The organism is Massilia aurea (assembly GCF_014200505.1).
GTDB classification, from domain to species: Bacteria; Pseudomonadota; Gammaproteobacteria; order Burkholderiales; family Burkholderiaceae_D; genus Telluria; species Telluria aurea_B.
Map to the genome: position 1 here is coordinate 170,541 of NZ_JACHBX010000003.1, position 115,343 is coordinate 285,883.

102 protein-coding genes and 1 tRNA gene (2 of these 103 cut by a window edge) are annotated in these 115,343 nt (G+C 63.4%); 33 read left to right on the forward strand and 70 right to left on the reverse strand.

Translation table 11 applies throughout. The features are described from left to right. Positions 1–826: the 3' portion of a SulP family inorganic anion transporter gene (locus HD842_RS14640; protein WP_183555463.1), read on the forward strand. 665 nt of this gene lie to the left of the window's left edge; the window shows 826 of its 1,491 coding nt (coding positions 666–1,491); its start codon lies off the left edge, out of view; the stop codon is at positions 824–826. An 80-nt stretch (positions 827–906) separates the two neighbouring features. After that, positions 907–1,371, forward strand: coding sequence for a DUF421 domain-containing protein (locus HD842_RS14645; protein ID WP_183555464.1), 465 nt, complete (start codon positions 907–909; stop codon positions 1,369–1,371). Between the two features lies 1 nt (position 1,372). Here the strand turns inward: HD842_RS14645 and gluQRS are convergent, their stop codons facing one another. From gluQRS to HD842_RS14695, 10 genes are all read right to left on the reverse strand, one after another. Then, entirely contained in the window at positions 1,373–2,275 is a 903-nt protein-coding gene (gene gluQRS, locus HD842_RS14650) for a tRNA glutamyl-Q(34) synthetase GluQRS (RefSeq protein ID WP_370660839.1), read from the reverse strand. A gap of 10 nt (positions 2,276–2,285) precedes the next feature. Next, entirely contained in the window at positions 2,286–2,789 is a 504-nt protein-coding gene (locus HD842_RS14655) for a nuclear transport factor 2 family protein (RefSeq protein WP_183555466.1), read from the reverse strand. Positions 2,790–2,853: 64 nt separating this feature from the next. After that, the gene (gene rnk, locus HD842_RS14660) at positions 2,854–3,249 is read right to left on the reverse strand and encodes a nucleoside diphosphate kinase regulator (RefSeq protein WP_183555467.1); all 396 of its coding nucleotides are present in this window, start codon (positions 3,247–3,249) and stop codon (positions 2,854–2,856) included. Positions 3,250–3,569: 320 nt separating this feature from the next. Beyond that, complete coding sequence (gltA, locus tag HD842_RS14665) at positions 3,570–4,871, reverse strand: citrate synthase (protein ID WP_183555468.1); 1,302 nt, start codon at positions 4,869–4,871, stop codon at positions 3,570–3,572. Between the two features lie 96 nt (positions 4,872–4,967). After that, entirely contained in the window at positions 4,968–5,234 is a 267-nt protein-coding gene (locus HD842_RS14670) for an FAD assembly factor SdhE (RefSeq protein WP_183555469.1), read from the reverse strand. A gap of 258 nt (positions 5,235–5,492) precedes the next feature. Then, a complete protein-coding gene (locus tag HD842_RS14675; RefSeq protein WP_183555470.1) occupies positions 5,493–6,203 on the reverse strand; it encodes a succinate dehydrogenase iron-sulfur subunit in 711 nt (236 codons plus the stop codon). A 57-nt stretch (positions 6,204–6,260) separates the two neighbouring features. Beyond that, a complete protein-coding gene (gene sdhA / locus HD842_RS14680) occupies positions 6,261–8,039 on the reverse strand; it encodes a succinate dehydrogenase flavoprotein subunit (RefSeq protein ID WP_183555471.1) in 1,779 nt (592 codons plus the stop codon). A 2-nt stretch (positions 8,040–8,041) separates the two neighbouring features. Further along, positions 8,042–8,410 carry a succinate dehydrogenase, hydrophobic membrane anchor protein gene (gene sdhD, locus HD842_RS14685; RefSeq protein ID WP_183555472.1) on the reverse strand — a complete coding sequence of 123 codons (369 nt, stop codon included), beginning with the start codon at positions 8,408–8,410 and terminating at the stop codon, positions 8,042–8,044. A 3-nt stretch (positions 8,411–8,413) separates the two neighbouring features. Then, complete coding sequence (gene sdhC / locus HD842_RS14690) at positions 8,414–8,839, reverse strand: succinate dehydrogenase, cytochrome b556 subunit (protein ID WP_183555473.1); 426 nt, start codon at positions 8,837–8,839, stop codon at positions 8,414–8,416. 228 nt (positions 8,840–9,067) lie between these two features. Then, positions 9,068–9,832, reverse strand: coding sequence for a GntR family transcriptional regulator (locus HD842_RS14695; protein WP_183555474.1), 765 nt, complete (start codon positions 9,830–9,832; stop codon positions 9,068–9,070). Positions 9,833–10,146: 314 nt separating this feature from the next. Here HD842_RS14695 and HD842_RS14700 point away from each other — a divergent pair, with 314 nt between their 5' ends. The 4 genes from HD842_RS14700 (at position 10,147) to acnA (ending at position 15,610) form a co-directional block, all read left to right on the forward strand. Further along, complete coding sequence (locus tag HD842_RS14700; RefSeq protein ID WP_183555475.1) at positions 10,147–11,136, forward strand: malate dehydrogenase; 990 nt, start codon at positions 10,147–10,149, stop codon at positions 11,134–11,136. A 93-nt stretch (positions 11,137–11,229) separates the two neighbouring features. After that, positions 11,230–12,219, forward strand: coding sequence for an HpcH/HpaI aldolase/citrate lyase family protein (locus HD842_RS14705; RefSeq protein ID WP_183555476.1), 990 nt, complete (start codon positions 11,230–11,232; stop codon positions 12,217–12,219). Positions 12,220–12,227: 8 nt separating this feature from the next. Continuing rightward, positions 12,228–12,797, forward strand: a complete 570-nt coding sequence (locus HD842_RS14710; protein WP_183555477.1) for a hypothetical protein — start codon at positions 12,228–12,230, stop codon at positions 12,795–12,797. Between the two features lie 107 nt (positions 12,798–12,904). After that, complete coding sequence (gene acnA, locus HD842_RS14715; protein ID WP_183555478.1) at positions 12,905–15,610, forward strand: aconitate hydratase AcnA; 2,706 nt, start codon at positions 12,905–12,907, stop codon at positions 15,608–15,610. Between the two features lie 278 nt (positions 15,611–15,888). Here the strand turns inward: acnA and HD842_RS14720 are convergent, their stop codons facing one another. Beyond that, a complete protein-coding gene (locus tag HD842_RS14720) occupies positions 15,889–16,572 on the reverse strand; it encodes a Fe2+-dependent dioxygenase (RefSeq protein ID WP_183555479.1) in 684 nt (227 codons plus the stop codon). A 377-nt stretch (positions 16,573–16,949) separates the two neighbouring features. Here HD842_RS14720 and HD842_RS14725 point away from each other — a divergent pair, with 377 nt between their 5' ends. After that, positions 16,950–18,203 (forward strand): DUF2863 family protein, encoded by a 1,254-nt coding sequence (locus HD842_RS14725; RefSeq protein WP_183555480.1) that lies wholly within the window; start codon positions 16,950–16,952, stop codon positions 18,201–18,203. Between the two features lie 103 nt (positions 18,204–18,306). On the opposite strand, the gene glf is transcribed toward HD842_RS14725, so the two are convergent. The 6 genes from glf to HD842_RS14755 all read right to left on the reverse strand — a co-directional run bounded on the left by glf (position 18,307) and on the right by HD842_RS14755 (position 23,432). Then, positions 18,307–19,461 carry a UDP-galactopyranose mutase gene (gene glf / locus HD842_RS14730; RefSeq protein ID WP_183555481.1) on the reverse strand — a complete coding sequence of 385 codons (1,155 nt, stop codon included), beginning with the start codon at positions 19,459–19,461 and terminating at the stop codon, positions 18,307–18,309. A 249-nt stretch (positions 19,462–19,710) separates the two neighbouring features. Further along, positions 19,711–20,868, reverse strand: a complete 1,158-nt coding sequence (locus HD842_RS14735; protein ID WP_183555482.1) for a serine hydrolase domain-containing protein — start codon at positions 20,866–20,868, stop codon at positions 19,711–19,713. Beyond that, positions 20,865–21,344: a CYTH domain-containing protein gene (locus HD842_RS14740; protein ID WP_183555483.1), complete on the reverse strand. Its 480-nt coding sequence runs from the start codon at positions 21,342–21,344 to the stop codon at positions 20,865–20,867. Before HD842_RS14740 ends, HD842_RS14735 begins: the two co-directional genes overlap by 4 nt. Positions 21,345–21,348: 4 nt before the next feature. After that, positions 21,349–22,470: a M14 family metallopeptidase gene (locus tag HD842_RS14745; protein ID WP_183555484.1), complete on the reverse strand. Its 1,122-nt coding sequence runs from the start codon at positions 22,468–22,470 to the stop codon at positions 21,349–21,351. Positions 22,471–22,560: 90 nt separating this feature from the next. Further along, positions 22,561–22,926, reverse strand: a complete 366-nt coding sequence (locus HD842_RS14750) for a hypothetical protein (RefSeq protein ID WP_183555485.1) — start codon at positions 22,924–22,926, stop codon at positions 22,561–22,563. 191 nt (positions 22,927–23,117) lie between these two features. Continuing rightward, positions 23,118–23,432 carry a KGG domain-containing protein gene (locus HD842_RS14755; protein WP_183555486.1) on the reverse strand — a complete coding sequence of 105 codons (315 nt, stop codon included), beginning with the start codon at positions 23,430–23,432 and terminating at the stop codon, positions 23,118–23,120. A 336-nt stretch (positions 23,433–23,768) separates the two neighbouring features. On the opposite strand from HD842_RS14755, the gene HD842_RS14760 reads away from it, so the two are divergent. The 3 genes from HD842_RS14760 (at position 23,769) to HD842_RS14770 (ending at position 26,026) form a co-directional block, all read left to right on the forward strand. Continuing rightward, positions 23,769–24,593, forward strand: a complete 825-nt coding sequence (locus HD842_RS14760) for a hypothetical protein (protein ID WP_183555487.1) — start codon at positions 23,769–23,771, stop codon at positions 24,591–24,593. Between the two features lie 244 nt (positions 24,594–24,837). Continuing rightward, entirely contained in the window at positions 24,838–25,434 is a 597-nt protein-coding gene (locus HD842_RS14765) for a hypothetical protein (RefSeq protein ID WP_183555488.1), read from the forward strand. Positions 25,435–25,462: 28 nt separating this feature from the next. Next, on the forward strand, positions 25,463–26,026 hold the full coding sequence (locus HD842_RS14770) for a D-glycero-alpha-D-manno-heptose-1,7-bisphosphate 7-phosphatase (protein WP_183555489.1): 564 nt from the start codon (positions 25,463–25,465) through the stop codon (positions 26,024–26,026). On the opposite strand, the gene HD842_RS14775 is transcribed toward HD842_RS14770, so the two are convergent. Further along, entirely contained in the window at positions 26,023–26,670 is a 648-nt protein-coding gene (locus tag HD842_RS14775) for a cation transporter (RefSeq protein WP_183555490.1), read from the reverse strand. The genes HD842_RS14770 and HD842_RS14775 overlap by 4 nt on opposite strands. Positions 26,671–26,748: 78 nt before the next feature. Here HD842_RS14775 and cadR point away from each other — a divergent pair, with 78 nt between their 5' ends. Beyond that, on the forward strand, positions 26,749–27,144 hold the full coding sequence (gene cadR, locus HD842_RS14780; RefSeq protein ID WP_183555491.1) for a Cd(II)/Pb(II)-responsive transcriptional regulator: 396 nt from the start codon (positions 26,749–26,751) through the stop codon (positions 27,142–27,144). A 34-nt stretch (positions 27,145–27,178) separates the two neighbouring features. On the opposite strand, the gene HD842_RS14785 is transcribed toward cadR, so the two are convergent. Further along, positions 27,179–27,418, reverse strand: a complete 240-nt coding sequence (locus HD842_RS14785) for a hypothetical protein (RefSeq protein ID WP_183555492.1) — start codon at positions 27,416–27,418, stop codon at positions 27,179–27,181. Positions 27,419–27,649: 231 nt separating this feature from the next. On the opposite strand from HD842_RS14785, the gene HD842_RS14790 reads away from it, so the two are divergent. The 7 genes from HD842_RS14790 (at position 27,650) to HD842_RS14820 (ending at position 37,558) form a co-directional block, all read left to right on the forward strand. Next, a complete protein-coding gene (locus HD842_RS14790; RefSeq protein ID WP_183555493.1) occupies positions 27,650–28,696 on the forward strand; it encodes a transporter in 1,047 nt (348 codons plus the stop codon). Positions 28,697–28,786: 90 nt separating this feature from the next. Continuing rightward, positions 28,787–29,761, forward strand: coding sequence for an IS1595 family transposase (locus HD842_RS14795; RefSeq protein WP_183555494.1), 975 nt, complete (start codon positions 28,787–28,789; stop codon positions 29,759–29,761). Positions 29,762–29,850: 89 nt separating this feature from the next. Next, positions 29,851–32,682, forward strand: coding sequence for a PAS domain S-box protein (locus HD842_RS14800; RefSeq protein WP_183555495.1), 2,832 nt, complete (start codon positions 29,851–29,853; stop codon positions 32,680–32,682). A gap of 85 nt (positions 32,683–32,767) precedes the next feature. Beyond that, a complete protein-coding gene (locus tag HD842_RS14805; protein ID WP_370660840.1) occupies positions 32,768–33,946 on the forward strand; it encodes a sensor histidine kinase in 1,179 nt (392 codons plus the stop codon). A gap of 51 nt (positions 33,947–33,997) precedes the next feature. Beyond that, positions 33,998–34,543 carry a GNAT family N-acetyltransferase gene (locus tag HD842_RS14810; protein WP_183555496.1) on the forward strand — a complete coding sequence of 182 codons (546 nt, stop codon included), beginning with the start codon at positions 33,998–34,000 and terminating at the stop codon, positions 34,541–34,543. 91 nt (positions 34,544–34,634) lie between these two features. Beyond that, a complete protein-coding gene (locus HD842_RS14815) occupies positions 34,635–35,249 on the forward strand; it encodes a response regulator (RefSeq protein ID WP_370660841.1) in 615 nt (204 codons plus the stop codon). Between the two features lie 209 nt (positions 35,250–35,458). Then, positions 35,459–37,558 (forward strand): hybrid sensor histidine kinase/response regulator, encoded by a 2,100-nt coding sequence (locus HD842_RS14820; protein WP_183555497.1) that lies wholly within the window; start codon positions 35,459–35,461, stop codon positions 37,556–37,558. A 69-nt stretch (positions 37,559–37,627) separates the two neighbouring features. On the opposite strand, the gene HD842_RS14825 is transcribed toward HD842_RS14820, so the two are convergent. Beyond that, entirely contained in the window at positions 37,628–40,828 is a 3,201-nt protein-coding gene (locus tag HD842_RS14825; RefSeq protein ID WP_183555498.1) for an ATP-binding protein, read from the reverse strand. Positions 40,829–41,125: 297 nt separating this feature from the next. Between HD842_RS14825 and HD842_RS14830 the strand changes: the two genes are divergently transcribed. The 5 genes from HD842_RS14830 to HD842_RS14850 all read left to right on the forward strand — a co-directional run bounded on the left by HD842_RS14830 (position 41,126) and on the right by HD842_RS14850 (position 46,358). Continuing rightward, positions 41,126–42,790, forward strand: coding sequence for a methyl-accepting chemotaxis protein (locus HD842_RS14830; RefSeq protein ID WP_183555499.1), 1,665 nt, complete (start codon positions 41,126–41,128; stop codon positions 42,788–42,790). Continuing rightward, the gene (locus HD842_RS14835; RefSeq protein WP_183555500.1) at positions 42,787–44,067 is read left to right on the forward strand and encodes an HD-GYP domain-containing protein; all 1,281 of its coding nucleotides are present in this window, start codon (positions 42,787–42,789) and stop codon (positions 44,065–44,067) included. The genes HD842_RS14830 and HD842_RS14835 overlap by 4 nt, the downstream gene beginning before the upstream one ends. Positions 44,068–44,194: 127 nt before the next feature. Further along, positions 44,195–44,734 (forward strand): serine acetyltransferase, encoded by a 540-nt coding sequence (locus HD842_RS14840; RefSeq protein WP_183555501.1) that lies wholly within the window; start codon positions 44,195–44,197, stop codon positions 44,732–44,734. A 775-nt stretch (positions 44,735–45,509) separates the two neighbouring features. Next, complete coding sequence (locus tag HD842_RS14845) at positions 45,510–46,109, forward strand: DUF4114 domain-containing protein (RefSeq protein ID WP_183555927.1); 600 nt, start codon at positions 45,510–45,512, stop codon at positions 46,107–46,109. 45 nt (positions 46,110–46,154) lie between these two features. Then, positions 46,155–46,358, forward strand: a complete 204-nt coding sequence (locus HD842_RS14850; RefSeq protein WP_183555502.1) for a hypothetical protein — start codon at positions 46,155–46,157, stop codon at positions 46,356–46,358. 6 nt (positions 46,359–46,364) lie between these two features. Here the strand turns inward: HD842_RS14850 and HD842_RS14855 are convergent. From HD842_RS14855 to HD842_RS14870, 4 genes are all read right to left on the reverse strand, one after another. Beyond that, a tRNA-Pro gene (locus HD842_RS14855) sits at positions 46,365–46,441 on the reverse strand. A gap of 96 nt (positions 46,442–46,537) precedes the next feature. Then, a complete protein-coding gene (locus tag HD842_RS14860) occupies positions 46,538–48,424 on the reverse strand; it encodes an MFS transporter (RefSeq protein ID WP_183555503.1) in 1,887 nt (628 codons plus the stop codon). Positions 48,425–48,652: 228 nt separating this feature from the next. Beyond that, complete coding sequence (locus tag HD842_RS14865; protein ID WP_183555504.1) at positions 48,653–49,972, reverse strand: homoserine dehydrogenase; 1,320 nt, start codon at positions 49,970–49,972, stop codon at positions 48,653–48,655. A 40-nt stretch (positions 49,973–50,012) separates the two neighbouring features. Further along, the gene (locus HD842_RS14870; protein ID WP_183555505.1) at positions 50,013–51,236 is read right to left on the reverse strand and encodes a pyridoxal phosphate-dependent aminotransferase; all 1,224 of its coding nucleotides are present in this window, start codon (positions 51,234–51,236) and stop codon (positions 50,013–50,015) included. Between the two features lie 146 nt (positions 51,237–51,382). Between HD842_RS14870 and HD842_RS14875 the strand changes: the two genes are divergently transcribed. From HD842_RS14875 to HD842_RS14895, 5 genes are all read left to right on the forward strand, one after another. Next, on the forward strand, positions 51,383–51,763 hold the full coding sequence (locus HD842_RS14875) for an Mth938-like domain-containing protein (RefSeq protein ID WP_183555506.1): 381 nt from the start codon (positions 51,383–51,385) through the stop codon (positions 51,761–51,763). Positions 51,764–51,942: 179 nt separating this feature from the next. Then, a complete protein-coding gene (locus HD842_RS14880) occupies positions 51,943–52,410 on the forward strand; it encodes a redoxin domain-containing protein (RefSeq protein ID WP_258835144.1) in 468 nt (155 codons plus the stop codon). Positions 52,411–52,666: 256 nt separating this feature from the next. After that, on the forward strand, positions 52,667–54,505 hold the full coding sequence (locus HD842_RS14885; RefSeq protein WP_183555507.1) for a PhoH family protein: 1,839 nt from the start codon (positions 52,667–52,669) through the stop codon (positions 54,503–54,505). 169 nt (positions 54,506–54,674) lie between these two features. After that, positions 54,675–55,565 carry an MBL fold metallo-hydrolase gene (locus HD842_RS14890; protein WP_183555508.1) on the forward strand — a complete coding sequence of 297 codons (891 nt, stop codon included), beginning with the start codon at positions 54,675–54,677 and terminating at the stop codon, positions 55,563–55,565. A 115-nt stretch (positions 55,566–55,680) separates the two neighbouring features. Continuing rightward, positions 55,681–55,941: a hypothetical protein gene (locus HD842_RS14895; RefSeq protein WP_183555509.1), complete on the forward strand. Its 261-nt coding sequence runs from the start codon at positions 55,681–55,683 to the stop codon at positions 55,939–55,941. Between the two features lie 76 nt (positions 55,942–56,017). Here the strand turns inward: HD842_RS14895 and HD842_RS14900 are convergent, their stop codons facing one another. The 7 genes from HD842_RS14900 to rpsF all read right to left on the reverse strand — a co-directional run bounded on the left by HD842_RS14900 (position 56,018) and on the right by rpsF (position 60,850). Then, on the reverse strand, positions 56,018–57,028 hold the full coding sequence (locus HD842_RS14900) for an inorganic phosphate transporter (RefSeq protein ID WP_183555510.1): 1,011 nt from the start codon (positions 57,026–57,028) through the stop codon (positions 56,018–56,020). Between the two features lie 21 nt (positions 57,029–57,049). Further along, positions 57,050–57,676 (reverse strand): DUF47 domain-containing protein, encoded by a 627-nt coding sequence (locus tag HD842_RS14905; protein ID WP_183555511.1) that lies wholly within the window; start codon positions 57,674–57,676, stop codon positions 57,050–57,052. A 113-nt stretch (positions 57,677–57,789) separates the two neighbouring features. Beyond that, entirely contained in the window at positions 57,790–59,178 is a 1,389-nt protein-coding gene (locus HD842_RS14910) for a replicative DNA helicase (RefSeq protein ID WP_183555512.1), read from the reverse strand. Positions 59,179–59,297: 119 nt separating this feature from the next. Next, positions 59,298–59,750 (reverse strand): 50S ribosomal protein L9, encoded by a 453-nt coding sequence (gene rplI, locus HD842_RS14915; protein ID WP_183555513.1) that lies wholly within the window; start codon positions 59,748–59,750, stop codon positions 59,298–59,300. A 36-nt stretch (positions 59,751–59,786) separates the two neighbouring features. Then, positions 59,787–60,077 (reverse strand): 30S ribosomal protein S18, encoded by a 291-nt coding sequence (rpsR, locus tag HD842_RS14920; protein ID WP_183555514.1) that lies wholly within the window; start codon positions 60,075–60,077, stop codon positions 59,787–59,789. Between the two features lie 28 nt (positions 60,078–60,105). Continuing rightward, the gene (priB, locus tag HD842_RS14925) at positions 60,106–60,405 is read right to left on the reverse strand and encodes a primosomal replication protein N (RefSeq protein ID WP_258835148.1); all 300 of its coding nucleotides are present in this window, start codon (positions 60,403–60,405) and stop codon (positions 60,106–60,108) included. Between the two features lie 37 nt (positions 60,406–60,442). Next, entirely contained in the window at positions 60,443–60,850 is a 408-nt protein-coding gene (rpsF, locus tag HD842_RS14930) for a 30S ribosomal protein S6 (RefSeq protein ID WP_183555516.1), read from the reverse strand. A gap of 294 nt (positions 60,851–61,144) precedes the next feature. On the opposite strand from rpsF, the gene lexA reads away from it, so the two are divergent. After that, a complete protein-coding gene (gene lexA / locus HD842_RS14935) occupies positions 61,145–61,774 on the forward strand; it encodes a transcriptional repressor LexA (RefSeq protein WP_183555517.1) in 630 nt (209 codons plus the stop codon). Positions 61,775–61,838: 64 nt separating this feature from the next. On the opposite strand, the gene HD842_RS14940 is transcribed toward lexA, so the two are convergent. The 20 genes from HD842_RS14940 to HD842_RS15030 form a co-directional block, all read right to left on the reverse strand. Continuing rightward, positions 61,839–62,633: a tetratricopeptide repeat protein gene (locus HD842_RS14940; RefSeq protein WP_229424774.1), complete on the reverse strand. Its 795-nt coding sequence runs from the start codon at positions 62,631–62,633 to the stop codon at positions 61,839–61,841. 85 nt (positions 62,634–62,718) lie between these two features. Then, the gene (locus tag HD842_RS14945; RefSeq protein WP_183555518.1) at positions 62,719–63,960 is read right to left on the reverse strand and encodes a cystathionine gamma-synthase family protein; all 1,242 of its coding nucleotides are present in this window, start codon (positions 63,958–63,960) and stop codon (positions 62,719–62,721) included. A 2-nt stretch (positions 63,961–63,962) separates the two neighbouring features. Further along, positions 63,963–65,483 (reverse strand): amidophosphoribosyltransferase, encoded by a 1,521-nt coding sequence (gene purF / locus HD842_RS14950; RefSeq protein ID WP_183555519.1) that lies wholly within the window; start codon positions 65,481–65,483, stop codon positions 63,963–63,965. Positions 65,484–65,559: 76 nt separating this feature from the next. Continuing rightward, complete coding sequence (locus HD842_RS14955; RefSeq protein ID WP_183555520.1) at positions 65,560–66,048, reverse strand: CvpA family protein; 489 nt, start codon at positions 66,046–66,048, stop codon at positions 65,560–65,562. Positions 66,049–66,061: 13 nt separating this feature from the next. Beyond that, the gene (locus HD842_RS14960; RefSeq protein WP_183555521.1) at positions 66,062–67,075 is read right to left on the reverse strand and encodes an SPOR domain-containing protein; all 1,014 of its coding nucleotides are present in this window, start codon (positions 67,073–67,075) and stop codon (positions 66,062–66,064) included. A gap of 12 nt (positions 67,076–67,087) precedes the next feature. Beyond that, positions 67,088–68,386 carry a bifunctional tetrahydrofolate synthase/dihydrofolate synthase gene (gene folC, locus HD842_RS14965; RefSeq protein ID WP_183555522.1) on the reverse strand — a complete coding sequence of 433 codons (1,299 nt, stop codon included), beginning with the start codon at positions 68,384–68,386 and terminating at the stop codon, positions 67,088–67,090. A gap of 139 nt (positions 68,387–68,525) precedes the next feature. Continuing rightward, positions 68,526–69,398: an acetyl-CoA carboxylase, carboxyltransferase subunit beta gene (gene accD, locus HD842_RS14970; protein WP_183555523.1), complete on the reverse strand. Its 873-nt coding sequence runs from the start codon at positions 69,396–69,398 to the stop codon at positions 68,526–68,528. 387 nt (positions 69,399–69,785) lie between these two features. Then, complete coding sequence (locus HD842_RS14975) at positions 69,786–70,070, reverse strand: hypothetical protein (protein ID WP_183555524.1); 285 nt, start codon at positions 70,068–70,070, stop codon at positions 69,786–69,788. A gap of 321 nt (positions 70,071–70,391) precedes the next feature. Further along, positions 70,392–71,192, reverse strand: coding sequence for a tryptophan synthase subunit alpha (trpA, locus tag HD842_RS14980; protein WP_183555525.1), 801 nt, complete (start codon positions 71,190–71,192; stop codon positions 70,392–70,394). Positions 71,193–71,267: 75 nt separating this feature from the next. Then, entirely contained in the window at positions 71,268–72,521 is a 1,254-nt protein-coding gene (gene trpB / locus HD842_RS14985; protein ID WP_183555526.1) for a tryptophan synthase subunit beta, read from the reverse strand. Then, complete coding sequence (locus HD842_RS14990; RefSeq protein WP_183555527.1) at positions 72,490–73,197, reverse strand: phosphoribosylanthranilate isomerase; 708 nt, start codon at positions 73,195–73,197, stop codon at positions 72,490–72,492. Before HD842_RS14990 ends, trpB begins: the two co-directional genes overlap by 32 nt. 8 nt (positions 73,198–73,205) lie before the next feature. Beyond that, positions 73,206–74,006 (reverse strand): tRNA pseudouridine(38-40) synthase TruA, encoded by an 801-nt coding sequence (gene truA / locus HD842_RS14995; RefSeq protein WP_183555528.1) that lies wholly within the window; start codon positions 74,004–74,006, stop codon positions 73,206–73,208. Continuing rightward, the gene (locus HD842_RS15000) at positions 74,003–77,068 is read right to left on the reverse strand and encodes a FimV/HubP family polar landmark protein (RefSeq protein ID WP_229424775.1); all 3,066 of its coding nucleotides are present in this window, start codon (positions 77,066–77,068) and stop codon (positions 74,003–74,005) included. Before HD842_RS15000 ends, truA begins: the two co-directional genes overlap by 4 nt. 298 nt (positions 77,069–77,366) lie before the next feature. After that, complete coding sequence (asd, locus tag HD842_RS15005; RefSeq protein ID WP_183555530.1) at positions 77,367–78,494, reverse strand: aspartate-semialdehyde dehydrogenase; 1,128 nt, start codon at positions 78,492–78,494, stop codon at positions 77,367–77,369. A gap of 26 nt (positions 78,495–78,520) precedes the next feature. After that, a complete protein-coding gene (gene leuB, locus HD842_RS15010; protein ID WP_183555531.1) occupies positions 78,521–79,591 on the reverse strand; it encodes a 3-isopropylmalate dehydrogenase in 1,071 nt (356 codons plus the stop codon). Between the two features lie 54 nt (positions 79,592–79,645). Beyond that, positions 79,646–80,293, reverse strand: coding sequence for a 3-isopropylmalate dehydratase small subunit (leuD, locus tag HD842_RS15015; protein ID WP_183555532.1), 648 nt, complete (start codon positions 80,291–80,293; stop codon positions 79,646–79,648). Between the two features lie 10 nt (positions 80,294–80,303). Beyond that, the gene (locus HD842_RS24295) at positions 80,304–80,426 is read right to left on the reverse strand and encodes a hypothetical protein (protein WP_258835162.1); all 123 of its coding nucleotides are present in this window, start codon (positions 80,424–80,426) and stop codon (positions 80,304–80,306) included. Positions 80,427–80,480: 54 nt separating this feature from the next. Beyond that, positions 80,481–81,881, reverse strand: coding sequence for a 3-isopropylmalate dehydratase large subunit (leuC, locus tag HD842_RS15020; protein WP_183555533.1), 1,401 nt, complete (start codon positions 81,879–81,881; stop codon positions 80,481–80,483). Between the two features lie 270 nt (positions 81,882–82,151). After that, positions 82,152–84,074 (reverse strand): chemotaxis protein CheA, encoded by a 1,923-nt coding sequence (locus HD842_RS15025; protein WP_183555534.1) that lies wholly within the window; start codon positions 84,072–84,074, stop codon positions 82,152–82,154. Continuing rightward, the gene (locus HD842_RS15030) at positions 84,074–84,958 is read right to left on the reverse strand and encodes a protein phosphatase CheZ (protein WP_183555535.1); all 885 of its coding nucleotides are present in this window, start codon (positions 84,956–84,958) and stop codon (positions 84,074–84,076) included. Before HD842_RS15030 ends, HD842_RS15025 begins: the two co-directional genes overlap by 1 nt. 155 nt (positions 84,959–85,113) lie before the next feature. Between HD842_RS15030 and HD842_RS15035 the strand changes: the two genes are divergently transcribed. The 4 genes from HD842_RS15035 (at position 85,114) to HD842_RS15050 (ending at position 87,813) form a co-directional block, all read left to right on the forward strand. Beyond that, positions 85,114–85,332 (forward strand): hypothetical protein, encoded by a 219-nt coding sequence (locus HD842_RS15035; RefSeq protein ID WP_183555536.1) that lies wholly within the window; start codon positions 85,114–85,116, stop codon positions 85,330–85,332. Positions 85,333–85,343: 11 nt separating this feature from the next. Next, complete coding sequence (locus tag HD842_RS15040; RefSeq protein ID WP_183555537.1) at positions 85,344–85,808, forward strand: universal stress protein; 465 nt, start codon at positions 85,344–85,346, stop codon at positions 85,806–85,808. A gap of 142 nt (positions 85,809–85,950) precedes the next feature. Then, positions 85,951–86,595 (forward strand): response regulator, encoded by a 645-nt coding sequence (locus HD842_RS15045; RefSeq protein ID WP_183555538.1) that lies wholly within the window; start codon positions 85,951–85,953, stop codon positions 86,593–86,595. Between the two features lie 423 nt (positions 86,596–87,018). Next, on the forward strand, positions 87,019–87,813 hold the full coding sequence (locus tag HD842_RS15050) for a Crp/Fnr family transcriptional regulator (protein ID WP_183555930.1): 795 nt from the start codon (positions 87,019–87,021) through the stop codon (positions 87,811–87,813). A 69-nt stretch (positions 87,814–87,882) separates the two neighbouring features. Here HD842_RS15050 and HD842_RS15055 read toward each other — a convergent pair whose 3' ends face one another. The 19 genes from HD842_RS15055 to HD842_RS15145 all read right to left on the reverse strand — a co-directional run. Continuing rightward, positions 87,883–88,635, reverse strand: coding sequence for a hypothetical protein (locus HD842_RS15055; protein ID WP_183555539.1), 753 nt, complete (start codon positions 88,633–88,635; stop codon positions 87,883–87,885). Positions 88,636–88,726: 91 nt separating this feature from the next. After that, a complete protein-coding gene (gene pdeM, locus HD842_RS15060; RefSeq protein WP_183555540.1) occupies positions 88,727–89,377 on the reverse strand; it encodes a ligase-associated DNA damage response endonuclease PdeM in 651 nt (216 codons plus the stop codon). Continuing rightward, positions 89,374–91,833: a ligase-associated DNA damage response DEXH box helicase gene (locus HD842_RS15065; RefSeq protein ID WP_183555541.1), complete on the reverse strand. Its 2,460-nt coding sequence runs from the start codon at positions 91,831–91,833 to the stop codon at positions 89,374–89,376. The genes pdeM and HD842_RS15065 overlap by 4 nt, the downstream gene beginning before the upstream one ends. Then, positions 91,830–93,464, reverse strand: coding sequence for an ATP-dependent DNA ligase (locus HD842_RS15070; RefSeq protein WP_183555542.1), 1,635 nt, complete (start codon positions 93,462–93,464; stop codon positions 91,830–91,832). The genes HD842_RS15065 and HD842_RS15070 overlap by 4 nt, the downstream gene beginning before the upstream one ends. Beyond that, positions 93,457–94,533, reverse strand: coding sequence for a ligase-associated DNA damage response exonuclease (locus HD842_RS15075; RefSeq protein ID WP_183555543.1), 1,077 nt, complete (start codon positions 94,531–94,533; stop codon positions 93,457–93,459). Before HD842_RS15075 ends, HD842_RS15070 begins: the two co-directional genes overlap by 8 nt. Before the next feature lie 8 nt (positions 94,534–94,541). Then, the gene (locus tag HD842_RS15080) at positions 94,542–96,224 is read right to left on the reverse strand and encodes a RecQ family ATP-dependent DNA helicase (protein WP_229424776.1); all 1,683 of its coding nucleotides are present in this window, start codon (positions 96,222–96,224) and stop codon (positions 94,542–94,544) included. 487 nt (positions 96,225–96,711) lie between these two features. Beyond that, complete coding sequence (gene ahpF, locus HD842_RS15085) at positions 96,712–98,286, reverse strand: alkyl hydroperoxide reductase subunit F (protein ID WP_183555545.1); 1,575 nt, start codon at positions 98,284–98,286, stop codon at positions 96,712–96,714. A 100-nt stretch (positions 98,287–98,386) separates the two neighbouring features. Further along, the gene (gene ahpC / locus HD842_RS15090; RefSeq protein ID WP_183555546.1) at positions 98,387–98,950 is read right to left on the reverse strand and encodes an alkyl hydroperoxide reductase subunit C; all 564 of its coding nucleotides are present in this window, start codon (positions 98,948–98,950) and stop codon (positions 98,387–98,389) included. Positions 98,951–99,097: 147 nt separating this feature from the next. Then, on the reverse strand, positions 99,098–100,300 hold the full coding sequence (locus HD842_RS15095; RefSeq protein WP_183555547.1) for a hybrid sensor histidine kinase/response regulator: 1,203 nt from the start codon (positions 100,298–100,300) through the stop codon (positions 99,098–99,100). Next, positions 100,297–100,902: a chemotaxis protein CheB gene (locus HD842_RS15100; RefSeq protein WP_183555548.1), complete on the reverse strand. Its 606-nt coding sequence runs from the start codon at positions 100,900–100,902 to the stop codon at positions 100,297–100,299. The genes HD842_RS15095 and HD842_RS15100 overlap by 4 nt, the downstream gene beginning before the upstream one ends. Continuing rightward, positions 100,899–101,690 carry a CheR family methyltransferase gene (locus HD842_RS15105; RefSeq protein ID WP_183555931.1) on the reverse strand — a complete coding sequence of 264 codons (792 nt, stop codon included), beginning with the start codon at positions 101,688–101,690 and terminating at the stop codon, positions 100,899–100,901. The genes HD842_RS15100 and HD842_RS15105 overlap by 4 nt, the downstream gene beginning before the upstream one ends. Positions 101,691–101,725: 35 nt before the next feature. Further along, on the reverse strand, positions 101,726–105,244 hold the full coding sequence (locus HD842_RS15110; RefSeq protein WP_183555549.1) for a response regulator: 3,519 nt from the start codon (positions 105,242–105,244) through the stop codon (positions 101,726–101,728). 154 nt (positions 105,245–105,398) lie between these two features. After that, on the reverse strand, positions 105,399–107,942 hold the full coding sequence (gene uvrA / locus HD842_RS15115; RefSeq protein WP_183555550.1) for an excinuclease ABC subunit UvrA: 2,544 nt from the start codon (positions 107,940–107,942) through the stop codon (positions 105,399–105,401). Positions 107,943–108,180: 238 nt separating this feature from the next. Continuing rightward, positions 108,181–109,350 (reverse strand): TIGR03088 family PEP-CTERM/XrtA system glycosyltransferase, encoded by a 1,170-nt coding sequence (locus HD842_RS15120; RefSeq protein ID WP_183555961.1) that lies wholly within the window; start codon positions 109,348–109,350, stop codon positions 108,181–108,183. Then, positions 109,337–110,563 (reverse strand): glycosyltransferase family 4 protein, encoded by a 1,227-nt coding sequence (locus HD842_RS15125; RefSeq protein ID WP_183555551.1) that lies wholly within the window; start codon positions 110,561–110,563, stop codon positions 109,337–109,339. Before HD842_RS15125 ends, HD842_RS15120 begins: the two co-directional genes overlap by 14 nt. A 119-nt stretch (positions 110,564–110,682) precedes the next feature. Beyond that, on the reverse strand, positions 110,683–111,942 hold the full coding sequence (locus tag HD842_RS15130) for a glycosyltransferase (protein WP_183555552.1): 1,260 nt from the start codon (positions 111,940–111,942) through the stop codon (positions 110,683–110,685). A 19-nt stretch (positions 111,943–111,961) separates the two neighbouring features. Continuing rightward, complete coding sequence (locus tag HD842_RS15135; RefSeq protein ID WP_183555553.1) at positions 111,962–112,498, reverse strand: pyridoxamine 5'-phosphate oxidase family protein; 537 nt, start codon at positions 112,496–112,498, stop codon at positions 111,962–111,964. 135 nt (positions 112,499–112,633) lie between these two features. Next, positions 112,634–113,116 carry a cyanophycin metabolism-associated DUF1854 family protein gene (locus tag HD842_RS15140; RefSeq protein ID WP_370660842.1) on the reverse strand — a complete coding sequence of 161 codons (483 nt, stop codon included), beginning with the start codon at positions 113,114–113,116 and terminating at the stop codon, positions 112,634–112,636. Beyond that, on the reverse strand, positions 113,113–115,343 hold the 3' portion of the coding sequence (locus HD842_RS15145; RefSeq protein ID WP_221290636.1) for a cyanophycin metabolism-associated ABC transporter. It continues 49 nt past the right edge of the window; the window shows 2,231 of its 2,280 coding nt (coding positions 50–2,280); its start codon lies beyond the right edge, outside the window; its stop codon occupies positions 113,113–113,115. The genes HD842_RS15140 and HD842_RS15145 overlap by 4 nt, the downstream gene beginning before the upstream one ends.

Consider the following 115,343-nt stretch of genomic DNA (forward strand, 5'->3'; position numbering starts at 1 on the left):
GTACTCGGCCACGCTGATGCTCGTGGGCCTGCTGGAATCCCTGATGACCGCCACGATCGTCGACGACCTGACCGATACCCGCAGCGACAAGAACCGTGAATGCGTCGGCCAGGGCATCGCCAACATCGCTACCGGCTTCATCGGCGGCATGGCCGGGTGCGCGATGATCGGCCAATCGGTGATCAACATCAAGTCTGGCGGACGCACCCGCCTGTCGACACTGATGGCTGGCGTCGTGCTGCTGCTCATGGTCGTGTTCCTGGGTGACTGGGTGCGCCAGATTCCGATGGCGGCGCTGGTGGCCGTGATGATCATGGTGGCCATCGGCACGTTCAGCTGGAGTTCGATCAGCAACCTGCGCGCGCATCCGACCAGTTCCAGCATCGTCATGCTCGCCACCGTCGTCGTCACTGTGGCCACGCACGATCTGGCCAAGGGCGTGCTGGCGGGCGTGCTGCTGTCGGGCGTGTTCTTTGCGCAGAAAGTCAGCCGGATGCTCGGCGTGACGTCGCGCGTGGAGACTGGCACGGATGGCGGCGAACTCCGTCACTACCTGGTCAGCGGTCACGTGTTTTTCGTGTCGTCCGATCAGCTGGTCCATGCGTTCGACTACAGCCCGACGCGCGCGACCGTGCACATGGACCTGAGCGACGCGCATTTCTGGGACATCACCGCCATCGGCGCGCTCGACAAGGTGGTGCTGAAACTGCGCCGCGCCGGTGCGCAGGTGGTCGTGCATGGCCTGAACGAGGCCAGCGCCACCTTGATGACCCGGTTTGCAATCCACGACAAGGATGGCGCCGAAGACATGCTGGCCGGGCACTAATCTAGGTGTGGCGCAGACGGGCGTCATGATGTTGGCAGATTGATTACAATCAGCGCCTATTTCATGCCCCTGGAGGCGCCATGTTCGACTTCGATCTACCCTGGTGGGAGCTGATCGCGCGCGGCGCGATCGTCTACTGCGCCCTGCTTGCCATGATGCGCATTGCAGGCCGCCGTACGGTCGGGCAATTCACGCCGTTCGACCTGCTGGTGGTGATGCTGCTGTCCGAATCCGTGTCCAACTCGATGACGGGTGGCGACGAATCATTGCTCGGCGGGCTGGTCATCGCTGCGACGCTGGTGGCGCTGACCGTGCTGATCGCCTTCCTGACATCGCGCAGCCGCAAGTTCGAGGCGTTCGTCGAGGGCAGCCCCGTGTTGATCGGGCGCGATGGCGTGTTCTTCAAGGATGTGATGAAAAGTTGCCGTCTGTCGCAGGACGATGTCGAAGAAGCGCTGCGCGGCGCCGACTGTCCGCGCCCGAAGATGAAGTGCGCGTTCCTCGAAGTGAACGGCTCCATCAGCATCATGCAGAATCCGCAGTAAGTCAGGTCTCTGCGGCGCGCTCCGCCAGCAGGCGGCCCCAGGCAGGAATCGCGGCGCACCAGAATGCCTCGATGGCATCTGGCGCTGGCCCGTCGAGCGCCAGCCCCAGGAACGCCGCAGTCTCCATCAGCACGCCGATTGCGGCAGGCGCATCGCCTGCCGTGACGGCAAGCGCCCCCGTCTGCTTCGACAACTTCTCCCCATTGCTGTTGCGTACCACCGGCACGTGCAGGTAGCGCGGTGTTGGTGCACCGAGCAGCCGCTGCAGATGGATCTGGCGCGGCGTCGAATCGAGCAGATCTGCGCCGCGCACGACGTCGGTCACGCCCTGCTCGATATCGTCCACCACGACCGCCAGTTGATAGGCCCAGAAACCATCCGCGCGCTTTAGCACGAAGTCGCCGGCATCGCTCGCCAGGTGCTGCGTGACAGGTCCGGCAAAGCGATCAACAAAGGTGATGGTATCCTCACCCGCCGTCGGCACGCGCACGCGCAGGCTGCGCATGGTGCGGCCCGGACCGAGGCCATGGCGACAGGTGCCGGGATAGATGGCGCTGCCGTCGGGCGCCACGCCGATGCGCGAATCGACGATCTCGCGCCGGTTGCAGCCGCACGGATACGTGTCACCCTCGATGCGCGCGGCGGCCGCTTCATACAAATGCTTGCGCTGGCTTTGCCAGACGATCTCGCCATCGTGCCTCATCCCCAATGCGGCCAGCAATTGCAGAATCCCTTCGGCCGCGCCGGGCACGCTGCGGCCTTCGTCGATGTCTTCGATGCGGATCAGCCAGGTGCCGCCATGCCAGCGGGCGTCGAGATAGCTGGCCATCGCCGCGACCAGCGAACCGGCATGCAGCGGCCCGGAAGGCGACGGCGCAAAGCGGCCGATGTAAGGATTGCTCACTGCCGGCTGCTTATTTCTTCGGTTGCTTTTCGTGGGCGGCGATGATGCCGGCGACCTGGCCATTGACGGCATTGGGCACTGCCATCGAGAGCTGGTAGTGGACGATCTCGAAGCCTGATTTGGTCTTGCGCAGCACGCCACTGGCCATCGCCGGCCCCATGTTCTTGGTATCGAGCAGCTCGTCGAACCAGATCAGCGATTTGTCAGCCGACGCGTAGACATTGCGGCGCGTGGCCTTGAAGGTCCAGGCCGACTTGGCATCAAAATATTTCTTGGCCCACGCCTTGAAGGCGTCGCGCGTCCACAGCTCGGTGCGGTCGGTGCCGATATACACGCCATCCTTGGCGATCTTGTCGAAGTATGCCGTGCGTGCGTTAGCGGCATCATCGTGCCAGCCATCGACGAAGGCGTTGACTTCGCGCGTGAGGGTCGCATCGGTGGCGGCGTGCGCGGCGCCGCCCAAGCCCAGCGACAAAGACAGGCACAGGCAGCAGGCGGCGAAAAAGCGTGGCATGGTGGTTCCCTCGATGGCGGTCATGAGGGAAACATTCTACACATGCACGCGACAGGCCGTGGCACTACCGCTTCGCCGGTTCGGGTTGATGCTCGATGCCGAGCACCGTGGCCTCATGCGGGCCATCCGGCTGCTGCCACGACATCCGCCCGCCGACGCGCACGCCCAGGAGCGCCATACCGGCTGGCGTGAGCACCGAGAGCCGTTCGGCGGTGTCCTGCATATCGTTCGGGTAACTCAACGTCATCGTTTCTTCTTCGCTGGCGCCGGCCACGCGAAAGCGCACGCGCGAATTCATGGTCACGACATCTGGCGGCATCTCCCACGGCTCGACCAGTTGCGCATGTTCGAGTTCACCCAGCAGCGCGTCACGCGCCCTGGCCTGCGCTGGCGAAAGCCGGTCGAGTACACGCTCAAGGCGCTCGAGGTCCAGCCATGAAACAACCATTGAATCACTCATTTCAGTCTCCACGATCAACTTGGAAAGAGCCGGCTTGCCGCTACGATGGCGGCGCCTGGCTGCGGCGCTACGAACTGATGCCGTAGGCCGCTCGGCCATGGGCTGCGCGGAGTAATCCCAGCCGCGCCAGCGTGCGTGCACCAAGGGGTTCGCCTGATCGGGAAGACATGGAATGTTTCATATCGGCAATTGATACTGATGAGCTCAGTATAGACCTCTTCAGCAGCAACGCCAGGGGTCGGCCAACGAAATATTTTCGCTGCATGCGCCCATGAAAAAAGCGGGCCGCAGCCCGCTTTTTTAGCGATCGAACGGACGAATTAACGCTTGTCGATTTCCGGCACGTCACGCGCCGGCGAGCCGACGAACAGCTGACGTGGACGGCCAATCTTCTGCTCTGGATCGGCGATCATTTCGTTCCACTGCGCGATCCAGCCGATGGTACGGGCCATCGCGAAGATGCCGGTGAACATGGTGACCGGGATACCCAGCGCCGATTGCACGATACCCGAGTAGAAGTCGACGTTCGGGTACAGCTTGCGCGATACGAAGTATTCGTCTTCGAGGGCGATGCGTTCCAGTTCCATGGCCAGCTTGAACAGCGGGTCGTCCTGCAGGCCCAGTTCTTCCAGCACTTCGTGGCAGGTTTCGCGCATCAGCTTGGCACGCGGGTCAAAGTTCTTGTACACGCGGTGACCGAAGCCCATCAGCTTGACGCCGGAGTTCTTGTCCTTGACCTTCTCGATGAAGGCAGGGATGTTCTCGACGCTGCCGATTTCTTTCAGCATATTCAGCGCTGCTTCGTTCGCGCCGCCGTGGGCAGGGCCCCACAGGCAGGCGATGCCGGCTGCGATACACGCGAACGGGTTGGCGCCCGACGAACCGGCCAGACGGACGGTCGAGGTCGATGCGTTCTGCTCGTGGTCCGCGTGCAGGATCAGGATGCGGTCCAGGGCGCGCACCAGCACGTCGTTGACCTTGTACTCTTCGCACGGGTTGGCGAACATCATGTACATGAAATTGGCGCTGTACGACAGGTCGTTGCGTGGGTACACGAACGGCTGGCCGACGTTGTACTTGTAGGCCATTGCGACCAGGGTCGGCAGCTTGGCGATCAGGCGGATTGCCGAGATTTCGCGCTGCTTGGCATCGTTGATGTCCAGCGAGTCGTGGTAGAACGACGCCAGCGCGCCGACCGTACCGACCAGCACCGACATCGGGTGCGCGTCGCGGCGGAAGCCACGGAAGAAGAAGTTCATCTGCTCATGGATCATCGTGTGCTTGGTCACGGTGTCGGTGAACAGGTCTTTTTGCTCTGCGTTTGGCAGTTCGCCGTTCAGCAGCAGGTAGCAGGTTTCCAGGAAGTCGCAGTTGACGGCCAGTTGCTCGATCGGGTAACCGCGGTACAGCAGCTCGCCCTTGTCACCGTCGATGTAGGTGATGCTCGAGTTACAGGCCGCGGTCGACATGAAGCCAGGATCGTACGTGAACTTGCCGGTTGCGCCGTACAGCTTGCGGATGTCGACGACGTCCGGGCCGATGGTGCCTTTGTAGATCGGCATGTCGATCGACGGGCTGCCGTCCGAGAACGACAGGGTGGCTTTGGTATCAGAGATGTTCATGGCACTTCCTTCTTGTGGGAGTGGGTCTACAAAATAAAACGAAACCGGGGGGCGCCGCAACGTGCCGCGTTGGCGAATCGGATGCCCATAGTTCGCTTACGCTAGCCGCAGCTTCGCCAGCAAGGCGTGCACGTGCGGCAGGTCGAGCTCGCCGGAGGGCTCATTGCGCCCCAGCAGCAGGTCCAGCAACGGGTTGTCAGCCAGATCCAGCAGGCGCGTCAGCGCATCGACCTCGTCGTCGGTCAGTTCCTGTTCGTGCGCATCGAGAAAGCGCGTCAGGATCAGATCGTTCTCGAGCAGGCCACGACGTGCACGCCAGCGCAGGCGCGAACGGTTGGCAGGATCGGCTTGATGTGTAATCACATTAAAATCCGTTGTTGGTTCGACATCATACTCCGGCTGCCGTGATTCGGCAGTACGGTACTTTTACGGTAGTGCGCCAATGCCGTTTGGCAAGGCGGATATGCACACGTATGTTGAACGCGTGGACGGTAAAGCCGGCTCGGCGCCCCCGTCCACCCTACGTAGGGTGGGCGGGTTCCCCGCCCACGCGTTCAGCATACGCTTGCACACCAACAAGGTGCATGCGACCCCACACGGCACCGCATGCACCTGCATCACTTAAATCGCGCGACGCACCAGCAGTTCCTTGATCTTGCCAATCGCCTTGTTCGGATTGAGGCCCTTAGGGCACACGTCCGTACAGTTCATGATCGAGTGGCAGCGGAACAGGCGGTACGGATCTTCCAGGTTGTCCAGGCGATCGTTAGTCGCTTCGTCGCGCGAGTCGGCGATGAAGCGGTACGCTTGCAGCAGGCCAGCTGGACCGACGAACTTGTCCGGGTTCCACCAGAACGACGGGCACGAGGTCGAGCAGCAGGCGCACAGGATGCACTCGTACAGACCGTCGAGCTCTTCGCGCTCTTCAGGCGATTGCAGACGCTCTTTTTCAGGGCGGATCGACTCGTTGATCAGGTACGGCTTGACCGAGTGATACTGCTTGAAGAAGTTGGTCATGTCGACGATCAGGTCGCGCACCACCGGCAGGCCTGGCAGAGGACGCAGCACGATCGGCTGGGTCAGCTCGTTCAGGTTGGTCGTGCAGGCCAGGCCGTTCTTGCCGTTGATGTTCATTGCGTCCGAACCGCACACGCCTTCGCGGCACGAGCGGCGCAGCGCCAGCGAGTCATCGACATCCGCCTTGATGCGCTGCAGGACGTCCAGCAGCATCTTGTCGGTGTCTTGCAGCTCGACCGAAACGTCTTGCATGTAAGGCTTCGAATCCTTGTCCGGATCGTAGCGGTAAATCTTCAGTTGGACAGTGCGTGCCATGTTTTTACCTATCTCATCACGGCCGCCGGGCGACAATCGCCCGGTAGCCACAAAATATTAGAAAGTGCGTGCTTTCGGCTTGAAGGTCTCGACCGTCAGCGGCTTTTGCACAACGCCCTTGTACTCGAGGCGGTTGCCTTCGGAGAAGAACAGCGTGTGCTTCATCCAGTTCGCGTCGTCACGGGTTTCGTAATCGCTGTGGGCATGGGCGCCGCGCGATTCCTTGCGGGCCTGGGCCGACACGATGGTCGCTTTCGCGGTCTCGATCAGGTTGTCCAGCTCGAGCGCTTCGACGCGGGCCGTGTTGAACACCTTCGACTTGTCCTTGAACGACACGTTCTTGCGACGCTCGTCGAGCACCATGATTTCCTTGACGCCCTGCGTGAGCAGCTGGTCGGTGCGGAACACGCCGCAGTACTTCTGCATCGTGGCGCGGATATCGTTGGCGACGTGCTGCACTTTTTCGGTGCCGGTCGACGTTTCCAGGCGGTTCAGACGGTCCAGCGCGAAGTCGGCAGCGTCAGCCGGCATCGGCTTGGCAACTTTCTTCTTCAGGTCGGATGCGACGACGTGATTGCCGGCCGCGCGGCCGAACACGATCAGGTCGAGCAGCGAGTTCGTGCCCAGGCGGTTCGCGCCGTGGACCGAGACGCAGGCGCATTCGCCGATCGCGTACAGACCATTGACGATCTTCTGGCCGCCCGTACCATCCGGTGCCACGACCTGACCATGGATATTGGTCGGGATGCCGCCCATCTGGTAGTGAATCGTCGGCACGACAGGAATCGGTTCCTTGGTCGCATCGACGTTGGCGAACTTGTGGCCGATTTCGAGGATCGAAGGCAGACGCTTCTTGATGGTGTCGGCGCCAATGTGGCGCAGGTCCAGCAGCACGTGGTCCTTGTTCGGACCGCAACCGCGGCCTTCCTTGATCTCTTGGTCCATCGAGCGCGACACGAAGTCGCGTGGCGCCAGATCCTTCAGCGTCGGCGCGTAGCGCTCCATGAAGCGTTCGCCGTTGCTGTTGATCAGGATACCGCCCTCGCCGCGCACGCCTTCGGTGATCAGAACGCCCGCACCGGCCACACCGGTCGGGTGGAATTGCCAGAATTCCATGTCCTGCAGCGGCAGGCCGGCACGCGCCGCCATGCCCATGCCGTCACCGGTGTTGATGAAGGCATTGGTCGATGCGGCGAAGATACGGCCTGCGCCGCCGGTAGCGAAGATGGTGGTCTTCGCTTCCAGGATCATCACGTCGCCGGTTTCCATTTCCAGGGCCATCACGCCGACCACGTCGCCTTCGGCGTCGCGGATCACGTCCAGCGCCATCCACTCGACGAAGAAGTGGGTGCGGGCACGGACGTTACGCTGATACAGCGTGTGCAGCAGCGCGTGACCGGTACGGTCGGCCGCTGCGCAGGCGCGCTGGACCGGCTTTTCGCCGAAGTTGGCCGTGTGACCGCCGAACGGACGCTGATAAATCGTGCCGTCAGGGTTACGGTCGAACGGCATGCCGAAGTGTTCCAGCTCGTAGACGACCTTCGGTGCTTCGCGGCACATGAATTCGATCGCATCCTGGTCGCCCAGATAGTCGCCACCCTTGACGGTGTCGAACATGTGCCAGTACCAGTCGTCCTCGCTCATATTGCCGAGCGAAGCGCCGATGCCGCCCTGCGCCGCCACGGTGTGCGAGCGGGTCGGGAAGACTTTCGACAGAACAGCAACGTTCAGGCCGGCTTCGGCCAGTTGCAGGGATGCGCGCATGCCGGAACCGCCGGCGCCCACGATGACCGCGTCAAAACGACGGGTAGGAATTGCAGTTTTGATAGCTGCCACGATTACACACTCCAGAGAATTTGCACGGTCCAGGCGGCGCAAGCGAGCAGCCAGAAGATCGTTGCCAGCATCAGGAACAGACGCAGGCCTGCCGATTTAACATAGTCCATCCAGATATCGCGGATGCCGACCCAGGCGTGGTAGTACAACGCAAGGAAGGTCACCAGCGAGAACAGCTTGAACCATTGGCGGGAGAACAGGCCTGCCCAGCCTTGGTACGAGAAGTCCTGAGCGGTCAGGAAAGCGACCAGCAGGATGATCGTGTAGGCGGCCATGACGATGGCGGTGACGCGCTGCGCCAGCCAGTCCTTGACGCCGTAGTGTGCGCCAACGACAAGGCGGCGCGGGCCGATATTATTCTTGGTTGCCATGATTTAGAACACTCCGAACAGTTTCAGGCCGACCAAGGCGGTCAGCGCCAGGCTGATGACCAGGACCCAGCGGGCGGTCGACTGGGCTGCATCCTTGTCCAGGGCCAGGTGATTGTCCATGAACAGGTGACGGATGCCGGCGGTAAAGTGGTGCAGGTAAGCCCACGACAGGCCCAGCAGGATCAGCTTGGCGAGCGGGTGCGAAACAATGCCGGCAAAATAGACGAACGACGATTCCGACAACAGGCTTTGCTGGAACAGGTACAACAGGAAAGGCAAGGCCAGGAACATGCCGGCGCCGCTGACGCGGTGCAGGATCGACACGATCGCCGATGGCGGCATGCGATATTTGCTGGTGATATCGGTGATGCCGATATTGCGGAACTCCGGCCGCCCCTTCTGCTTTGCTTCTCTCACGGCTTCGGACATGATGGTACACCTCCCTTATGACAACAATTTTTATGTGAGCCCTATGGATTTTCGCTGATTTCCCTGTCCTGGTCCGTTCACGCGACGCCAGGTGGGCGGGACAGCGGGCGTAGGACCGGGTCATGTCCGCCGCACACCCAAAACCAAACTATTTTAGTCGCTCTTGCCGACTTTCGCTGCGGCCGATATTTACCGCCGCAAAGTATTTCTATACTGCTGAGTTAGTTATCAGGACAGCTCGTTCTGATAGTGATGTTGTTCCGTCAAGTACATCCCGCGGCGCAGCTCGACTGCCTTGTCGCCGTAGGTGAACGAGACCCGCTCGCCGCACAGCAGCGGCGTGCCTTCGGGCACCTTCAGATAATCCGCCGTGGCCGCATCGGCCGCGACCGCGCGGATCTTTTCCGTCGCGCGGATCATGCGGGTGCCAAATTCCGTTTCGAACAGGCCGTACATCGGGCCCTTGTATTCCACGAGGCGCTCGGCGCTCAGGCCCTTGAACAACTGGCCCGGCAGCCACAGCTCTTCAAGAATGGTCGGCTTGCCCTCGAACGACTGCACCCGCTTGATGTAGACGACTGCGTCGCCCGCCTTCAGGTCGAGCAGGCGCGCCACCTCGGCCGGGGCCCGGATGCGCTTGACCTCGAGGAAGCGGTTTTCGGGATGGTGCGGCAGGCCTTCGTCGGGCCGCAGGCGCAGGAAGCGAAAATGCGCGCGCTCTTCGGCGTGGCTGGCAACAAACGTGCCCTTGCCCTGGCGGCGCACGACCAGGTTCTCGGCCGCCAGCTCATCGATGGCTTTGCGCACGGTGCCCTGACTAACCTTGAAACGCCCGGCCAGCTCGACTTCGCTCGGCATCATCTCGCCCGGTTTCCACTCGCCAGCCTGCAGGCTTTTGGTGATCAGGGCCTTGATCTGCTGGTACAGCGGCCGGAAGGACGGCGAGCCGCTGGCGGCAGGGTCGGCAGCCGGATTGGACGAGGTGGAATTCATAGACCGGGATTTCACCACAAAAGTGACATACCGTCCAGCTTTTGAGGCATTCAGATATCTGTCTTATATAAGACATAAGATATGAATTGACAGCGTTCATGGGGCAGGCATACACTCATGCCCGACCGGGAGTCGGTGGCACTCTTGCCAGAGTACGCGCGCGACACCCGCGATTGACTTTTGAATAGCCCGGCCGACGCTTTTTGTTATCATTGCAGTCTGATTAAAGTCTGATTGCAGCTGAGCCCTACAAGCGTATGCTCGGCGTCGACCTCGGTGCAAACCGTTTTCATTCCCACTTTTGGAGATTCATCATGGCTAAAACCCCAATGCGCGTCGCTGTGACCGGCGCTGCCGGCCAGATCGGCTATTCCCTGCTGTTCCGCATCGCCAACGGCGACATGCTCGGCAAGGACCAGCCGGTCATCCTTCAGCTGCTCGAAATCGACAACGAAAAAGCACAGAAGGCGCTCAAGGGCGTCATGATGGAAATCGACGACTGCGCATTCCCGCTGCTCGAAGGCATGACCGCGCACTCGGATCCAATGACCGCGTTCAAGGATGTCGACGTCGCCCTGCTGGTCGGCGCCCGTCCACGTGGCCCGGGCATGGAACGCAAGGACCTGCTCGAAGCCAATGCCCAGATCTTCACCGTGCAAGGCAAGGCACTCGACGCCGTCGCGTCGCGCAACGTCAAGGTCCTGGTGGTTGGCAATCCAGCCAACACCAATGCCTACATCGCTATGAAATCGGCACCAAACCTGCCAGCGAAAAACTTCACCGCGATGCTGCGTCTGGACCACAACCGCGCGCTGTCGCAAGTGGCCGCCAAGACCGGTAAAGCAGTCAAGGACATCGAAAAAATGGTCGTCTGGGGCAACCACTCGCCAACGATGTACGCCGACTACCGCTTCGCCACCGCTGGCAGCGAGCAGGTCAAGGACCTGATCAACGACCAGGAATGGAATGCCAACACCTTCCTGCCAACCGTCGGCAAGCGCGGCGCTGCGATCATCGAAGCGCGCGGCCTGTCGTCGGCAGCCTCAGCCGCCAACGCAGCCATCGACCACGTCCGTGACTGGGTCCTGGGCACGAACGGCAAGTGGACCACGATGGGTATCCCGTCGGACGGTTCGTACGGCATCCCTGAAGGCACCATGTTCGGCTTCCCGGTCACGACCGAGAATGGCGAATACACGATCGTGCAAGGTCTGGACATCGATTCGTTCTCGCAAGAGCGCATCAACCTGACCCTGAAAGAGCTGGAAGAAGAAAAAGCCGGCGTCGCACACCTGCTGGGCTGATCAGTACAAGGCGCATGGCGATTGCCATGCGCCAACCACGCCGTGCCGCTCAACCGGCACGGCGGTGTTTTATGCAACCAAGCGTTGAAAGCTATGCATCCTTCCGAGGTTTTATTCCAGGGCAAACGCCAGCCGCTGCTTCTCCCTGCCTGCGATCACTACGCCGGCTCAGAGAAACTGATGCGCAAATCGCTGACCCTGCAACAAGAGCTTGGCCCCTTGTTTGACATCACCTTCGACTGCGAAGACGGCGCCCAGGCCGGCGTCGAGCACGAGCACGCCGTTCTGGTGGCGAGCCTGGTGGGCAGCGAAGAGAACCGTTTCAACCGCGTCGGCGCGCGCCTGCACGAGCCTGCCAGCATCCACTTTGCCAACGACGTCGCCCTCATCGTCGGCGGCGCTGCGGCGCGCCTGGCGTATGTCGTGCTGCCGAAAGTCGACGGTGTTGACGAGGTGCGCGGCGCAATCGAGCTGATCAACAAGTATGCGCTCGCTGCTGGCCGCGCCGCCCTGCCCGTCCACGTGCTGATCGAAACGCACGGCGCGCTGCGCGACGCCTACGCGATCGCGGCGCTCCCGCAGGTCGAGTGCCTGTCGTTCGGCATCATGGATTTTGTCTCGGCCCACTACGGCGCGATTCCGGCCAGCGCGATGCGCACGCCGGGCCAGTTCACGCATCCGCTGGTGGTGCGCGCGAAGCTCGAGATGGTGGCGGCCTGCCATGCCCATGGCAAGGTGGCGTCGCACAATGTAACCACCGACATCAAGGACAGCGCGACGGTGGCGAACGATGCCCAGCGCGCCGGTGCCGAGTTCGGCTTTACCCGCATGTGGAGCATCCACCCGGACCAGATCAAGCCGATCCTGAAGGCGTTCACGCCGCGTTTGTCCGAAGTCAATGAAGCAACGAATATCCTGACCGAAGCCATGGCGGCGGGCTGGGGACCGATTGCGCAACACGGCCGCTTGCATGACCGTGCGAGCTACCGATACTATTGGTCGGTGTTGCAGCGGGCCAAGCTGGCCGGCCTCGCACTGCCCGAGGCAGCTGCAGCCATCGTCAACCTCTCCGACTCCCGATAATCCCGACCATGGCCACCCTCCTCTCTCCAATCGTTGCTGCCTGCGCACTTGCCCTTGCCACCGCCGTCGCCTGTGCGCCGGCCAACGCCGCCACACCGGTAGCGCACCCGAAAGCCTCCGCCGTGCTCGCTGCCGAAGCCGCGAAAAAGCCGGCGAAGGCTGCATCAAAAAAATCGAGCAAGAAAGCGAAAGCCGCTACTGCTGGCACGGCTGCTGCCGTCACGGCCGCCGCGGTCGCCGCCGACCCGCTCGAGGTCAACGAGCCGGACATCACCGACACCAAGACCACCGAGTACGATTGCGAACTGGGCAACAAGATCACGATCTACACGAACGACAACGATGCGGCCCACATCGCGCTGCGCTGGAAGACCCGGCTGCACCGCCTGGCCCGCATCGGCACCACCACCGGCGCTTTGCGCTTCGAAAATCCGCACTATGGCCTGATCTGGATCGGCATTCCGTCCAAGGGCATCCTGCTCGACTCGAAGCTCAACCGCCAGCTGGCCAATGAATGCAAGAACGCCACCCAGTCCGCGATCGTGGCGACCGCGGCACCGGAGGCGAGCAAGACTTGAGCCGCGGCCTGGGTTTCCCGGATCCAGACCGTCCTGTCGCCTGATGTTATTTAATGCCGTTGAAATAACACCGTTGTTGATAACAATATTCCACTGAAGGAGAGATTATGTCTCGCAACACCCTGAATACACTGAAGGAATTCCCGATCGGCGCAGGCCAGAGCGGCCAGTTTCACTCGCTGCCAGCGCTGGCGGAATCCCTCGGCGTGAACCTGTCGCGCCTGCCGGTGTCGATTCGTATCGTCCTGGAATCCGTGCTGCGTAACTGCGACGGCAAGAAGGTCACCGAAGAGCACGTCAAGCAGGTCGCTGGCTGGAAAGCCACCGCCGAGCGCACCGACGAGATCCCGTTCGTCGTGGCCCGCGTCGTGCTGCAAGACTTCACCGGCGTGCCACTGCTGGCCGACCTGGCCGCGATGCGTAACGTCGCCGCCAAGATGGGCGCCGATCCGAAGAAGATCGAGCCACTGGTGCCGGTCGACCTGGTCGTCGACCACTCGGTCACGATCGACCACTTCCGCGAGCCAAACGCACTCGACCTGAACATGAAGCTGGAATTCTCGCGCAACAACGAGCGCTACCAGTTCATGAAATGGGGCATGCAAGCCTTCGACACCTTCGGCGTCGTGCCACCGGGCTTCGGCATTGTCCACCAGGTCAACCTGGAATACCTGGCGCGCGGCGTCATGAAGCAAGGCGACGTGTACTACCCTGACACGCTGGTCGGCACCGACTCGCACACCACCATGATCAACGGCGTTGGCGTCGTCGGCTGGGGCGTGGGCGGCATCGAAGCCGAAGCCGGCATGCTGGGCCAGCCAGTGTACTTCCTGACCCCGGACGTCATCGGCGTCAACCTGAAAGGCAAGCTGCGTGAAGGCTGCACCGCGACCGACCTGGTGCTGACCGTCACCGAACTGCTGCGCAAAGAGAAAGTCGTCGGCAAGTTCGTCGAGTTCTTCGGCGCCGGTACCCGCTCGCTGTCGACCACCGACCGCGCAACCATCGGCAATATGGCGCCTGAATACGGCGCAACGATGGGCTTCTTCCCGGTGGACGAAGCCACCGTCGACTACTTCCGCGGCACCGGCCGTACCGAAGAAGAACTGGCTGCGTTCGAAGGCTACTACCGCGCCCAGGGCATGTTCGGCATCCCGCAAGAAGGCGAAATCGACTTCACGCGCGTCGTCGAGCTGGACCTGTCGACCGTCACGCCATCGCTGGCAGGCCCGAAGCGTCCGCAAGACCGTATCGAACTGGGCAACGTGAAGAACAACTTCACCGAACTGTTCAGCAAGCCAACGACCCAGAACGGCTTCAACAAGAACCCGGACGACCTGAACAAGCAGTACACGACGACCAACGGCGTGAACGTGAAGAACGGCGACATCCTGATCGCCGCCATCACGTCGTGCACCAACACGTCGAACCCGAGCGTGCTGCTGGCCGCGGGTCTGCTGGCCAAGAAAGCCGTCGAGCGCGGCCTGACCGTGGCGCCGCACATCAAGTCGTCGCTGGCCCCTGGCTCGCGCGTGGTCACCAATTACCTGACCGCTGCCGGCCTGCTGCCGTACCTGGAAAAGCTGGGCTTCGGCGTGACCGCCTACGGCTGCACGACCTGCATCGGCAATGCCGGTGACCTGACCCCGGAACTGAACGCCGCGATCACCCAGAACGACATCGTCGCCTCGGCCATCCTGTCGGGCAACCGTAACTTCGAAGCGCGGATCCACCCGAACATCCGTTCGAACTTCCTGGCCTCGCCACCGCTGGTCGTTGCTTACGCGATCGCCGGCAACATGACGCGCGACCTGATGACCGAGCCAGTTGGCCAGGACAGCAACGGCGTGGACGTGTACCTGGGCGACATCTGGCCGACCTCGCAAGAGATCGGCGAGCTGATGCGCTTTGCGATGAATTCGGAAGTGTTCAAGTCGAACTACGCTGACGTCAAGGGCAACCCGGGCGAGCTGTGGGAACGCGTCACGACGACCGAAGGTCAAGTCTACAACTGGCCTGAGTCGACCTACATCGCCGAGCCACCGTTCTTCGCTGACTTCGAGATGACCCCGAAAGCGGTCGCTACCGGCATCACCGGTGCACGTGCACTGGGCGTGTTCGGCGACTCGATCACCACCGACCACATCTCCCCGGCCGGTTCGATCAAGGAAGACGGCCCAGCGGGCAAGTGGCTCAAGGAACACAATGTCCTGAAAGCCGACTTCAACTCGTACGGCTCGCGTCGCGGTAACCACGAAATCATGATGCGCGGCACCTTCGCGAACGTGCGGATCAAGAACCGCATGATCCCGGTCGGCCCGGACGGTTCGGCAATCGAAGGCGGCATCACGCAGTTCCAGCCAACCGGCGAACAGATGTCGATCTATGACGCCGCCATGAAGTACGTGGCCGACGGCACCCCGACCATGATCTTCGGCGGCGAAGAGTACGGCACCGGCTCGTCGCGTGACTGGGCCGCCAAGGGCACCCAGCTGCTGGGCGTGAAGGCCGTGATCGTGCGCTCGTTCGAGCGCATCCACCGCTCGAACCTGGTCGGCATGGGCGTGCTGCCACTGCAATTCATCGGCAACGACAGCGTCGACAGCCTGGGCATCACCGGCAAAGAGACGTACGACCTGAAGGGCCTGGAAGGCGAGATCAAGCCGCAACAGCTGGCCACGCTCGTGATCCACCGTGAAAACGGCGAGTCGCAGGAAGTGCGCGTTCTGCTGCGTATCGATACGCCGATCGAAGTCGACTACTACAAGCATGGCGGTATTCTGCCGTTCGTGCTGCGTCAGCTGCTGGCGTAAGCGGTTTGGCCGGGCCCGCGCAAGCGGGCTGCGTCCAACGACAAAGGGCTGGAATCCTCGCGGGTTCCAGCCCTTTTTGCATCGTCATCCGAGGTTGCGTCCACGCATTCACGGATATGAAACGCAGTCACCCGGTGCGAAAATGGTTCCGCCAACGATCACCGCGTGGACGGCGGGAGCCGTCCACCCTACCGGGCCGTCGACGTAGGGTGGACGGCTCCGCCGTCCACGCGTTCAAGGAAACGCATCGAGATCGCGCGGTGCATGAACGGCCTTCGTCACACCTCGGCCCACATCCTGAGCAAATTGTGATAATGCGCCGTCAGCCCAACGGTGGTGGCTGAATCGCCATGTTCACCCCGCAGCGCCTGGATATGCGTGTCCAGGTCAAACAGCATCGCCCGCTTGCCGTCATCCCTGACCATGCTCTGCGTCCACAGGAACGATGCCACCCGCTCCCCACGCGTTACGGGCCGTACCTGATGCACGCTGCCGGACGGATACACGATCGCGTCCCCGGCCGCCAGCTTGACCTCGTGCGTGCCATACAGGTCCACCACTTCCAGCTCGCCGCCGTCGTATTCGTCGGGCTCGCTCAGGAACACGGTCGTCGACACATCGGCCCGCACCGCCGGCAAGCCACCACGCTGGGCCCGGATCGCGCCGTCCACATGTAGCCCGTAATGCTCGCCGCCCGCATACGCATTGAAGTACGGCGCCAGCACCCGCAGCGGCAACACAGCCGCGAAGAACAACGGGTTGGCCATCAGCGCGCCGCTGACCATCTGCCCGAGCTCGAGCGCCAGCGGCGTGCCCTCGCCCAACTGGCGGTTGCGTTTGACCTGGGCGCCCTGCGCGCCGACGCTCTCGCGCCCGTCGATCCACTCCGGCGCCTGGTCGAGCCGGGCGCGGATTGCCGAGACCTGTTCTGGCGTCAGCACGCCGGGGATATGCAGCATCATGATGAGATCGTGGTTGGTGCAACGAACAAAAAAATCCCCCCTGGCAGAGCCAGGAGGGGCGAATCCGGTCTCCCGGCGGGGGTGGTACTCCGTGAAGAGCATCTGCCAGCGCTTTCCCGGTCGCCGGCAGGGTCCAACATTCCTTCCGTCTTCTCACTGATGTTTGAATGAGAATTGTTCTCATTATGGTCGGTGTGGGCGGACTTGGCAAGCGTCTTGGTGCAATCGGTGCATACCGGGCGCGCCAGGCCCCCATTGTTCATGGCATATGGCCGAATCAACTACAATACCGGAGATAAGGGATTATCATCATTATCCGGCTCCGGCCCGCTCCACTGACATTCGATTCACTAACTGACAAGAGACTCACTCGCCCCATGCGTCGTCCTTCCAAAGATTCAACACCCAAACTTTCCGCAGAAAGCCAGCGCCTCGTCAGCCTCTCGCAAGCCCTCATGCAAGCTGCCAGCCGTGCCGAAGAACGGGCGTGGGAACGCCAGCTCGACACGCAACTGCAAAAACTGCTCAAGACCAATCACCAGGACAGCATCGACAGCGCCCTGAACGCCCTGTTCAGGGACGATCTGGCCTCGTACGACGTACTGATGGACACCGTCGAAGCGGTCAGCGAATCGGCCATGATGGTCGAGCAGAAAGATGGCGTCGACGTCACCTGGCAGGCACTGCTGATCGCTGCGCCGATCCTGGCCTGGACCCGGTTCTCGATCGCCACCGGCACGATTCCGGCCGACCTGCTGGCCACGCTCGGCGCGCATTTCTCGGCCCACCTGCTTGCAGGCGGCACGAAGATGGCCATCGCCCCGACCCTGTATTCAATCGACCAGCTGCCGCGCACCCACGCCGAAACCTACGCGCTGACGCACAAGCTGGCCGCTGCAGCGCACAAGGGCGGCACGATCAAGCCGGCGCCGCAGTTAGAGGAAACCGCGCCATTCCTGGCCGACACACGCTACATGCTGATCACGATCGTCGCGCCGGCAGGCGACCCGCTGTTCCGCTGGCAAGAGCCGCAGCACCAGCTGCACGTCGTGCAAGAGCGCGAACGCAGCCTGGAGCAGTGGCGCACGCAAGCCACTGCCAACGTCGCGCGCCTGATGCCTGGCTGCGGCATCGAGCTGCTGCTGCCGGAAGCCTATTACGTGGCATGCCGCGAAGCCGATAAGCTGATCCGCCCAATCTCGATCCGCGCCGCCGTGCACTACCTGACGAACACGCTGGGCGTGGAACCGTCCGATCTGCGCGCCGTCGTCGCCGGCTTTGGTGAAGAAGCACCGGACATTCAGATCGACGAATACCGCGTGGCATTCACGATGCGCCAGAGCGCCGATGTCGTGTATGGCATCGTCTGGCCGCTGTACGGGCAGGAAGACGAGTCCGGCACGCCGGTGGAAGGCCCGCTGGCCATCACGCACGATGCGCTCAGCCCGCTGAACGAAATCGTCGCGCACCTGAACGAAGCCGGCATCGCCCACATCAAGCGCATTAACGAACGCTACGCCGCCGAGTACTGCGACGACTGCGGCTCCCCGCTGTTCGCCGACCCAACCGGCGAACTGGTGCATGCCGAGATGCCGGACGACACGCCGACTGGCAGCGAGCACTTCCACTGATATTCCAAAGCCGGTGGGATGTTTTACCGGCGCTGTGCATCAATGCAAAAAAGGCCGGCCACGTTGATCGTGGCCGGCCTTTTCTTACGACTGCACTAGCGCATTACGCCATCGGATCGATGGTAAATGCTGGCATGCGCGCGTTGGTGCGGGCGCTTTCCAGGAACTTGTCGGACGTGGCCAGTGCTTCGGCGATCGTGACGTCCATGTCCAGGTAGCGGTAGGTGCCGAGGCGGCCGACGAACGTGACGTTCGGCTCGTTCTGCGCCTTGTTCACGTACAGCTCGAGCATGGCCTTTTCGCGGTTCTGGCGGATTGGATAGTACGGGATATCCTTTTCTTCGCACTGGCGGCTGTACTCGGCGTAGCAGATCGTCTTTTCGTGCTTTTCCCACGGCGAGAAGTGCTTGTGCTCGGTGATGCGGGTGTATTTCTTTTCGTTGTCGCAGTAATTGATGACGGCGTTGCCCTGGAAGTCGCCGTCGGCGCGGAAGACTTCGAAGTCCAGCGTGCGGTAAGGCAGGCGGCCTTCGGTGTGCTTGAACCAGGCGTCGATCGGGCCGCTATAGAACACGTGCTCGTACTCGCCCTTGGTGGCCGGATCGAACGTGGTGTTCAGGTGCACCGTCACGCCCGGCGTGTCGATGATGTTCTGCACCAGCTGCGTGTAGCCCTCGGCTGGCATGCCCTGGTATTTGTGGTTGAAGTAGTTGTCGTCGTAGTTGAAACGCACTGGCAGGCGCTTGAGGATGCTCGCCGGCAGTTCGCTCGGCTCCAGGCCCCACTGCTTGATCGTGTACGTCTTGAAGAACGCTTCGTACAGGTCGCGGCCCACGAAGCGCAGTGCCTGCTCTTCGAAGGTGGTCGGGTTTTCGATCGTCTTGTCGCCCAGGTTCGCGAGGAATTCCTGCGCTTCGGCCGGGCCCATCGTCTTGTTGAAGAACTGGTTGATGGTCAACAGGTTGATCGGCAGGGTGAAGACTTTGCCGTCGGTGATGGCCTTGACGCGATTGACGTATGGCTTGAATTCGGCGAAGCGGTTGACGAATTCCCACGCGCGCTCATTGTCGGTGTGGAAAATGTGCGGGCCGTAGACGTGGACCATGACGCCGGTCTCGGCATCACGCTCGGAATAGCAATTGCCGGCCACGTGCGGGCGCGACTCGAAGACGTCGACGGTATAGCCGGCCTGTGCCAGCTGGTTGGCGATCACTGCCCCGGAGAATCCTGCACCAACAATGGCGATGTTTTTTTTCATTCTTGTATCCTGGTGATATTGGCAATGCCGGGGGGAGGCTTGCGCCGGACCCTGTCAAGGTCGTGGCACGCGTCGCCGCATCGCGAGTGTATTTAGTGGCAAAAGAATATCACCCAAACCCCCTTTTGCCTCGCACAATTGGACAACGGCGTTTGTACAAAACGGGGGATGCAGCCACGCGGCTGGATGCCCTCCGGATGCAGTCTGGATGAGCTTGAAGATGCTTCTGATGTACTGCCGAATGACGGTCTATTTGCGGATCGCCCCCACCACGCGTGTGGCGAACTCGGCGGCATTGCCCGCGTGCCAGCGCCAGACGATGACCAGGTCGTGCTCGGGCGAAACGACGATGTCGTTGCTGCCCGCACCCAGTGCGGCAAACGTCGTGGCCGGCATGCCGGGCAAGTTCTTGCCCTTGGTATTAAGCCACCACAGGTAGCCATAGTCCGGGCCGTTCGCACTCGGCGTGAGCGCCGCCGTGACGTAGGCAGGAGGCAGGATCTGCTTGCCGGCCCAGTTGCCCTGGCGCAGCCACAGGTAACCGAAGCGCGCCATGTCCCAGCTGTCGATCCACATGCCGCCACCCCAGCGCGTGCCGCCGCTGACCGAGGCCACCTGCTTGCCGTTCAGTTCGACGTAGCTGTTGTGGTACGGGACCCATTTCCAGCCCGACGAGGCACCGATCGGGTCCATGACCTGCTGCTGGAACACGTCCGGCACCGACTGGCCAAACACGCGCAGCAGCGACAGCGCCAGGCGGTTCACGCGCGTGTCGTTGTATTCGTAGAACGTGCCCGGGGTCTTGATCGCGCGCGGCTTCTTCTCACCCTTGCCGAAGGCGGCCTTGCCGATGAAGTTGCTGTGCTTGCCCCACAGCTCGCCATCCCATTCGGACTCTTGCTGCAGATGCTGTTTCCACGTCACGGCCGCGTTGTGGGGCGTCGTGTAGCCCCCGTCGGTGACGCGCTGCGCCACCGGCTCGTCGACCTGCAGGCGCCCTTCCCGCACGGCCACGCCCGCCACGGTGGCCAGCATGCTCTTGGCCACCGAATAGGTCGGATCGACAAAGCGCGTATCGCCGAACTCGGCCACGACATAGCCCTTGTAGATCACCACGCCATTGGTCGCAGCGCGTTTGGTCGGCATCGAGCCCAGGCGCGTGCCGAAAATCGCCTCTTGGTCGGACAGGTCGAGCGGCCGCTCGGTCTCGCGTGATTGTGCGAACGCGATGGCGGCGGCGAGCGCCACCGGATCCATCCCGAGTGCGGCCGGGTCCTTGCGGGCCCACTCCCTGGCAGGCGGGAAGTAAGCGGCGTCGGCTGCAAGCACCAGCGTGGCCGGGAGCGTCAGCCCCAATGCGGTGACAATGGAGAGTGCGAGAACGCTGCGGCGCGCGCGATGGGTCATGTCGGGGTATCGGTCCAGGTGGAATATGGCGCCTTGATCAGGCTGGAGTTGTAATAGCGTTTTTCGCCAGTGACTTCCTGGCCGATCCAGTCGGGCTTGTCGAACACAGCGTCTTCTGACGGCAGTTCGATCTCGGCCACGACCAGGCCCGCGTTCTCGCCCAGGAATTCATCGACTTCCCAGATAAAACCGGCGTGCTCGATGCGGCGCCGGGTCTTTTCGACCAACGGCCGCTCGCACAGCCGCTCGAGCAGTTCGGCGGCCTCGCTTAGTGGGATCGGATACTCCCACTCGCCGCGCGAGGCGCCTTCGCTCTTGCTCTTGATGGTCAGGACGCCCTGCTCGCCCTCGATACGCACGCGTACCGTGCGCGTCGGGTCGGCGCACAGATAGCCCTGGCGCAGCAGCGTGGCCGTGCCCAGCGTGCGCCAGCCGTCGCCTGCCAGCAGGAACTTGCGTTCGATCTCGATGCCCATCGCGTCAGCCCAGCGCTTGCAGGATTGGCTGCAGCATGGCGGCGCCCAGGCCCGCGCTGCGCGCGCCGTTCCAGCCGGTGTGCGCGTCGGGCAGGTTGGCGTTGTCCTTGAACGGCATTTCCAGCGTCAGGGACAGGCATTTGTAATGATGGCCGACATACTTCGACGCGAGCGTGAGCAGTTCGTCGTTGTACTTGCTGGCGGCGTAGCCGAACTCTTTCTGGAAGTCCGGGCTGCAAGCGATGTAGCGGTCGATGAAGGCGGTTTGCTCCATTGCCCGCTCGGCTGTGAAATCTTCCAGCATTTCGCAGCCGGCCACGAAGTTGTACGGCAGTGCTTCGTCGCCGTGGATGTCGAAGAACATGTCGATGCCGACTTCTTCGATCTTCTGCTTGACGCACAGGACCTCGGGGCTGCGCTCGAGCGACGGGTTCATCCATTCGCGGTTCAGGTTGGCGCCGGCGGCATTCGTGCGCAGGTTGCCGCGCACCGAGCCGTCCGGGTTCATGTTCGGCACGATGTAGAACACGGCGCGCTGCAGCAGCGTGCGCGCTACCGGGTTGGCGCTGTCGAGCAGCGCATCCATCATGCCTTCGACGAACCACTCGGCCATCGATTCACCCGGGTGCTGGCGCGCGATGACCCAGATCTTTTTCTCGGCCTGCGGATTGCCGATCACGACCAGGTTCATGTCGCGCCCTTCGACCGTGCTGCCGAGGTCGACCACGCGTGCGATCGGGTTCTCGGCCACTTCGCCCAGCAGGCGCAGGTGGCGTTCCCAGCTATATGGCTCGAAGTAGGCGTAGTAGATGCTGTCCGTTTCCGGCGTGTGCTCGATCGTCATCACCTGGCCATCGAACGTGGTCGGCACGCGGAACCAGTTGTCGAGGTCATAGCTGGCCACCGCCTGGTAATCCTCGAACCCCTTTGGGTACGTGGCCTGGCCGGCATTCAGGAAGCGCATCGTCACCGCCTGGTCGCGCGCGCCCTGCAGGCGAAAATGAAACCACTGGTGGATGTCGGCGTGCGAGTCGGCGCGCAGGTTCAGGTCGATCCGGGACGGATGCTCGGCATTGGCGACATCGATCGATCCGGCGTCGAACATCGTGCTGATCTTGATGGACATGGTGATCCTTTCATGGCCCGCCGTGGAAGGCGGCGCTGGGTGACGGAGCGCCGGGCACCAGCCCGGCAAGACCCCCGGACAGATGGTTGTTTACTGCGCGTCGAGGTCGATCAGGTCCTTCGTGTACATCGCCATGATCTGACGCATCAGCTCGACATTGCCGCGATCGAGCACGACGGTCAGGTCTGGCTTGGTCTCGAGCGCAAAGGTCATGCGGATCATGCCTGGCAGCTCTTTGCAATTGACGTACTGGACGCGCGGCGTGTTCGGGTTTTGCCAGTCGGCCTCACCGATCACGGGGCCGGCCGGCGGCGCCTTGAGTTGCGGATCCTTGTTGACCGGCAGGTGCTTGAGCAGCCAGAACACGACGTTGGCCGGAATGTGGACGGCGACATCGCTCGCACCGATGGTGGAGAACTTGGTCAGCAACAGGTTACCAACCCGGTCGCAGGACATGGACAGGCTCTTGACTTGACGAATGACCGCTGGTTTCACGACGTTGATCCTTGGGGGAAGGTTGAAAAAGGCGCTGCGATTCTACCGCATCCCCCCGGCCTTTTGGGCAGTTTGCGCCACCGGACAGCAAAACGGGGAGCATGAGGCTCCCCGTCGATGACTGCGCCGGCGTGCTGCCGGCAACCTGCCGATTATTCCTTGGCGCCGCCGCTGCGGCTGCCGCTCCCGGCGCTCTGGCGGTTGTCGCTTCGTGCCGAACTGCGCACCATGTCGCTGGCGCTGGCCGACTGGCGGTTGCCATGGCTGAGGCTACCTGCGCGGCGGGCTTCTTCGGACGTGAATTCGTGCGCCGTCCCTTTGGCATGGGCGGCTTTGCCGCCCTGGCTGGCGATTTCGCGCTGGCGTGCCGGATCCATCGATGCGAAACCACGGTTGCGCGTGCCACCGGCGCTCTGACTATTGCCGGCCGCGCCCGATTGCTTGTTCCCTTGATTGCTTGAGGCCATGATGAGGTTGCTCCCATACTTACACGGTTGGAAACCGCCGCGTCCTGCGGCAGGCTGAGGCCTACCGACACCATAGTGGCGAGACGATGAGCCCAAATCTCATATTAGGCATGCCATCTGCCGACCGCTATAGGAGTAGTCCAGATGACTTTGTAGGACAACGCGTGAGAATTAGTGCAGTTACGAAATTAAAGTTTCGGTAATAAATTTCACGGTCAGCAGCAGTCCTACACGCACCCCCTACGTCTTCCTATTCTGTGTGGCTCTCAATGCGCGCATGATGGATCCATGTGGCAGGCATCGACCTGCCAGTTCACCAATGCACAGGAGACAACCATGGATGCGAACCAGCGTAGCGAAGTGAATAACCAGACCAATAACGGCGCCAACGAAAAATGGAATCCGGACGCCAAGGGCAACACGCGCGATGGTGCCAGCGAACAGCGCGCGCCATCGGGCACCGGCATGGCACAACCTGACCTGCCGAGCGCATCGCAAGGCCAGCTTGCCAGCACCGGCGCGCAGCAGGGCACGACCGACAGCCACCAGCGCGCGATGGAAGCGCATTCCGGCGAGTGGGGTCAGTTGAACGAACCCGTGGGCAATCGCCAGGGTGAAACGCGCACTGTCGATAACGTGAATGCGCCTGCTTCGGTCCAGCCAGCGCATGCTGGCGGCACCACCATTGGCACGGGCGTGGACACCGGCATCCTCTCCGGCACCGCCACCGAAGATCATCATGCACGCGGTACAGAAGCCGGCGTGCCAGGCGTGCAGCATGGCGATATCTATGGCAACCGCCAGAGCGTAGACAATGCCAATGGCGAAAACCGCGCCGATACCCAGGACGCCAGCTCGAGCAAGATCCAGGATAGCACCGACCGCCAGGGCTCGCAAACGGGCGAGACCCGCCGCGAGGTGCCGGCTGATGAGTTCCACCAGTCCAACGATCTGGCCGGCGGCCTGCCGCGCAGTGGCGGCAACAGCGGCCCGCGCACCGAGGACGAGGGTTACCAGACTGGCGGCAGCATGAACGCTGAACCGAACCCGGTGCATGAGTCGAACGATGCGGCAGGCGGCTATCCGCGCAGCCCGGGCGGCGCCAACAAGCTTGCTGGCGATCGCAAGATGGATGACGACACGGGCTTTTCGCGCCAGTGATCGCGCTCCCAAGCGTTTGAAAGCAGGTCAGTAACACCCAGCGGGGCGCCATTGGCGCCCCGTTCTGCATTGCGTTTGATGCAGCTCCAAGCCACCCTGCCCGGCTGGAACCGGCCCATTCGAACGGCTGTCGAACCGCTCGCCATCGCCGCCCTTGCGCGGTGGCGCACCACCAGCGGAGACTTGCCATGTCAGCGATGCACGACGCTTCCTGCCTGCCGCCGTGCCATGCTTTGGCGCGCGCATGACGCTGCATCCCTTTGACAATCACACGGGCCGTGACCTCGCGCGGCGCCGGTTGGCCATCGGTCCCACATGCTTTGTTGTGCTCGCCTTCTCGCTGGATGTACGGCGCCTTACGCCATGCGCCGGCATCGATACCGTGATCCGGGGCGTTGCCAGGCTGCGCCAGCGGCATGGTGTCGATGCGATGCTGCTCGTCGCCGCGGGCGCTGTGGCCGATGGCGATGGCGATGTCGATGCAGTAGCTGAGGCCGAACTGGCGCGGCTGCATGAACTGGTGCGCGTGCTGGCCATGACACCTCACGTGCGCTTCCTGACCGCCGCGCCGATAAATGTCCTGCGCGACTGCCATGCGGCGGCCAATGTTCTGGTCAGCACACCGTGGCGTGCGGCAGATGCCGGCAGCGCCGTCGGCAACGGCTGCGGAGCGATATGCAGCCCCTGCACCGGCGCCATTCTTCCGCCACATGATGCCGAGGCGCTGGCGGCCTGCCTGGCCCGGCTGCAGCGCCCATCGGGCCTAACGCTGGCGACATCCGACACCGCTTGCACGCACCTTGCCGACCTGCCGACGCGACACAAGCCGGCCTTCCAATGACCATCACCGCACCGTGAAAGGCGCCCGCATGAAAGCCATCTTCCTCGACAACGACGGCACGCTGGTCGACGACATGCCCTTTGCTGCTGAGCCGCGCCGTATTCGGCTGGTCAATGGCGCCGGGCCAGCACTGCGCTTGCTGTCCGGCCTGGACTACCGATTATTCGTGGTCGCCAACCAGTCCGGCATCGCGCACGGCTGCTTTGGCGAAGACGCGATGACGCCCATGTCAGACCGCTTGCGCGACCTGCTGTTTCGCGAGCAGCTCACGCTCGACGGTTTTTATTATTGCCCGCACCATCCGCTAGGCACCGTCAGCAACTATGCCCATGCCTGCACCTGTCGCAAGCCGTCGCCGGGCATGTTGCTGCGCGCCGCGCACGAGCATGACATCGACCTGCGCGCATCCTGGATGATCGGCGACATCCTGCATGATGTCGAAGCCGGCAACCGGGCGGGCTGCCGCACGCTGCTGATCGACAACGGCAACGAAACTGAGTGGCGCCTGGGCCCGCGCCGGCTACCCACGCGCATTGCGCCCGACCTGTACCACGCGGCCATGCTGATCGCCGGCCATGGCGACCCGTGCTAGCGGGCGGGTACGCCAGCGCCAGCGCGTGCACCCTGGCGCAACTCGCCCCGCGCCTGCAGGATGATGTCGCGCGCCGCATGCAGCCCCAGCAGTGCCATGATCGACGCCACCGCGATGTCGGGCCAGCCGGCCCCGGTGCCGAACACGCCAAGCGCCGCGAGCATGACGGCCACGTTGCCGATCATGTCGTTGCGCGTGCACAGCCAGACCGAGCGCATGTTCGCGTCGCCGTTGCGGAACGCATACAGCAACGCCGCCACCACGCCATTGGCCGCGAACGCCAGCACGCTGACCACGCCCATGGTCTGGGCATGCGGCACCTGTTCTCCCGTGCCGAGCCACAATGCCCGGCCCAGCACCAGGAGGCCGAAGGCCCCCATCACGAGGCCCTTGGCGTACGCCGCGCGCGAGCGCCACACGACCGCCAGCCCCAGCACGAACAGCGAGACGCCATAGTTGGCAGCGTCGCCCAGAAAGTCGACCGAGTCCGCCAGCAGCGACACCGAACCGGCCGCCAGGCTGCTGACGATCTCGACGCCGAACATGATGAAGTTGATGACAAGGGCTGCCCACAGCACCTTGCGGTAGCGCCCGTCGGGCGGCGGGGCAGCGGAACTGCACGATCCTGAACAGCATGACGACATAGGCACCTCCAAAGACGATGGATGCATTAGAATCCCTGTAGTAACTACAAGGTCAATGCAAACGTCAAGGTGGATGAAATGCGAATTGGTGAACTGGCGAAACTGACGGGGTGTCAGTCTGAAACGGTAAGATTCTATGAACTGAAGGGTCTGTTGCCGCCACCGGTGCGTTCGCAGGCGAACTACCGGGTCTACGATACGAGCCACGCCGAGCGGCTGCATTTCATCCGGCGCTGCCGGGCGCTGGGCATGTCGTTGGCAGAAATCGCCACGCTGCTGGGTTACCAGGACCAGCCGGAGCGCTCATGCAGCGGTGTCAACGCGCTGGTGGATCATCAGCTGTCCGAAATCGATCGCCAGATCACCGAATTGCAGCAGCTGCGCACTGCCCTGTCGACCGTGCGCGCGCGCTGCGACTCGGTGCAGACCGCCGGCCAGTGCGCGATCCTGCGCGAGCTGACCGACCCCGCCTGAGAGGGCGCCGGCGGTCGCCACCGTCCATCGTCCATCACATGCGTGGATCCTCGATCACGAGCTGGTCGTCCATGCGCACGTGCTCGCCCATCAGCACGCGGTGGATCACGGCGCCGTGCACGCCATGCTGCTTGAGAAATTCGACGGCACTGAGGGTGCCCAGGCTGGCCTGGATCTGCATGCCCTGGCGTACGATGTGGGTGGCGTCGGCATACGGGTTCGACTGCATATACGGCAGGCCCACATAGCGGCGGTCAATCTTTAATGCTTGCATCTGATTTCTTTCGTTGGGCACCAGCACAAAAAACTCCGTCGACACCAACGCCGACGGAACAACGCAAAATCCTTCGGGATCACGCGAGAGAGAGACACAGCGCCGATCTTAGCGACCCTGTATTTCAGCTTGATGACATCGCAACATCGCGCCCGGATGGCGCCGGATGTTCCACCGGGCGCACGCCGATGGCTCTACAATTGCCCATCGTTGAATTAACCTGGACAGCAGATGGCAGTATCCGGCGCGGCATCTGGCTTCAATTACGGCTCCGACAAGTCGGGCCTGGTGTGGGGATTCCTGATCGACCCGGGCGCGACCGCTGCGCCTGGCGCTGTGCCCACTGCTACCCCCATCGGCGCAGCCGACGCCCTGCGCTGGATGGCCGCGCCACAGCCTGGCCAGTTCATCTGGCTGCACTTCAACCTGTCGAACACGGCCAGCGAGCGTTGGTTGCACCAGCACGCCGGCCTGGCCGAGGAGTTCTACGCCACGCTGCACCAGGGTTCGCGCTCGACCCGCATCGAGATCGCCGATAACGCGCTGATCGCCGTCGTCAACGATGTGCTGCACGGCTTTTCGCTCGACAGCGCCGAGATCTCGACGCTGTGGGCCCACGTCACGCCGCACGCCGTCATCAGTGCGCGCCGCAAGCCGCTGGCGTCGATCGAGCGCCTGCGTCAGGACGTGTTGCAGGGCGCGCCGCTGCGCTCGTCGAGCGAGCTGCTGGTGCACCTGCTGCGCGACCAGGCCGACGTGCTGGTCAACATCGTGCGCGATGCGGTGGCGCGCGTCGACACCATCGAAGACCGCCTGCTGGCCGGACGCCTGACGCGCCAGCGCGAAGACCTGGGCGCCTTGCGGCGCGTGCTGGTGCGGCTGCAGCGCCTGCTGGCGCCGGAACCGGCTGCGCTGTTTCGCCTGCTGCAGCGCCCGCCGGTCTGGGTCGACGGCGAAGACCGCCAGGACCTGCGCCAGGCCACCGAAGAATTCACCGTGGTGCTGAGCGACCTGGCCGCGCTGCAGGAACGCATCAAGCTGCTGCAGGAAGAAATCGCCGCGCGCGTCAACGAAGACAATGCGCGCAGCCTGTACCTGCTCACGATCGTGACGGTAATGGCGCTGCCGATCAACCTGATCGCGGGCCTGCTCGGCATGAACGTGGGCGGCGTGCCGCTGGCCGAAAACGGTCATGGGTTCTGGATCGTGTGCGGCCTGATTGCGACCTTCACCACGGTGGCGGCGTGGTTGCTGCTGCGCCTTCAACGCAACACATGACTGGGCGCAGTCAACGTTAAATAGAGGGGAGCTTTGAACTGATGACCAGCCCGGTGGTCGAACTCCTGTCCCCAACGCCAGGAGTCGATCATGAAAGCGCCACGGTTCAAGAGCTGGTTCGCCAGGCTGCCATCGCTGAATCAGCCGCAGCGCCGGCAAGTGCTCGATGCCTTGCATCCTGCGGCCGGCCTTGATCAGGTGGTGGCGCTGATCGCCCAGGCCAGAGCGCCGGGCCGCTGCTGTCCCAGCTGTGGCAACGGGCGCTGCCACCGGCATGGCTTTGCCAACGATCTGCAGCGCTTTCGCTGCTGCGCCTGCGGGCGCACATTCAACGACCTGAGCGGCACACCGCTGGCACGGCTCAGGCTCAAGGCCAAGTGGCTGGCGTATTCCCAGGTGCTGCTCGATTCACTGTCGGTGCGCAAGGGCGCAGATCGGGTTGGCGTGCACCGCAATACCGCCTTCCGGTGGCGCCACCGCTTCCTTGATTGGGTCAAGTTCGACCGGCCTGCATCCCTGAATGGCATCGTCGAGGCTGACGAAACATTCCTGCTCGAATCACAAAAAGGATCGCGCACGCTCAATCGCCCGCCACGCCGGCGCGGCGGCCACGCCACCAAGCGTGGCATTTCAACCGAGCTCGACTGCATCCTGGTGGCGCGCGACCGCAACGGTCGCACGGTCGATGCCGTCACCGGGCGCGGCGCACTGACCGCGACCCAACTCGAGCGCGATCTGCTGCCCAGGCTCGATCCGCAGGCGCTGCTGGTCAGCGATGGCCATCGCGCCTATCGCGCCTTTGCACGCAAGCACCGGATTGCGCACGAGGCCGTCAACCTGCGCGCCGGCGTCAGGGTCCGGCATTCGGGCAGCCGCGCCATCCACGTACAAAACGTGAATGCCTATCACCAGCGCTTCAAGGACTGGCTATCGGGCTTTCGGGGTGTTGCGTCACGCTATCTGCCCAATTATCTGGGTTGGCGCTGGGCATTGGACGGCGGGCGAGTTAGTTCCGCAGAACAATTGCTAAGCATCGCAATCGGCGTCATCACCAGATTACGTTGACTGCGCCATGATTGCCGCACGCCATTGGCGTTGCGGATTGCGCAGCCAGCCCGTATCTTGTCTGTTCGTACATGCCACCATCGAACCCCTTGACTTCACCTTTCAGCTTCCTGGCCGGCGGCGGCGAGATGGGCGCCCTCATGCGCGCCCACGACTGGCAAGCCACACCGCTGGGGTCGCCCGACACCTGGCCCATGGCACTCAAGACCATGGTCCGCGTCATGTTGTCGAGCAATCACCCGATGTTCATCTGGTGGGGCGACGAGCTGATCCAGTTCTACAACGACAGCTATCGCCAGACCCTCGGCCCCGAACGCCATCCATCCGCACTGGCTCAGCCGGGCCGGATCTGCTGGGCCGAAGCCTGGGACCTGATCGGCCCCGAGATCGAGCGCATCATGGCCGGCGGCCCCGCTGCCTGGCATGACGACCGGCTGATCCCGCTCACGCGCCATGGCCGGCGCGAAGACCTCTGGTGGACCTACGGCTACAGCCCGATCGAGGACGAAGGCGGTGTGCGCGGCGTGCTCGCCATCGTCAACGACGTCACGCACAGCCACCTGCTGCGCCAGCGCCTCGAGCAAACCCACCATGCGCTGTTCGACACGATGGACGAAGGCTTCGGCATGATCGAGATGATCGACGATGCCAACGGCAAGGCAGTTGATTACCTGTTCGTGGAAGCCAACCCCGCCTTTGCGCGCCACACCGGTCTTGTCGACAGTGTCGGCCAGACGGCGCGCGCGCTGGTGCCCGGTATCGAACAGAGCTGGATCGACATCTATGACGACATCGCGCGCAGCGGCGTGCCACGCCGCTTCGAGCAAGGCTCTGAAGCAATGGGGCGTTGGTTCACCGTCTATGCCAGCCGCATCGCGCATCCGACCCGGCGCCGTGTGGCACTGCTGTTTACCGACATCAGCAACCAGAAGAATGCCGAGCGCGCCCTGCAGGCGAGCGAAGCGGCCGCGCGCGCCGCCCTCGCCCAGGCCGAGGCCGACCGGCGGCGTCTTGATGCGCTGCTCAGTTCGGCACCCGTGGGCATCGTCTATGCCGACGCCCAGGGCGCGCTCTCGTCGGCCAACCCGATGATGCACGTGCTGTGGGGCGAGCACCCGATGACCACCAGTCCGGAAGGCTATGGCGACTGGCGCGGCTGGTGGGCCGACGGTTCGCAGCGCCATGGACAGCAGGTGCAGGCCCGCGACTGGTCGCTGGTGCGCGCGCTGCGCGGCGAGCAGGTCGACGCCGATTTTGTCGAGATCGAACCATTCGGCCGACCGCATGAGCGGCATACCCTGCTCACCCGGGCCGCGCCGATCCGCGACGACGCCGGCAATATCACCGGCGCCGTGGCTGCGTCGATGGACATGACGGCGCAGGTGCAGGTCCAGCGTGCGCTGCGCGAGAGCGAAAACAAGTTCCGCACGATGACCGAAGCAATGCCGCAGATGGTGTGGTCGGGCCTGCCCGATGGCACCAATGATTATGCAAACGGGCGCTGGTGCGAATTCACGGGGATGTCGAGCCAGGCGCTGGCCGGCAGTGGCTGGACCCGCGCCATCCATCCCGACGACTTGTCGGCGTTGCGAACGCAGTGGATGGCCAGCCTGGCCAGCGGCGCGCTGTTCGAGATCGAGCACCGGCTGCGCCACCACAATGGCGACTACCGCTGGGTGCTCAACCGCGCGTTGCCGGTGCGCGACGAGGCCGGCGCCATCATCCGCTGGATGGGCACGGTCACCGACATGCACGACCACCGGCTGGCCGCCGAAGAGCTCAAGGCCGCCAATGCCCGCAAGGATGAATTCCTGGCGATGCTCGCGCATGAGCTGCGCAATCCGCTGGCCCCGATCAGCACCGCTGCCCAGATGCTCAAGCTCTCGAGCCTCGATCCGAAGCGCACGGCGCATGCGGCCGACGTGATCGGCCGCCAGGTGCGGCATATGGTCGAGCTGGTGGACGATCTGCTCGACGTCTCGCGCGTCACGCGCGGCCTGGTCGAACTCGAGCGCCTGCCGGTCGATCTGAAGACTGTCATCCACAGCGCCATCGAGCAGGCGCGCCCGCTCATCGAAAAAAAGGGCCACACGCTCGCCACGCGCCTGGGCGCGGCCAACGTCACCGTCACGGGCGACCGCAAGCGGCTGGTGCAGGTGATGACCAACCTGCTGGGCAACGCGGCCAAGTACACGCCGGATGGCGGCGAGATCACCGTGTTTGCCCAAGCCGACGCTGCTACCGGCTGCGTGACCTTGTCGGTCAGGGACAACGGGATCGGCATCGAGGCCAGCCTGCTGCCTGACATCTTCGAGCTGTTCACCCAAGCCCGGCGCACGCCGGACCGGGCGCAGGGCGGGCTGGGCCTGGGACTGGCCCTGGTGCGCAGCATGGTCACGCTGCACGGCGGCAGGGTCGAGGCGCACAGCGACGGCCCCGGCCGCGGCAGCTGCTTTGCCGTCACCTTGCCGCTGGGCCAGGACGGGACCGGTCCCGCCGCCGCCACGTACGATGACAGCGCGCTGGCTTCGCACACGGCGCTGCGCATCCTGATCGTCGACGACAACCGCGATGCTGCCGAGTCGCTGGGCATGGTGCTTGCGGCCGTGGGCCACACGGTACAGGTCGAGGAGTCGCCCCATGGCGCACTGCTGCGGGCCGAATCCGAGGCGTTCGATGTCTGCCTGCTCGATATCGGCCTGCCCGACATGGACGGCTACCAGCTTGCGCGCCGGCTGCGCGCCGCGCCGCGCCTGGCAGGCGCAGTCATGGTGGCGCTCAGCGGCTATGGACAACCGCAGGACGTGGCCGCGTCGCAGGCCGCCGGATTTTCGCGCCACCTGGTCAAGCCGGTGGACATTCCCTATCTGCTGGCGCTGCTCGACACACTGGCGCCGGACCGGGGAAACATACCCGCTTGACCACAATCGTACGGCGCGTGCGCGTGGCCAGGCGTAAGATGGCCGCTCGTCAATACGACATTCATCATCGAAAGGGCAGCCTCCAGTGAGTTTCGCCACCGACCAGCAAGCCGGTTCCGACCACCTATCGGCCAATGCGCAGCGGATGCTGGGCTTGCGCGGGGCCGTTTTCGCGACATGGGAAGCACGCGTGCGCGAACGCGTGGCGCAGGCGCGCAATGTCCAGCATCCGATCCTGATCGATACGCTGCCGGTGTTCTACGACAATATCGTCCAGAGCATCAGCCCCGACTACCCGCGCACGTCCGCCGTCGACGGCACCACGGTCGCGGCCGAGCATGGCGGCGAGCGCGCGCGCATCACGTCGTACGATCACAATGCGCTGATCGAGGAGTACCAGATCTTCCGCTGGGCCATCTTCGATGTGCTGCACCGCGAACAGGTCGTGCTCGATCACCGCGAAGTCCACACGATCCACTCATCGATCGATTCCGGCATCCAGGAAGCCGTCGAAGCGTTCTCGCTGGTGCACAGCGGCTTCCGGGAACGCTTCGCCGCGGCGCTGACGCACGATATGCGCGGCCCGCTGGGCGCCACGATCACTGCGCTCGAACTCATCCTGCGCAGCAACGACCTGGACCAGATCAAGAAGGTGGCCGGCAAGGCGCTGACCAATACCCGGCGCATGAGCAGCATGGTCGACGAATTGCTCGATACGATGGCGTTTCACAGTGGCGAGAACATTCCGCTGACCATCACGGCCTTTCCGATGGACGAACTCGTGGCCGAGGTGCTGGCCGACGCACGCACCGCGCACGGGTCCCGTTTCGAGCTGCACGCGCATCCTGTCGATGGCTGGTGGGATCGCCAGGTGTTCAAGCGGGCGATCGAGAACCTGGTGTCCAACGCCGTGAAATACGGGGCCCCTGCCACGCCGATCAGCGTCAAGGTCGACCAGCTCCACGAACGCCTGCTCGTGTCGGTGCACAACGACGGCCCGCCGATCCCGCCGCACGAACAGGAATGCATCTTCCAGATGTACCGCCGCGCCGAGCTGGCCCAGCGCGGCGATCCGCAAGGCTGGGGTATTGGCCTGCCCTATGTGCGCGCCGTGGCCGAAAGCCATGGCGGCAGTATCGGCCTGGACAGCAGCCAGGACCGCGGCACGACGTTCTTCATCAATATCCCGATTGATGGGCGCCCCCATGCCGGGTCACGTACACTGGTTGCCGGACAGGCACCGGGAGCGGCGACGATCGATTGAATCACTGCCGGACCTGGCCAGCACGTCACAACGATCTCCAGGAGAAACCTCATGCCCCATGCCATCACGCTGCGCACCCTGTCGCATGCCGACGCCCGCGTTTGCAGTGAGCAACTGGCCGATGTTCTGATCGATTGCGTCGAAGGCGGCGCATCGGTCAGCTTCATGCTGCCGCTGTCGCGCACGACGGCGCTGGATTACTGGCACGACATCGCAGGCGGCGTGGAGCGCGGCGAGCGGACGCTGATCGTGGCGCAGGACAGGGCTGGCATTCTTGGCACCGTCCAGCTGATTACCGCCATGCCGGACAACCAGCAGCATCGGGCGGATGTGGCCAAGCTGCTGGTGCGGCGCCGGGCACGCGGCGCGGGCATCGGCCGACGGTTAATGGAGGCAGTCGAAGAAGCCGCGCGTACGCAAGGGCGCACCGTGCTGGTACTCGACACAGCTGACAGCACGGCCGAACGCCTGTATGCACGGTCGGGCTGGCAGCGCGTCGGTAGCGTCCCTGACTTCGCCTGTCTGCCCGACGGCCCGCTGTGTGCAACGACCTTCTTCTACAAGCACTGCGCGCCTGCCAGCGCGCACGGGCGCTGATGGGTCGGGCACCGGTACGATACAATACAAGCAATTAAAACGAATTCAATGAATTCTCATTGAAGCAACGGATAGTGCGGGAGCGGTTCAGGTGGCAACTAAGCAAAGTGCGGTAACGTCCGACGAGGTATGCACCACACAGGTCGCAGCGCAAATGCTCGGCATCTCGGTGTCGCTGGTGCAGCAGCTGGTGGAAACAGGGGTGCTGGATGCCTGGAAGACCCAGGGCGGGCACCGCCGGATTCCGCTCAGGGCAGTACTCGACTACAAGAACAAGCTGGCCGGAAGCATGGGGCGCGACGCCAGTGGGCGCGCGACCATTCTCGTGATCGAGGACAACGCCATTCAGCGCGCCCTGTACCAGCGCCAGTTTGCTGCCTGGGATTTGCCAGCGGACTTCATCTTTTGCGAAAACGGCTACCAGGCGCTGCTGCAGATCGCCCGCCGTCCGCCCGACATCCTGCTCGCCGATATCGTCATGGAAGGCATCGACGGCTTTGAAGTGGTGCGTACCGTCATGACCGACCCGCAACTCGCCGATGTCAGCATTGCCATCCTGTCCGGGCTGCCTGCCGACGAGCTCGCAGCCCGCGGCGGCGTTCCGGCAGGCGTCGTGTTCTTCCCCAAACCCATCAACTACGACGAGCTGCGCGGCTATCTGCGGGCGAGCGTCGCGCAACGCGCCCGCAAGCCCGCACCGGTGTAGCGCTCATCTGCCCATCCGACAATCCCCATATTCGTTACTTTAAATTCAAATAAATTAGATTAACGAATTTAAAGGTTTTGATGTAGACTCATTGTCTGCCAGGAGAGGCGGCACGAGCGCGTCATCCGCCGTTTCCATGCCATGCGCCGGCTTCCTCGCAGGTTGCCGACCAATTCCGACGGAGGGTGTGGGTGAGCGCGGATACATCGATGAACGACGTGCCACGGTGGCATTGCCTGCAGCATCTGGATACACGCACCGTCAGCGCCCTGATCTGCGCTGGCCTCGTGCTGCTGCTCACACTGGCGCTGGCCAGTTCGGCCTGGGTGCTGCGCTTTCGCGAGATCGACGACTGGGCCAGCGATCTCGACAACCTGACGCTGGCGCTGGCCGAGAGCACGGCGCAATCGATGGCCTCGTCCAGTCTGGCACTCGACAGCATCCTCGCAACGCTGTCGGCCGACGATGGCAATGCGGCACTGGGGAGCGAGGCGCTCTATCGCACCATGAGCGACAAGATCAGCGGCCTGCCCCAGGTGGCCGTGGCCAGCATCATCGGCGCCGACGGCGCGCTGCTCAGTTCCACACGCGCCTGGCCAACGCCGGTCATTAACCTGGCCGAGCGCGATTATTTCGTCTATCACCGCGCGCACCGCGACCCCGCCCCCTACGTCAGCCGTCCGGTACGCAACAAGATCAACGGGGCCTGGACGTTTTACCTGAGCCGGCGTCGCGAAACGCCCGATGGCCGCTTCGCGGGCGTGGCGGTGGTGGGCATCTCGTGCGCGTCGTTCACCGACTTCTTCCGTTCCGTCAGCCCTGGCCAGCAGGCGGCGATCTCGCTGTTGTCGAGCGACCAGGTTCTGCTGGCCTCCTGGCCGCAGCGTGACACCGCCATCGGCCGGCCGCCAGCCGCCGCTGCCACGAACGACGAGGCACGCATGGTGGCGCAGCGTCCGGTACGCAACTATCCGCTGGTGATCGAGGCATCCGTGCCCGAAGCGTTGTTGACAAGCGACTGGTGGCGCAATCTGCGTCCGCTGGGCGCCATCGCGATGACCGGCATGCTGGGCGTGGCGCTGGCCTTTGGCACCGTGCTGCGCATCGTCCGCCAGCGCGAGCGCGATGCGGTCGAGGCGCTCGCGCTCAAGGCCCAGGCCGATGCGGCCAACCAGGCCAAGTCGCGTTTCCTGGCGATGATGAGCCACGAGATCCGCACCCCGATGAACGGCATCGTCGGCATGTCCGAACTGCTGTTCGGTGCCGGATTGCCGGCGCCGCTGGACACGTATGCGCGCACCGTGCACCAGAGCGTGCTCGAGTTGCTGCGCACCATCAACGACATCCTCGACTTCTCGAAGGTCGAGTCCGGCAACCTGGAACTGCTGCCGCAGGCATTCGATCCAATGCGCCATGCCGCGCAGCGGGTCGACTCGTACCGCATGAGCGCAGAGCGCAAGCGCCTGGCGATCGTGCTGCGACCGGGCGTGCTGCCATCGGCCGTCATGGCCGACCCCGACCGCATCGGCCAGGTACTCGGCAATTTGCTCAGCAACGCGATCAAGTTTACCCCCGCTGGCGGCGGCCCGATCGAACTGACCGTGGTGGCAAGGCGCGATCCCGACACGAGCGGCGGGTGGCTGCTGCTGTACCAGGTGAGCGATCACGGCATCGGCATCGAGCCGGCCGCGCAGGCGCGCCTGTTCCAGCCCTTCAGCCAGGCCGACAACACCATCAGCCGCGTGTACGGCGGCACCGGCCTGGGGCTGGCCATCTGCCGCCGCCTGGCCGATCTGATGGGTGGCAGTATCGACCTGGTCCCGCGCACCGGGCCGGGCGCGTGCTTCCGCCTGGTCGTGCCGTGCAGCCTGGCGTCGGCGCCTGCGCCCGATACCATCAGCGCATCGGGACTGCGGGCCACCGTGGGAACGCCGCGCGTGCTCGTCGTCGAAGACACCGAGATCAACCGCGAGCTGCTGCGCATCCTGCTTGAGAAACTCGGCTGCAGGGTCGACGAAGCAGTCAATGGCGCGGTCGCGCTGGCAGCGCTGGAGACCAGCACCTACGACCTGGTGCTGATGGACTGCATGATGCCCGTACTCGACGGCTACGAAGCCTGCCGCCAGCTGCGCCAGCGCGAGCACGCTACCGGCGCCCCGCGCATGGCCGTGGTGGCACTGACCGCCAGCGCCATCGACGGCGACCGCGAACGCTGCCTCGCGGCCGGCATGGACGATTACCTGAGCAAGCCGTTCACAGCGGAGCAGCTGGGCGACCTCGTGCGGCGCTGGACGCAGCCGGTGCGCTGACGGGGCGCGGTCAGACGCTACCCGCCCTGCCCGCCCTGCCCGGCTTGTCGACGGCCAGCAGCCCGGCGATTACGCGGTTGCCGGCACCGACGCCATCAACAGGCGCACGGCGGCCTCGGCGGCGCGGAAATCGAAGCGCCGCAGTGGGTTCCACACACGGTCGAGTGTCACCGCCGGCAACAGCGGCGCCAGCGCGGCCAGGCAGGCTTCGGCCTGTTCCAGCGCCTCGGCGTCAAGCGCTTCGAGCAGACTGGTCAGGTGTGCGTGCAGCACCACCGGCGACGCTGCCACGGGCGAGGCTGCCGGCGCCGGCGTCGGCGCCGACCCAAGGTACTGCTCGATCGCGCGCCGTGCCTGCGCCAGCACCTGCGTCAATGGCGCCAGGTCGACCGCGACGCCGTCGGCGCCGGGATCGCGCATGGCGGCGTACAGCATCCGCTCGGCCTCGTGCGCGGCAACGCGCGTGGCAGGCAGGGCCAGGCTGGCGGCCACGCCGGCCAGTTTGTGGGCCAGCGCGGCGGCTTCGCCGGGCCGGCCGGCAGCCAGGCTGGCGCCGATCAGCGCCGCGCTGTCGCCATGCAGTTCGAGGAACTGGGCCAGATACTGGCGGTAGGCCGCGCCGTCCAGCCACAGGGCGAGTCCGGCAGCCACGTCGAGCGCGTCGTCGTCGACCTGTGCCGGCGCCGGGCCGGCCAGGGCGTCCGCACCGCTGCCCTCGCCGTCACTGCCACCGCCGCCTCCGCTCCCGCACAGGCGTGCAATCAGCGCGAGCATCGCCGGCACATCGAATGGCTTGCTCAGCACATGGCACATGCCGGCCTCGAGCGCCGCCTCCTGCTGTTCCTTGAACGCCCCGGCAGTCAGTGCAATGACCGGCAGGCCGTCGAACTGCGGCATGCGGCGCAGCTGCCGGGTCGCCTCGATGCCGTCCATGACCGGCATCTGCACGTCCATCAACACGACGTCGGCCTGTTCCGGATGCGCCAGCAGCCAGTCCAGCGCCTGCCGGCCATCGCCGACGCAGACGGTTTCGGCGCCCTGATCGCGCAAGATGCGCTGGACCACCTCGCGGTTGATATCGCTGTCGTCGACAACCAGCACGCACAGGTCGCGCAGAGTCTGGCCCGAGGGCGTCGCGGCCGCGCAGACGGCGGTAGCGCTGGCTTCGGTAGACGCCTGCAGCGGCAGGCTGAAACTGAACACGCTGCCGAGTCCGGGCGCGCTGTCGACGACCAGCGCGCCGCCCATCAGTGCAACCAATTGACGGCAGATGGTCAGCCCCAGGCCGGTGCCACCAAAGCGGCGCGTGGTGGAACTGTCGGCCTGGGTGAATGGCGAAAAGATCGACTCCTGGGCGGCAGGGTCGATGCCGATGCCGGTGTCCTGCACGCTGAACTGGAGCACCAGGGCGTCGCCGTCGCGCCGCAGCAAGGTGCAGCGCAGTGCCACCTGGCCGTTGGGTGTGAACTTGACCGCATTGCCGGTGAGATTAAGCAGCACCTGCTCGAGCCGCAATGCGTCCCCGAGCAGGATGCCGACGCCGGGCGGCGGCGTGTCGACGATCAGTTGCAGATCCTTGCCCGCTGCGCCGATGCGCATGCTGGTGGCGACCTTTTCCAGCAACTCGCCCAGGCAGAACGGCGCGGTTTCAATGAGCATGTGCCCGGCCTCGATCTTGGACACGTCGAGGATGTCATTGACGATGGCCAGCAGCGACTGGCCGGACACGCGGATATTGCGCACCATGCTGCGGGCGTCGGCGTCGATCGCGCGCTGCTCGAGCAGATAGGCGAAACCCAGCACGGCATTGAGGGGCGAACGGATCTCGTGGCTCATATTGGCCAGAAACTCGGCCTTGCTGCGGCTGGCCGCCTCGGCAGCATCGCGGGCCAGCAGCATCTCGGCTTCGGCACTCTTTTGCGCCGAAATGTCCTGCGCGAAGACCAGGGTCGCCGGGCCGTCCGCCAGCCGTACCTGCGCGGTGGTCTTGTAGACCGGCACGGAGGAGCCCCATTTGCCCAGGCCGATTGCCTCGAAGTGCTGCTCGGTGGGCGTATCGGCCTCGATCAGGGCCTCGTGCTGCGCCAGCCCGGCCAGCGACGGCGCAGCAATCATGGCGCGCCAGCGCAGGCCGGTCAGGTCGTCCGCTGCCGCGTACCCGTGCAAGGCCCGGTAGCGCGGGTTGGAATAGATGAAGCGGCCATGGCGCAGGATGGCGATGGCCAGCGGCGCGTCCTCGATCAGCGTGCGAAACCGCGCTTCGCTGTCATACACGCCCTGCATCGCAGCGCGTGCGCGCGCCTGTTCTGCATCCTGGCGCGCCCACTGTGCGCGCCTGCGCTGCACTACCGCCAGCGCCCCGCAGGCGGCAGTTGCCAGCAGGGCAAACAGCACGGCCAGCGTCAGCCCCTGGTGCCGCAGCGGCGCGGCGACCGCCGTGACGTCGCGACTCAGGCCGATCACCAGCGGGTAGTCCATGGCGAGCGCCGCCGGCGCGATCGTGGCCATGGCCATGACGCGCTGCTCGCCCGTGGTGTAGACCCGGCCTTCGAGTATGCCTGCCATCTTTCCACTGCTGCTGTGGCGCTGGAACAAGGTGCCCGGGCGCGCCAGGTTGGTGCCGTCGATATTGCCCTTCGGCGGATAGTTCAGCAATTGCCGCCCGCCACCGTGGACTACCACGGCCCAGACATCGGGCGCATACATCGCGGTGCGGAACTGGCCGGTGAAATATTCGGGGTCGAGGGTGGCAAGCACGAGTCCCGCGAACCGGCCGGCGGCGTCCGGCACCATGCGGGCGACTGTCACCACCTGGTCACCGCGGATCGACCGGAACGGCTCGGCCACATACAGGGTGCGGCTGCTGGGCGCGCGGCGCACTGCGGTCACATAGTCGCGCCGGGAAAAATCGTGCGCGTACAAATCGTGCTGGCTGGCAGCGCGCACCCGCCCGTCACGGTCGAATACCATCATCGCGCGCAGGCCGGGCATCGCGCCGACCAGCGCCGACAGGCGGGCGGCCAGCTCTGCATCGGCAACGGTGCCATCCGGGGCGCTGAGGTAATCGCGCACCACGCCTTCGAGCGCCACATTGGTGGCCTCGAGATCGGTCTGGATATTGCTGGCCAACAGCGTGGTGAGCGACAACAAGCGGGCCCGCTCGCTGCTCTCGAGACGCGCCACCTCAGTTAGTTGCAGATAGGCGAGACTGGCGCCGATGAAGACCAGCGCTGTTGCCAGCATGGCAAACTCGATGTATCGACGCCGCATGGTGGTTCCGGTGGGTAGGCGGATCAATTTTCTCATGCTACACCTGACTGGCAGAAGTACAACGGATACATCGCTGAATTGCAGCGAATGCGCTGCGGTCCCGATCAATCCTCCATGTTGCATCAAAGAAGGCATCCAGCGGTATGCCTCGTGACAAATCACAACACTGCGACAAAAAATAAATCGATTTATTCGTTTTATTCGAGATATTCAGTTTCTTATGGCATAAAATTGTTGCTGGTATGAATTAAACAGGTGGTGGGAAAAGTCCGCCACGCCTTCCAGCAGGAGTCTGTCATGCGCAATAATTTTCCGGTCACCGATGTCGAAATCGAACTGAGCGACACTGAAACGATCGTCTCGACCACGGATTTGCAAGGCAACATCACCTATGCAAACACGTACTTCATCGCCATCAGCGGCTACACCGAAGAAGAGCTGATCGGCGCGCCCCAGAACATCCTGCGCCATCCCGATATGCCGGTCGAGGCGTTTGCCGATATGTGGGCCACGATCCGCTCGGGCCGGTCCTGGACGGGCATGGTCAAGAACCGTTGCAAGAACGGCGACGCGTATTGGGTGATGGCCAACGCCACCCCGGTCATGGAAAACGGCAAGGCCGTCGGCTACATGTCGGTGCGCACGAAACCGACGCGCGCCCAGATCACGGCGGCCGCCGAACTGTATCGGAATCTCAAGGCCGGCACTGCAGGCAATATCCGCCTCGAACAAGGCATGGTGCGCGCGACCGGACTGCGCGGCCGACTGGCCGCCGCAACCAGGATGTCGCTGCGTCGCCGCATCACATTGAACGTGACGGGCCAGTGCGCGATGCTGATGTTACTGATGGGCTTCCACCTGTTTGACGGCGCAGTACGGTTCCCCTACCTGGAAACCCCGCTCGGCATCTTGACCGGCGCCGCCGGCGTGTCATTGCTGTACTTCTGGTACGCGCTGCACGCGACCCTGCTGCGTCCGATGGAAGTCGCGCGCCAGGCCTGCCAGACCATGGCCGGCGGCGACCTGAGCGTCGAATTCAGCAGCAACCGGCAGGATGAAATGGGCCAGCTGATGCGGGCCATGCACCAGTTGCGCGTCAACCTGCAATCCATCGTGGGCGATGTGCGCACCAACTTCCAGCAAATCAGCGTGGCGACTGCGGAGATCGCGACCGGCAATATGGACCTGTCGGGGCGCACCGAGTCCCAGGCCTCGGCGCTCGAAGAGACCGCGTCGAGCATGGAAGAGCTGGCGTCGACCGTCCAGCAGAACAGCGCCAGCGTCGGCCAGGCCAGCACCATGGCCGAAGCCGCCGACGGCACCGCCGTCAGCGGTGGCCTCATTGTCGGCGAAGTGATTGCCACCATGGACGAGATCTCGGAAGCATCGCGCAAGATCGGCGACATCATCGGCATCATCGAGAGCATCGCCTTCCAGACCAATATCCTGGCCCTGAACGCTGCCGTCGAAGCGGCCCGTGCCGGCGAAGAGGGGCGCGGGTTTGCCGTCGTCGCCAGCGAAGTGCGCAACCTGGCCCAGCGCAGCAACACCTCGGCGCAGGAGATCAAGCGGCTGATCGCCGCCTCGATCAGCAAGGTCGAAGCCGGCGCCGCCCTGGCCGTGCGTGCCGGCGAAACCACCCAGCAGGTGCAGGCCGCCGTGCGCAAGGTCAGCGGCCTGATGAACGAAATCGCCTCCGCCTCACGCGAACAGGTGGCGGGCATTGGCCAGGTCAACGACGCCGTCACGCAAATGGATGGCGTGACCCAGCAGAATGCCGCGCTGGTGGAGCAATCGGCCGCCGCTGCCGCCGCCCTGCAGGAACAGACGCTCAAGGTCGTCCAGGCGCTGGCCGTATTCAAGCTGGCCCGCAGTGCAGCGCCAGCGGCCATGCCGGCGACGCCGCCCCGCCGCTCTGCGGGCGTCAACCGCGCCGCCGCGCTGCAGCTGGCCCTGCCATGATCGGGAACGGTCGGCAAGCCCCGCCGGTCGCGCGTCCCGGTCTGAAGAAAGTCGCCGTCAAGCAGCTACGGCCAGGAATGTATGTGGAACAACTGTGCTGCTCGTGGATCGACACGCCGTTCTGGCAATCGTCGTTTCTGATCGAATCGGCGGCGCAACTCGAGCGCATCGCGACCAGTCGCGCCGCTGAAGCCTGGATCGACACCGAGCGCGGACTCGATGTCGATTCCGCGCCAGAGACGAGCGCCGCGGCGCCGGCCGCAGCGCGCGCCCCAGACGACACGGTGTTTCGCTTCCGCCCCGCCCCGCGCGCCACGATGGACGACGAACTCGGCCGCGCGGCAGTGCTGCTCGACCAGTCCAAGCGCGCCCTGTTCGACATGTTCAACGAGGCGCGCATGGGCTGCGCGGTCGAGGTGCGCGACGCCATGCCGATGGTCGAATCCATCGCCGCCTCGGTGCTGCGCAATCCGGGCGCGCTGATCGGCCTGGCGCGCCTGAAGACCGCCGACAACTATACCTACATGCATTCGGTGGCGGTCTGCGCCTTGATGATCGCGCTCGCGCGCCAGCTGGGTCTCGACGACCATCTCGCACGCGAACTGGGCCTGGCCGGACTGCTGCATGACGTTGGCAAAATGGCCGTCCCGGCCGAGGTGCTCAACAAACCGGGTAGCCTGACCGAGGACGAGTTTTGCGTCGTGCGCAGCCACCCGGCGCAGGGCCACGCCATGCTGCTGGCCTCGCCCGGTGTGGGCCCGGTCGCGCTGGAAGTGTGCCTGCACCATCACGAGCGCCCGGATGGTCGCGGCTATCCGCATCGCTTGTCGGGTGACGAGCTGGGCCTGTATGCGCGCATGGGCGCGGTCTGCGATGTGTATGACGCCATCACGTCGAACCGCCCCTACAAGGCGGGCTGGTGCCCGGCCGACTCGCTGCGGCGCATGGCCGAATGGGCCCGCGCCGGGCAATTCGACGAGGCCGTGTTTGCCGCCTTCGTCAAATGCCTCGGCATCTATCCCGTGGGCACGCTGGTACGCCTGCAATCGGGCCGCCTCGGCGTCGTCGCGGAACAGCCCTGCGGCAAATCGCTGCTGTTACCCAAGATCAAGGTGTTCTTCTCGACTCGCGCACGGGCGTATATCCGGCCAGAGCTGATCGATCTGGGGGCGCCGGGCGCGCGCGATGCGATTGTCGGATGCGAGAACGCTGCCGAGTGGGGTTTGCGCGATATTGACCGATACTGGCTTGGGGATGGCATCGCGAAGGCGCCGTGAACGGTGCCAAACCATATCAAGTGTACACAAACTGAAACAAGATTCCCGGCTGACATCATTCGATAGATTATCAGGAGTAATCATTAGTTATAATTTAACTAATACGAATAACGATGCTGGGGACGAAATGAATGATTGGCAATGTGATCTGGTTCGCTATGGCATGCGGCGACCGTTCCTGAAGGAACAGTCGATCTGGGCGGTCTGGCTGTATCGTCAAGGACGCCGCATCGACCTCCGCTCTGCAGGCCTCGGCAAAAAGTTTCAGACGACGCTGTACTGGCTGGCCTTTCGTGTCGTTGAAACGACGACGGGTGTCAGCCTGCCGAAATCTGCCAATATTGGTCCAGGCCTGCGGATCTGGCACTTCGGCAGTATTTTTATTCATCCCGATACGAAGATCGGCGCAAATTGTACGCTCCGCCAAGGGGTCACGATCGGTAACCGTCATGCCGATGGCCCCGTGCCCGTTCTTGGTGATGACGTCGAGATCGGCGCGTACGCGCAAATATTGGGTGGCGTCAAAATTGGCAACAACTGCCGCATCGGTGCCATGTCAGTCGTACTGACGGATATGCCGGATGGCAGTACTGCAGTGGGCGCGCCTGCGCGCCTGATTCTCCGGCCTCAAGCAGACGTCCCGGCCAAGCAAGCCATTGCGGCTTGAACGCGTGGGGTCAGATCCATGCATTCCTCGTGAAGTTCAATCCGCACTCGTCACGTGTAACGCGCATAAAAAACTGCACCGAGGCATTGGTTGTGCGGTGACGGACTGGGCCTGTACGTGCACATGAGCGCGCTCTGCGATGTGCACGAGCCATCACGTCGAGTCATCCCTGCAAGGCGGGCTTGTGCCCGGCCGATTCGCTGCGGCATGGCCAAATGGGCCCGCGTCGGGCAATTCAACGAGCCCGTGTTTGCTGGCTTCGTCAAATGTCTGGGCATTTATCCCGTGAACACGCTGGTAGGCCCGTAATCGGGTCGCCTCGACTTGTTCGCGGAACCGCCTTGCGGCAAATCACTGCTGCTGGCCTGGATCAAGGTATTTTACTCGCCCCGGGGCACGGGCTTGAACAGGAAGCGCACATGACTTATCGATGAGAATCGTCAGCCACCCTAGTGAAGATAAGTAGTGAGTGCAGCGGCCATGGTGAAAAACACTCGATACTATGCAGAAATATTATTCTGCAAAAAATAATTTCTACCCTTAAAATTAAATTTCCTAATATTACTTACCATGATGATCTGGAAAATTAAAAGATGCATAAAATTAACCATGATTCACCGAATGAAATAAATCTTCGTTAATCTTGTCGGTAAAATTTACACACCTACCCATTGGAAATGCGCTGTATTTACAACCCATTGTAAATTAAGGGTTTCATTGATATGGCCCAGTTATTGCATACTAAAAAAGCTCATCCAACAACAGGGGAACGGTAATGAAACACTTGTTTGCTAAACTGTCAGTGGCAGCTGCTTTGGTAACGTGCGGTATCGCTCAGGCAGCGCCAATCCCGTATTCACCGGCCGGTACGCAAAACGCCGCAGTGTATTCATTTATCGCGGCATCAACCGGCAGTGTAACGGGCTATTTTGTCGGCGGGCAAGGAGCAGCCTATACCAATGAAGTGTCCATGCTTGTCAATGGTGTAGCAACCGGTCTTTATGGACTGAATAATAAGACATCGGATTATGGTGATTCATTCAACTTCGGGTCTGTTGTCGCAGGAGACGTCCTGGTATTCGTTCTCAAGAATGTTCTACCAGGCGATGTTGGGCCGTGGTATTCCCAAACTAGCATGAATAGCGACTTTGTTAACCATGTGTATTCGTCTTTCTACGCTGGTGACGCAAATATGATCGCCGGGACCTACGTCGCGTTCGAAGATCTGAATAATGGGGGGGACTTTAACTACAATGACGTAAGTTTTGTTTTCGCCAATGTAGCGGAAGTTCCTGAGCCTGCATCCGTCGCCTTGCTCGGGCTCGGCTTACTGGGCCTTGGAACGAGCCGTCGCAAGAAACAGCGCAGTGTGTAAATAGCGCGTGTTACCTACCGTCTGGCGGCTGCGAATAGCGCTGTCATGATTTATTTCTTGAGGCTGCTCATCATCGAGCAGCCTTTTCCGTTTTGCCCAGCCTGGCTCATCATACTCACACCGGCTCGTCCTGCGCTGGCCGGCGCCAGCGCTGCGTCATGGCAGTCGCGTGATGCGCAAAAGTATTTGGCCGAGATAAAAGCTTCAGAAACGAAAAAGGCCAACCTTTCGGCTGGCCTGACTCGTTGATTCTATTGGTCGGGGCGAGAGGATTCGAACCTCCGACCCCGTGCACCCCATGCACGTACGCTACCAGGCTGCGCTACGCCCCGACTAGTCAATAATTATATCAGAGCCACAAAAAAAATCTTGCGCTTTTGCCATACCCAGCGAGGTATGGCCCGGCGCTGACCTCTACTTGTTTCCGCCTACTTCCACTCCCCACGCAACGTCATGACCTGCTGCTGCAGATATTCCGGCGTCGCCAGCTCCGGCGCCACTGGCGTGCCCACTGCCAGCGACAGTTGCGAGCGCATGCCGCGCGCGATGCGCCGGCCGAACAGATTGCCCTGGTCGCGCGTGAACCAGCTGCCCCACAGGCCACGCAGCGCCATTGGAATCACCGGCACCTTGTTGCGTTCGATGATCTTGGTGATGCCGCTTCGGAACTCGCTCATCTCGCCCGTCTTGGTCAGTCGCCCTTCCGGGAAGATGCAGACCAGCTCGCCGTCATGCAGCGCGTGGGCGATGTCGACGAAGGCCTTTTCCATCGTCCACGGGTCTTCCTTGGCCGGCGCGATCGGGATCGCATTGACCGCGCGGAAAATCCAGCGCAGGAACGGCGTCTTGAAGATGCGGTGGTCCATCACGAAGCGGATCGGGCGCGGGCTGGCCGCGTTGATGACGATCGCGTCGACATAGCTCACGTGATTGCAGACCAGCACCGCCGGGCCGTCGGCCGGGATGTGCGAGGTGTCGATCATGCGCACGCGGTAGACGGTGTGGATCAGGATCCAGGCCAGGAAGCGCATCAGGAATTCCGGCACCAGCGAGAAGATGTAGATCGCGACGACCACATTGAGCAGCGCCGTGGTCAGGAACAGTTCCGGAATCGTGAAGCCCTGCCCCAGCAGCAGGATCGCCACGCCGGCCGAGGCCACCATGAAGACGGCATTCAGGATGTTCATGCCAGCGATCGTGCGCGAGACGTGTTTCTGATCGCAGCGCGTCTGGATCAGCGCAAACAGCGGCACGATGAAGAGGCCTCCGAACACGCCGATCATTACCAGGTCGAACAGGATGCGCAAGGCGCCCGGCTGGCCCAGCAGTGCCAGCCAGTCGACGATCGCCGTGCCCGCCGTGAAGCCCGAGCTGGCGAAATACAGGTCGATGCCAAATACCGACAGGCCAATCGAGCCGAACGGCACCAGGCCGATCTCGACCTTGTGGCCCGACAGGCGTTCGCACAGCAGCGAGCCGGCGCCGATGCCGAGCGAGAACACGGTCAGCAGTAGCACGAACACGCTATGGTCGCCGCGCAGGTAATCCTTGGAAAACACGGGGAACTGGGCCAGCAGCAGTGCGCCGTAGAACCAGAACCACGAGTTGCCCAGCATCGACAGGAACACGGTGCGGTTCTTGCGCGAGAACGCCAGATTGCGCCACGATTCGGCAATGATGTTGCGGCTGATGCGCAGCTCGGGCACCGGTGCCGGCGATGGCGGGATGCGCCAGCTGGCCAGCAGGCCCAGCACGGCAAACAGCACCGTGGCGCCAGCCACCAGCATGATGCCGTTCGGCCGGCCAACCAGCACCGCGCCGGCCACCTCGCCCAGCAGGATGCCGACGAACGTCCCCATCTCGACGACGCCATTGCCGCCAACCAGCTCATCGGGCTTCAGATTCTGTGGCAGGTAGGCGTATTTGACGGGCCCGAACAGCGTCGAGTGCATGCCCATGCCGATCACGGCCGCAATCAAGAGCCACAGATTGTGCGTCATCCAGCCGAGACCGGCCACCAGCATGATCGCGATCTCGGCGATCTTGACGATGCGCGCGAGCCGGGCCTTGTCGAACTTGTCGGCCAGCTGGCCGGCCGTGGCCGAGAACACCACGTACGGCAGGATGAACAGGCCGGGGATCAGGTTGTTGATGAGCGACGGGTCGAGCGTCGTCCAGTTCAGCGCGTCGTAGGTCATCACGACCAGGAGTGCCGTCTTGAACAGATTGTCGTTGAACGCGCCCAGGAACTGGGTCCAGAAAAAGGGGGCGAAACGGCGCTGGGTCAGCAGGGAGAATTGGCTCGGTTGGCGCATGCTGGAGGGCTCGGGTGACTAGGATGCCGTAATGTACAACGGCAAGCACGGCCGAACAAAGCATGTTTCTCATATTCATGCTTGCGTATTCGCATCTGATACCGAAGGTCGTGACCGGCGATACGAAACAGCCTGGAAGAATCATGCAGCACTACTCACGCGGCACTACCCGATCTGCATGATGCAGGTGACCCCAAGCCTAGCGGTCACCCGATGGTGCTGCGCTGCTTAGCCCAGCGACTCCAGGCGAATCCGCGTGACCTTGCCGATCACGGCCGGCATTGCTTCGATCCTGGCAATCGCCGCATCGATGCTCTTCTCCTGCGTCTGGTGCGTGAGCATGATGATGTCGATATCGGTCTGGTTGCCCGGCTCTTTCTGCAGCACGGCGTCGATCGAGATATTGCCGTCGGCCAGGATGCGCGTCAGGTCGGCCATCACGCCCAGCTGGTCCTGCACGTGCACGCGCAGGTAGTAGCTGGTCGTGATGTCGGCCATCGGCATGATCGCCACGTCGCTCATCTGGTTCGGCTGGAACGCCAGGTGCGGCACGCGGCCGGACGGGTCCACGGTGGCCAGGCGCGTCACGTCGACCAGGTCGGCGATCACGGCCGATGCGGTCGGTTCTGCGCCAGCGCCCTTGCCGTAATACAGCGTAACGCCCAGGGCATCGGCATGCACCAGCACGGCGTTCATCGCGCCCTCGACATTGGCGATCAGGCGCGCGGCCGGGATCAGGGTCGGGTGCACGCGCAGCTCGATGCCTTCGCCAGCGGCAGTCGTCGTGCGGCGGGTGATGCCCAGCAGCTTGATGCGGTAGCCCAGTTGTTCGGCGTAGCGGATGTCCACTGCCTGCAACTGGCTGATGCCTTCCACGTAGGCCTTGTCGAATTGCACCGGGATGCCGAAGGCGATCGCCGACATGATCGTCAGCTTGTGCGCGGCATCGACGCCTTCGATGTCGAAGGTCGGATCGGCCTCGGCGTAGCCAAGCGCCTGTGCCTGCGCCAGCACGGTGGCAAAGTCCAGGCCCTTGTCGCGCATCTCGGACAGGATGAAGTTGGTGGTGCCGTTGATGATGCCGGCCACCGATTCGATGCGGTTGGCAGTCAGGCCTTCGCGCAGCGCCTTGATGATCGGGATGCCGCCGGCCACGGCCGCCTCGAAGGCGACGATCACGCCCTTCTCTTGGGCGGCGGCGAAAATCTCGTTGCCGTGCAGCGCCACCAGCGCCTTGTTGGCGGTGACCACATGCTTGCCGTTGGCAATGGCTTGCAGCACCAGTTCGCGCGACAGCTCGTAACCGCCGATCAGCTCGACGACGATGTCGATATCGGGATGGTTCACCACAGCGAACGGGTCGCTGACGACTTGCACGCCATCACCGGTGACGCTGCGCGCGCGCTCGGTATTGCGCGCGGCGACCATCGTTACCTCGATGCCGCGGCCGGCGCGGCGGCGGATGTCTTCCTGGTTGCGCTTGAGTACATTAAAGGTACCGGCACCAACGGTGCCGATGCCCAGCAGGCCAACTTGAATCGGTTTCATAAAATCTGTTTCTCGTGAGGTCTGGGCGCGACGCGCTGGATCAGGCGTGGCGCCGTCGGTAACCGTCGAGGAAGCGCGCAATGCGTCCGCAAGCGTCGGTCAGGTCGTCGGAATTAGGCAGGAACACCAGCCGGAAATGGTCCGGGGCAATCCAGTTGAAGCCGGTGCCTTGCACCAGCAGCACTTTTTCCTCGGTCAGCAGTTCGCAAATGAACTGCTGGTCGTCCGTGATCGGGTACATCTTCGGATCGAGGCGCGGGAACATGTAGAGCGCAGCTTTTGGCTTCACGCAGGACACGCCCGGTATATCGGTAAGCAATTTGTAGGCGAGATCGCGCTGCCGGAGCAGGCGCCCGCCCGGGCCCACCAGGTCGTTGATGCTCTGGTGGCCGCCCAGCGCGGTCTGGATCGCGAACTGGCCCGGCGCGTTGGCGCACAGGCGCATCGAGGCCAGCATGTTCAGGCCATCGATATAACCCTTGGCATGGCGCTTCTCGCCCGAGACCACCATCCAGCCGGCGCGGTAGCCGCACGACCGGTAGTTCTTCGACAGGCCGTTCAGCGTGACGAACAGCACGTCGTCGGCCAGCGACGCCATCGAGACGTGCTCGGCCATGTCGTACAGCGTCTTGTCGTAGATTTCGTCGGCGTAGATGATCAGCTGGTGCTGGCGCGCCAGTTCGATGATCTCGAGCAGCACTTCGCGCGGATACAGGGCGCCGGTCGGGTTGTTCGGGTTGATGACGACGATGGCGCGCGTGTTCGGCGTGATCTTGCTGCGCATGTCGGCGATGTCGGGCATCCAGCCGGCGCCTTCGTCGCAGATGTAGTGGCGCGGCGCGCCGCCGGCCAGGCTGACGGCGGCAGTCCACAGTGGATAGTCGGGCGCCGGCACCAGCACCTCGTCGCCATTGTTCAGCAAACCCTGCATCGACATGACGATCAGTTCCGACGCCCCGTTGCCCAGGTAGATGTCGTCGATCGTCACGCCGGTGATATTTTTCTCTTGCGTGTAGTGCATGATCGCCTTGCGCGGCGCAAACATGCCTTTGGAGTCCGTATAGCCGGCCGCGCCGTGCATATTGCGGATCATGTCGCTGACGATCTCGTCCGGCGCATCGAAGCCGAACACGGCAAGGTTGCCGATATTGAGCTTGATGATCTTCTGGCCGTCTTCTTCCATCTGGCGCGCCTGCTCCAGGGCCGGTCCGCGGATCTCGTAGCAGACGTCGTCGAGCTTGTTCGATTTGGCAATCGGTCGCACAGTATCCCCTGGAAAATCGCCTGCACTGTTGCAGTGCGCAAAAATACCATTCTGCCCAAAGCGCACGGTTTAGGCAACCTTGCCGATCCGGTTACAATGGGCATCCGCACAGTCACCGCTTACCAGCGTCCACTTCGCCTATCGCCATGAAGCTCCATTCCGACAATACCCAGCAATACCAGACCGTTACCGGCGTCGACGCCAGCGGCGTCGAGATCAATGCCCAGCGTTACGACTACAGCCTGACGCTGCTGCCCGAGGTCCCGCCGCGCCCGTGGAACGTGACCGATTTCGACCAGCTCACTGCCGCCCACTTCGAGGAACTGGCGCAGGATGCGCCGGACGTCGTGATCCTTGGCACCGGTGCGCGCCAGCGCTTCGTGCATCCGCGCCTGGTCACCAGCCTGTCGAGCCGGCACATCGGCGTGGAAAGCATGGACAACGGCGCCGCCTGCCGCACCTACAACGTGCTGATGGGCGAAGGCCGCAAGGTCACGCTGGCCCTGATCCTCGAACGCACCGCCTGAATCGCGACAACAGCGGTTCAACAGGGCTGCAAACGTTTCAATCGGGGTAAATATTGCGATTCTGCCCACAAGAGTACTAGCGGCGGATAGCACCGACGGATTATCATGAGGTGCCGCTCCCCGCCATGGCGCGCCGGGAGGGTCACCTGCAGCTGCGCTGCGACCGTCAGGAGAAACCCGTGGCCGAGAGCCAACTTGCAACCTTTGCCCCCTTCACCGCCCCGATGACGGGCGAGAAACCGTTCGAACTGCTCGGCCGTCCCGCCAAGTACACGGTGCTGTACTTTTATCCCAAGGACAATACCCCTGGCTGCACCACCGAGAGCATCGCCTTTCGTGAAGCCTATCCCGAGTTCCAGGCACTGGGCGCCGACATCTACGGCTTGTCCCGCGATTCGCTGCGCTCGCATGAAAACTTCAAATCCAAGCTCGGCCTGCCGTTCGAGCTGATCTCGGACGCCGATGAAGCCGTGTGCACGCAGTTCGACGTCATGAAGATGAAGAACATGTATGGCAAGAAAGTACGGGGGGTCGAGCGCAGTACGTTTGTCATTGACGCTCAAGGCCGATTGGTGAAAGAATGGCGTGGCGTGAAGGTCAGTGACCATGTGACTGAAGTGCTGGAATTTCTGAAGAGCCAGCCCTGACAATGGATGGCTCCAGTTTGTTCAACCTGCTGGATCGCTGCCACTTATTTTGAGTCGACCTGTAATTCAACCTGTCCTGCACCTGCACTATTCCCACCCGGTTGCCCGCCGGGCCGGCGCATTTCCCGGCTCGGCCGTGTTGCAACACTTCAACCGCAATTCCCCTTATCCCTGTTTAGTCGCGTCATCTCGTGCGCCAGCGCCATGTGGCCCGCGCGCGCACGGTCTTCCAGACTTTTTTTAGATTGAGAACCTGATGCCACTGCCAAAAATACCGAATGAGCCAGCAACCATGCTGCTGGTCAAAGATTATCCCAAGGCCGAACCCGGTCGTTCGCCAGTGCGTTCGATCTCGGCCAAGCCAGATCCTGAAGTCGATGACCTGATCAGCGGTCAAGCCGTGCCGACGCCGAAGTCGCGCGCACGCCGCAAGGCGCAAGACACCCTCGCCGCCGCGCAAGCACCTGTGCGTGCTGCGCCGGTTGCCGAAGCCAAGCCGCAGGCTGCTCCCGAAGTTGCACCAAAAGCTGCACCCCAAGCTGCACCCCAGGCTGCACCTCAGGCACCGAACGTTGCCCCGATCTCGGCCAAGCTACGCGAGCAGGATGCCGAACAGCTGCATTCCGCCAAGCAGAAGCCCGTGGAAGCGCCAGTCAAGTCGTCCACCAGCCGCAAGGCCGACCGTTCGGGCCTGACCAAGGTGTTCGTGCTCGACACCAACGTGCTGATGCATGACCCAAGCTCGCTGTTCCGTTTCGAGGAACACGACGTCTATCTGCCAATGATGACGCTCGAGGAACTCGACAACCACAAGAAGGGCATGTCCGAAGTGGCGCGCAATGCACGTCAGGTGTCGCGCACACTCGACGCGCTGATCGCCAACGTCGACGACGACGCGATCGAGTCCGGCATTCCGCTGTCCAAGCTGGGCAACAAGGATGCCAAGGGTCGCCTGCTGTTCCAGACCCGCCTGACGAGCGCGCCGCTGCCGGAAGGCCTGCCTGAAGGCAAAGCCGACAACCAGATCCTGGGCGTCGTGCGCGCACTCGAGCAGCAGCAAGCGGGCCGCGCGATCGTGCTGGTGTCGAAAGACATCAATATGCGCATCAAGGCGCGCGCGATCGGCTTGCCGGCTGAAGACTACTTCAACGACCACGTGCTGGAAGACAGCGACCTGCTGTACTCGGGCATCGTCCAGCTGCCGGACAATTTCTGGGACACGCACGGCAAGGACGTCGAATCGTGGCAGGAAAACAAGAACGGCAACTCGGCGACCTATTACCGCGTGACCGGTCCGCTGATCCCGACCCTCCTGGCGAACCAGTTCGTGTACATGGAGCCGAAGGATGGCCAGTCGCCGCTGTACGCCCAGGTCAAGCAGATCGACGGCAAGACCGCCGTGCTGCAGACCCTGCGCGACTATAGCCACAACAAGAACAATGTGTGGGGCATCACGGCGCGCAACCGCGAGCAGAACTTCGCACTGAACCTGTTGATGAATCCGGAGTGCGACTTCGTCACGCTGCTGGGTCAGGCCGGTACCGGCAAGACCCTGCTGGCCCTGGCCGCCGGCCTGGCGCAAGTGCTCGAAACCAAGCTCTACAACGAGATCATCGTCACCCGCGTGACGGTGCCGGTCGGTGAAGACATCGGTTTCCTGCCAGGCACCGAGGAAGAGAAAATGTCGCCATGGATGGGTGCCTTCGACGACAACCTCGAAGTGCTGATGAAGTCCGACGGCGATGCCGGTGACTGGGGCCGCGCGGCAACGCAGGACCTGATCCGCTCGCGCATCAAGATCAAGTCGCTCAACTTCATGCGCGGCCGCACCTTCGTCAACAAGTTCCTCATCATCGACGAAGCGCAGAACCTGACGCCCAAGCAGATGAAGACGCTGGTCACGCGCGCCGGTCCTGGCACCAAGATCCTGTGCCTGGGTAATATCGCGCAGATCGACACGCCGTATCTCACCGAAGGCTCGAGCGGCCTGACCTATGTGGTCGACCGTTTCAAGGGCTGGAACCACGGTGGCCACGTCACGCTGGCACGCGGCGAACGCTCGCGCCTGGCCGACCACGCCAGCGACGTGCTGTAACAAGTTTTGCCGCCTGCCTCGTGCAGGCGCAGTCCCGCAACGCCCGCCCTCACCGGCGGGCGTTTTTTTTGGCGCAGCATTTTCGGGTCACCGCGGCTCCAATGATGACAAACCAGCTATGATCGAAGCTATATAGAATTGTCCCGAGATCACTGGCAGGAAACGCATCATGAAATTTCGTTTTTGGGGAGTCCGCGGGTCGATTCCGTCCCCGGGGCCGCGCACGGCGCGCTACGGCGGCAACACGACCTGCATCGAAGTGCGCACCGATGACGACACGCTGATCGTGCTCGATGGCGGCACCGGCCTGTTCCCGCTGGCCCAGCACCTGCTGGCCCGCCCGCCCGTGCACGCCAATATCTTCATCACGCACAGCCACTGGGATCACATCCATGGCCTGCCCTTTTTCACGCCGCTGTTCGTCAAGGGCAGCCGCGTGCGCCTGCACGGTGCGCACGATCCGGTCACGGGCAAAGGCATCGAACACGTGATGGGCGTGCAGCTGCAAAACAGCTATTTCCCGGTCGGCGAAACGGACATGAGCGCCACCATCGAGTACTGCACGCTGACGATCGGTGCGCCACTCGCGCTCGGCGACGCGCTGGTCGCGAACGTGGTGACGAACCACCCGGTCACCAATCTCGGCTACCGCATCGACTGCAACGGCAAGTCGGTGTTCTTCACGGGCGACCACGAGCCCTGGTACAACCCGCATCCGGTCGGGCATCCCCGGCACGCGGTGGCCGAGACGCAGATGCGCGAGGCCGAACGTCGCATGGACGCCGTGATGGCGGGCGTGGACGCGCTGATCGTGGATTGCTCGTACACGCGCGACGAATACCCGTCCAAGCGGGGCTGGGGCCATGGCACCTTCGACGGCGCCATCGCGATGGCGCTGCGGGTTGGCGCACGCACGCTGTACTGCACGCACCACGAACCGACCCGCGGCGACGATGAGCTCGAGGCGGCCTTTGCCGACGTAATGGCGCGCCACGCCGGCTGCCTGGGCGAGCTACAGGTACTGCTGGCCTGTGAAGGCCTCGCCGTCGACCTCGGCTAGCCGACGTCACGCATACACTCACCTGTCAATTCTGTCAGGATAGCGCGCGCTCGTTCGGGCGTAGAATGATGTGCGGCTGTCAATACCGAACAGCCATTCTACCGAGCCTGCCACCATGACCTTTCCGCTGACATCACTCCTCACCTCGTGCGCTGCCGCCCTGTTGCTGGCGGCCTGCACCAGCCCTGCCCCTACCACCCCTGCCCCTGACGGCGCAAAGACGGCGAGCGTGCGCGAAGAACGCACCACCCCGATCGGCACGTACCTGCCCCGCAAGAAAGGCCAGACGGCCAACAACGCCGGCACCGTCAGCGAAGTCGAGCGCGAGAACATGAAAAATTCCAGCGTCGGCACGGGCGCGATGACGCAGAACTGACGCGGCACTGAGGTGCAGCATTCGCAAACAGAAAACGGCGCCCAGGGCGCCGTTTTCAATGGTGATCAAGCCACGATTACATAATCTTGGTGCCGATCCACCAGGCCACCGCCGCCATGAAGGCCGATGCGGGAATCGTGAAGATCCATGCCCACACGATATTGCCCGCCACGCCCCAGCGCACGGCCGAGGTCTTGCGCGCAGCGCCCACGCCGACGATGGCGCCGGTGATCGTGTGCGTCGTCGACACCGGAATCCCGAACGCGCTCGACAGCAGCAGCGTGACCGCGCCGCCGGTTTCGGCGCAGAAACCGCCGACCGGCTTGAGCTTGGTGATCTTCTGGCCCATGGTCTTGACGATGCGCCAGCCGCCGAACAGCGTGCCGAACGCGATCGCCGCGTAGCACGAGATGATCACCCAGGCCGGTGGATATTCGGCCGTCGCGCTCGTATAACCGGCGGCGATCAGGAGCATCCAGATGATGCCCATCGTCTTTTGCGCGTCGTTGCCGCCGTGGCCCAGGGAATACGCCGCCGCCGACACCAGCTGGAGTTTACGGAACAGGTTGTCGACCTTTCTGGGTGTGGACTTGACGAAGATCCAGGCCACCATCAGCATGATGATCGAGCCCAGCACAAAGCCCAGCAGTGGTGCGACGACGATGAACGCCACGGTCTTGATCAGGCCACCCGAGATCAGCGAGCCGGTGCCCGCTTTCGCCACGGCCGCGCCCACCAGGCCGCCGATCAGCGCGTGCGACGACGACGAGGGAATGCCGTAGTACCAGGTGATGACGTTCCACGAGATCGCCCCGACCAGCGCGCCAAAGATCACGTAATGGTCGACCACGTGTGGATCGATCGTGCCCTTCCCGATGGTTTGGGCGACCTTCATATTGACCACGAAGATCGCGATGAAGTTGAAAAATGCCGCCATTGCGACGGCGTGCTGGGGTTTCAGGACCCCGGTCGAGACCACGGTGGCAATCGAGTTTGCCGAATCGTGAAAACCGTTCATGAAGTCGAATACCAGTGCCAGGAGCACGAGCATTCCCAGCACGTAGATGCTGATGTTGAGATTATCCATGGTTATGCAGGTCTGCGACGCTTACGCGTTCTCGACGATGATGCCTTCGATGATGTTGGCCACGTCTTCGCAGCGATCGGTGACCGTCTCGAGGATCTCGTAGATGGCCTTCATCTTGATCAGGTTGCGCACGTCCGGCTCGTCGCGGAACAGCTTGGACATCGCCGCGCGCATCACGTGGTCGGCGTCCGATTCCAGGCGGTCGATCTCTTCGCACAGCGCGACCATCTTGGCGGCATTGTCCATATTGTGCAGCAGCGAGACGGCTTCCTGCACCTTCAGGCAGCAGGCCAGGCACAGCTCGGCCAGGCGTTTGGCTTCCGGCGTCACGGCTTGCAGGTCGTACAGCGAAATCGTCTGGGCCGCGTCTTCCATCATGTCCAGGATGTCGTCCATGCGCGTGATCAGCTTGTGGATGTCGTCGCGGTCGATCGGCGTGATGAAGCTCTTGTGCAGCAGGTCCACCGTGGCATAGGTGATCTTGTCAGCCTGCTTTTCAATCGTCTCGATCGCATGGGTGCGGGTTTCGAGATCGTCGAAATTGGTCATCAGGCTGACCATTTCCTGCGCCCCTTTGACGCACAAGGCGGCGTGCTGATTGAAAAGATCGAAAAACTTGCCCTCGGTGGGCATGAAACGTCCAAACATAGATTCTCCGTATTGACTCTCTGGGATTACGCGGTCGCGCCGGGAATGCGGCCACGCGTAAAGGCGGCCATTAAAACATCAATGGCCGCCTTGGTGTTACTACAAATGGTTATTTAGTCACCCTGATACACAGACAGGTTACCGCTGTAATTGCCGAACTTGGTGTACTGACCGATCCAGGTCAGGCGGATGGCGCCAATCGGGCCGTTACGCTGCTTGCCGATAATGATTTCGGCCGTGCCCTTGTCGGGCGAATCGGGGTTATAGACCTCGTCGCGGTACAGGAAGATGATGACGTCGGCATCCTGCTCGATTGCGCCGGATTCGCGCAAGTCGGACATCACGGGGCGCTTGTTCGGCCGCTGCTCCAGCGAGCGGTTCAGCTGCGACAGCGCCACCACCGGACACTGCAGCTCCTTGGCCAGGCCCTTGAGCGAACGTGAAATTTCCGAGATTTCAGCCGTGCGGTTGTCGCCCGGCTGACTACCCTGCATCAGCTGCAGGTAGTCGACGATGATCAGGCCCAGCTTGCCGCACTGGCGCGCCAGGCGCCGCGCACGCGCCCGCATCTCGATCGGGTTCAGCGCCGGGGTTTCGTCGATGTACAGCTGGGCGTCGTTCATCTTCTGGATGGCGTGCGTCAGGCGCGGCCAATCCTCGTCGTTCAGGCGGCCCGTACGCAGGCGGTGCTGGTCGAGCTGGCCGACCGAACCCAGCATACGCATCGCCAGCTGGGTGCCGCCCATCTCCATCGAGAAGATCGCGACCGGCAGACCAGCTTCAATGGCAACGTTCTCGCCGATATTGACCGAGAACGCCGTCTTGCCCATCGACGGACGGCCGGCCACGATGACGAGGTCGCCCGGCTGCAGGCCCGATGTCATGCGGTCGAGGTCGATGAAGCCGGTTGGCACACCCGTGATTTCACCTTGGTTCTCGCGGCTGTAGAGCTCGTCGATACGCTCGACGACCTGCGTGAGCAGCGGCTGGATCGGATTCCAGCCCTGCTGGCCGCGCGAGCCGGATTCGGCGATGGCAAAGATCTTGGACTCGGCTTCGTCGAGCATCTGCTTGACTTCCTTGCCCTGCGGATTGAACGCATTGCCCGAGATTTCATCGGCCACGGTAATCAGCTTGCGCAGGATGCCGCGGTCGCGCACGATCTCGGCGTAGCGCCGGATATTCGCGGCGGACGGCGTGTTCTGCGCCATCGCGTTCAGGTATTGCAGGCCGCCCACGTCATCGGCCTTGCCGAGCTGGTTGCAGGCTTCGTAGACAGTGATCACGTCGGCGGGTTTGCCGCCGTTGATCAGGCGCACCATCTGTTCGAAGATGATGCGATGGTCGTAACGGTAGAAGTCTTCCGCGTTCATGAAGTCGGCGATACGGTCCCACGCGGCGTTATCGCGCAGCAGGCCGCCAATGACGGATTGCTCGGCTTCGATGGAGTGCGGGGGGATGCGCAGGGCGTCGAGTTGCGGATCTGGAGATGCTGCGTTCATGGGCGGGATTATACCTTTTCCAGTCCTGTGACTGACATGGTTGGAAAGCCAAAAAGCAAAAAAGCCGGGCGAACCCGGCTTTTTCAGAACTGCGTGCTCAGCACATGTACAGCGTGTGCTTAGGCAGCTTCGCCCACAACAGCGACGGTGATTTCCGACACGACGTCGGTGTGCAGAGCGACTGCAACCGGGAATTCGCCGGTGGTTTTCAAAGGGCCGGTCGGCAGGCGTACTTGCGACTTCTCGACAGCGAAACCTTGCTTGGTCAGCGCTTCGGCGATGTCGAAGTTGGTAACCGAACCGAACAGACGGCCATCAACGCCGGCCTTCTGGCCGATGGTGACGGTCATGCCGCTCAGCTTGTCGCCTTCTGCCTGGGCAGCCGACAACTTTTCAGCTGCTGCTTTTTCCAGTTCAGCGCGCTTGGCTTCGAACTCGGCAACGGCGCCGGCGGTAGCGCGGCGGGCCATTTTTTGTGGAATCAGGAAGTTACGTGCGTAACCGTCCTTGACCTTGACGACGTCGCCCAGGTTGCCGACGTTGACTACTTTTTCCAACAGAATGATTTGCATAGTGATCTCCAGATGTCTGACTGTCGTGACCGACGATTAACCGTGGTGCAGGTCGGTGTACGGCAGCAGCGCAAGGTAGCGTGCGCGCTTGATCGCGGTGTCGACCTGACGCTGATAGTGCGCCTTGGTGCCGGTCAGACGTGCTGGCATGATCTTGCCGTTTTCCTGGACGAAGTCCTTCAGGGTGTCGACGTCCTTGTAGTCCACCTGCTCAACGCCAGCGGCGGTGAAGCGGCAGAATTTCTTGCGCTTGAACAGCGGGTTTTGCTGTTTGCGCTTCTCTTTGAGTTTCGCTTTGTTTTTGTCGAACTTTTTACCGAATGCCATTTGAGGCTCCTGTATCTAAATTGCCGGGTTAAGCGGCACTGAAATCAATGATGTGAAACACCAGGGCTTTGCTGTTGCGATTTTTCCGTGCAAGAAATCCGTTGAACCTGTAGCTGGCGCCCAATTCGGCGCTGGCAAACCTGCCCGAAATCTCGCCCGCGGCGAACGCGGGGACTTCGAACGCGACCGACCTTTCGACTCCGGCCTCTTCCTGCTGCGATTCGTGCATCAGGACGGCTGAAACGATTGGCACACCGGCCGGGGTGTAACGCAGTACGTCGCGCTCGGCGATGGTCGCCATGAGCTGGAGGTGGTTTGCGTTATGCACCCGGTGTTACTGGTTACTACGAATAACTGGGAAAAACTTAAGCAGCAGCAGGCGCTGGCGCAGCGGCTGGAGCGGCTGCTGGCGCAGCGGCTTCGGCACGGTGGCTCTTGGCTGCGTCTTCGCGCTGCACCGATTTCATCATCGGCGACGGTGCGGTTTCAGCTTTTTTCAGCTTGACGGTCAGGTGACGCAGAACCGCATCATTGAACTTGAATGCAGTTTCCAGCTCGACCAGGGTCTCGTTGTCGCATTCGATGTTCAGGCAGATGTAGTGTGCTTTTGGCAGCTTCTGGATCTGGTACGCCATCTGGCGGCGGCCCCAGTCTTCAACGCGATGGATGTTACCGCCGCGGCTGGTCACCGTGGTCTTGTAACGCTCGATCATCGCCGGGACTTGTTCGCTCTGGTCCGGATGGACGATAAAAACGATTTCATAATGACGCATGCATTACTCCTTGAGGACGTTTAACAAATGCCCACCTCGGCGTCAAGACGAGTGTGGGAAGGGAAAGCCGGCAATTATAACCTGAATATCGGTGACTTGGAAAGCCCCGATGATGCGTTATCGCCTCGATTGACCCCGCATTTGGCATATCTGACTCGACAATTCCACGGTTTTGACGGCTGTTTGCACTCTGAATCGCGATTTTCGCGATATTTTTTGCGTTTCCCCTTGCGCGCGCGAGAATACTGTACAAAAATACAGGTTACATACATAACCGGTTGCTGTAACACATTTATGCTAAAGCTCACTGCACGGCAAGAACAGATCCTGAACCTGATCAAGGAAGCGATCGAGAACACCGGTTTCCCCCCAACCCGGGCTGAAATCGCTTCTGAATTGGGTTTCCGCTCGGCCAATGCGGCTGAAGAACATCTGCAAGCACTGGCGCGCAAGGGCGCCATCGAAATTTCGCCGGGCACGTCGCGCGGCATCCGTTTGATCGGCGCAAGCGTCGAGGCGATTCCGATGCCGCCACCGTCGTTCATGTCGCTGCCGCTGGTCGGGCGCGTCGCGGCGGGTAATCCGATCCTGGCGCAAGAGCACGTCGAAGCCACCTACAATGTCGACGCGGCCATGTTCGCGGCGCGGCCCGATTTTCTGCTGAAGGTCAAAGGCTGGTCGATGCGCGATGCCGGCATCATGGATGGTGACTTTTTGGCGGTCAAGAAAATCGACAGCGCCAAGAACGGGCAGATCGTTGTTGCGCGCCTGGGCGACGAAGTCACGGTCAAGCGCTATCGCAAGACGGGCGATCTGGTCGAACTGCTGCCGGAGAACCCCGACTTCGACATCATTGCCGTCTCGCCAGACGAAGAATTCGCGCTCGAAGGCCTGGCTGTCGGCCTGATGCGTAGCTGGAACTGATGTAACGGCGCCGGCCTCCCCGGCCGGCGCTTGCTTTACCCGGCCTTGCCCTACCCGGCATTGCTTAGTTCGACGCCTTCTTCACCACGGCATTGTGCTGGTTGATAAATGCCTCGGTCGCATTGCGCCACGCTGCAAAATCCGCCAGGATCATCTTTGAATTAACCTTCGCGCCTTCCGCGATATTCTGCCGCACCTGTTCCAGGTAGGCTGCCGAGGCGTCCGCCTCTTGCTTGTTCATCAGCTTGGCAATATCAGCCGGAATCTTCTTGGTCAGCGGCGACTGCGCGTTCAAATTCGTCACCATCTTGTTGTAGCAATCCTGCCAGCCAGTCACGAGCTTGTTGACGCGATCGATCTCGTCATTCACCTTCGACACGGCCGGAATGCGCGGCGACGGGCAGCGGTATTCGCCCGACTGCAGCTCGGCGCCGTCGTAGCCCTTGATCCAATAGTCGATCTCGGCGCGCTTCGTGACACGCTCTTCCATGACGACCAGCGATTGGGCCGCGACCTTGTTGCCTTTGGCCGCTGACTTCTCGAACAATGCCTTGGCCGCCGCCTCATCGACGGTGCCCGCTTCGCCATACCAGTACATCTGGCCCAGCTGCTGCTGTGCTTGCGGGTTGCCGGCATTGGCGAGCTTGGTATACAGCTTGAGCGCGCCCGCGTAATCCTTCTTTTCGAACAGCGCGTTGGCGTCTTCCAGCTCGCCCGCATAGGCGGTGCTGGCAATAGTCAGAGAAAGGCAGAGCAGGAAACGTTTCATGGGCATCCGAAGAAAATGACAAGCTGACGATGGGGCATCATAGCCCCCTTTTACAGCGGGACTCAACCGTAAAAATGACAAGGCCGGCATCGCGCCGGCCTTCTTTGCATGGCTTTACGCCTCGCGGTAACGCCGCGCGGTAACGCCATGCGGTAACGCCGGGCTTTACACCGCCTTACGCGTCCAGCGCCTGGCGGAAGTCTTCGACCAGGTCGTCGGTATCCTCGATGCCCACCGACACGCGGATCAGGGACTCGGCGATGCCCATGCTGGCGCGGCGCTCGGCGCCCATTTCGAAGAAGATCGTGTGCGCTACCGGGATGACCAGCGTGCGGTTATCACCCAGGTTCGAGGCAGGAATCGCCAGCTGCAGGCGGTTGAGGTAATCGAATGGATCGATGGACTCGTGCAGCTCAAAGCTGAGTAGCGAACCACCGGCGCGAAACAGCGACGCAACGATGTCATGCTGTGGATGCGACGCCAGGCCAGGATAGTGCACCTTCGCTACGCGCTCGTCCGCCTCGAGCATCGTGGCCAACGCCAGTGCATTGGCGCAGGTGCGGGTCATGCGCAGGGCCAGTGTCTCGGCGCCAACAGCGATGTGATGCGCCGCTTCCGGTCCGAGCGACGCGCCAAAGTCGCGCAGCGCTTTCGCGCGCAACTGTGCCATGCCCTGGGCGTGCGCCGGCTGCTTGCGAAAGTTCGGTGCGATGTTCGGATACGCGCTCCAGTCGAACAGACCGGTATCGGTCAGCGCGCCGCCCAGCGCGATACCATGGCCACCAATCGACTTGGTCAGCGAATTGACGACCAGCCCGGCGCCCACGCTCTTCGGGCGGAACAGCCATGGCGACGTCATCGTGTTGTCGACCACGTACAGGATGCCCCGCTCACGGCACAGCTCGCCAATACGGGCCAGGTCCGCCACTTGCGTGCGCGGATTGGCGATCGTCTCGACAAACACCATGCGCGTGTTCGGCGTCAAGGCTGCTTCGACCTGCGCCACGTCGGTGGCATCGACAAAGGCGACATCGACGCCCTGCCCCGCCACCGTCTGCCACAAGCTGTTGGTGTTACCGAACAGGAAGCTCGACGAGACGATGGCGTCGCCTGCCTTGAGCAGCGCCTGGAACAGCGCGCCGATAGCCGCCATGCCGGTGCCGAAGCACAGCGTGGCGACGCCATCTTCCATCTTGCTGACCTTGTCCTCGAGCGCGCTGATGGTTGGATTGCCCTGGCGACCATAACGGAAGCCCGGCTCCTTGCCCTGGAACACGGACGCCAGCTGACGCGCATCCGTGTAGCCGAACGCGACCGACGTGTGGATCGGCTTGTGCAGCGAACCGTGCTCGATCGGCTTGTGCCGGTCGTTGTGCAGGATCGTCGTGGTAAAGCCGTAGGTCTTTTTCTCGCTCATGCTTACTCGGCTGGAACAGCAGGGTTTAGATTCAGTTGGGTACGGACCTGGTCTTCATCCTTGGCGGCAGGATTGTGACGCGCGGTTTCCTGGCGATCGAGGTATTCCGGGGTCACGTCGCCCGTCACGTAGATGCCATCGAAGCACGATGCCTCGAAGTTCTTTAGTGCCGGATTGACGTCCGAAATCGAACGCTTGAGGGCGTCGATGTCCTGGTAGATCACGCGGTCGGCCGTGATCTCGCGGCAGACTTCTTCGGTCGTGCGGCCGTAGGCGATCAGCTCGTCGCGGGTCGGCATGTCGATGCCGTACACGTTCGGGTACAGCACCGGTGGCGCGGCCGAGGCGAAGTACACCTTGCGCGCGCCGGCTTCACGGGCCATCTGCACGATCTCGCGGCTGGTGGTGCCGCGCACGATCGAGTCGTCGACCAGCAGCACATTCTTGTCCTTGAACTCGGAAATGATGGCGTTGAGCTTCTGGCGCACCGACTTCTTGCGCATGCCCTGACCCGGCATGATGAAGGTGCGGCCGATGTAGCGGTTCTTGATGAAGCCTTCGCGGTATTCCACGCCCAGTTTCAGTGCCAGCTGGATCGCGGCCGGACGCGACGAATCGGGAATCGGCATGACAACGTCGATGTCTTCGACCGGGATTTCACTGAGGACCTTGTCAGCCAGGTATTCACCCATGCGCAGGCGCGTGGCGTAGACCGAGGCGCCGTCGATCACCGAGTCCGGACGGGCCAGGTAGACGAATTCGAACGCGCACGGATTGAGCGACGGATTCTCGGCGCACTGGCGCTCGGACAACTTGCCGTCGTTGGTGATGAAGACCGCTTCGCCCGGCGCGATGTCGCGCATAAAGCGGAAGCCCAGGCCCTCGAGGGCGACCGACTCGCTGGCCACCAGGTATTCGTTGCCGTTTTCGGTTTCGTTCACGCCCAGGCACAGCGGACGGATACCGAACGGATCGCGGAAGGCCAGCATGCCATGGCCGGCGATCTGCGCAACGACGGCGTAGGCGCCACGCACGCGGCGGTGCACGACAGCGACGGCCTTGAAGATCGCGTCGGCGTCGAGCGAGAAGCCATCGGCGGCTTCCTGGATTTCGTGGGCCAGCACGTTGAGCAGCACCTCGGAATCGGAATCGGTGTTGATATGACGGCGGTCGTTGCGGAACAGCTCATCCCTGAGCTGGGCCTGGTTGGTCAGGTTGCCGTTGTGCGCCAGCGTGATGCCGAATGGCGCGTTGACGTAGAACGGTTGCGCTTCCTCTTCGCTCGACGAACCTGCGGTCGGATAGCGGCAGTGGCCGATTCCGGTGTTGCCCTGCAGCGAACGCATGTTCCGGGTACGGAAAACGTCACGTACCAGGCCGTTGGCCTTGAACATCGAGAACATGCTGCTGTGATTGGTCGCAATGCCCGCAGCGTCCTGGCCGCGGTGCTGCAGCAGCAGCAATGCATCGTACAGAAGCTGGTTGACGGGAGACTGCGAAACGACGCCGACGATGCCACACATGAGGTGCTCCTAAAAGCTTGGGTGCAAAATGACAGAAAACTGCGAATACAGCAAATACTGGTCTGGTAATACGGATTCAGTAATTAATATGCTCCGCGAAGGCAGCGGGCAAGAATGGTTTGACGGTGCGCGCGCCGGTTTCGGCAATGGGTGACAACAGCGCCTCGCGCCAGAACGCCTGCTGCGGGATTGCCGTCATCCCGCACAATATGACGCCGGCAAGCACGATCACAATGCCCCGCGCCAGGCCGAACAGGCCGCCTAGGCCCCGGTCCGCCAGCGACAGGCCGGTGGCGGCAACCACCGCACCGATTGCCATCGACAGCAGGCCCATCAGGATTCGTACGCCCAGGAACAGCACGATGAAGGCCGCCATCAGGCGCGCGGACCCGCCCGGAATGACCTCGGGCAGCAAGGGTGCGAGCTGGGCGCCGTAGACATTGGCCACCACGAAGGCGACCACCCAGCCCACCAGCGACAGGATTTCCTTCACCAGGCCGCGCAGCGTGCTGATCACGACGGAGGCGATCAGCACGAACAGCACCAGGTAATCGAACATCGTCACGCGGCAGCGAGGATCAGAGCGGCACCATCGAGCCGGACAGACCGATGCCGCTCAGTTTGGCGCGCACTTTCTCTGCTTCTTCCTTGCTGAACGGGCCGACCCGCACGCGGATCAGTTCGCCAGACTTCTGGGTGAACGAGGCCACGCCGGCAGCGCGCAGGCGGCTTTGCAGCTCGGTGACTTTTTCCTGGCTGGCCAGCGCGGCAACCTGTACCACGAAGCGCGGCGCCGGGCCTTCGGCCTTGACCGTTTTCGGCTCAGGCTTGGCGGCCGGCTTGTCTTCGAGAATCGCGATGGCGCGGGCGGCGTCGTCCGGACGGGCCGGCTTGGTGACGTGCTCGGCTTTCGGATGCGACTCGGCGGCTTTCTCGGCGACCTTGACCGGCTTTTTCTCTGGCTCGGGCTTTTTTTCGGGCTCTGGCTTGCGCTCGGCCTTGACGGGTTCAGGCTTCGTCACCGGCTTGGCTTCGGGTTCGGCCTTTGGCTTGGTTTCAGGCTTCGGCTTGACGGTCTCGACTGGCTTGACGGTCTCGACTGGCTTGGCTGGCTCGAGCATGCGCATCGGTGGCACCTCGCTGGCCACTGGCGCTGCGGCCACGGCGACCGGCGGCGTGCGCGTGCCGGCCGGCGGCGCCGGGACGGGCTCGATGATCTCTTCGTCGCTGTCGACGCTTGCTGTTGGCGCGACCTGCTCGGACGGCACCGGCAGCGGCGCAGCCTTGTCCTTGTCGGGGATGTGGATCGCGATGTCGGTGGCCAGCGGCTTGGGCTCGGAATCGAGCAGCATCGGCAGAGCCACGACGGCGGCCAGGACCAGCGCAATGGCGCCGACCAGGCGGCGGCGCGCGCGTTTTTTCTCGGGCAGGATCGGATCGCCACGGCTCGAGCGGCGACCGCCCTCACCGGCCGAGCTGGCGCGCTTGGAGCGTGCGCGCTCGGTGTAGGCGGCCTCGTCGTCCTTGACGAAGTGACCGCTGTCGCGAACAGTTTCTTGCTTGTTTTTAGTGCCGAACGAGAACAAGCCCATGCGATTGAGGTATCAGTGTAGTGAGGATTTACGGGCCGCCATCACGCCGGCAACCGTGTAGAACGAACCAAAGACCACAATTCTATCATTCTCCTCAACCCGGCTCAGCGCATTCGCGTAAGCGTCGGCGGGCGAATCGAAGACAGTCACCGAAAAATCGCCCGCTTTCGCGCCCGCTGGCTTCAATTGGGCGATCTTCTCGGCCAGCGCCGCAGGGTCGGCCGAGCGTGGCGAATCGAGGCGCGTGACGCACCAGTGATCGATCACCGAGGCCATCGGCGCGATGACGGCATCGATGTCCTTGTCATCCATGATGCCGAACACCGCGTACGTAAAGCGGTGAAAGCCCATATTGCCGAGGTTCTGCGCGAGCGTCGCGGCGGCGTGCGGATTGTGTGCCACGTCGAGCACCTGGGTCGGGCGGCCGGCCAGCACCTGGAAGCGGCCCGGAAGCTCGACCAACGCCAGGCCGGCGCGGGTTTCCTGGGCGCCGCACGGCAAGGTCATGCGCAGCGCCTCGAGGGCCGCCAGCGCAGCGGACGCATTGAGCAACTGGTTGGCGCCGCGCAGGGCCGGATAGGCCAGCGAATTGCGGCGCCCGGTGCGACCGGCGAAGCTCCACTGCTGCTGGTCGCCCTGGTAGTTGAAGTCGCGGCCGAGCAGCCACAGGTCAGCGCCGATGCTGGTGGCATGGTCGATCAGCGACTGTGGGGGCACCGGGTCGCTGCAGATCGCGGTTTTGCCGGCGCGGAAAATGCCGGCTTTTTCGAAGCCGATTTTTTCGCGCGTGTCGCCCAGATACGCCGTGTGGTCGATATCGATGCTGGTGACGATCGACACGTCGGCATCGATCACGTTGACGGCATCCAGACGCCCGCCCAGGCCGACTTCGAGGATGGCGACGTCGATCTCGCTCGTCGACAGCAGGTGCGCGATGGCGAGCGTGGTGAATTCGAAGTACGTGAGGTCCGTGTCCCCGCGCGCGGCTTCGACGGCGTTGAACGCAGTGATCAGGACATCATCGGACGCCATCTCGCCATTAATGCGGGCGCGCTCGTTGAAGTCGAGGAAGTGCGGCTTGATGTAGAGCCCGACGCGGTAGCCGGATTGCAGCAACACCGACTCGAGCATCGCGCAGGTCGAACCCTTGCCGTTGGTGCCGGCCACCATGATCACGGGACATGAAAACGCGAGCTGCAAGCGTTCCTTGACAGCGCGGACGCGGTCCAGGCCCATGTCGATATGGGTTTCGGCATGACGCGATTCGAGCAGCGCCAGCCAGTCGGGCAAGGTAGTCGGTAGTGGGGACATGGAGCTCAGAAAAGAGAAAATCGGCGGGTGATGCGGGGAATGTAAAAGGCGACCGCGGGGGCCGCCATCTGGCATGCACGCGCCGGTCGCCCCTGGCGATCATGTTCGCGGGTTGCCCTCGCGGCGGCCTGTGAATCGATCAGGCCAGGACTTCGGTCGCCTGGTTTTGCAGCAGGGCCAGCAGACGCGCAATTTCTTCGCGCATCTTGCGACGGTCGACGATCATGTCGACGGCGCCCTTCTGGACCAGGAACTCGGCGCGCTGGAAGCCTTCCGGCAGTTTCTCACGCACCGTGTTCTCGATGACGCGCGGGCCGGCAAAGCCAATCAGCGCCTTCGGCTCGGCGATGACGACGTCGCCCATGAACGCGAACGAGGCCGAGACACCGCCCATCGTCGGATCGGTCAGCACACTGATGAACGGCAGCTTCTTCTCGGATAGCTTGGTCAGCATCGCGGTGGTCTTGGCCATCTGCATCAGCGACAGCAAACCCTCTTGCATGCGCGCGCCGCCAGTGGCGGTGATGCAAATGAACGGCACCTTCTGCTCGAGCGCAACCTGCGCGCCGCGCACGAAGCGCTCACCGACTACCGAGCCCATCGAGCCACCCATGAATTCGAATTCGAAGCAGGCCACGACAACCGGCAAGCTCATGATCGAGCCACCCTGGACGATCAGCGCATCGGTCTCGCCGGTGGCTTCCATCGCAGCCTTGAGGCGGTCCGGATACTTCTTGCTGTCCTTGAACTTCAGGGTATCGACTGGCAACGTCTCCTGGCCAATGTCGTAGCGACCGCCTTCGTCGAGCAGCGAATCCAGACGCGCACGGGCGCGGATGCGCATGTGGTGGGAGCACTTCGGGCACACGTGCAGGTTGGACTCGATATCCGCCCGGTACAGCACCGACTCGCACGACGGACACTTGACCCAGAGGCCCTCGGGCATGGTCTTGCGGTTAGCGGCATCGGAGCGCTGGATCCGAGGGGGCAGCAGTTTTTCCAACCAACTCATATTCTCTCCTTTGCGGCAAATCTTACAGTGGGGCGTAGTGTAGCCGCTCGGAGGCAGCTTGTCGAATCGTAGCAAGCCACCAATATTGCCAACAAAACATCCCGCGCCGCCAGCACCCCGCGCCCACGGCCACCACCACCCAACAATGAGGGTCAGAGTCGAATTGTTTGACAACTTTCGACAATTTCCCAATAAATAGCACCGATCCTCGGCTGAATGAACGCCGAGTTTGATCTCCGAAGCAAAATGAGGGACAGAGTCACGTTGATGAGCTAAATAATCAATTTCCCAACAATTGGGGTCAGAGTAGACTTATTGGGCAATTCCTCAAAGTTGTCAAACAATTCGACTCTGACCCTAATTTATTTACGCGGCAATTTTCGGCGATTATTTCGCTGGCGAACCGATTTCGTTGACGGTGTATTCAACGCCTCCCAGGCGTACAGCCACGATGTTATAGATCCACGCACTCAGCATTCCTGCCAGATAGACGCTGACGATATACACAACCGCAAACAGAATGACCACGCCGGCGCCAATGGGCGGGACCTCGACGCCCGTCAGGATGGCGAGGAGAAATATCGCCAAGACCGGGAGCATAGCGACGAAATAGACTGCCGCCAGCATCTTTCCAAACTGGGCCACTGCAATGTGCTTGACACGCTTTTTCATTGGACACTCCCTCAGGTTGCGCTACGGAGAGATCAATTTACTGAGGAAAAATGAAAAAGCTTTAAGCTGGCGCAACGGGCAGGAGAGATGTGGCAATACGCCTGTGATAAACCCAGCGGCCATAACCATCGCAACCGGACATTGAAAAGATTCAACGGGCAATCACAAAAAGTTGTCAAACAATTCGACTCTGACCCTAATTGCATTGCAAGAGCTTGGAGGCAATCGCAATGAGGGTCAGTGTCGAATTAAGTGACAACATTTTCCGGAGAAATTGCTCAATAATTCGACTCTGACCCTCATTGAAATGACGGTGGCGGGTTAGCGGGCGTCGAGGGCGGTGCGGATGGTGGTGGTGAAGGCGCGGACGGCGTCGACGGTCTGGTCTGGCGGGCTGTTTTCGATTTCCTGGATGATACGGCTGCCGATCACGACGGCGTCGGCCACTTCGGCGACGGCGCGCGCTGTTGCGCCGTCGCGGATGCCGAAGCCCACGCCGATCGGCAGCTTGACATGCTCGCGGATCGCGGCCACGCGGCGGGCGACGTCGGCGGTGTCGATGGTGCCGGCGCCCGTCACGCCTTTCAGCGAGACGTAATAGCTGAAGCCGCCGCCGTACTGGGCCACTTGCTTGACGCGCTCCGTGGTCGACGTTGGCGCGAGCAGGAAGATCAGGTCCAGGCCGTTGTCGCGCATCTCGGTCGCAAACGCGGCGCATTCTTCGGGCGGGTAGTCGACGACGATGGCGCCGTCAGCGCCCGCTTCTTTGGCGCAGCGGATGAATTCGGTCTGGCCGATGCGCTCGATCGGATTCGCGTAGCCCATCAGGACCACCGGCGTGTCGGGGTCGTTCTTGCGAAATTCGCGCACGAAGCCGAACACGTCTTTCAGGCCGACGTTGAATTTCAGGGCGCGCTCGCAGGCGCGCTGGATGACCGGGCCTTCGGCCATCGGATCCGAAAATGGCACGCCCAGCTCGAGGACGTTGGCGCCGCCCTCCACCAGTGCGTGCATCAGCGGGACGGTCAGTTCAGGGCCGGGATCACCCGCGGTGATGAAGGTAACGAGCGCGGTCTTGTTGTCCGCTTTAAGTGCGGTAAAAGTCTGTGCGATGCGGGACATGCTGGGTTCCTCTGATAATCGGAAAAGGCGAATGCCCCGGCTGACCGGGGCACGATGAGATGGTTGATGCCGGCATCAGCCGAAATCAAGCCCCATCCGCTGCGCCACCGTGTGCATGTCCTTGTCGCCACGGCCCGACAGATTGACCAGGATGATCTGGTCCTTCGGCAGCGTTGCCGCCAGCTTCACCGCATACGCGATCGCGTGCGACGATTCCAGCGCCGGGATGATGCCTTCGATGCGGCAGCAGTCGTGGAACGCCTGCAGCGCTTCATCGTCCGTGATCGATACGTACTCGGCGCGCAGCGTGTCCTTCAGCCACGCGTGCTCGGGCCCGACGCCCGGATAATCCAGGCCCGCCGATACTGAGTGCGTCTCGATGATCTGCCCGTTCTCGTCCTGCAGCAGATAGGTGCGGTTACCGTGCAGCACACCTGGCAGGCCGGACGTCAGCGAGGCCGAGTGCTTGCCCGAATCCAGGCCCTCCCCTGCTGCCTCGACGCCCACCAGCTTGACGCCGGGCTCGCCGATATACGGATAGAAGATGCCCATCGCGTTCGAGCCGCCACCGATGCAGGCGACGACGTAGTCGGGCTGGCGCCCCGTCATCGCAGGCATCTGCACGCGGCACTCTTCGCCGATCACCGCCTGGAAGTCGCGCACCATCATCGGATACGGGTGCGGGCCGGCCACGGTGCCGATGATGTAGAACGTGTTTTCGATGTTCGTGACCCAGTCGCGCATCGCTTCGTTGAGCGCATCCTTGAGCGTTTTGGAGCCCGATTCCACCGGCACCACGGTCGCGCCCAGGAGCTTCATGCGGTACACGTTCTGGGCCTGGCGCTTGACGTCTTCGCTGCCCATGTAGATCACGCATTCCAGGCCGAAGCGCGCGCAGATGGTCGCGGTGGCCACGCCGTGCTGGCCGGCGCCGGTTTCGGCGATGATGCGCGGCTTGCCCATGCGCCGCGCCAGCAGCGCCTGGCCGATCACATTGTTGATCTTGTGCGCGCCGGTGTGGTTCAGGTCTTCGCGCTTGAGGTAGACCTGCGCGCCGCCCGCCATTTCGGACCAGCGCCGCGCGTGGTACACGGGCGACGGCCGGCCGACGAAGTGGGCCAGCTCGTAGCGGTACTCTTCAAGGAATTCCTGGTCTTGCGCGTACTTCGCGTAGGCTTCGCTCAACTCGGCGAGTGCGTGCGTCAGCGTCTCGGCGACGAACGAGCCGCCGTAGGGGCCAAAGTGCCCCTGCGCGTTTGGCAGGGCGTAATCAGGGGTCTTGAACAGCGGGGCGGCGTTAGGCGCTGCCTTGAATGGGATGTTCTGCATGGTATGTCTCGCTATGAATAGTGGCATCGGCTGCCCGCACGGCCGCGACAAACGCGGCCATCTTGCGGGCGTCCTTGATACCTTTTGCGGCTTCGACACCACTGCTGATGTCGACGGCAAAAGGCCGAAGGCGTACGACACCGTCAGTGGTGTTGTGTACGTTCAAGCCACCACTCAAAACGACCCGAGGCGCGAGCTCTTTTGGGATGAGAGACCAATCGAAGACCTTTCCTGCGCCGCCATAAGCGTCCACGTAGGTGTCAAGCAGAAGGCTTGAGAACCATGGACTGGCGGTGCGGTATGCAAGCTCACATTCTAGCAGCGTGCCAGGGATCGTGTCAGGCTTGACCCGAAACGCGCGCATGAACGGGCGCTGGACGGCCGCCGCAATCGCTGCGCACTGCTCGACCGTCTCATCGCCATGGAACTGGATCAGCGCGAGCGGCATCGCCGCCGCGACTTCCTGCACCTCGGCCAAGGTGGGATTGACGAACAGCGCGACGCCACTGACAAACGGCGGCAGGCCGGCGCACAAAGCGCCAGCGCGCGCTGGCGTGACGTAGCGTGGGCTCTTCGGGTAGAACACAAAGCCCAGGGCATCGGCGCCCACGGCGACAGCGGCGCTCAGGTCTTCTTCGCGGGTGATGCCGCAGATTTTGATACGGGTGCGTTGCATGAGGGTCCTTACAACCAGGGGAGCGGCGCGACCGCTTCCTGCGGCAGCTTCCAGATCGGATCGTACTCGATCTTCGCAAAATACAGGCCGTCGGGCATGAAGGTTGGCGCGGCCACGTCGCGCGAGCGGCTCTCGAGCACCTCGTGCATCCAGTCCGGCTCTTGCCGCCCCAGCCCGACATACACGAGCGAGCCGACGATATTGCGCACCATGTGATGCAGGAAGGCGCTGGCGCGCAGCGTGAAGACGATGATGTCGCCATGGCGCTCGATGCGCACTTCGTGCATGTCCTTGACCGGGGTCTTGGCCTGGCAGCTCGACGCGCGAAACGCCGAGAAGTCGTGCGTGCCGATCAGGTGGCGCGCGGCGTCGATCATGCGCTCGACATCGAGCGGCCGGAACATCCAGCCGGCGCGGTTCGACAGCAGCGCCGATGGCGTCGGATGGTTGTACAGCACGTAGTGGTAGGTGCGCGAGCGGGCCGAGAAGCGCGCATGGAATTCCAGCCCGTCCTCGCCCAGCGGCACCTCTTTGGCCCAGCGCACGACGATGGAATCGGGCAGGAAGGTGTTCACGCCGCGCACCCAGGCCTGCGTCGGGCGCACGAGATCCGTGTCGAAGTGGACCACCTGCTCGATCGCGTGCACGCCGGTGTCGGTACGGCCGGCACACGTGGTGGCCAGCGGCGTGCAGGCGAACTTCTCGAGCGCCATTTCAAGACGGTCCTGGACCGTATTGCGCTCCGGCTGTTTTTGGTAGCCGTTCCAACCGGTGCCGATGTACTGGACACCCAGAACAATTCGCGTCACGCCAGCAGCTCTCGCATCGCGCTGGCACGGCCAACCTGCTCGGTGCTGCCGCCCTTGATGACTTCATCGAGCAGTTCGCGTGCGCCTTCCTTGTCGCCGATTTCCTGATAAGCCACGGCCAGATCGAGCTTGGTTTCCATTTCCATGTGCTCGGGCGAGAGCGGGGCCGGCGCTGCAGCCATGTCGTCGACCGGGTCAGCATCGAACGCCGCTGGCGTCGGCGCATCGGCCGTCGCCGATGCCGGCAGATCCAGATCGAAGTCGAGCGCGTCGAGCGAGTTGCGCTGCAGCGTTGGTGCATCATTGACCGGGGGCGCAGACAATTCTTCGGGCGCCGGCACGGGCGCCGGGGTGTCCGGCAGATCGAACATGTCGAACGGATCGTCCTGACGCGCCGCGAAGTCTTTCGGCTCGGCGCCGCCAGACGCGCGCGGCTCGTTCGGCACGCCAAAGTCCATCGCGTCCAGATCGAACAGCGGATCTTCTGACGCGCTCGCGTTCGAGGAAGCACGCACGGCAGGCAGCGGATCGTTCACGGGCGCCGGCGTGGCCGGGGTGACCGGTGCGCCAAAGTCCATCGAGTCGAGGTCGAACAGCGGATCGCTCGGCGCCGCGGTGGCGTCCGCCGATTGCGCCGGGCTGGCCGGCAGCGACGGCAAACCGTCGAAGTCCTTGGCGAGACCCGCCATGTCGACCGGGGTGGCCTGCACTTGCGGCTGCGGCGTCAGGTCAAGCGAGAAGTCGTCACGCGCATCGGCCGGAGTGGCTGCAGTAGACTGGACCGGCTGTCCGGCAGGCGGCGCATCGAAGTCCATGTCGAATTCGAGATCATTGACATCGGTCGACAGCGTGGATTCGGGCTTGCCTGCCGCTGCCGGCGGCAGCATGTCGAAATCGAGGTCCGGCACGGCCGTCGCATCCGGGTCGGGCCGGCTTGCAGGCGCCGGCGCCGGCGTCGGCTCCGTGCGTTCGGCATCGGTCACCGGCTCGAACGTCAGCCCGCCAAGGTCGAAGTCGAGCGTGTTGTCATCAAGGCGTGGCGCCGCCACCGGTTCGGCTTGCGGCGCCGCGGTGCGGTCCGCATCGTCCTTCGACAGCGAGAGCGCAGACGCACCGGCGATGGCGCCGGCAGCGGCCGCGCCGGCAATGGTGCCAACGTTGCTGTCGGTACCCGCTGCCGGCTCGTCAGCACGCAGCGCATCCTGATACTGCTGCGACAGGATGGCCTGCTGGCTGCGCTCCTGCGCCGACGGCGTGTGCGCCGGGGCTGGCGCGGCGTTCGCGTACAGCGGGTTTTGCGGATCGATCCCCAGGCCCAGCGCCGCAGCGTGTGCCCAGTCGTCGCCCTGGCCGTTCGTGAGCGCATGCAGCTCGCGCGCCTGCACCTCGAACGCGCGGGCATCTTTGCGCGTAGCGTAGATCTCGAGCAGTTTCAACCGCACCGGATGACGGTCCGGATGCGTGCGCAGCGCTTCCTTCAGGATTTCCTCGGCCTGCGCATCGCGGCCATAGGCGATGTACACGTCGGCTTCGGCGACCGGATCGACTTCATTCGTATCGAGCTGGCTGGCCGATGGCGCGAAGCTCGAATTGAAGACGCTGTTGTTGGTGTCGACGCTCTGGCCGCCGCTTTCGGCGAACAGCGACTGGGCGCTGGCGCCCGGTGCGCCCAGCACCGACGGTTCGGTCGGCACCGGTTTCACTGGCGGGGCATTGCGCTTGCGGCGCTGCGCGATGCCAAACAGGATCAGGAGCAGCACCAGGAGGGCTGCAGCGATATAGAGCATATTGTCCAGCAGCGTGTCGACCAGGCCTTTTTCTGGTTCCGGCGCCGGCACCGGCTTTTTCAGGCGTGGATGCGTGACCGGCTTGGCCGGCGTCGCCACCACGGGCGCTGCTGCGGCGGCCTGCTCGGCTTCGGCGCCCGCGCGGCTCGGCACCGTCATCAGGTTTTCCAGTTCGCCGACGTTCTTTTCGAGTTCCTTGACGCGGGCCTCGGCCTGTTCGAGTTCGCGCTGCTTGGCCAGCGTGTCTTCGACGCTGGCGGTGCCGGTCTGCGGCGTGCCGGCGGCGCCTGCCGTGGCCTTCGACAGACGCAGCTTGTCCTGCGCTTCGTTGGCGGCGGTCGGTTGTTCTTCGACGCGCGCGGTCACGCGCCCGGTCGCGCTCTGGCCGCCCTGCGGCGCGCTGGCCGGGGTGCTGGCGGCGACCTGGCCGGCGAGCTTGTTCCGGTAGGCGTCGAAGTCCGCCGCATGCGCCACGACCACGCCGCGCGCTTCGCTCTGGCTCGCGCCGCCACGCAGCGCGTCGCTATCGGGCACGCTCAGGATCTGGCCCGACTTCAGGCGGTTCATGTTGTTGCCGATGAAGGCCTCGGGATTGGCGCGGTACAGCGCCACGAGCATCATGTCGAGCGAGATCTCGGCCGGCTTCACGCGGGTGGCAATGCCACTGAGCGTATCGCCGCGACGCACGCGGTAGGTGCTTTCGGCCGCTGCTGCATCGCGCTGCGCCGCCTGGCGCTGGGCGCCCTCGCGTGCGGCGGCGATGCGGGCCCGCTCGGCTGCGTCGGCGGCCGGTGCAGCTGCAGCAGCGGCGGCAGATGCTGCAACGGCCGGCTGCGACGTTGTACGCGGCGCCGGGGTGCTGGCCACCTGCGCCGGCTGCGTCGTGCGCAGTTCGGCCGGATCGAGCAGGAACGTGTACTCGCGCACCAGGCGCCCGTTATTCCAGGTTAGCTCGAGCAGCATGTCGACGAACGGCTCGTTCAGAGGCTGGCTGGAATTGACGCGAATAATCTGGCGGCCACCGCGCTGCTCGACGGCGAAACGCAGCGACAGCAGCGCCGGATTGAAGTCGATGTTCGCACTGCGGAAGGCTTCGGGCGTTGCCAGCTTGACGGCCATGCTGGCCGGGTCTTCGCCGGCGCTGGTCGTCAGTTCGATCTCGGCGCGCAGTGGCTGGCCAAGTGCCGACAACACGGTCAATTTTCCAAGCCCGGCCGCGCTGGCGGCGGAAGTGACGAACACTGCACTGGCAATCGCCGCAGTGAGGGTTTTCAACGCAGGTGCCATGAGCTGAGATTGTTCCGAAAAATGCATAGTGAGCAGCGAGTAAGTTGGCCGAGGGAAAGACGGTTTCCCGGAGTCTCAACATAACATCATGCTCTAGGGCACGCAAGCGATGCGCACGTTTACAGCAGGGGGAACAGGGTGTTTTGTGGCCTGCGAGACATGCCTTTACGGGGTTCGATAACCACCAGACATGGTAGTTGCAAGGAATGCAACCGGCGATGACGAACTGGAAATGACGGGCCGGCTGCGAGACAGCCGGCCCGGGGTATTGCAACAGTCCAGGGGCTTAACGCTCCAGCACGATACGCAGCATGCGGCGCAGCGGCTCGGCCGCGCCCCACAGCAGCTGGTCGCCAACCGTGAACGCCGACAGGTAATCGTCACCCATCGACATCTTGCGCAGGCGGCCCACCGGGATGGTCAGCCCGCCCGTGACGGCGGCCGGCGACAGGTCGCGCATCGATGCTTCGCGGTTGTTCGGCACAACCTTCGTCCACGCGTTGTGCGAGGCGATGATGTCGCTGATCTCGTCCAGCGGCACGTCCTTCGTCAGCTTGATCGTCAGCGCCTGCGAGTGACAGCGCATCGCGCCGATGCGCACGCACAGGCCATCGACGGGAATGGGCTTGGCGTCGAAGCCCGCACCGCGACCGAGGATCTTGTTGGTCTCGGCGCCGGCCTTCCACTCTTCTTTCGACTGGCCGTTGCCCAGGTCCTTGTCGATCCACGGGATCAGGTTGCCGGCCAGCGGCACGCCGAACTGCTTCGTTTCGTCAGCCGACAAACCATGCTGCGTGGCCAGCACGGTGCGATCGATTTCGAGGATCGCCGATGCCGGGTTGTCCAGCAGCGGCTTGATTGCGCTGTTGATCGTGCCGAACTGGGTGAGCAGTTCGCGCATGTGCTGCGCACCGCCGCCCGAAGCCGCCTGGTAGGTCATCGACGTCATCCACTCGACCAGGCCTGCCTCGAACAGGCCGCCCAGGCCGATCAGCATGCACGACACGGTGCAGTTGCCGCCGATGTAGTTCTTCACGCCGCGCGACAGCGCGGCGTCGATCACGGCGCGGTTGACCGGATCGAGCACAATGACCGCGTCGTCGTTCATGCGCAGCGTGGACGCAGCGTCGATCCAGTAGCCGTTCCAGCCGGCCGCGCGCAGTTGCGGGAACACCTCGCTCGTGTAGTCGCCGCCCTGGCAGGAAATGATGATCTCGCATTTGGAGAGCTCGGCGATGTCGCTCGCGCTCTTCAGGGTGGTTTCATTCTTCGCCATCGCCGGCGCGGCGCCGCCCGGATTCGACGTCGTGAAGAACACGGGCTCGATGTGGTCGAAATCGCCCTCTTCCTGCATGCGCTGCATCAGGACCGAGCCAACCATGCCGCGCCAACCTACCAGACCAACTAATTTCATCGTCTTCTTTCAGTGTGATTACAGTGTTATCCGAGCGCCGCGACGACCGCGTTGCCCATCTCTTCGGTGCCCACGCGGGTGGACCCTGCTTCGTGAATATCTGGTGTACGCAGACCCTGTGCCAGCACGCGTTTGACGGCGTTGTCGATGCGGTCGGCTTGCTCCGTCAGGCCAAAGGTAAAGCGCAGCATCATCGCAGCCGAAAGGATCGTCGCCAGCGGATTGGCCACGCCCTGCCCCGCGATGTCCGGCGCCGAACCGTGCGATGGCTCGTACAGGCCCTTGTTGTTCGCATCGAGCGAGGCCGATGGCAGCATGCCGATCGAACCGGTCAGCATCGCGGCGGCGTCCGACAGGATATCGCCGAACATGTTGCCGGTCACGAGCACATCGAATTTTTTCGGCGCCCGCACCAGTTGCATGGCGGCGTTATCGACGTACATGTGATCGAGTTCGACGCCGGCGTATTCCTTGTGCACGTCGGTGACGATATCGCGCCAGAACTGGCCCGTTTCGAGCACATTGGCCTTGTCGACGCTGGTCACGCGCTTGTCGCGTTTCAGCGCGGCCTGGAATGCCACGTGCGCGATGCGGCGGATTTCGCCTTCGGCGTAGCGCATCGTGTCGAAGCCTTCGCGCTGGCCCTTGAACGGGCCGTCCGGGCATTCGCGCACGCCGCGCGGCTTGCCGAAGTAGATGTCGCCCGTCAGTTCTCGAATGATCAGGATATCCAGGCCCGACACGACTTCGGGCTTGAGGGTCGAGGCGCCGGCCAGCTCCGGGTACAGAATCGCCGGACGCAAATTGGCGAACAGGCCAAGTTCGCGGCGCAGGCCAAGAATCGCCTGCTCCGGGCGCAGCGCACGCTCGAGCCCATCGTATTTATAATCGCCCACGGCGCCGAACAGCACCGCGTCGGCATCCTTGGCCAGCTTGAGCGTGCTGTCGGGCAGCGGGTGGCCGTGCGCGGCGTAGCCCGCGCCGCCCACTTCTGCGGTGTCCATCTCGAAGCGCTCACCGAGCGCGTTCAAAACCTTGACCGCCTGGGCGGTGATCTCCGGGCCGATGCCGTCACCCGGCAGGATCGCAATCTTCATGCTCGTCTTTCTTTTCTTGGTTTCTGGTCTTGGTTTCTTGCCTTGGCGCTGCGATCAGATCGCGTTGGCCAGCCACGGCTGGGCCGCGATATGGCGTTGTTCGAAGGCGCGGATCTCGTCCGCATGGCGCAGCGTCAGGCCGATATCGTCCAGGCCATTCAACAGGCAGTACTTGCGGAAGTCGTCGATGGCAAAGCCGAACGACAGGCTGCCGTCATGCGTGCCGATGCGCTGCTGTTCGAGGTCGATCGTCAGCTGGAACCCCGGCTGACGCTCGACCGCCTGGAACAGCGCCTCGACTTCGTCTTCGGTCAACGCGATGGGCAAGAGGCCGATCTTGAAGCAGTTGTTGAAGAAGATGTCGGCAAAACTCGGCGCGACGACGGCGCGAAAACCGAACTGCTGCAGCGCCCACGGCGCGTGCTCGCGCGACGAGCCGCAGCCGAAGTTCTTGCGCGTCAGGAGGATCGACGCGCCCGCAAACTGCGGCTGGTTCAGCACGAAGTCCGGATTGAGCGGCCGCGCGCTGTTGTCCTGACCCGGTTCGCCGTGATCCAGATAACGCCATTCGTCGAACAAGTTGGGGCCGAAGCCGGTGCGCCGGATCGATTTGAGGAACTGCTTCGGGATGATGGCGTCGGTGTCGACGTTGGCGCGGTCGAGCGGCGCCACCAGGCCTTCGTGTACGGTGAACTTATCCATCTTGTTGGCCTTATTTGCCGCCGGCGCCGGTCACGACCTGGCCGACTTTCGAGACATCGCGGCCGATGCCCGACACGGTGTTGCAGCCGGCCAGCAGGATGGCGACGAGGGAGAGTGCGAGAGCTTTTTTCATGATGTCCTGAACGAGAAAATGATCGTGGAATTGATCGCAATACGCCTTAACGCATCAGAGCGCGCGTACGTCGACAAAGTGCCCCGCAATCCCTGCGGCGGCGGCCATGGCCGGCGACACCAGGTGCGTGCGGCCGCCCTGGCCCTGACGGCCTTCGAAGTTGCGGTTCGACGTCGACGCGCAGCGCTCGCCCGGCTCCAGGCGGTCGGCGTTCATCGCCAGGCACATCGAGCAACCCGGCTCGCGCCATTCGAAACCGGCGGCCAGAAAGATCTGGTCGAGGCCTTCGCGCTCGGCCTGTTCCTTGACCAGGCCCGACCCCGGCACGACCATCGCCAGCTTGACGTTGGGCGCGCGCTGGCGGCCGCGCACGACATCGGCGGCGGCGCGCAGATCTTCGATGCGCGAGTTGGTGCACGAGCCGATGAACACCTTGTCGATCGCCACTTCGTCGATCGGCGTGCCCGCCGCAAGATCCATATAGACCAGCGCTTTTTCGATGGCGCCGCGGCGTACCGGATCGTGTTCGTCGAGCGGGTTCGGCACGCGGCCATCGATCGCAATCACCATCTCGGGCGATGTGCCCCAGGTGACTTGCGGCTGGATGTCGTGCGCATCGAGTTCGACGACCGTGTCAAACACGGCGCCGTCGTCGCTGTGCAGCGTGCGCCAGTAGGCCACGGCTTGCTCCCACTGATCGGCCGTGGGCGACAGCGGCCGGTTTTTGACGTAGGCGATCGTGGTGTCGTCAACTGCCACCATGCCCGCGCGCGCGCCCGCTTCGATCGCCATATTACAGACCGTCATGCGGCCTTCCATCGACAGCGCGCGGATCGTCGAACCACCGAACTCAATGGCGTAGCCGGTACCGCCGGCCGTGCCGATGCGGCCAATCACGGCCAGCACGATGTCCTTGGCCGTCACGCCCGGGCGCAGGGCGCCCTCGACCTTGACGAGCATCGCTTTGGATTTCTTGGCCAGCAGCGTTTGCGTGGCCAGCACGTGCTCGACTTCCGACGTGCCGATGCCGTGCGCCAGACAGCCGAATGCGCCGTGGGTCGAGGTGTGCGAATCACCGCAAACGACCGTCATGCCGGGCAGCGTGGCGCCCTGCTCCGGCCCGATCACGTGCACGATGCCCTGACGCCGGTCGTTCATGTTGAAGTACGTGAGGCCGAACGCCTTGGTATTGGCGTCGAGCGTTTCGACCTGCAGGCGCGAGGTGGGGTCGGCGATGCCCTGGGCGCGATCGGTGGTCGGCACGTTATGGTCGGCCACGGCCAGCGTGCTCGATGTGCGCCATAGTCCGCGGCCCGCATCGCGCAAGCCATCGAAGGCCTGCGGGCTGGTCACTTCGTGTACCAGGTGCCGGTCGATATACAGGACGGTGGTGCCATCGGCGTCGGCACGCACGACATGGGAATCCCAGAGTTTGTCGTAGAGCGTTTTTTGCATGGTCAGTCCATTGATGCGGTGTGAGGGCGCACAGGGGGTGCGCGCGGTCGCCGGGACAGGGTGCCCGGCAGCCGGGTTTTCGATTATGCCATAGTTGTGCTGTGGTGCACCATGCCGGGGCAGCGCATGTTTATGCCAAGGACCATAACATGTGGCAAATTAAGTTTGCAAGGGGTTTGCCATGCACAAATAAAAAAAGCCCGGATCAGTGACCCGGGCTTTTCTCTGCGCTTTTGCCGCCGCGTGGCGGTGGCGCTGCGTGATGCGACCTTATGCTGCCAGACGCACGCTGCTGCGGCAGCCATCCATCAGGAACGACAGGCCCACGACCAGCACCAGCTCACCCTCGGCCGAACGCGCCGTGCCGGTGATGCCTTCGACCGACAGTGCGGTCATCGGCTTGATGACCAAGTCGGCCGTGCCATCGACCGCTTCCATCGCCAGGATGTACGGTTGTGGTGCATTGATGACGATGCCGACCTTTTCGGAACCGGCCTCGTAGCCCAGCGCCAGCGCCAGCGAGCGCACCGGCAGCGGACGGCCCTGGTCTTTCAGCACCGGGGCGCCGCCGACACAGGCGAATTCGTCCGGCAGTTCGACGACGCGCTCGACGACCGCCATCGGCAGCGCCAGTTGCGCGCCCGACGTCGACACCAGCATCGTCGGCACGATCGACAGTTCGATCGGCAGGCGGATTGCGAAGCGCGTGCCCTTGCCCATCTGCGATTCGATGCGGATGGCGCCGCGGTTCTTCTCCACCGCCGTCTTGACCACGTCCATGCCCACACCGCGGCCCGAGACCGAGGAAGCGACTTCCTTGGTCGAAAAGCCCGGCAGGAACACCAGCTGATACGCGTCTTCGTCGCTCTGCGCGCCGTTCTCGCCGATCAGGCCCTTGTCCATGGCGATCTTGCGCAGGCGGCTCGGATCCATGCCCTTGCCATCGTCCTGCAGCACGATCATGACGCTGTTGGCTTCCTGCCAGGCTTTCAGCAGGATGAAGGCCTTGGCCGGCTTGCCATTGGCGACCCGGTCGGCAGGCGATTCGACACCATGGTCCAGCGCGTTGCGCAGCATGTGCACGAGCGGATCGTACAGGCTGTCCACGACGACACGATCGACTTCGGTCTCGGCGCCTTCGATGGTCAGTTCGACGTCCTTGCCCAGGTCTTTCGCCAGCTCGCGCACGAGGCGCGGGAATTTCTGGAACAGGCGGCCCACCGGCTGCATGCGGGTGGCCAGCGTGGCGCGCTGCAGTTCGGCCGAATAGCGCGACGCGCGTTCCAGCGTTTCGGCCAGCGTGGCGATCAGCGTCGCAGCCTGGCCTTCGAACTTGAATTGCTGCAGACGTTCGAGCAGCACGGCAGCCTGGTTCGCGGCCTGGACCGATTCGCCCGCCACTTCGAGCAGCGCGTCGAGCTTGACCGCATCGATGCGGATGCTTTCGTCCTTGGCCGGCGCATTGGCGACCGGCTTGGCGTCGTTGCGGCGTTCGGTGCCGTCCCAGCCTTTGCCACCGGGTGCGGGGGTCGTCGTGGTGGCGACTGCCGTCGACGGGGTAGCGGCGGCGGGTGCGGCTTGCGCAGCGGCTGGCGCTGGCGCTGGCGTCGATGTGCTGACGGCAGCCGCAGCAACGGCTGGTGCGCCGGCGATGGCGCTGGCAGCCGGAACCACGGTGTTGTACATGCCAACCCAGTCCAGACCATCGTCGCCAACGACCGGTGCGACGGCTACAGCAACCGGCGCGGCTGCGGCTGCGACGGGCGCTGCTACCACCGGCGCAGCGACTGGCGCCGGTGCGCTGTTGCCCTTGCCTTCGATCGCGTCCATCAGGATGCGTTCGAGGTCGGCCGGCATCTGGGCCAGGCCTTCCGGCGGCGTGCCGTTGTTCAGGTCACCCAGCTGGTCGGCCACGAAGCCCGATGCCTGCAGCGCTGCTTCGATCGCGATCGGCGTGACCGGCGCGGCGCCGGTGCGCAGCGCGTCGAACAGGTTCTCGGTCAGGTGGCAGGCCGCGACCAGCGCGGGCAGGCCCATGAAGCCGGCGCCGCCCTTGATCGTGTGGAACGACCGGAACACCGCGTTCAGGGTTTCCTTGTTGTCGGGATCGCGTTCGAGGCGCAGCAGGTGCTCTTCGACGTTGACCGCCAGATCCATCGCCTCGACGACGAAATCCTTCAGCATATCGTCCATTAGAATCCCAGATCGGCAAGAAGATCGTCAACGTTGTCCTGGTTCAGCGCCGCTTGCGGCACTGACGGGCCTTGCATCAGTGGTTCCGGTACTGCCTGCTTCTGCGCCAGCTTTTCCTTGAGGTCAGGCGGTGCGTTGTCGCGCAGCAGCTGGGCCAGCTCGCCCTCGACGGCCTGCGTGATCTTGACCACTTTCTTGATCAGCTGGCCGGTGATGTCCTGGAAGTCCTGGGCCATCATGATTTCGAGCAGGCGCGCTTTTTCGGCTTCGGTGGCGGCCGTCACGCTGGTGGCGAACTGGCGCGAATCGCCGGCCAGTGCCTTGAATTCGTCCAGGCTCAACTTGCCGTCGAACAGGTCGCCCCAGCGCAGTTCCATGTCCTTCGACTGCTTTGACAGCACGTCCTGGGCCGGCATGCCTTCGTCGAGCGTGTTCAGGACCTTGTTGGCGGCCTGTTCGGTCAGCGTGGCGACGTACTCGAGGCGATCCTGGGCATCGACGATCTGCGACGAGGCTTCATTGAGCGCCTTGTCGTAGCCCAGTTCGCGCAGCGAGTCATGCAGCAGACGCACGATGCCGCCGAGGCGCTCGAACATGCCACCGTTTTCGCTGCCCTCGTCGCCGGCAGCGGCGCTTGCCGGCGCTGCTGCTACTGCTGCTGCTGCTGGTGCAGCCGGTGCGGCGGCCGCAGCGGGGGCCGATGTGGCGGTAGCGGACACCTGGTCGAACAGCGAGTCGAGGTCGTCTTCGTCGTTGCTGGCAGCGGCTGCCGGGGCAGGCGCTGCGGCCACGGGGGCCGCGGAAGCAGGACTTGGCGAAGCGCTGGTGCGCTGCGCCGCCACTTCCTCGAATAGTGCGTCGAAATCGTCAGCGGCGTTGGTCATAATCCCTGCTTCTCCATAATATAAATTCGCAATCAGCTCTGCAATACTGGGGGTGTTGCGTCCACCGGGCCGGTCATTTCCGCGCCCATCAGTGGGACTAGTGTTGTCTGCGAGTGTATCAGCGTGGTTGCCGTAGGTAAATCTAAGAGAAGGCAATGCAACAAAATGGACGTGAAAACTTAGTTCCGCGACAATTAAAACGTGCAATTCCTGATCGTTTTTATATGCTTGGTGTTGTATTTTGTGATCGTGCTGTTGTTTTCCGTGAGAAAGTGTCGCATCCGGACGGTGACCCGACGTTTGAGCGAACTCAACACTTTGCGTTTTCAACACTGGCCATTCGGCATATGGTTGTCAGAATGGAGATGCCCTGAGGAGAATCATCATGTATCGAAAAATTTTGATTACAACCGACGGGTCCGCCGTCTCCCAGCACACCGCCTGCGCGGGCGTCAAGTTTGCCCAGCAACTGGGCGCCGAAGTCCTGGCCCTGTTCGTCGCGCCCGAATACCAGTACCCGGTGTACGTCGAAATCATCCCGCCCTCCTACCCCAGCGAAGAAGAATACGCCGCCCAGATGCGCCGGATGGGCGAGGAATACATGGGCAGGATCACGCGCTCCTGCGCATCGGCCAATCTCGCGCACCGCTGCCTGACGGCGTTTTCGGATACGGCAGCGCTCAAGATCGTCGAGGTCGCCGAGCAGGAAGGCTGCGACCTGATCTTCATGGGCTCGCACGGCCGCAGCGGCTGGAACCAGTTACTGCTGGGCAGTGTTACGAACAAGGTACTGTCGCATACCGCCAAGCCGGTGCTGGTGCACCGGCTGATCGCCGAGCCGGCAGTCTGAACGAGACAAAACCGTCTGCCCTTCGCACAAAGTCATCCAGGGCAACCCGCAGTATTGATAGCAGGACTTACACCTGGAAAACGTGTTTAACTGAACAACGGTTTTCGGGGGTAGGAAACCTCTTAATGTGTGAGGAATCGATATGGTCAGAATTGTCATCGCGGACGATCACACGATCATGCGCGAAGGTCTCAAACGTATCCTGGAGGGCGCCGAAGAAGTTGACATTGTCGGCGAGGCAACCAATGGGTTCGAAGTGCTGGCACTGGTGCGCCAGGGTGGCTTCGACCTGTTGCTGCTCGACCTGTCGATGCCCGGGCGCAGCGGCGTCGACCTGATCCGCCAGGTGCGCAGCGAGGCGCCCAAGCTGGCCATTCTCATCCTCACAATGCACGAAGAAGAACAGTACGCCGTGCGCGCGATCCGGGCCGGCGCCCAGGGCTACCTGACCAAGGAAAGCGCGGGCACGCAGTTGGTGGGTGCTATTCGCAAGGTGGCTTCCGGGCGCCCCTATATTAGTACCGAGGTCGCAGAGCAATTGGCCCTGAATATCATGGCCCCAAGCGAGCAATTGCTCCACAAGCAGTTATCCGACCGCGAATTTGAGGTATTTTCCCATCTCGTGGGTGGGAAATCGATTACCGAGATCGCCAACGGCCTGCATCTGTCCGTGAAGACCGTAAGCACCCACAAAACCCGCATCATGCAGAAAATGGGGATGAGTTCGCTCTCGGAAATGGTGCAATACGCCGTAGCGCACCGCCTGCTCTCGCCGATGAAAGCCTGAGTACGGCGGGGTCGTGACCGCGTGCCGACTTCCCAATCCGATGTTGCGCAACAACTGCACCCACGAATTAGTTTGTTCAAAAACAAAGGTCTGACCTTCCTGTTTCACCCCTCCGTCAGTCGGGCAACGCCGCTTGCCAGTAGGAATTGTCCTACAAACCTACCATCTGTCCTACCTACATATTCAGGCAACGCTGATAGTCGTGCCGGGCTCGTGTTGGCATACTGAATTCGCCGCATTGACTTGCTCGCGATCCAAGTCACAGCGTCAGCCGCTAGCAATCAATGGCATGGCAGATGTACGTCAACTTCGGCTGTGCCGCCGGGGTCGCCTCAAACCCTGAGTTTCTTACCGGAGAAGAGCATGCAGTCTCAGCCACCGTCAGAACCACGCAATGCCAATCAGCCGACCCTGCATTCCCCGATGGAGGCCGGTCGCCAGCGCCAGGGCCGACTCTGGTCCAACCTCAAGGAAGTCTGCGACCTGCTGCGTATCCAGGCCAGCGTCTCGGTAAGCTCCGAAGAACTGTTGTTCCAGCACGTTCAGTTTAAGACCGGCCAGCGCGTCCACACGATCGGGCAAGCCTTCGACACGCTGTACATCGTCAACTCGGGCTTTCTCAAGACCGTGCTGATCGACGAGTTCGGCAACGAGCAGGTGCTCAGCTTTCCGATGAAGGGCGACATGCTCGGCGTCGACGGCATCCATACGCGCCACTATGCGTCCGAGGCGGTGGCCCTGTCCGATTGCGACCTGATACTGCTGCCGTTCAAGAAACTGACGGCGCTGGGCCGCGTGCACAACCAACTCGAGAACATGATGTACGGCGTCATGAGCCGCGAGCTGGTGCGTGAGCAAACGATGATCGGCATGCTTGGCGCCCTGTCGGCCGAGGCGCGCGTGGCACGCTTTCTCGTGTCGCTGGCCGACCGCTTCGCCGCGATGGGCTACTCGAGTAAACTCTTCAACCTGCGCATGACCCGCCACGAGATCGGCAGCTACCTGGGCCTCACGCTGGAGACCGTCAGCCGTACGCTGTCGGCCTTCAACGAAATCGGCATGATCACGGTCGACCAGCGCACCATCGGCATCAAGGACGCCGAATCGCTCAAGACGCTGCGCCGCCTGCCCCCATCACGTTCACGCACGAAGGCAAGCGCCAAGCAAAAGGCCGAGCTCGATCAATCGGGCGACGATCAGGTGCTGGCCACGGCCTGAAACCCGTCCGCCCAACGACCAACGCTCGCCAGTGATGGCGGGCGTTGTCATTGGTGCGTACCGTCTGGATTACTCTTGCTTGTCGAGCGTCAGCACGCCATCGCTGACGCGCACGCGGTCGCCGGTCCGGTAGCCCGGATTGTTGGCAAACTCCAGCACCTGCGTCGTATCGGTCGTATTCATGCGCACCGTCACGCGGAAATACTGGCGCGCGGTGGCGTCACTGGCCAATGGCCGTGGATTGGGCAAGGCACCCTGCACGGTTTCCACTTTCTCGATGATGCCGCAGCTGGTGCAGTAACGGGCCACGCGCGGGCGCTCGGTCATGCGCGGGGCTGGTGGTGGCGCCGCGCCGGGGGCTGCCGCGGCGATGCGGGCATCCTTGGTGGCCAGCTGGCGCGTGTCGTCCGCGGGCTGCGCCACATCACTCCGCACGAGCGACTCGCGCAGCACGCTCGTGGCGACCTCGTTCCCCATGCGCAGCTCAGCGGTCACGCGGCTGTCGGCCTTCAGGCGGTCACGCGTGCCGATCACGTATGAACCCGTGTACTGGCCGGGTTCGACTTCGGTCAGGTGCAGCGCACGGTTCGCACCATCGAGATTGAGCGTGGCATTGCCGCCCGGCGTGCCGTACAGGTCGAACTGCAGGCGGACACCCTGGTCGAGCCGCGCGACTTCTTCGACATTGAAACCATTGATTGCTGGCGTGGCGGTGCGGCTTTGCGGCGCAGGCTGCGCCAGGGCAGTCCCGCTGGCGGTCAACAGTACCGTGGCTGGCGCCATGGCGGCGGCGATGGTGCACATCATGAGGCGTAGTTTCATTGGCATTCTCCTGGCATCAGCGGATCAATGGATCAGTGGCCGACCTTACGCCTGCGATCGCCCCGGGTCGGTACGCTGACGTACGCAGCTGTCAGCCGACGCCGTGCACCATGTCGCCCGAGGTCACATAAATGCGGTCGCCCGGCCCCGGCTTGACCGCGTGCCCGCCCGTGAAGGACCCGAACGATGGCAAGAGAAGGCCCTGCGTGCCGACGACGAAGCACGGCAGGCGCAGCGCATCGAAGCGCGTGGCCAGCACGTACACCGGATGCACGTGGCCGGCCAGGCCATAGCCCGCCGCATCGACGCCCGGATGGTGGCAGAACGCAAACGGGCCGATCGCATGCGGCTCGTCGACCAGCTCGATGCCCAGTGCGTCGGACGGATCGCCCGCGTGCAGGTCGTGATTGCCGCGCACGAGCGTCAAGGCCAGATCGGGATGGCGCCCGCGCCAGGCCAGCATCGCCAGTTGGGTCGAGCTGGCATGGGCTGCGCGCGCATGCAGGAAGTCACCGAGGAACGCGACGTGGCGCGCATCGTGCTGCGCGACCAGCGCGTCCAGGCCTGCCAGGTTTTCTGACGTCGTCCCGCGCGGCACCGGTACACCCAGCGAGCGAAATGCCGCTGCCTTGCCGAAGTGGATGTCGGCGACGATCAGCATGCGCTGGGCGGGCCAGTAGACGGCTTTCTCGGGCAACAGCAGCAGCGTCTCGCCCGCCACCTGGATGGTTGCATGCGTCATGCGGCCGCCTTCTCGAGTTCGCGCACCATGCGCGCGACGCGGTCGCTCAGTTTCTCGGTGCTGACTTTTTCGCGGAAGCGCTCGACCATCAGCGCGAAGCCGAACGGCGTGGCGCGCTTGACCTCGCGGTACGCCACGCGGCGCGCGTGCAGTTCGAGCAGCGTGTCGCGCAGGCGCGTCAGTTCCAGCTCCTGCTCCATCACTTCGCGCTCGGCCTGCGTGAGCAGCAGATTGCCGGCGTCGTGCTTGCGAAACACCTCGAAGAACAGCGACGACGATGCCTGCAACTGCCGGTTCGATTTCGGCTGGCCCGGATAGCCCTGGAACACGAGCCCCGCAATGCGCGCCACTTCGCGAAAGCGCTGCTGCGACAACTGCGTCGCGTTCAGGCTGTCGATGACGTCTTCCAGCAGGCGCTCGGTATCGAACAGCGCCACGCCCGCCCCCGTGGACGCGGCGAACATGCCCGCCCAGTCCACCGGCTCGGGCGACATCAGCTCGAAGCCATAGTCGTTGATCGCGATCGAGAACGTGATCGGCTGCACGCGCCCGACGCGAAACGCCATCAGCGAGGCCAGTCCCATGTGCACCGAGCGCCCCGCGAACGGGTACACGAACAGGTGATACCCTTCGCGGCTCTTCATCGATTCGAGCACCAGCGTTTCGCTGGTGGGCAGCGCCGACCAGCGCTGCTGGATCTCGATCAGCGGTGCGAGCGCGCGCATCTCGGGGCCGTCGAACACGCCTGCATCGGCCAGCCGGAGTTCTTCCAGCGCCGCGTGCGCCAGTTCGTTCGACATCGGCATCTTGGCGCCCTGCCAGCGCGCGATGGCGCCGCGCGTGCCGGTGGCGCGCCGCACGAACGCCGTCAGTTCATGCACGCGCACGAATTCGAGGATGCGCCCGCCGAACAGGAAACGGTCGCCCGGTTTGAGGCGCGAGATGAACGATTCCTCGACGCTGCCGATGCGCCCGCCCGACATGTACTTCACCTGGATCGTCGCATCGGACATGATGGTGCCGATGCTCATCCGGTGCCGGCGGCCGATGGCGGCATCGGGGACGCGATAGACGCCCTCCTCGTCCGGCAGCACACGGCGGTATTCGGGATACACGGTCAGGCTCTGGCCGCCGCGTGCGACAAAGTCGAGCGCCCACTGCCATTCTTCCAGCGTCAGGTGCCGGTACGACCAGGCCTGACGCACTTCGTCATACAGTTCGTCGGCGCGAAAGCCACCGCCCAGCGCCACCGTCACGATGTGCTGGACCAGCACGTCGAACGGCTTGTTGGGCACATAGCGGCCCTCGATGCGGCGCGCCGCCACCGCCTTGCGCGCACCGGCTGCCTCAAGCAATTCGAGGCTGTTGGTCGGCACCAGCGTCACGCGCGAGACGCGCCCCGGCGCGTGGCCGCTGCGGCCCGCCCGTTGCAGCAGGCGTGCCACGCCCTTGGCGCTGCCGATCTGCAGCACGCGCTCCACGGGCAGAAAGTCCACGCCCAGATCCAGGCTCGCGGTGCAGATGACGGCCTTGAGGATGCCGCTCTTCAGACCAAGTTCCACCCATTCGCGCACCTCGCGATCGAGCGAGCCATGGTGCAGCGCGATCACGCCCGCCCAGTCGGGCCGCGCCTCGAGGATGTTCTGGTACCAGATCTCGGACTGCGACCGGGTATTGGTAAACACGAGCGTTGCCTCGTGTTTTTCAATCTCGTCGATCACGGGCTGCAGCATTTGCAGGCCCAGGTGCCCGCCCCAGGGGAAGCGCGAGACGTTCTCGGGAATCAGCGAATCGACAACGATCTTCTTGCGCGTGTCGCCCTCGACCAGCACGCCCGCATCCGCGCCAAGCAAAACCTGGCGCGCCAGATCGAGATTGCCCATCGTCGCCGACACGCCCCAGACCAGAAGCTCGGGCCGCCAGCGCCGTAGCCGCGCCAGCGCCAGTTGCACCTGCACGCCGCGCTTGCTGCCCATCAGTTCGTGCCATTCGTCGACGATGATCATGTCGAGGTTGCGGAACTGTTCGAGCGCCGCCGCATTGCTGAGCATGAGCGTCAGGCTTTCGGGCGTCGTCACCAGGGTGGCCGGCATGCTGCGCGTCTGGCGCGCGCGCTCGCTGGCTTTCGTGTCGCCCGTGCGCGCGCCGATGCGCCACTCGGGCATCAGCTCGGCTGCGGAGTCTTCGAGCGCGCGTTGCGTATCGGCCGCTAAGGCCCGCATCGGCGTGATCCACAGAACCCGCAGGCCAGCCTTGTTACGGCCCGACGCAAGGCCCGCGCGCTGCAGCGCCGCGAACCAGACGGCAAAGGTTTTACCGACGCCGGTATTCGCATGCAGCAGGCCCGATTCGCCCTTGAGCGCCGCCTTCCAGACATTGCGCTGGAACGGGAATACCGTCCAGCCACGCCCGGCGAACCACGCGTCGACCCGGTCCTTGACTTCGTTGCGACTCATGCGGTGGCCGCCTCCAGCAAACCCTTCAGCGTGTCGAGCGTATCGGCTTCCTCGACCGGTTTGTCGGTGCGGCGACGCAGGATGCGAGGAAAGCGCACCGCGATGCCGGCCTTGTGCCGCGGTGAGAGCGCGATGCCCTCGAAGCCGATCTCGAACACCATCGTCGGCTTCACCGACCGCACCGGCCCGAACTTTTCAATGGTCGTGCGCCGGATGACATTGTCGACCTGCCCGATCTCGGCATCGGTCAGGCCTGAATACGCTTTCGCGAACGGCACCAGCTTGCGCTCGTCGCCCTCGCCGTCCCACACGGCGAACGTGTAGTCGGTGTACAGCGACGCGCGCCGCCCGCTGCCCGGCTGCGCATACAGCAGCACCGCATCGATGGCATACGGATCGATTTTCCACTTCCACCAGGTGCCGACATCCTTCGTGCGCCCGACGCCATACTGCGCCGTGCGCGCCTTGAGCATCATCCCCTCGACGCTGCGGGCACGCGAGCCGGCGCGCAGCTCGGCCAGCGCTTCCCAGCTGTCGGCTTCGACCACTGGCGACAGCCGCAACTGGCGCTGATCGAGCTTGGCCACTTCGACTTCGAGCAGCGCGCGCCGCTCGTGCTGCGGCAAGCCGCGCAGATCCACACCATCGAGTTCGAGCAGGTCATAGCAGCACAACACGGCCGGCAGTTCAGCCAGCAGTTTGGCGGACAAGGTCTTGCGGCCGATGCGCTTTTGCAGGTCGGCGAACGGCGACGGCATCGCCGCATCGGGCTGCCAGATCAGCACTTCGCCGTCGAGCACCATGCCGTCCGGCAGGCGCGCTGCCGCCAGTTCAGGGAACCGCTCCGTGATCAGATCTTCGCCGCGCGACCACAGGAAACTCTGGCCGTCGCGTCGCACGAGTTGCGCACGGATGCCGTCGTACTTCCATTCGACGATCCAGTCAGACGGCTCGCCCAGGCTCGCCGGTTCGGCCGCCAGCTGGTGCGACAGGAAGAAGGGGTACGGCTGGCCACCGCGCAGTTTGTGTTCTTCGGCCGACTGCTCGGCGATCAGTTGCAGAAAACCCGCCGCCGTCGGCTTCACGCGGCCATCGGTCCAGCCCATCAGGCGCTGGGCAATGAGTTTGCTGTCCACCGCCGCAATCGCCGCCAGCGCGCGCGTGACGAGCAGGCGCGAGACGCCCACGCGGAAACCACCGCCAATCAGTTTGACGAGCAGGAAGCGTTCGCGCCAGTCGAGCTCGTTCCAGTAGCCGAACAGCGCCTCGCGGATACGGCCCGGATCGGCGCCGCGCAGCGGACCAATGCGCTCTTCCATCCACTCGGCCAGGCCAACGTCGGAGCGTTCGGTGGGCGGTGGCAGGATGTGCGCGATAGTTTCCGCAAAGTCGCCCACGGCCGAGTACGACTCGTCGAACAGCCACTCGTCCAGCACGGCGTACTCGATGGCGTACTGGCGCAGCAACTTGGTCGGCACGGCCTGGCGCGGCTTGCCGCCGGCCAGGAAGTACACGGCCCAGGCCGCGTTCTCGGGCGCGGCGTTGGAAAAATACGCCTGCAGTGCTTCGAGCTTGCGGGTGGTCGACGTGGTTTCGTCGAGATCGGCGTACAGGCGGGCGAATTCACGCATCGGCCGCTCCTGCTGTCTTCTCTGGCGCGACCGGTTCCTCGGGCGCAACCGGGTCCTTCGGCGCGCCATCCGATGCGGCCTCGCCCGCCTCCTCGTCACCGTACTCGGTCTCGAAGCCAGAAGCCTCCAGCCCATTCTGGTTCAACCAGCGCACGAGCGTCGGAATCGAGCCGTGCGTGACGATCACGCGCTCGGCTTCGGTCGCCTTGATGGCGCTCATCAGCCCCGGCCAGTCGGCGTGATCGGACAGCACGAAGCCACGATCCACGCCGCGCCGGCGGCGCGCGCCGCGCAGCAGCATCCAGCCGCTGGCGAAGGCATCGCTGTAGTCGCCGAAGCGCTTCATCCAGGTCGAGCCACTGGCAGAAGGCGGCGCGATCACCATCGCGCGCCGCAGCAGTGCCTTCTCGACGTCGGTGACGAGCACGGTCGGTGGAATGTCGACACCTTCGGCGCGGTACGCCCGGTTGAGCGGCTCGACCGAACCGTGGCAGACGATCGTGCCGATACTCGCATCCAGCCCCGCCAGGATGCGCTGCGCCTTGCCGAACGAGTACGCGAACACGACGCTGCAACGGCCCTCGTCGGCATTCTTGCGCCACCAGGCGTTGATCTCCGCCATCAGCTCGGCCTCGGGCTGCCAGCGGTAGATCGGCAGGCCAAACGTCGATTCTGTGATGAACGTATCGCAGCGCACCGGTTCGAACGGCGCGCAGGTTTTGTCCGGCTCGACCTTGTAGTCGCCCGATGCGACCCAGACCTCGCCGCCAACTTCCATGCGCACCTGCGCCGAGCCCAGCACGTGGCCGGCCGGGTGCAGCGAAATCTTCACGCCGTTGTGCGTGACCGACTGGCCGTACTCCATCGCGTCGACGGTGATGTCACCCAGGCGCGACTTGAGTACGCCGATACCGGGCGCGGCGGCCAGGTAGTGGCCGTGACCGACGCGCGCATGGTCGCCGTGCGCGTGCGTGATCACGGCGCGCGGCACCGGGCGCCATGGATCGATATAGAAATCACCCGGTACGCAGTACAGGCCCTCCTTGCGGACAACGACCATGTCTCCCATGGCCATCCTTACGCCGGGGTGAGGAAGTCGACCATGAAGGTCCGGCTTTCTCCATCGGCAAAATCGAGCGTGATCTGGTCGCCGGCGACGGCAGTCACGACACCTTCGCCATACTTGGCCGAGCAGGCACGCGCACCGACGACGAACTTGGGCGCCGGGACCTCGGCCACCGGCTCGTGATCGAACTCGTCGTCACGGATCTCGATGCCTTCCGTCAGCGACAGCGCAGGGGGATTGAGGCAGTTGTCGCACTTGCAGCAGTTCTGAAAGCCGGCCACCTTGTCGTCGAAATAGTCGAGGATCAGCTTCCAGCGGCAGAAACCGCTGACGGCGTAGCTGACCATCTGTTCGAGGGCGTGCTTGTCGTGTTCCTGCTTCTGGACGTAGACGGCAGCGAGCTTGTCAAAGATGCCGGGCTTCGGCTCGGCGCTAGCGGCGGTGTATTCGAGCTTGCGGTTCTGGCGAATCAGCTTCGCATCCTTGAGCAGCTTGATGCACACCTTGATGCTCGAGTCAGCCAGGTCGGCCAGCGCTTCGTCCAGGCGCGCCGGGGTGACGGGACCGGTATCGCCCAGTCCACGCACGGTGCAATGCACCAGTTGCAGCTCCTGCGCGCACGGGTAATGCTTCATCAGGAAGAACTGCTGCAGGCGCTTGTCGTCCCGCAGGTACAGCAGCGTGCAGGTGGCGTCCAGACCGTCGCGCCCGGCGCGGCCGGATTCCTGATAATACGATTCGAGATTCGGCGGAATCTGCAGGTGGATCACGAAGCGCGTATCGCACTTGTCGATGCCCATGCCAAAGGCATTGGTCGCGACCATCACGCGACGCTCGCCGTCCATGAACAGGTCCTGGTTCTGCTTGCGCTCGGCGGCCGGCAGTTTGCCGTGGTAAATCGTGACCGATTCGCCCGCTTCTTCGAGCACGGCCAGCATGTCCTCTGCTACCTTCACGGTGGCGGCGTAGACGATGCCGACGCCTTCAGAGGCCTGCACCAGACGCAGTGCGGCCTGGTATTTCTCGGCCACGCTCGTGACCTGCTGGACTGCGTAATGCAGGTTCGGGCGGTACACGCCGGTGTTGATCACATTGAGCTTGCGGCCCAGCTGCTTGTTGATGTCGGCGACGACTTCGTCAGTGGCAGTGGCCGTCAGTGCCAGCACCGGCGGGCAGCCGATCGCTTCAATGGCAGCGCCCAGGCCGATATAGGCCGGGCGGAAATCGTGGCCCCACTGCGAGATACAGTGCGCCTCGTCGATGACGACGATGTCGAGCGTGACCTTCTGCAGCGTCGCGATGAACTCGGGCGAGACCATGCGCTCGGGCGTGCAGAACACGATCTCGCAAGTCTCCTGCTCGATCGCCGCGATCGCCGTATGTTCTTCTTCGGCGTTCAGGCAGCTGTTGACCTGCACCGCGCGCACGCCGATCTCTTCGAGCTTTTCGAGCTGGTCCTTCATCAGCGAGATCAGCGGCGAGACGACGACCGTGATCCCTTCCAGCATCTTGGCCGGTATCTGGTAGCACAGCGATTTGCCGCCACCCGTGGGCATGATCGCCAGCGTGTCCTTGCCATCAAGGACGCTGTCGATCACGCGTTGCTGGCCGTCGCGCAGCTTGGCGATGCCGAAGACACCGTCGAGAAGGCGCTGGATGGAGTGGCGACGCACGGCCATGAGGCCGCGGTGCATAAGGGTGGGGTCGTGTCGTGTCATGGTGATATCGACTGTAGGTTGACCGCCCCGACTCGACTATAGGACGCCACCTACTTTGGGCGTAGGAGCGCCACCTTCTGAAAATATTGTCGATTAGATCTCAATTGTGCGACACAAATTCTCAAGAAGGTTTAGTCCTACAGCACGACGGAGTATTTACCGATGCCCAGGGTCTAATTGGCGACTTAAGATGTGATCCACATTCACAGTACTGCCACCACCCAGGAGATTCACCATGCGCCGCCACCCAATGACCTGGACTGCCGTCCATCTGGCCCTCGCCAGCGCTGCCACCTGGTTCTTGCTGGAGTCGGGCGCCCTCGCCTCGACCGTACTGTTCTCGCTGCACTAAATAAAAAAACGCCATCTTCCACTGGGAAGACGGCGTTCATTCTCATTGCGAGCAAGCCGGTCGGCTAGCTCCAACTTTTTTGCAGGGCAGGCCTTTCGGCCCGCCCTTACATCATGCAGCTTTCTGCTGATCTTCTTCCAGTTCCACCGGTTGGCGGATCAGGTAGTCAAACGCTGCCAGCGATGCTTTCGCACCCTCACCCACTGCAATCACGATCTGCTTGAACGGCACCGTCGTCACGTCGCCAGCGGCAAACACGCCCGGCATCGAGGTGTGGCCACGGGCGTCGATTTCGATTTCGCCGTGCGCCGACAGATCGATCGAACCCTTCAGGAACTCCGAGTTCGGGATCAGGCCGATCTGCACGAACACGCCTTCCAGGTCGATACGGTGGATCGCGCCGGTGTTGCGATCCTTGTAGCTCAGGCCGTTGACGATCTTGCCGTCACCGTGGATCTCGGTGGTCTGCGCCGATTTGATCACTTTCACGTTCGGCAGCGAGGTCAGCTTGCGCTGCAGGACCGCATCGGCGCGCAGCTCGTTGCCGAATTCGATCAGCGTGACTTCCTTGACCAGGCCAGCCAGGTCGATCGCCGCTTCCACGCCCGAGTTACCGCCACCGATCACCGACACGCGCTTGCCCTTGAACAGAGGACCGTCGCAGTGCGGGCAGTACGCCACACCGTGGTTCTTGTACTCTTTTTCGCCCGGCACATTGATCTCGCGCCAGCGCGCGCCGGTCGCAATGATCACGGACTTCGATTTCAGGACCGCACCGCTCTCGGTATGGACTTCGATCAGGCTGCCGCCCACCACCTTGCTGGCGCGCTGCGTATTCATGATGTCGACGTCGTAATCCTTGACGTGCTCTTCCAGCGCGACGGCGAATTTCGGGCCATCGGTTGCCTTGAGCGACACGTAGTTCTCGATCGCCAGCGTATCGAGCACCTGGCCGCCGAAACGGTCGGCCAGCACGCCGGTACGAATACCCTTGCGTGCAGCATAGATTGCTGCAGCCGCGCCGGCAGGGCCACCGCCGACGATCAGCACGTCAAACGCTTCTTTCTCGCTCAGTGCCGCCGCTTTTTTCGCGCCGCCGCTCACGTCGATCTTCGACAGGATCTCTTCGACGCTGGTGCGGCCCTGGCCGAAATGCTGGCCATTCAGGAACATCATCGGCACGGCAAGAATCTGCTTGCTTTCGACTTCCTGCTTGAAGACACCGCCATCGATCGTCACGACCTTGATGCGCGGGTTAATCACCGACATCGTGTTCAGTGCCTGCACGACTTCCGGGCAGTTGTGGCACGACAGCGAGATGTAGGTTTCAAAGACATAGTCACCATCCAGGGCAGCGATCTGGTCGATGACCGCCTGCTCCAGCTTGATGGTGTGGCCACCCACGTGCAGCAGTGCCAGCACGAGGGAGGTAAATTCATGGCCCAGCGGGATACCGGCGAAACGCACACCGACATCGGTGCCGACGCGGTTGATCGCGAACGACGGGGTGCGCTCGTTGGCTTCCTGGCGCACGGTGATCTTGTTGCTCAGCTCTGCGATTTCACGCAGCAGCTCATCCATTTCGCGCGCTTTCGGCGAATCATCCAAGGATGCAACCAGCTCGATCGGCTGCACCACTTTTTCCAGATAGGCTTGCAACTGTTTCTTGAGGGTCGCGTCAAGCATGATGGTTTCCTTAAACTCTTTGAATCAATAAATGGAGGGCGATAAAAGCACCGGGCCGCCGCAGCGGCCCGGTCAGGGGGCTACCAGACTACCGCGTTACTTAGATCTTGCCGACCAGGTCCAGCGATGGGGTCAGGGTCTCAGCGCCTTCGGTCCACTTGGCTGGGCAGACTTCGCCTGGGTGAGCAGCGACGTACTGGGCAGCTCTGACTTTGCGCATCAGTTCCGATGCGTCGCGGCCGATGCCGTTGTCATGCACTTCCATGACCTTGATCTGGCCTTCTGGATTGATGACGAAGGTACCGCGCAGTGCCATGCCTTCTTCTTCGATCATGACTTCAAAGTTGCGCGACAGGGTGCCGGTCGGGTCGCCGATCAGCGGGTAGTTCACTTTCTTGATCGCGTCCGAGGTGTCGTGCCATGCCTTGTGAGCGAAGTGGCTGTCGGTCGAGACGCCGTACACGTTCACGCCCAGCTTTTCGAATTCAGGCTGGAACGAGGCCAGATCTTCCAGTTCGGTTGGGCAGACGAAGGTGAAGTCGGCCGGGTAGAACATCACCACCGACCAGGTGCCCTTGAAGTTTTCTTCGGTCAGGTCGATGAATTTGCCATTCGCGTAGGCGGTGGCTTTGAACGGTTTGATCTGGGTATTGATAAGGGACATGTATTCTCCTGATTTGTGGTGGATGAAACGTATGACAAGCAGTGTACCGCTCAGCTCGTCTTTTGGGAAATTGATTGATTGGATACTGTTGATTGATTTTGGCTATCACGCAGACGACAGCATGCCGGTTTGCCCATGGCGATGCCGTCAGGCACAGACCGGCACGGCGGTGCACGGCAACATCAGGCTGAAGGTCGAGCCTTCACCGGCGACGCTCGTGACCCGCAACTCGCCGCTGTGCGAGATCGCCAGCTGGCGCGAAATGTACAGACCCAGCCCCAGGCCCTTCGGCTCGCCGTTGCGGGCGCCCCGCTCGTACGGCTCGAAGATGCGCTCCAGGTCGCCCGGCGCAATGCCCTTGCCGCTGTCACGCACATCGATGCGCACGCACTCCCCCATCTGCTCGACACTCACTTGCACCGGCTGGCCGCCGCCATAGCGCAGCGCATTGGTCAGCAGGTTGACGATCACCTGCTCGACGCGGAACTCGTCCCAGCAACCACTGACGGGATCGTGCGGCTGCAAGGTCAGCGAGCTACCGGTCGTGGCCGCCTGCAGGGACAGGTCGCTCACGATCCGTTCCAGCAAACTCATCAGTTCAACCTGCGTCGGGCGGATCGACAGCTTGCCGCTGCGCATGCGCGAGACGTCCAGCATGTCGTCGATCAGGCGGATCATCGACTTGATCTGGCGCTCGTCGCGCTGGACCATCGCTTCCATCTGCTGCGGCGCGAACGCGGCCGCATTGCCGCGCTTGATCTGCAGGCTGCGCATCTGGGTTTCCAAAAACAGCGTATTGAGCGGCGTGCGCAGCTCATGCGCGACGAGCGACATGAATTCGTCGCGCATCTTGAGCGAGCGCTGCAGTTCCTGCTGGGTCTGGTTCAGCTCGCGCAGCAGCGTTTCCTGCTCTTGCCGGCTGCGCTCGAGCGCCAGCATCTGGCGCCGCGTTTCACGGCGCTGCTGGTCGAGCGCGACGAAGACGGCGACCTTGCTGCGCACCGCGCCCGGATCGATCGGCTTGTAGAGAAAATCGACCGCGCCGTTTTCATAGCCCTTGAAGGCGTAGTCGAGCTCACGCCCGGCCGCCGAAACAAAGACGATCGGGATATGGCGCGTGCGCGACGTCGAGCGCATCACTTCGGCCAGTTCGAAGCCGTTCATGCCCGGCATCTGCACGTCGAGGATGGCCAGCGCGAATTCGTGCTCGAGCAGCAAGGCCAGCGCGGCGTCGCCGGAATTGGCCTGGTGAATCACGCGCTGGTCGTGGCGCAGCAGCGCCTCGAGGGCCTGCAGGTTCTCGGGCAAGTCGTCGACGATCAGGATTTTGCTTAATTCATGGGCGCTCATGGGGTCTCCAACAGGGGTAGCGCGGCGCGAATATCGGCCAGCGGCAACACCAGGTGTGGTGTGCAGCGCCGGATGGCTTCTCTCGGCATCGTACTGGCGTGCGCTTCTTCAGGATCCTGGACAATGGTCAGTCCGCCATGTTCGCGGATACTGCACATCCCTTCGGCGCCATCAAAGTTGGCGCCGGTCAATAGTATACCGGTCATTGCCTTTCCATACACGCTGGCGGTCGATTCCATCAGGACATCAATCGACGGCCGGGCATACTGGACAGGCGCTTCGCAGCTGAGCGAAAAGCTGCGGTCCTGCTCGATCGACAGATGGTACCCCGAGCCGGCGAAATACACGACGCCCGGTTCGATCGGGGCCTTGTCGCGTGCTTCGCGCACCGGGAGCATCACGCGCGCATCGAACAGCTCGGCCAGCCGGCTCTCGCGGTCGCCCGGCACATGCAGGATGCACACCACGGCCGGCCTGTAGCCCGGCTGCAGCGACGGCAGCAAGCTCAGCAGCGCATCGACGCCGCCGGCCGAGCCGCCAATCAGCACCAGCTCGATGCGCCGCTTGCCCAGCGCCGCCGCCACCTGTTCGTTCAGGCTCATGGCGCGGCCTTGCGATACACCCGTTCCCGCCGCGCGAGCGGCTCGAAGCGCCCGGCGTAGCTGGAAAAGTCGATGCTTTCCTTGCTGCCCAGGCCCAGAAAGCCCCGGTGGCACAGCGATTCATGGAACAGCCCGAACACGCGGTCCTGCAGCGTGCGGTTAAAGTAGATCAGCACGTTGCGGCAGCTGACGAAGTGCGTTTCCGAGAACACGGTGTCGGTCGACAGGCTGTGGTCGGCGAACGTGACGTTCTCGATCAGGCTGCGCTCGAACAGCGCGCCGCCGTAGGCTGCCGTGTAATAGTCCGAGAACGCGGCCTTGCCGCCGGATTTCTGGTAATTCTCGGTGTACAGCCGCATGCGGTCGATCGGGTACACGCCGCGCCGGGCCGTCTCGAGCGACTTCGGATTGATGTCGGTCGCGTAGATGATGCTGCGCTCCAGCAGCCCTTCTTCTTTCAGCAGGATCGCCAGCGAATAGACTTCTTCGCCCGTGCTGCAGCCGGCCACCCAGATCTTGAGCGACGGGTAGGTCTTGAGGAACGGCGCAACCTGCTCGCGCACGGCCCTGAAGTAGTCCGGGTCGCGGAACATCTCGGTGACGGGAATCGTCAGGTATTGCAGCAGCTGGGCAAAGCCGTTCGGATCGTGCAGCACGCGCGACTGCAGCTCCGAGACGGTATTGCACCCCATCTCGCGCATGGCCACCAGCACGCGGCGCTTTTGCGAGGCGCCGGTGTAGTCGCGGAAGTCATAGTTGTATTTCAGGTAGACGGCTTCGACGAGCATCCGCAGCTCGATGTCGAAGTCGCTCGGCGTATGGCTCAAATGCGCTCCAGGGTCGGCATCCAGACCCGCAACAGGGAGTACAGGCGGGACAGGTCAATCGGCTTGGCCAGGTAATCGTTGGCGCCGGCGGCCAGGCATTGTTCCTGGTCGTCCTTCATCGCCTTGGCCGTGATGGCGATGATCGGGAGGCGGTCGAAGCGGCCGTCGGCGCGAATGCGGCGCGTCGCTTCCATGCCGTCCATCCCCGGCATCATGATGTCCATCAGCACCAGGTCGATGCCCGGCACTTCATCGAGTTTTGCAATCGCTTCGAAGCCGTTGCGGCCCACTTCGACCTTCGCGCCGCGCTGCTCGAGCGCCGCGGTCAGTGCGAACACATTGCGCACGTCGTCGTCCACCAGCAGAATCGTGCGGCCTTCGAAGACGCGGTCGCGGCCGCGCACGGCCTTGAGCATGCTCTGGCGCTCGGTCGACAGTTCTGATTCGACCTTGTGCAGGAACAGCGTGACTTCGTCGAGCAGGCGTTCGGGCGAACGGGCGCCCTTGATGATGATCGAGCGCGAATAGCGCAGCAGTTGGGCTTCTTCGTCGCGGGTCAGGTTGCGCCCCGTGTAGACAATCACGGGCGGGAACGAGCACAGCTCTTCGTGCGACATGCGCTCGAGCAGCTCGCCGCCCTGCATGTCGGGCAGCTTCAGGTCGATGACCATGCAATCGAAAATCTCGGCGCGCAGCAGATTGAGCGCCTCGTTGGCCGTGCCCACCGCCGAGATCTGCACGTCGTCGTCGGCGATCAGCGCCACAACGCTTTCGCGCTGGCGTTCGTCGTCCTCGACCAGCAGCACGCGCTTGATCTTCTGCGCCGACTTCTCTTGCAGCTTGCGGAACACTTCCTCGAGTTCTTCGCGGCTTGCGGGCTTGAGCGCATAACCGATCGCGCCCAGGTGCAGCGCCTCGCCGCCGTTCTCGATGCTGGAGATGATGTGCACCGGGATGTGGCGCGTGGCCGGGTTGTCCTTGAGTTGCTGCAGCACGGTCAGGCCCGAGCGGTCAGGCAGGCGTACGTCGAGCAGCACGGCGTCGGGCCGCTGGCTGATCGCCAGCGCCAGGCCTTCTTCGGCGCTCATCGCCACCAGGCAGCGGTAATCGAGCTCGCGCGCCAGGTCGTACAGGATGCGCGCGAACGCCATTTCGTCCTCGACCACCAGCACGCTGCGGCGGCCATCGGCCGGGCGCTCGCGGTCGTCCGGGAAGCTTTCGTAATGGTCGGTCACGACCGGCGCGGGCGCTGGCGCTGGCGCCGGTGCCGGTGCTGGCGCGGCGGCACGGACCACCGGGGCCGGCGCATGGTACGGCTGCGCACTGGTCACCACAGGCGCCGACATCGACGAGGCAGACGAGAGCTGGGAATCCGGAAGGCGCTGCGGCAGCGTCAGCGTAAACACACTACCCTGGTCCGGCGCGCTCGACACCGAAATGCCGCCGCCCAGCAGGCGCGTGAGGTCGCGCGAAATCGACAGGCCCAGGCCCGTGCCGCCAAAGCGCCGGCTGGTGGTGCCGTCGGCCTGGTGGAAGGCATCGAAAATCTTGTCCTGCTGGTCGGGCGCGATGCCGATCCCGCTGTCCTGCACGCGGAATGCGACGGCGCCATCGGACGTCGTGAGCACCGACAGCGTGACGGCGCCCGCATCGGTGAACTTGACCGCGTTCGACAGCAGGTTCTTGAGGATCTGCTCCATGCGCTGGCGGTCGGTGTTGATTGCTGCCGGCACATCGGGCGCCACGTCGATGCGGAACTCGAGCGACTTTTGGCGCGCGAGCGGCTCGAACGTGCGCGCCAGGCCTTCGACGACGCGCCGCACCGGCACGTCTTCGGGCACCAGTTCGAGCTTGCCCGCTTCGACTTTCGAGATGTCGAGAATGTCGTTGATCAGGTGCAGCAGGTCATTGCCGGCCGAATAGATGGTTTGTGCGAAGCGCACCTGCTCGTCGCTGAGGTTGCCTGGCGTATTGTCAGACAGCAGCTTGGCCAGGATCAGCGAGCTGTTCAGTGGCGTGCGCAGCTCGTGCGACATATTGGCCAGGAACTCGGACTTGTAGCGGCTGGCGCTTTCCAGTTCCACGGCGCGCTGCTGCAACTGCTCCTGCGCCGACTGCAGCGCCGAATTCTTCATGTCCAGGTTCAAGGCCTGCTCGGCCAGCTGGTCGTTGGTGGTGCGCAGCTCGGCCTGCTGGTTCTCCAGCGCGGACTGTGATTCTTCGAGTGCGCGCGACTGCTCTTCGAGCTCTTCGTTGGCGGTGCGCAGCTCTTCCTGCTGGACTTGCAGTTCTTCGTTCAGCGTCTGGCTTTCTTCGAGCGAATCCTGCAGGCGCTGGCGATACAGCACGGCCGCCATGGCCGCTCCCACCGCCTGCGCGATGAAGCCGAGGAATTCGCGGTCGCGCAGCTCCACCGGGCGCAGGAAGGCGATCTCGAACACGCCCTTGACCTTGCCGTGGTTGTAGAACGGCGCGATGATCAGCGCGCGCGGCGGGGTCTCGCCCAGGCTCGAGCTGACCTTCATGTAGCCAGGTGGCAGTTCGTCCAGCACCATCAGGCGGTTTTCCTGCGCCGCCTGGCTGGCCAGCGACGCGCCAGGCTGGATGAATTCGGCGCGTTCGGACGGGGTGTGGTTGAAGCCATACGCGCCAATGCGGCGCAGCACGCCATCTTCGCTGCGCACGTACATGGCGCCCACGACGCCGTCGAGATACTTGACGACGTACGGCAGCACCGCATCGGCCAGCGGCTCGAGGTGGTGGATGCCGGCGCTGCGCACGGTCAGTTCGTTCTGGCCGGTGCGCAGCCACTCCTGGTGGCGCAGCTTTTCATTGTGCTCGGCCTCGTGACCCAGCACTTCGTTATAGGTATTTGACAGGGTCATCAACTGGCGCCGGCCGAAGATGGCCAGACCGCCACCGACCAGCGCCGACAGCAGCAAAAACAGCGCCACCGACCAGAAGGTCGTGCTGCGCGCATTGTCGCTGCGCTCCTGCAGCAACCGGGCTTCGGCCGCCAGTACCAGGTCGAAATTGCGGCGCATCTCGTCGGTGAGCAGCCGGCCGCGGCCGCTTCTGACGGCATCGATGTAGGCCAGATCATTGGCCCGGCGCCGCGCGATCATCTCGTCGGCAAACGCTTCCCATTGCTTCTGGACCTGCGAAATGCGCGTGATGCGTTCGGCCTGCGCGCCATTGTCCTTGACCAGCTCACCCAGCGTATCGAGGCTGCTGCCCATCCGCTGCGCCGACAGCAGGTACGGCGTCAGGAACTCCTCGTCGCCCGCCAGCAGATAGCCGCGCATGCCGGCTTCCATTTCCGCCGACAGCTTGCGGATCTCGTGCGCATTGCCGATCACCTTCTGGGAATGCTCGACCCAGGTCAGGTTATTGATCAGGTAGGCGATGATGCCAACGAACACGACCGCACTGACAATGCTCATGCCTAACGGCAGCGCGACATTGCGGGAAAGGATGCGGCGAAACGCGCTGTTGTCGATGGTTGGACCGGGCATGCCTGTTGTTCTGTTAGAAAAAAAATATCCCAAGTGTAACGCAAATGTGACATCGCGCCCACACGAAATGCGCACGGTCGTGCCAAAGCGCGACCGTGCACAACATCCGTAATCTTAGCAAAATGGATACGCCCCGGGCGCACCGCTTCGCGTGCTACCCCGCCTCAACCAGATGCGGCTTCAGGTACTGCGCAGTGCGGCTTTTCTTGTTGCGTGCGACATCCTGTGGCGGCCCGGCCACCACGATGTTGCCGCCCAAGTCGCCTGCACCGGGACCGACATCGATCACCCAATCACTGCCGGCAACCACGCGCATCGTGTGCTCGACCACAATGACGGTGTTGCCAGCGTCGACCAGCCGGTTCAGCTGCACCATCAGGCGGTCGGCATCGACCGGGTGCAGGCCCGTGGTCGGCTCGTCCAGCACGTACAGCGCATTGCCGCGCGTGGCGCGCTGCAGTTCGGACGCCAGCTTGATGCGCTGCGCCTCGCCGCCCGACAGCTCAGTGGCCGGCTGGCCCAGGCGCAGGTAATCCAGACCCACCTCGTTCAGCACTTCCAGCGAGCGCTCGACCAGCGCTTCATCCTTGAAGAACGTGATCGCCTCGCCCACCGTCATGCCCAGGACCTCGGCGATGTTCTTGCCCCGATACGTCACTTCGAGCGTCTGCGCGTTGTAGCGCGCGCCGTCGCAGGTCGGGCATGGCGCGTACACGCTTGGCAGGAACAGCAGCTCGACCATCACGAAGCCTTCGCCAGCGCAATGCTCGCAGCGGCCCTTGGCGACGTTGAACGAGAAGCGGCCGGCGTCGAAACGGCGCTTTTTCGCATCCGGCGTGGCCGCGAACAGCTTGCGTACCTGGTCGAACAGGCCGGTGTAGGTGGCCAGGTTCGAGCGCGGCGTGCGCCCGATCGGTTTCTGGTCCACCCGCACCAGGCGCCGCACACTCTCCATCCCGGCCACGATGCGCCCTTCCAGCGGCAAGGCTTCGTCGCGTTCGAGGTCCGGTTCGTCGGACTGCTCTTCCGCCACCGCACTGCCCTGCCCCAGCGCCGCGCCGACCAGCTCGACCAGCACCTGACTGACGAGGCTCGATTTGCCGGAGCCCGACACGCCCGTCACGCTCGTCAGGACGCCCAACGGGAACGCCACGGCGAGATCCTGCAGATTGTTGCGGCGTACGCCTTCGAGCTTGAGCCAGCCGGTCGGTTCGCGTGGCGTGCGCGGCGCCAGGGCCGCTTCGCCAAACAGGTAGCGCCGCGTTTGCGATGCTTCCACGTCGCGCAATCCGTCCGGCACGCCGCTGTACAGCACCTGGCCACCGCGTTCGCCGGCCAGCGGCCCGACGTCGACGATCCAGTCGGCCTGGCGGATCACGTCCAGCGCGTGCTCGACGACGAACAGCGAATTGCCAGCCGCTTTCAATTGCGCCAGTGCGTCGAGCAGCGCTTCGGCGTCGGCCGGATGCAGGCCGGCCGACGGTTCATCGAGCACGTACACGACGCCGAACAGGCTGGAACGCACTTGCGTGGCCAGGCGCAGACGCTGCAGTTCGCCCGGCGACAGGCTCGGCGTGCTGCGATCGAGCGCCAGGTAACCGAGACCCAGCGCCAGCAGCACCTCGATGCGCGCCGACAGGTCATCGGCGATGCGCCGGCGCACGATCAGCTGTTCGGCGTGCAAGCCTTTCTCAACCTTGCTCGTCGCGTGCGTGTACGGCGCCAGCAGTTCGGCCAGACGCGCCAGCGGCAGGCGCGAGAGTTCGGCGATGTCCATGCCGGCAAACGTCACCGACAGCGACTCGCGCCGCAGGCGCTTGCCTTCGCATTCCGGACACGCGGTGCTGACCATATAGCGCGCCACGCGCTTTTTCATCGACGCGCTTTCGGTATTGGCAAACGTCTGCATCACGTAGCGGCGCACGCCGGTAAACGTGCCCTGATAGCTGGGCGTGTCCTTGCGCTTGAGCGCGGCGCGGGTTTCTGCAGGCGTCAGGCCGCCGTACACGGGCACGCTCGGGCTTTCTTCGGTGTACAGGATCCAGTCGCGGTCTTTCTTCGGCAGGTCGCGCCACGGGGTGTCGACGTCGTAACCCAGCGTGACCAGGACGTCGCGCAGGTTCTGGCCATGCCAGGCCGGCGGCCAGGCGGCAATCGCCCGTTCGCGGATCGTCAGGCTGTCGTCCGGGACCATCGATTGCTCGGTCACCTCGAACACGCGCCCCATCCCCGAACAGCGCGGGCACGCGCCCTGCGGCGTGTTGGGAGAGAACGATTCGGCGTACAGCAGCTCTTGCCCGGCCGGATAATCGCCAGCACGCGAATACAGCATGCGCAGCGAATTGGACAAGGTGCTGACACTGCCGACCGACGAGCGGGCCGTGGGCGTGCCGCGCTGCTGCTGCAGGGCGACGGCCGGCGGCAAGCCTTCGATCGTGTCGACTTCGGGCACCGGCATCTGGTGAAACAGGCGGCGCGCATAAGGCGAGACCGATTCGAGATAGCGGCGCTGCGCTTCGGCATACAGCGTGCCGAAGGCGAGCGACGATTTACCCGAGCCCGACACGCCAGTAAATACGACGAGTTGTCCGCGCGGGATGTCGAGGCTGACGTTTTTCAGATTGTGTTCGCGGGCGCCGCGGACATGGACGAAGCCGTCTTCGGCAGCGTTCTGGGGGGTGGTTTTCTTGCTGGGCATCTGCCCTCCGGCGTGAATAGCGATCCAGCATTGAACGACGGCGGGCAGACGGTGTCGGTGCGCTTGTCAACAATTGCGCTGCGAATGACGCGGCGAAGCGGGCGTGTCCTGCCCGGTACGGCGCGCGGGCGCGCGACAACAGGCAGTGAGCCGCGCGCACGTCCGGTCATGGCCGGTTTGAGAAGGCTGGGCACCTGAACGACACCCTGCGCCTCGAATTGCCAGATCGAGAAGCCGGTCAGCGCTCTACATTGGTTAGGTGTGATGAAGGAAGCGGCCGCTTGCACCGGCCATACAGGGCGTCGTACTTTGTCACCATCGCATCGACGCCAAAATGTGCCTGGACACGCGCCCGCCCCGCCGCACCATGGCGGCCGGCCAGTGCCGGATCGGCAATATAGGTGCCGATGGCGTCGGCGAGCGAGTGTGGATCGGCCGGATCGGACAGCAGACCGGTTTGCCCGTCCAGCACCAGTTGCGGCACCCCGCCGACCCTGCTTGCCACCACCGGCAAGCCGGTTGCCATCGCTTCCATGATGGTCACTGGCGTTCCTTCGGACAGAGAAGGCAGCACGAACACGGAAAAGCCGCGCATGATCTCGGCGACATCGTCACGTGCACCGGGAAGCCAGACCTGGCGCCCCCAACCCTCGCGGGCGATGCGTTCACGCAGGGCCGGCAGCAGCGGGCCGTCGCCGACAATCGCCAGGCGCAGGTCGGCCTGCTGCGCCGGGAACGCGGCGAGCAGCATGCCGAAAGCATCGAGCAGACCGTCATGGTTCTTGATGCGGTCGATCCGGCCGACCGTGCCGATCCAGATCGCCCGGGATGCGCCTGGAGCACGCGCCGGGCCAGGCATGAAGTGCGCCGTGTCCACGCCATTGGCGATCATGCTGATCTTGCGCTCCGGCACACCGACGGTATGACGCAGCCAGCCGCCCAGATCGGCCGACACCGGGACGAACGCGTCGACGAACGGCACGAGCAGCCGCCGGAGCGTGTTGTACTTGCGATGCCTGCCGCTCATTTCAATGCTGTCGCGGCCATGCTCGGCGTGAACGCGAAGCGGCACGCCGGCCAGCCAGGCAGTCAGGCAATACTCGATCGTGCTGATGTTGTAAGTGTGCAGCACGGCGGGACGCAGCCGGCGCAGCAGCGCCCACAGTGCCCGGTGCGACGAGAAGCTCTGCCCCGGCTGCTTGTCCAGCGTATGGAACTGGACGTCCGGCCTGTGCACGAGGCTGGCATACGCCGTATGGCCTGCCAGGCAAATCACCGCGTGCCGGTAGTGCTGCGCCGGCATGCGGTTGATGCATTGCGCCAACAGCGTCTGCAGGCCGCCGACCTCGAAGCGGTACAGCACATGGACGACGAGCGGGACCGCCGAATCGGCCTCAGTGCAGGTCACGAATGGCTTCCGCTTTGCAGGCCGCCGGGCGCGTCTGCGGCAATGGGCGCATGGCCGCGTTGTGGAACAGGCGGATCTGGCCGCGCGTCGTCTCACCCCAGCCGAAGTTTTCGGCGTAGGCGCGCGTGGCTGCATGATCCGGGTAATTGGCGCGCAAGCGTCGTACGCCATCGGCCACGCCCTGCGCTGTCAGCGTGTCCATCAGCACACCGGCCGCCGGCGAGCGTACGACCTCCGGCGTGCCCCAGACATTGCTGGCCACCACGGGGGTGCCACACGCCATGGCTTCCAGCAGAACGTTGGCCCACCCTTCGCGGCTCGACGCCAGGACGAGCGCGTTCGCCGCGCCGTAATACTGGCGCAGGACGTCCTGCGTCAGTGGCCCGAGGAAAGTGACCCGCTCGGCAACGCCAAGCGCCCGCGCCAGCGCTTCGAGCCTGCCCCGCTCGGGCCCGCTGCCAGCGATCATCAGGCGCACGCCGGCCAGTTGCGGCAGCGCCTGGATGATGAGGTCATGCCCCTTGCGGGGATCGAGGTAACCGACCGACAGCAGGGTGAACCCTTCCATGCCCAGGTCCCGGCGCGCTTCGTCGCGGCTGACGGGCTTGAACAACTGCAGGTCGACGCCATTGCGCAAGGTCGTGATGCGCCGACCATCGGCACCGAACCTGATCATTTCTGCCCTGAGTGCTTCACAGACGGTGATGACCTCTGCCGCCTGCGCGGCTGCCCACAGAATCATGCGCCGGGGGATGGGATACTGGAGAATCAGGTTGATGTCGGTGCCCAGCGCCGAGATGACGACCGGCTTGTTGAAATACTTGCCGAGCAATGCAGCGGCGACACCGTCGGGATAAAAATAATGGGCATCGATGACGTCGAAGTCATACCCTTCGTCCAGCAGACGGCCGATGACGCCTTTGGCCGCGCAGGCAAGGCTCATCGGTGCAAGATGCATACCGATCTTCGGCAGCACGGCAAAACGCGGGTGGTGCACCTCCACGCCAATGCGCGTTTCGATCTTCGGCGCCCTGGCCAGCACGCTGTAGCCGCCAAACATGTCCCCGCTGAACGGAAACCAGGGAATTGGCGCCACGACCCTGGCTTCGATCTCGCCGGTCTCGAGCTGATGCCGTAACGTGGTTTCGGTAAAGATGCCGTGGTGTGGCTTGGCTGCGTTGGGAAACAAAGTACTGAAAGTCAGGATTTTCATGATTACGTGGTCGGCATCGATGCAGGGTGGCTGGTAAAAAGCCAATCGCCGATTTTCTCACTCAACCATGATTGTTTCAATAATTATATTTACTTTCGGAAAAGTTTTTACAGTAACCATCAATCTTCGGAAGATGGATGCGACACCAGCGTTTCCAGCGCCGCGCACAAGCCATCGATTCCGGGCCCTTGCGCCTGCGACCTTGCGATCTCGGCGCACCGGCGGGCGTATCTGTCATTGTCGATCAGTGTCGAGAGTGCATCCCCCATGCGGCGCGCTGTCACCTTCGTCGCATGCAGGCTCACGCCCGCCCCCAGCGCCACCACCCGCGCCGCATTATCGAACTGATCGTGCGCGAGCGGCACCACCAGTTGCGGCGTACCGGCACGCAGCGCTTCGGCCGTCGTGCCGATGCCGCCGTGATGCACCAGCGCCGCAACATGGGGCAGCAAGGCCTTGAGCGGCACATAGTCTTGCCAGCAGATGGACGGCGGCAGCGAGCCGGGCAGCTGCTCGCGGTGCGGCGTCAGGAAAATCGCGCGCAGGCCCAGCTGCGCGACGGCGTGCGCCGCCGCTTCGAAATAGCGCCCCGCCTGCCGGTTGCCCGTGCCTGGCGTGAACATGATCGGTGGCGCGCCAGCGGCGAGAAACGCCCGCAGCGTGGCGCTCGGCGCAGCGTCCGGATCGGGATCATAGAGAGGAAAGCCGGCCTGATACAGCGGCTGCGGCCAGTCCGGCACGGGCGCGGCAAACCAGTCGGGAAACAGCGCCAGCGACAGGTCGGGAATAGTCTGGATGTAGTCGATCAGGCTGCGCACGCGGGGCAATCCACGCTCTTGGCGCGCCGCGTTCAGGCCGGGCAAGGCGACCGGATCGATGAAGCGTGCGGCGAGCGTGCGCCACAACCAGCGGCGCACACCATGTGGCACCCAGGTCGGCACGGGCCAGGGCCCCAGCAGCAACGGATCGTGTACGGTCGGAAGGTTCGACGGCGCCAGCCAGGTCGCTGCAATGCGCAGGCCAGGCCGGTTGAGGCGGCACAGGTCCGCTTCGGGCAGGGCCAGCGGATGCACAAGCAGCAAGGTGTCCTTGCCGCTGTCGAGCGCCGCCACCATGGCAGGCAGTTGTGCCATTGCCGGTCGCGTTGCGTCCCACACCACGGCCAGGCCACGGGTGGGATGCCACAGGTCGGGATGATCGAGCACGGCCGGATCGGCCGGCAACCCGTGAAAGGTCAGGCCAGCCGCATCGACGTACAGTGCATGCAACTCGGGCCCGAGAAAATCGACACGGTGCCCGCGCTCGCGCAGGGCCCGCCCGATCCACAGGAACGGGAACAGGTCCCCGGCCGAGCCCATCGTCACCAGGATTACATGCATGGGCCCGCCCTTCCCGGATTTAGAAGGTCAGCGTGCCTTCAATGGAATCATCCAGCGTCTTGCCGAGCACGGCGCCGATCGCCATCTTTGCGCCGGCGACGATACCGCCGTGCTTGTTGTCCCAATAATAACCGGACTTCGGGGTCACCTTGATCACAATGATGCGCGGGTCGTCCTCGCCTTCGGTGAACCAGGTTTTCAGCAGCGGCTCCCACAGTTGCTTGATGCGGGCCTTGTCCTGCGAGACTTCTGCGTGGCCGTCGAGTTCGAGAAATGCGGCGTTTTCGCCTGACTGGAAGAACAGTTTGACGGTCGGATTGGCTTGCAGTTCCTGGTTCGTGTGGCTGTCGATCGCGCCCAGGTACCAGATGGCGCCGTTGTCGTCGGTCTCGCGCACGCTCATCGGGCGCACGCCGCGGCTGTCGCCGGTGCCGCCGCCGGTGATGAAGAAGCCGGTCTCGGCATCGTCAATGATGTCCTTGATGCGTTCAATGGCTTCTGCGCCTGCCAGATCGCGGCGGTTTTCTTCGGGCTGGTTGCGGTTGATGGAATCCATGGTCGTCTCCTGTTAGCGAAGGCCGTGTGGCCGATGAGACAACTGTAACGTCATCTAGAGCGGCGGTATGTTGGCCGACGAACGGATGGAGCCACATGTCCCCGCTGACGGGTCAAAGCGGGGACGCTCTGCCCGTTACAGGAAACGGTCGAGGATCTTGCGGCTGTGCTTGTCGATCTTGAACATGTCGCGCACCAAGAAGTTGATGCCGTGACTGTCGGCCACCAGCAGCGATGCTTCGCCGATGCGGCGAATATCCTCGTCGAGCTTGAGAACGAACTCGGTGTCGCCCCGGTCGGTCGTCACATACCAGGTGCACGGCGTGGCAAAGCTCGATACATCCTTGATATTGATGATCTCGGGGATGAACTCGCGTCCGCCGATTTCGTCACTGATGAGCGTGCGGATAGCCTCGGGCATGGTGGCCAGATCGTCGATCCAGGCGACCTCTTTGCCGCCATCGCGCACGAGCGAGATGCCCTTGGTCGGCGCCTGGATCGGGAAGGCACGCACGGGCGTGATGCCCACGTATTCTTCACCAGTCTCGAGAGTGATCACCAGCTTGCCAAAGCTGTCGCGGCGCAGCTGGAACGGGGTTGTTGAAACAGTACTCATCATGCGTCCTTGTCGTCCAGGTCCTGGTCCACGTTGCGCGCTTGCGCTTCGTACAGGCGGTGATAGGCGCCTTCGCGCGCCATCAGGTCATCGTGGCTGCCCTCTTCCACCACCACGCCACGGTCGAGCACGATCAGGCGGTCGGCGCGGTGCAGCGTCGACAGGCGGTGAGCAATGGCAATGGTCGTGCGGCCCTGCACCAGATTGTCGAGCGCCTTCTGGATTTCTTTCTCGGTTTCCGAGTCCACCGACGAGGTCGCCTCGTCCATGATCAGGATCGGCGGATCGATCAACAGTGCGCGCGCAATCGAGATGCGCTGGCGCTCGCCGCCCGACAGGCCCTGGCCGCGCTCGCCGACCATCGAATCGTAGCCCTGCGGCAGGCGCAGGATGAACTCGTGCGCATGCGCGGCCCGGGCCGAGGCGATGATGTCTTCGCGCGACGCATCCGGCTTGCCGTAGGCGATGTTCTCCGCAATGGTGCCGAAGAACAGGAACGGTTCCTGCAGCACCAGGCCGATATTGCGGCGGTAATCGGCCACGGCGAACGAACGGATATCCTTGCCGTCGAGCAGGATCGCGCCTTCGGACACATCGTAGAAGCGGCAGATCAGATTGACCAGCGTGCTCTTGCCCGACCCGCTGTGACCGACCAGGCCCACCATCTCGCCGGCCTTGATGTTCAGCGAAATGCCGCGATTGACGGCGCGGTTGCCGTAGCGGAAACCGACTTCACGCAGCTCGATATTGCCCTCGACCTTGGTGACCTGCACCGGGTTGACCGGATCGGGCACGCTCGAGACGTGGTCGAGAATGTCGAAGATACGCTTGGCGGCCGAGGCCGACTTTTGCGTGACCGACACGATGCGGCTCATCGAATCGAGGCGCACGTAGAAACGGCCGCTGTAGGCGATGAAAGCGGTGAGCGTACCGACCGTAATGTCGCCGCGCGAGACTTGCCAGATGCCGAAGCACCAGATCACGAGCAGGCCCAGCTCGGTCAGGAACGACACGCTCGGCGAGAACAGCGACCACACGCGGTTGAGCTTATCGTTGACATTCAGGTTGTGCCGGTTGGCTTCGCGGAAACGGGCCGCTTCGCGCTTCTCTTGCGCGAAGGCTTTCACGACACGGATACCCGGAATCGTATCGGCCAGCACATTGGTCACCTCGCCCCAGACGCGGTCGATCTTTTCAAAGCCGGTGCGCAGTTTGTCGCGCACCAGGTGGATCATCCAGGCGATGAATGGCAGCGGCGCCAGCGTTACGAGGGCCAGCCACGGATTGATCGAGAACAGGATCACGCCCGTCATGATGATCATCAGGACGTCAGACAAAAAGTCCAGCAGGTGGAGCGACAGGAACACGCAGATGCGGTCGGAGCCGCTGCCGATACGCGCCATCAGGTCGCCCGTGCGCTTGCCGCCGAAAAATTCGAGCGACAGGCGCATCAGGTGTTCGTAGGTAGTCGAGCGCAGGTCGGCGCCGATGCGCTCGGAGGCCAGCGCCAGCACATAGGTCTTGGCCCAGCCCAGCGCCCAGGCCAGCACGGCCGAGGCCAGCAAGCCGCCCATATACATATACACGAGGCTCGTGTCGATCTGCTGCCCGTTCTGGTACGGGATCAGGACATTGTCCATCAGCGGCATCGTCAGGTACGGCGGAATCATGTGCGCGCCGGTCGAGCCCAGCATCAGCAGGAAGCCCAGGAACAACTGCCCCTGATACGGCTTAGCGAAACGCCACAGGCGGAACAGCGTCCACGTCGACGGCGGGGTGTGCAGGACTTTTTCGCAGATCGGGCAATCGTCCTGGTCGGCGTCGAGCGGCGCCTTGCAACTTGGACAAGTGTGCTGCTCGGGCGGCTGGATGGCCACGCCCGTCAGTGCGCTTTCCATCTGATCCTGGAACTGGTCGGCCACGCGCACGGCGTGCAGGTTCTGGCCCAGCGTGAAGCGCCAGCTGGCCAGAAGCCCATGTGCATCGGTCAGTTCGAGATGCCCGACGCCGGCGTGGTCGTGGTGGCGCAGCGCAAGTCCTTCGCGGTACGGCCAGTCGCGCCACGCCGTTTCGCCCGGCGCGCGCGCCAGCAGACGCCGGTCGGTGACGAGAACTAATCCTTTTGAGAAATGTAATTTCGCATCGAGGTCAACCTCCACGCTGCTTAAAACGTTTTCCCCTGGTGCAAGCTGTTTCGCGACATCATTTTGCCAGTGATCAGGCAAGAAAT

Excerpts from the sequence above, each read along its gene's own strand:
- HD842_RS14645 (WP_183555464.1), top strand. The coding sequence starts at position 907 with ATGTTCGACTTCGATCTACCCTGGTGGGAGCTGATCGCGCGCGGCGCG.
- HD842_RS14655 (WP_183555466.1), bottom strand. The coding sequence starts at position 2,789 with ATGCCACGCTTTTTCGCCGCCTGCTGCCTGTGCCTGTCTTTGTCGCTG.
- rnk (WP_183555467.1), bottom strand. The coding sequence starts at position 3,249 with ATGAGTGATTCAATGGTTGTTTCATGGCTGGACCTCGAGCGCCTTGAG.
- gltA (WP_183555468.1), bottom strand. The coding sequence starts at position 4,871 with ATGAACATCTCTGATACCAAAGCCACCCTGTCGTTCTCGGACGGCAGC.
- HD842_RS14675 (WP_183555470.1), bottom strand. The coding sequence starts at position 6,203 with ATGGCACGCACTGTCCAACTGAAGATTTACCGCTACGATCCGGACAAG.
- sdhD (WP_183555472.1), bottom strand. The coding sequence starts at position 8,410 with ATGGCAACCAAGAATAATATCGGCCCGCGCCGCCTTGTCGTTGGCGCA.
- sdhC (WP_183555473.1), bottom strand. The coding sequence starts at position 8,839 with ATGTCCGAAGCCGTGAGAGAAGCAAAGCAGAAGGGGCGGCCGGAGTTC.
- HD842_RS14695 (WP_183555474.1), bottom strand. The coding sequence starts at position 9,832 with ATGAATTCCACCTCGTCCAATCCGGCTGCCGACCCTGCCGCCAGCGGC.
- HD842_RS14700 (WP_183555475.1), top strand. The coding sequence starts at position 10,147 with ATGGCTAAAACCCCAATGCGCGTCGCTGTGACCGGCGCTGCCGGCCAG.
- HD842_RS14705 (WP_183555476.1), top strand. The coding sequence starts at position 11,230 with ATGCATCCTTCCGAGGTTTTATTCCAGGGCAAACGCCAGCCGCTGCTT.
- HD842_RS14710 (WP_183555477.1), top strand. The coding sequence starts at position 12,228 with ATGGCCACCCTCCTCTCTCCAATCGTTGCTGCCTGCGCACTTGCCCTT.
- acnA (WP_183555478.1), top strand. The coding sequence starts at position 12,905 with ATGTCTCGCAACACCCTGAATACACTGAAGGAATTCCCGATCGGCGCA.
- HD842_RS14720 (WP_183555479.1), bottom strand. The coding sequence starts at position 16,572 with ATGATGCTGCATATCCCCGGCGTGCTGACGCCAGAACAGGTCTCGGCA.
- HD842_RS14725 (WP_183555480.1), top strand. The coding sequence starts at position 16,950 with ATGCGTCGTCCTTCCAAAGATTCAACACCCAAACTTTCCGCAGAAAGC.
- glf (WP_183555481.1), bottom strand. The coding sequence starts at position 19,461 with ATGAAAAAAAACATCGCCATTGTTGGTGCAGGATTCTCCGGGGCAGTG.
- HD842_RS14735 (WP_183555482.1), bottom strand. The coding sequence starts at position 20,868 with ATGACCCATCGCGCGCGCCGCAGCGTTCTCGCACTCTCCATTGTCACC.
- HD842_RS14740 (WP_183555483.1), bottom strand. The coding sequence starts at position 21,344 with ATGGGCATCGAGATCGAACGCAAGTTCCTGCTGGCAGGCGACGGCTGG.
- HD842_RS14745 (WP_183555484.1), bottom strand. The coding sequence starts at position 22,470 with ATGTCCATCAAGATCAGCACGATGTTCGACGCCGGATCGATCGATGTC.
- HD842_RS14750 (WP_183555485.1), bottom strand. The coding sequence starts at position 22,926 with ATGTCCTGCGACCGGGTTGGTAACCTGTTGCTGACCAAGTTCTCCACC.
- HD842_RS14755 (WP_183555486.1), bottom strand. The coding sequence starts at position 23,432 with ATGGCCTCAAGCAATCAAGGGAACAAGCAATCGGGCGCGGCCGGCAAT.
- HD842_RS14760 (WP_183555487.1), top strand. The coding sequence starts at position 23,769 with ATGGATGCGAACCAGCGTAGCGAAGTGAATAACCAGACCAATAACGGC.
- HD842_RS14765 (WP_183555488.1), top strand. The coding sequence starts at position 24,838 with ATGACGCTGCATCCCTTTGACAATCACACGGGCCGTGACCTCGCGCGG.
- HD842_RS14770 (WP_183555489.1), top strand. The coding sequence starts at position 25,463 with ATGAAAGCCATCTTCCTCGACAACGACGGCACGCTGGTCGACGACATG.
- HD842_RS14775 (WP_183555490.1), bottom strand. The coding sequence starts at position 26,670 with ATGTCGTCATGCTGTTCAGGATCGTGCAGTTCCGCTGCCCCGCCGCCC.
- cadR (WP_183555491.1), top strand. The coding sequence starts at position 26,749 with ATGCGAATTGGTGAACTGGCGAAACTGACGGGGTGTCAGTCTGAAACG.
- HD842_RS14785 (WP_183555492.1), bottom strand. The coding sequence starts at position 27,418 with ATGCAAGCATTAAAGATTGACCGCCGCTATGTGGGCCTGCCGTATATG.
- HD842_RS14790 (WP_183555493.1), top strand. The coding sequence starts at position 27,650 with ATGGCAGTATCCGGCGCGGCATCTGGCTTCAATTACGGCTCCGACAAG.
- HD842_RS14795 (WP_183555494.1), top strand. The coding sequence starts at position 28,787 with ATGAAAGCGCCACGGTTCAAGAGCTGGTTCGCCAGGCTGCCATCGCTG.
- HD842_RS14810 (WP_183555496.1), top strand. The coding sequence starts at position 33,998 with ATGCCCCATGCCATCACGCTGCGCACCCTGTCGCATGCCGACGCCCGC.
- HD842_RS14820 (WP_183555497.1), top strand. The coding sequence starts at position 35,459 with ATGAACGACGTGCCACGGTGGCATTGCCTGCAGCATCTGGATACACGC.
- HD842_RS14825 (WP_183555498.1), bottom strand. The coding sequence starts at position 40,828 with ATGCGGCGTCGATACATCGAGTTTGCCATGCTGGCAACAGCGCTGGTC.
- HD842_RS14830 (WP_183555499.1), top strand. The coding sequence starts at position 41,126 with ATGCGCAATAATTTTCCGGTCACCGATGTCGAAATCGAACTGAGCGAC.
- HD842_RS14835 (WP_183555500.1), top strand. The coding sequence starts at position 42,787 with ATGATCGGGAACGGTCGGCAAGCCCCGCCGGTCGCGCGTCCCGGTCTG.
- HD842_RS14840 (WP_183555501.1), top strand. The coding sequence starts at position 44,195 with ATGAATGATTGGCAATGTGATCTGGTTCGCTATGGCATGCGGCGACCG.
- HD842_RS14845 (WP_183555927.1), top strand. The coding sequence starts at position 45,510 with ATGAAACACTTGTTTGCTAAACTGTCAGTGGCAGCTGCTTTGGTAACG.
- HD842_RS14850 (WP_183555502.1), top strand. The coding sequence starts at position 46,155 with ATGATTTATTTCTTGAGGCTGCTCATCATCGAGCAGCCTTTTCCGTTT.
- HD842_RS14860 (WP_183555503.1), bottom strand. The coding sequence starts at position 48,424 with ATGCGCCAACCGAGCCAATTCTCCCTGCTGACCCAGCGCCGTTTCGCC.
- HD842_RS14865 (WP_183555504.1), bottom strand. The coding sequence starts at position 49,972 with ATGAAACCGATTCAAGTTGGCCTGCTGGGCATCGGCACCGTTGGTGCC.
- HD842_RS14875 (WP_183555506.1), top strand. The coding sequence starts at position 51,383 with ATGAAGCTCCATTCCGACAATACCCAGCAATACCAGACCGTTACCGGC.
- HD842_RS14885 (WP_183555507.1), top strand. The coding sequence starts at position 52,667 with ATGCCACTGCCAAAAATACCGAATGAGCCAGCAACCATGCTGCTGGTC.
- HD842_RS14890 (WP_183555508.1), top strand. The coding sequence starts at position 54,675 with ATGAAATTTCGTTTTTGGGGAGTCCGCGGGTCGATTCCGTCCCCGGGG.
- HD842_RS14895 (WP_183555509.1), top strand. The coding sequence starts at position 55,681 with ATGACCTTTCCGCTGACATCACTCCTCACCTCGTGCGCTGCCGCCCTG.
- HD842_RS14900 (WP_183555510.1), bottom strand. The coding sequence starts at position 57,028 with ATGGATAATCTCAACATCAGCATCTACGTGCTGGGAATGCTCGTGCTC.
- HD842_RS14905 (WP_183555511.1), bottom strand. The coding sequence starts at position 57,676 with ATGTTTGGACGTTTCATGCCCACCGAGGGCAAGTTTTTCGATCTTTTC.
- HD842_RS14910 (WP_183555512.1), bottom strand. The coding sequence starts at position 59,178 with ATGAACGCAGCATCTCCAGATCCGCAACTCGACGCCCTGCGCATCCCC.
- rplI (WP_183555513.1), bottom strand. The coding sequence starts at position 59,750 with ATGCAAATCATTCTGTTGGAAAAAGTAGTCAACGTCGGCAACCTGGGC.
- rpsR (WP_183555514.1), bottom strand. The coding sequence starts at position 60,077 with ATGGCATTCGGTAAAAAGTTCGACAAAAACAAAGCGAAACTCAAAGAG.
- rpsF (WP_183555516.1), bottom strand. The coding sequence starts at position 60,850 with ATGCGTCATTATGAAATCGTTTTTATCGTCCATCCGGACCAGAGCGAA.
- lexA (WP_183555517.1), top strand. The coding sequence starts at position 61,145 with ATGCTAAAGCTCACTGCACGGCAAGAACAGATCCTGAACCTGATCAAG.
- HD842_RS14940 (WP_229424774.1), bottom strand. The coding sequence starts at position 62,633 with ATGCCGGCCTTGTCATTTTTACGGTTGAGTCCCGCTGTAAAAGGGGGC.
- HD842_RS14945 (WP_183555518.1), bottom strand. The coding sequence starts at position 63,960 with ATGAGCGAGAAAAAGACCTACGGCTTTACCACGACGATCCTGCACAAC.
- purF (WP_183555519.1), bottom strand. The coding sequence starts at position 65,483 with ATGTGTGGCATCGTCGGCGTCGTTTCGCAGTCTCCCGTCAACCAGCTT.
- HD842_RS14960 (WP_183555521.1), bottom strand. The coding sequence starts at position 67,075 with ATGGGCTTGTTCTCGTTCGGCACTAAAAACAAGCAAGAAACTGTTCGC.
- folC (WP_183555522.1), bottom strand. The coding sequence starts at position 68,386 with ATGTCCCCACTACCGACTACCTTGCCCGACTGGCTGGCGCTGCTCGAA.
- accD (WP_183555523.1), bottom strand. The coding sequence starts at position 69,398 with ATGAGTTGGTTGGAAAAACTGCTGCCCCCTCGGATCCAGCGCTCCGAT.
- HD842_RS14975 (WP_183555524.1), bottom strand. The coding sequence starts at position 70,070 with ATGAAAAAGCGTGTCAAGCACATTGCAGTGGCCCAGTTTGGAAAGATG.
- trpA (WP_183555525.1), bottom strand. The coding sequence starts at position 71,192 with ATGTCCCGCATCGCACAGACTTTTACCGCACTTAAAGCGGACAACAAG.
- trpB (WP_183555526.1), bottom strand. The coding sequence starts at position 72,521 with ATGCAGAACATCCCATTCAAGGCAGCGCCTAACGCCGCCCCGCTGTTC.
- HD842_RS14990 (WP_183555527.1), bottom strand. The coding sequence starts at position 73,197 with ATGCAACGCACCCGTATCAAAATCTGCGGCATCACCCGCGAAGAAGAC.
- asd (WP_183555530.1), bottom strand. The coding sequence starts at position 78,494 with ATGAAATTAGTTGGTCTGGTAGGTTGGCGCGGCATGGTTGGCTCGGTC.
- leuB (WP_183555531.1), bottom strand. The coding sequence starts at position 79,591 with ATGAAGATTGCGATCCTGCCGGGTGACGGCATCGGCCCGGAGATCACC.
- leuD (WP_183555532.1), bottom strand. The coding sequence starts at position 80,293 with ATGGATAAGTTCACCGTACACGAAGGCCTGGTGGCGCCGCTCGACCGC.
- HD842_RS24295 (WP_258835162.1), bottom strand. The coding sequence starts at position 80,426 with ATGAAAAAAGCTCTCGCACTCTCCCTCGTCGCCATCCTGCTGGCCGGC.
- leuC (WP_183555533.1), bottom strand. The coding sequence starts at position 81,881 with ATGCAAAAAACGCTCTACGACAAACTCTGGGATTCCCATGTCGTGCGT.
- HD842_RS15025 (WP_183555534.1), bottom strand. The coding sequence starts at position 84,074 with ATGGACGATATGCTGAAGGATTTCGTCGTCGAGGCGATGGATCTGGCG.
- HD842_RS15030 (WP_183555535.1), bottom strand. The coding sequence starts at position 84,958 with ATGACCAACGCCGCTGACGATTTCGACGCACTATTCGAGGAAGTGGCG.
- HD842_RS15035 (WP_183555536.1), top strand. The coding sequence starts at position 85,114 with ATGCAACAAAATGGACGTGAAAACTTAGTTCCGCGACAATTAAAACGT.
- HD842_RS15040 (WP_183555537.1), top strand. The coding sequence starts at position 85,344 with ATGTATCGAAAAATTTTGATTACAACCGACGGGTCCGCCGTCTCCCAG.
- HD842_RS15045 (WP_183555538.1), top strand. The coding sequence starts at position 85,951 with ATGGTCAGAATTGTCATCGCGGACGATCACACGATCATGCGCGAAGGT.
- HD842_RS15050 (WP_183555930.1), top strand. The coding sequence starts at position 87,019 with ATGGAGGCCGGTCGCCAGCGCCAGGGCCGACTCTGGTCCAACCTCAAG.
- HD842_RS15055 (WP_183555539.1), bottom strand. The coding sequence starts at position 88,635 with ATGAAACTACGCCTCATGATGTGCACCATCGCCGCCGCCATGGCGCCA.
- pdeM (WP_183555540.1), bottom strand. The coding sequence starts at position 89,377 with ATGACGCATGCAACCATCCAGGTGGCGGGCGAGACGCTGCTGCTGTTG.
- HD842_RS15065 (WP_183555541.1), bottom strand. The coding sequence starts at position 91,833 with ATGAGTCGCAACGAAGTCAAGGACCGGGTCGACGCGTGGTTCGCCGGG.
- HD842_RS15070 (WP_183555542.1), bottom strand. The coding sequence starts at position 93,464 with ATGCGTGAATTCGCCCGCCTGTACGCCGATCTCGACGAAACCACGTCG.
- HD842_RS15075 (WP_183555543.1), bottom strand. The coding sequence starts at position 94,533 with ATGGGAGACATGGTCGTTGTCCGCAAGGAGGGCCTGTACTGCGTACCG.
- HD842_RS15080 (WP_229424776.1), bottom strand. The coding sequence starts at position 96,224 with ATGCACCGCGGCCTCATGGCCGTGCGTCGCCACTCCATCCAGCGCCTT.
- ahpF (WP_183555545.1), bottom strand. The coding sequence starts at position 98,286 with ATGCTTGACGCGACCCTCAAGAAACAGTTGCAAGCCTATCTGGAAAAA.
- ahpC (WP_183555546.1), bottom strand. The coding sequence starts at position 98,950 with ATGTCCCTTATCAATACCCAGATCAAACCGTTCAAAGCCACCGCCTAC.
- HD842_RS15095 (WP_183555547.1), bottom strand. The coding sequence starts at position 100,300 with ATGAGCGCCCATGAATTAAGCAAAATCCTGATCGTCGACGACTTGCCC.
- HD842_RS15100 (WP_183555548.1), bottom strand. The coding sequence starts at position 100,902 with ATGAGCCTGAACGAACAGGTGGCGGCGGCGCTGGGCAAGCGGCGCATC.
- HD842_RS15105 (WP_183555931.1), bottom strand. The coding sequence starts at position 101,690 with ATGCTCGTCGAAGCCGTCTACCTGAAATACAACTATGACTTCCGCGAC.
- HD842_RS15110 (WP_183555549.1), bottom strand. The coding sequence starts at position 105,244 with ATGCCCGGTCCAACCATCGACAACAGCGCGTTTCGCCGCATCCTTTCC.
- uvrA (WP_183555550.1), bottom strand. The coding sequence starts at position 107,942 with ATGCCCAGCAAGAAAACCACCCCCCAGAACGCTGCCGAAGACGGCTTC.
- HD842_RS15125 (WP_183555551.1), bottom strand. The coding sequence starts at position 110,563 with ATGAAAATCCTGACTTTCAGTACTTTGTTTCCCAACGCAGCCAAGCCA.
- HD842_RS15130 (WP_183555552.1), bottom strand. The coding sequence starts at position 111,942 with ATGCATGTAATCCTGGTGACGATGGGCTCGGCCGGGGACCTGTTCCCG.
- HD842_RS15135 (WP_183555553.1), bottom strand. The coding sequence starts at position 112,498 with ATGGATTCCATCAACCGCAACCAGCCCGAAGAAAACCGCCGCGATCTG.
- HD842_RS15140 (WP_370660842.1), bottom strand. The coding sequence starts at position 113,116 with ATGATGAGTACTGTTTCAACAACCCCGTTCCAGCTGCGCCGCGACAGC.